Annotated in this window: 74 protein-coding genes, 1 tRNA gene and 6 pseudogenes (1 of these 81 running past the window's edge); 35 read left to right on the forward strand and 46 right to left on the reverse strand. The window is 70.1% G+C overall.

The genetic code is table 11. From position 1 onward, the window contains the following. Positions 1–1,706, forward strand: a pseudogene (locus ACIRL2_RS35310) (type I polyketide synthase); its annotated part reaches 9,480 nt to the left of the window's first position; the annotation flags it as partial. Positions 1,707–1,829: 123 nt separating this feature from the next. Here ACIRL2_RS35310 and ACIRL2_RS35315 read toward each other — a convergent pair. The 6 genes and pseudogenes from ACIRL2_RS35315 to ACIRL2_RS35340 all read right to left on the reverse strand — a co-directional run. Next, on the reverse strand, positions 1,830–3,245 hold the full coding sequence (locus ACIRL2_RS35315) for an NAD(P)/FAD-dependent oxidoreductase (protein WP_395872763.1): 1,416 nt from the start codon (positions 3,243–3,245) through the stop codon (positions 1,830–1,832). Positions 3,246–3,291: 46 nt separating this feature from the next. Then, complete coding sequence (locus ACIRL2_RS35320) at positions 3,292–3,741, reverse strand: nuclear transport factor 2 family protein (protein WP_395872764.1); 450 nt, start codon at positions 3,739–3,741, stop codon at positions 3,292–3,294. A 401-nt stretch (positions 3,742–4,142) separates the two neighbouring features. Continuing rightward, positions 4,143–12,296 carry a type I polyketide synthase gene (locus tag ACIRL2_RS35325; protein WP_402237726.1) on the reverse strand — a complete coding sequence of 2,718 codons (8,154 nt, stop codon included), beginning with the start codon at positions 12,294–12,296 and terminating at the stop codon, positions 4,143–4,145. 532 nt (positions 12,297–12,828) lie between these two features. Next, entirely contained in the window at positions 12,829–12,966 is a 138-nt protein-coding gene (locus tag ACIRL2_RS35330) for a hypothetical protein (protein WP_395872766.1), read from the reverse strand. Positions 12,967–13,499: 533 nt separating this feature from the next. Beyond that, positions 13,500–14,480, reverse strand: a complete 981-nt coding sequence (locus tag ACIRL2_RS35335) for a threonine/serine dehydratase (RefSeq protein WP_402237846.1) — start codon at positions 14,478–14,480, stop codon at positions 13,500–13,502. A 278-nt stretch (positions 14,481–14,758) separates the two neighbouring features. Next, positions 14,759–15,058, reverse strand: a pseudogene (locus ACIRL2_RS35340) (ISNCY family transposase); the annotation flags it as partial. Between ACIRL2_RS35340 and ACIRL2_RS35345 the strand changes: the two are divergent. Then, positions 14,992–15,378, forward strand: a complete 387-nt coding sequence (locus ACIRL2_RS35345) for a hypothetical protein (protein WP_395872768.1) — start codon at positions 14,992–14,994, stop codon at positions 15,376–15,378. The pseudogene ACIRL2_RS35340 and the gene ACIRL2_RS35345 sit on opposite strands and share 67 nt — an antisense overlap. Before the next feature lie 44 nt (positions 15,379–15,422). Here the strand turns inward: ACIRL2_RS35345 and ACIRL2_RS35350 are convergent, their stop codons facing one another. The 6 genes from ACIRL2_RS35350 to ACIRL2_RS35375 all read right to left on the reverse strand — a co-directional run bounded on the left by ACIRL2_RS35350 (position 15,423) and on the right by ACIRL2_RS35375 (position 21,121). Beyond that, a complete protein-coding gene (locus tag ACIRL2_RS35350) occupies positions 15,423–15,764 on the reverse strand; it encodes a hypothetical protein (protein WP_402237729.1) in 342 nt (113 codons plus the stop codon). Positions 15,765–15,984: 220 nt separating this feature from the next. Further along, entirely contained in the window at positions 15,985–16,914 is a 930-nt protein-coding gene (locus tag ACIRL2_RS35355) for a PDR/VanB family oxidoreductase (protein ID WP_395872769.1), read from the reverse strand. Between the two features lie 563 nt (positions 16,915–17,477). Next, positions 17,478–18,344, reverse strand: a complete 867-nt coding sequence (locus ACIRL2_RS35360) for an alpha/beta fold hydrolase (RefSeq protein WP_402237731.1) — start codon at positions 18,342–18,344, stop codon at positions 17,478–17,480. Positions 18,345–18,394: 50 nt separating this feature from the next. After that, on the reverse strand, positions 18,395–19,270 hold the full coding sequence (locus tag ACIRL2_RS35365) for a VOC family protein (protein ID WP_402237733.1): 876 nt from the start codon (positions 19,268–19,270) through the stop codon (positions 18,395–18,397). A 26-nt stretch (positions 19,271–19,296) separates the two neighbouring features. Beyond that, positions 19,297–19,833, reverse strand: coding sequence for an aromatic-ring-hydroxylating dioxygenase subunit beta (locus ACIRL2_RS35370; RefSeq protein ID WP_395872772.1), 537 nt, complete (start codon positions 19,831–19,833; stop codon positions 19,297–19,299). After that, complete coding sequence (locus tag ACIRL2_RS35375) at positions 19,826–21,121, reverse strand: aromatic ring-hydroxylating dioxygenase subunit alpha (protein WP_402237734.1); 1,296 nt, start codon at positions 21,119–21,121, stop codon at positions 19,826–19,828. The genes ACIRL2_RS35370 and ACIRL2_RS35375 overlap by 8 nt, the downstream gene beginning before the upstream one ends. A gap of 158 nt (positions 21,122–21,279) precedes the next feature. On the opposite strand from ACIRL2_RS35375, the gene ACIRL2_RS35380 reads away from it, so the two are divergent. Both ACIRL2_RS35380 and ACIRL2_RS35385 read left to right on the forward strand, forming a co-directional pair. After that, complete coding sequence (locus ACIRL2_RS35380) at positions 21,280–21,471, forward strand: hypothetical protein (RefSeq protein ID WP_402237736.1); 192 nt, start codon at positions 21,280–21,282, stop codon at positions 21,469–21,471. A gap of 314 nt (positions 21,472–21,785) precedes the next feature. Then, positions 21,786–22,655: a helix-turn-helix transcriptional regulator gene (locus tag ACIRL2_RS35385; RefSeq protein WP_402237737.1), complete on the forward strand. Its 870-nt coding sequence runs from the start codon at positions 21,786–21,788 to the stop codon at positions 22,653–22,655. Positions 22,656–23,478: 823 nt separating this feature from the next. Here the strand turns inward: ACIRL2_RS35385 and dmpG are convergent. From dmpG to ACIRL2_RS35400, 3 genes are read right to left on the reverse strand one after another with little or no spacing between them, the layout of a single operon-like run. Beyond that, on the reverse strand, positions 23,479–24,510 hold the full coding sequence (dmpG, locus tag ACIRL2_RS35390) for a 4-hydroxy-2-oxovalerate aldolase (RefSeq protein WP_402237740.1): 1,032 nt from the start codon (positions 24,508–24,510) through the stop codon (positions 23,479–23,481). Then, entirely contained in the window at positions 24,510–25,454 is a 945-nt protein-coding gene (locus ACIRL2_RS35395) for an acetaldehyde dehydrogenase (acetylating) (protein ID WP_395872777.1), read from the reverse strand. Before ACIRL2_RS35395 ends, dmpG begins: the two co-directional genes overlap by 1 nt. Beyond that, positions 25,451–26,269, reverse strand: coding sequence for a 2-keto-4-pentenoate hydratase (locus tag ACIRL2_RS35400; protein ID WP_402237848.1), 819 nt, complete (start codon positions 26,267–26,269; stop codon positions 25,451–25,453). Before ACIRL2_RS35400 ends, ACIRL2_RS35395 begins: the two co-directional genes overlap by 4 nt. Before the next feature lie 74 nt (positions 26,270–26,343). Between ACIRL2_RS35400 and ACIRL2_RS35405 the strand changes: the two genes are divergently transcribed. The 4 genes from ACIRL2_RS35405 (at position 26,344) to ACIRL2_RS35420 (ending at position 28,692) form a co-directional block, all read left to right on the forward strand. Further along, positions 26,344–27,105 carry an IclR family transcriptional regulator gene (locus ACIRL2_RS35405; protein WP_402237742.1) on the forward strand — a complete coding sequence of 254 codons (762 nt, stop codon included), beginning with the start codon at positions 26,344–26,346 and terminating at the stop codon, positions 27,103–27,105. Position 27,106: 1 nt separating this feature from the next. Next, positions 27,107–27,238, forward strand: a complete 132-nt coding sequence (locus ACIRL2_RS35410) for a hypothetical protein (RefSeq protein WP_402237745.1) — start codon at positions 27,107–27,109, stop codon at positions 27,236–27,238. Positions 27,239–27,457: 219 nt separating this feature from the next. Then, the gene (locus ACIRL2_RS35415; protein WP_395872779.1) at positions 27,458–27,811 is read left to right on the forward strand and encodes a tetratricopeptide repeat protein; all 354 of its coding nucleotides are present in this window, start codon (positions 27,458–27,460) and stop codon (positions 27,809–27,811) included. Next, complete coding sequence (locus tag ACIRL2_RS35420; protein ID WP_402237748.1) at positions 27,697–28,692, forward strand: tetratricopeptide repeat protein; 996 nt, start codon at positions 27,697–27,699, stop codon at positions 28,690–28,692. The genes ACIRL2_RS35415 and ACIRL2_RS35420 overlap by 115 nt, the downstream gene beginning before the upstream one ends. Positions 28,693–28,820: 128 nt before the next feature. Here ACIRL2_RS35420 and ACIRL2_RS35425 read toward each other — a convergent pair whose 3' ends face one another. Beyond that, positions 28,821–28,958: a hypothetical protein gene (locus ACIRL2_RS35425; RefSeq protein WP_395872781.1), complete on the reverse strand. Its 138-nt coding sequence runs from the start codon at positions 28,956–28,958 to the stop codon at positions 28,821–28,823. Between the two features lie 118 nt (positions 28,959–29,076). Here ACIRL2_RS35425 and ACIRL2_RS35430 point away from each other — a divergent pair, with 118 nt between their 5' ends. After that, the gene (locus ACIRL2_RS35430) at positions 29,077–29,322 is read left to right on the forward strand and encodes a hypothetical protein (RefSeq protein WP_402237752.1); all 246 of its coding nucleotides are present in this window, start codon (positions 29,077–29,079) and stop codon (positions 29,320–29,322) included. A 484-nt stretch (positions 29,323–29,806) separates the two neighbouring features. Further along, positions 29,807–30,142, forward strand: a complete 336-nt coding sequence (locus ACIRL2_RS35435) for a hypothetical protein (protein ID WP_402237754.1) — start codon at positions 29,807–29,809, stop codon at positions 30,140–30,142. A 190-nt stretch (positions 30,143–30,332) separates the two neighbouring features. On the opposite strand, the gene ACIRL2_RS35440 is transcribed toward ACIRL2_RS35435, so the two are convergent. Together ACIRL2_RS35440 and ACIRL2_RS35445 are read right to left on the reverse strand one after the other, a co-directional pair. Next, on the reverse strand, positions 30,333–30,560 hold the full coding sequence (locus ACIRL2_RS35440; protein ID WP_395872784.1) for a hypothetical protein: 228 nt from the start codon (positions 30,558–30,560) through the stop codon (positions 30,333–30,335). A gap of 886 nt (positions 30,561–31,446) precedes the next feature. Continuing rightward, on the reverse strand, positions 31,447–32,952 hold the full coding sequence (locus ACIRL2_RS35445; protein ID WP_402237756.1) for a TerD family protein: 1,506 nt from the start codon (positions 32,950–32,952) through the stop codon (positions 31,447–31,449). A 531-nt stretch (positions 32,953–33,483) separates the two neighbouring features. Here ACIRL2_RS35445 and ACIRL2_RS35450 point away from each other — a divergent pair. Continuing rightward, entirely contained in the window at positions 33,484–37,767 is a 4,284-nt protein-coding gene (locus ACIRL2_RS35450; RefSeq protein ID WP_402237759.1) for a caspase family protein, read from the forward strand. 291 nt (positions 37,768–38,058) lie between these two features. Here ACIRL2_RS35450 and ACIRL2_RS35455 read toward each other — a convergent pair. The 3 genes from ACIRL2_RS35455 to ACIRL2_RS35465 form a co-directional block, all read right to left on the reverse strand. Then, positions 38,059–39,181 (reverse strand): IS3 family transposase gene (locus tag ACIRL2_RS35455; RefSeq protein ID WP_402237851.1). Its coding sequence is split into 2 segments (ribosomal slippage): positions 38,059–38,950 and positions 38,949–39,181, totalling 1,125 coding nucleotides; the frame shifts between segments, so codons are not numbered across the junction. Between the two features lie 181 nt (positions 39,182–39,362). Next, positions 39,363–40,376 (reverse strand): terpene cyclase, encoded by a 1,014-nt coding sequence (locus tag ACIRL2_RS35460; RefSeq protein ID WP_402237761.1) that lies wholly within the window; start codon positions 40,374–40,376, stop codon positions 39,363–39,365. Between the two features lie 344 nt (positions 40,377–40,720). Beyond that, positions 40,721–42,907, reverse strand: coding sequence for an IPT/TIG domain-containing protein (locus ACIRL2_RS35465; protein ID WP_402237763.1), 2,187 nt, complete (start codon positions 42,905–42,907; stop codon positions 40,721–40,723). A gap of 316 nt (positions 42,908–43,223) precedes the next feature. On the opposite strand from ACIRL2_RS35465, the gene ACIRL2_RS35470 reads away from it, so the two are divergent. Then, positions 43,224–43,790: a hypothetical protein gene (locus ACIRL2_RS35470; protein WP_395872790.1), complete on the forward strand. Its 567-nt coding sequence runs from the start codon at positions 43,224–43,226 to the stop codon at positions 43,788–43,790. A gap of 186 nt (positions 43,791–43,976) precedes the next feature. Here ACIRL2_RS35470 and ACIRL2_RS35475 read toward each other — a convergent pair whose 3' ends face one another. Then, the gene (locus tag ACIRL2_RS35475) at positions 43,977–44,867 is read right to left on the reverse strand and encodes a hypothetical protein (protein ID WP_402237765.1); all 891 of its coding nucleotides are present in this window, start codon (positions 44,865–44,867) and stop codon (positions 43,977–43,979) included. Positions 44,868–45,269: 402 nt separating this feature from the next. Here ACIRL2_RS35475 and ACIRL2_RS35480 point away from each other — a divergent pair, with 402 nt between their 5' ends. Beyond that, positions 45,270–46,304: a glycoside hydrolase family 19 protein gene (locus tag ACIRL2_RS35480; protein ID WP_395872792.1), complete on the forward strand. Its 1,035-nt coding sequence runs from the start codon at positions 45,270–45,272 to the stop codon at positions 46,302–46,304. A 411-nt stretch (positions 46,305–46,715) separates the two neighbouring features. Here ACIRL2_RS35480 and ACIRL2_RS35485 read toward each other — a convergent pair whose 3' ends face one another. Together ACIRL2_RS35485 and ACIRL2_RS35490 are read right to left on the reverse strand one after the other, a co-directional pair. Then, positions 46,716–47,183, reverse strand: a complete 468-nt coding sequence (locus ACIRL2_RS35485; protein ID WP_402237854.1) for a sigma-70 family RNA polymerase sigma factor — start codon at positions 47,181–47,183, stop codon at positions 46,716–46,718. A gap of 43 nt (positions 47,184–47,226) precedes the next feature. Beyond that, positions 47,227–47,667, reverse strand: a pseudogene (locus tag ACIRL2_RS35490) (sigma factor); the annotation flags it as partial. Between the two features lie 723 nt (positions 47,668–48,390). Between ACIRL2_RS35490 and ACIRL2_RS35495 the strand changes: the two are divergent. Continuing rightward, a complete protein-coding gene (locus ACIRL2_RS35495) occupies positions 48,391–48,609 on the forward strand; it encodes a hypothetical protein (protein WP_395872793.1) in 219 nt (72 codons plus the stop codon). 287 nt (positions 48,610–48,896) lie between these two features. Here ACIRL2_RS35495 and ACIRL2_RS35500 read toward each other — a convergent pair. Further along, positions 48,897–49,619: pseudogene (locus ACIRL2_RS35500) on the reverse strand (PP2C family protein-serine/threonine phosphatase); the annotation flags it as partial. Between the two features lie 152 nt (positions 49,620–49,771). Between ACIRL2_RS35500 and ACIRL2_RS35505 the strand changes: the two are divergent. Together ACIRL2_RS35505 and ACIRL2_RS35510 are read left to right on the forward strand one after the other, a co-directional pair. Continuing rightward, positions 49,772–50,089: a hypothetical protein gene (locus ACIRL2_RS35505; protein WP_402237767.1), complete on the forward strand. Its 318-nt coding sequence runs from the start codon at positions 49,772–49,774 to the stop codon at positions 50,087–50,089. Between the two features lie 130 nt (positions 50,090–50,219). Beyond that, positions 50,220–51,017 carry a Scr1 family TA system antitoxin-like transcriptional regulator gene (locus ACIRL2_RS35510; RefSeq protein ID WP_402237769.1) on the forward strand — a complete coding sequence of 266 codons (798 nt, stop codon included), beginning with the start codon at positions 50,220–50,222 and terminating at the stop codon, positions 51,015–51,017. On the opposite strand, the gene ACIRL2_RS35515 is transcribed toward ACIRL2_RS35510, so the two are convergent. Further along, the gene (locus ACIRL2_RS35515; protein ID WP_402237772.1) at positions 50,967–51,821 is read right to left on the reverse strand and encodes a hypothetical protein; all 855 of its coding nucleotides are present in this window, start codon (positions 51,819–51,821) and stop codon (positions 50,967–50,969) included. The genes ACIRL2_RS35510 and ACIRL2_RS35515 overlap by 51 nt on opposite strands. A 938-nt stretch (positions 51,822–52,759) precedes the next feature. Between ACIRL2_RS35515 and ACIRL2_RS35520 the strand changes: the two are divergent. The 3 genes and pseudogenes from ACIRL2_RS35520 to ACIRL2_RS35530 form a co-directional block, all read left to right on the forward strand. Continuing rightward, positions 52,760–53,303 (forward strand): annotated as a pseudogene (locus tag ACIRL2_RS35520) (hypothetical protein); the annotation flags it as partial. Positions 53,304–53,353: 50 nt separating this feature from the next. Beyond that, positions 53,354–53,905: a transcriptional regulator gene (locus tag ACIRL2_RS35525; RefSeq protein WP_402237774.1), complete on the forward strand. Its 552-nt coding sequence runs from the start codon at positions 53,354–53,356 to the stop codon at positions 53,903–53,905. A gap of 354 nt (positions 53,906–54,259) precedes the next feature. Further along, a complete protein-coding gene (locus ACIRL2_RS35530; RefSeq protein WP_395872798.1) occupies positions 54,260–54,442 on the forward strand; it encodes a hypothetical protein in 183 nt (60 codons plus the stop codon). A gap of 3 nt (positions 54,443–54,445) precedes the next feature. Here ACIRL2_RS35530 and ACIRL2_RS35535 read toward each other — a convergent pair whose 3' ends face one another. Next, positions 54,446–55,606 (reverse strand): methyltransferase domain-containing protein, encoded by a 1,161-nt coding sequence (locus tag ACIRL2_RS35535; RefSeq protein WP_395872799.1) that lies wholly within the window; start codon positions 55,604–55,606, stop codon positions 54,446–54,448. Next, the gene (locus ACIRL2_RS35540; protein ID WP_402237777.1) at positions 55,607–56,161 is read right to left on the reverse strand and encodes a hypothetical protein; all 555 of its coding nucleotides are present in this window, start codon (positions 56,159–56,161) and stop codon (positions 55,607–55,609) included. A gap of 383 nt (positions 56,162–56,544) precedes the next feature. Here ACIRL2_RS35540 and ACIRL2_RS35545 point away from each other — a divergent pair, with 383 nt between their 5' ends. After that, on the forward strand, positions 56,545–57,015 hold the full coding sequence (locus ACIRL2_RS35545) for a hypothetical protein (RefSeq protein ID WP_402237779.1): 471 nt from the start codon (positions 56,545–56,547) through the stop codon (positions 57,013–57,015). A 120-nt stretch (positions 57,016–57,135) separates the two neighbouring features. On the opposite strand, the gene ACIRL2_RS35550 is transcribed toward ACIRL2_RS35545, so the two are convergent. Next, complete coding sequence (locus ACIRL2_RS35550) at positions 57,136–57,813, reverse strand: DUF6461 domain-containing protein (RefSeq protein WP_402237782.1); 678 nt, start codon at positions 57,811–57,813, stop codon at positions 57,136–57,138. An 821-nt stretch (positions 57,814–58,634) separates the two neighbouring features. Here ACIRL2_RS35550 and ACIRL2_RS35555 point away from each other — a divergent pair. Then, entirely contained in the window at positions 58,635–59,324 is a 690-nt protein-coding gene (locus ACIRL2_RS35555; protein ID WP_402237784.1) for an SMI1/KNR4 family protein, read from the forward strand. 364 nt (positions 59,325–59,688) lie between these two features. Next, positions 59,689–60,054 (forward strand): hypothetical protein, encoded by a 366-nt coding sequence (locus tag ACIRL2_RS35560; RefSeq protein ID WP_402237786.1) that lies wholly within the window; start codon positions 59,689–59,691, stop codon positions 60,052–60,054. Between the two features lie 95 nt (positions 60,055–60,149). Here the strand turns inward: ACIRL2_RS35560 and ACIRL2_RS35565 are convergent, their stop codons facing one another. After that, positions 60,150–61,022, reverse strand: coding sequence for a Ku protein (locus ACIRL2_RS35565; RefSeq protein ID WP_402237788.1), 873 nt, complete (start codon positions 61,020–61,022; stop codon positions 60,150–60,152). A 304-nt stretch (positions 61,023–61,326) separates the two neighbouring features. On the opposite strand from ACIRL2_RS35565, the gene ACIRL2_RS35570 reads away from it, so the two are divergent. Continuing rightward, positions 61,327–61,983, forward strand: a complete 657-nt coding sequence (locus tag ACIRL2_RS35570; protein ID WP_402237790.1) for a hypothetical protein — start codon at positions 61,327–61,329, stop codon at positions 61,981–61,983. Between the two features lie 10 nt (positions 61,984–61,993). Then, entirely contained in the window at positions 61,994–62,890 is an 897-nt protein-coding gene (locus ACIRL2_RS35575) for a hypothetical protein (protein ID WP_402237792.1), read from the forward strand. 41 nt (positions 62,891–62,931) lie between these two features. On the opposite strand, the gene ACIRL2_RS35580 is transcribed toward ACIRL2_RS35575, so the two are convergent. Both ACIRL2_RS35580 and ACIRL2_RS35585 read right to left on the reverse strand, forming a co-directional pair. Further along, on the reverse strand, positions 62,932–63,507 hold the full coding sequence (locus tag ACIRL2_RS35580; protein WP_402237794.1) for an Imm21 family immunity protein: 576 nt from the start codon (positions 63,505–63,507) through the stop codon (positions 62,932–62,934). Between the two features lie 11 nt (positions 63,508–63,518). Then, complete coding sequence (locus ACIRL2_RS35585) at positions 63,519–65,072, reverse strand: hypothetical protein (RefSeq protein ID WP_402237796.1); 1,554 nt, start codon at positions 65,070–65,072, stop codon at positions 63,519–63,521. A 2,578-nt stretch (positions 65,073–67,650) separates the two neighbouring features. Here ACIRL2_RS35585 and ACIRL2_RS35590 point away from each other — a divergent pair. The 4 genes from ACIRL2_RS35590 to ACIRL2_RS35605 all read left to right on the forward strand — a co-directional run bounded on the left by ACIRL2_RS35590 (position 67,651) and on the right by ACIRL2_RS35605 (position 69,959). Beyond that, positions 67,651–67,986, forward strand: a complete 336-nt coding sequence (locus tag ACIRL2_RS35590; RefSeq protein ID WP_395872810.1) for a MerR family transcriptional regulator — start codon at positions 67,651–67,653, stop codon at positions 67,984–67,986. A 375-nt stretch (positions 67,987–68,361) separates the two neighbouring features. Beyond that, positions 68,362–68,934: an SMI1/KNR4 family protein gene (locus ACIRL2_RS35595; RefSeq protein ID WP_395872811.1), complete on the forward strand. Its 573-nt coding sequence runs from the start codon at positions 68,362–68,364 to the stop codon at positions 68,932–68,934. A 114-nt stretch (positions 68,935–69,048) separates the two neighbouring features. Continuing rightward, complete coding sequence (locus ACIRL2_RS35600) at positions 69,049–69,339, forward strand: hypothetical protein (RefSeq protein ID WP_402237800.1); 291 nt, start codon at positions 69,049–69,051, stop codon at positions 69,337–69,339. Between the two features lie 278 nt (positions 69,340–69,617). Next, complete coding sequence (locus ACIRL2_RS35605) at positions 69,618–69,959, forward strand: hypothetical protein (protein WP_402237801.1); 342 nt, start codon at positions 69,618–69,620, stop codon at positions 69,957–69,959. A gap of 682 nt (positions 69,960–70,641) precedes the next feature. Here the strand turns inward: ACIRL2_RS35605 and ACIRL2_RS35610 are convergent. Continuing rightward, on the reverse strand, positions 70,642–71,670 hold the full coding sequence (locus tag ACIRL2_RS35610; RefSeq protein ID WP_395872813.1) for a LacI family DNA-binding transcriptional regulator: 1,029 nt from the start codon (positions 71,668–71,670) through the stop codon (positions 70,642–70,644). 212 nt (positions 71,671–71,882) lie between these two features. Between ACIRL2_RS35610 and ACIRL2_RS35615 the strand changes: the two genes are divergently transcribed. The 4 genes from ACIRL2_RS35615 to ACIRL2_RS35630 are packed head-to-tail and all read left to right on the forward strand — an operon-like array spanning position 71,883 to position 76,584. Next, a complete protein-coding gene (locus ACIRL2_RS35615; protein WP_402237804.1) occupies positions 71,883–72,812 on the forward strand; it encodes a nitrilase family protein in 930 nt (309 codons plus the stop codon). Between the two features lie 10 nt (positions 72,813–72,822). Beyond that, positions 72,823–74,049 carry a hypothetical protein gene (locus ACIRL2_RS35620; protein WP_402237806.1) on the forward strand — a complete coding sequence of 409 codons (1,227 nt, stop codon included), beginning with the start codon at positions 72,823–72,825 and terminating at the stop codon, positions 74,047–74,049. 53 nt (positions 74,050–74,102) lie between these two features. Further along, positions 74,103–75,512 (forward strand): amidase, encoded by a 1,410-nt coding sequence (locus ACIRL2_RS35625; protein ID WP_402237808.1) that lies wholly within the window; start codon positions 74,103–74,105, stop codon positions 75,510–75,512. A gap of 43 nt (positions 75,513–75,555) precedes the next feature. Further along, positions 75,556–76,584, forward strand: coding sequence for an alpha/beta fold hydrolase (locus tag ACIRL2_RS35630; protein WP_402237810.1), 1,029 nt, complete (start codon positions 75,556–75,558; stop codon positions 76,582–76,584). A gap of 209 nt (positions 76,585–76,793) precedes the next feature. Here ACIRL2_RS35630 and ACIRL2_RS35635 read toward each other — a convergent pair whose 3' ends face one another. Then, on the reverse strand, positions 76,794–77,864 hold the full coding sequence (locus tag ACIRL2_RS35635) for a phosphotransferase (RefSeq protein ID WP_402237811.1): 1,071 nt from the start codon (positions 77,862–77,864) through the stop codon (positions 76,794–76,796). Between the two features lie 1,107 nt (positions 77,865–78,971). Here ACIRL2_RS35635 and ACIRL2_RS35640 point away from each other — a divergent pair. Next, positions 78,972–79,829 carry an asparagine synthase-related protein gene (locus ACIRL2_RS35640; protein ID WP_402237814.1) on the forward strand — a complete coding sequence of 286 codons (858 nt, stop codon included), beginning with the start codon at positions 78,972–78,974 and terminating at the stop codon, positions 79,827–79,829. 36 nt (positions 79,830–79,865) lie between these two features. Here ACIRL2_RS35640 and ACIRL2_RS35645 read toward each other — a convergent pair whose 3' ends face one another. From ACIRL2_RS35645 to ACIRL2_RS35680, 8 genes and pseudogenes are all read right to left on the reverse strand, one after another. Further along, the gene (locus tag ACIRL2_RS35645) at positions 79,866–80,291 is read right to left on the reverse strand and encodes a DEAD/DEAH box helicase family protein (protein ID WP_395872822.1); all 426 of its coding nucleotides are present in this window, start codon (positions 80,289–80,291) and stop codon (positions 79,866–79,868) included. A gap of 233 nt (positions 80,292–80,524) precedes the next feature. Then, complete coding sequence (locus ACIRL2_RS35650; RefSeq protein ID WP_402237816.1) at positions 80,525–80,989, reverse strand: hypothetical protein; 465 nt, start codon at positions 80,987–80,989, stop codon at positions 80,525–80,527. A 471-nt stretch (positions 80,990–81,460) separates the two neighbouring features. Beyond that, entirely contained in the window at positions 81,461–82,753 is a 1,293-nt protein-coding gene (locus tag ACIRL2_RS35655; RefSeq protein ID WP_402237856.1) for an ISL3 family transposase, read from the reverse strand. A gap of 45 nt (positions 82,754–82,798) precedes the next feature. Continuing rightward, positions 82,799–83,044: pseudogene (locus tag ACIRL2_RS35660) on the reverse strand (transposase family protein); the annotation flags it as partial. Between the two features lie 151 nt (positions 83,045–83,195). Beyond that, entirely contained in the window at positions 83,196–84,791 is a 1,596-nt protein-coding gene (locus ACIRL2_RS35665) for an ISL3 family transposase (RefSeq protein WP_402237818.1), read from the reverse strand. Positions 84,792–84,894: 103 nt separating this feature from the next. Next, on the reverse strand, positions 84,895–86,520 hold the full coding sequence (locus tag ACIRL2_RS35670) for a hypothetical protein (RefSeq protein WP_402237821.1): 1,626 nt from the start codon (positions 86,518–86,520) through the stop codon (positions 84,895–84,897). Between the two features lie 253 nt (positions 86,521–86,773). After that, complete coding sequence (locus ACIRL2_RS35675; RefSeq protein ID WP_402237823.1) at positions 86,774–87,493, reverse strand: hypothetical protein; 720 nt, start codon at positions 87,491–87,493, stop codon at positions 86,774–86,776. A 401-nt stretch (positions 87,494–87,894) separates the two neighbouring features. Beyond that, a tRNA-Met gene (locus tag ACIRL2_RS35680) sits at positions 87,895–87,972 on the reverse strand. A gap of 549 nt (positions 87,973–88,521) precedes the next feature. Between ACIRL2_RS35680 and ACIRL2_RS35685 the strand changes: the two genes are divergently transcribed. Further along, positions 88,522–88,851 (forward strand): SH3 domain-containing protein, encoded by a 330-nt coding sequence (locus ACIRL2_RS35685; RefSeq protein WP_402237826.1) that lies wholly within the window; start codon positions 88,522–88,524, stop codon positions 88,849–88,851. A gap of 182 nt (positions 88,852–89,033) precedes the next feature. Here the strand turns inward: ACIRL2_RS35685 and ACIRL2_RS35690 are convergent, their stop codons facing one another. The 3 genes from ACIRL2_RS35690 to ACIRL2_RS35700 form a co-directional block, all read right to left on the reverse strand. Further along, entirely contained in the window at positions 89,034–89,378 is a 345-nt protein-coding gene (locus ACIRL2_RS35690; RefSeq protein WP_402237829.1) for a hypothetical protein, read from the reverse strand. 189 nt (positions 89,379–89,567) lie between these two features. After that, positions 89,568–89,693: a hypothetical protein gene (locus ACIRL2_RS35695; RefSeq protein ID WP_402237832.1), complete on the reverse strand. Its 126-nt coding sequence runs from the start codon at positions 89,691–89,693 to the stop codon at positions 89,568–89,570. Between the two features lie 114 nt (positions 89,694–89,807). Further along, positions 89,808–90,242 (reverse strand): hypothetical protein, encoded by a 435-nt coding sequence (locus tag ACIRL2_RS35700; RefSeq protein ID WP_402237834.1) that lies wholly within the window; start codon positions 90,240–90,242, stop codon positions 89,808–89,810. Positions 90,243–90,629: 387 nt separating this feature from the next. Here ACIRL2_RS35700 and ACIRL2_RS35705 point away from each other — a divergent pair, with 387 nt between their 5' ends. Then, positions 90,630–91,769 (forward strand): hypothetical protein, encoded by a 1,140-nt coding sequence (locus ACIRL2_RS35705; protein ID WP_402237837.1) that lies wholly within the window; start codon positions 90,630–90,632, stop codon positions 91,767–91,769. Between the two features lie 446 nt (positions 91,770–92,215). On the opposite strand, the gene ACIRL2_RS35710 is transcribed toward ACIRL2_RS35705, so the two are convergent. Then, positions 92,216–92,653: IS3 family transposase (locus tag ACIRL2_RS35710; protein WP_402237840.1), on the reverse strand; the 438-nt coding region annotated here is incomplete at its 5' end.

Consider the following 92,653-nt stretch of genomic DNA (forward strand, 5'->3'; position numbering starts at 1 on the left):
CTCTGCGGTCGTTGGGTCTGGATGACGCCCATATCGCTTCGTCCCGGACGTTGGGGTTCGAGGAGCGGATTCGTTCGGCGACCGGTGGGCGTGGTGTGGATGTGGTGTTGAACTCTCTCGCGGGTGAGTTCGTGGACGCCTCGTTGCGGTTGGTGGCCGTTGGTGGTCGGTTCGTGGAGATGGGCAAGGCCGATGTGCGGGATGCGGGGGTGGTGCGGTCCGCGTATCCGGGGGTGGTGTCGTATGACGCGTTCGACTTGGTGGAGGCGGCGGGCGCGGATGGGATCGCGGGGTTGTTCGCGGTGTTGATGCCGTTGTTCGGGTCGGGTGTGTTGGTGCCGATCACGGTGCGGTCGTTCGATGTGCGGCGGGCGCCGGAGGCGTTTCGGTTGATGTCGCAGGCGAGGCATGTGGGGAAGGTCGTGTTGCGGATGCCGGTGCCGCTCGATCCGGGCGGGAGCGTTCTGGTCACGGGTGGCACGGGCACGTTGGGTGCTCTGGTGGCCCGTCGTCTGGTTGCGGAACACGGTGTGCGGAGTCTGGTGTTGCTCAGTCGTAGCGGTCCGAACGCCGCGGGCGCGGGGGAGTTGGTGGCCGAGCTCGGCGGTCTGGGTGCCCGGGTCGTTGTCGAGGCGTGTGACGCGGCCGATCGGGAGGCCCTTGCCGGGGCCTTGGCGCGGATACCTGTCACAGCCCCGCTCACCGCGGTCGTCCATGCCACGGGTGTGCTCGACGACGGCCTGATCGAGTCGATGACCCCGGAGCGTCTGGAGCGGGTCCTGCGATCCAAGGTCGACGGCGCGGTCAACCTCCACGAACTCACCGCCGACCACGACCTCTCCGCCTTCGTCCTCTTCTCCTCTCTTGCCGGCCTGCTCGGCAGTGCGGGACAGGCCAACTACGCCGCCGCCAACACCTTCCTGGACGCCCTCGCCCAGGACCGGCACGCGCGCGGCCTGACTGCCACCTCGCTGGCCTGGGGCCTGTGGGCCGAAGCCAGCGGGCTGACCGGCGCACTCGCCGACGCGGACCTGGCCCGGATGGCGCGTGGCGGGATCGTGCCGATGGCGTCCGACCTGGGACTCGCGCTCTTCGACACGGCCCGGGGCACCGACGAACCGCTGTTGGTGCCCGTGCGCATCGACCCCGGCGCGCTACCGGCCGGCCTGGTGGCCCCGATTCTGCGCGGCCTGGCCCGGGGGCCGGCCCGGCGCGCCGCGTCCGCCGATACGGCGGCCTCGGGCCCTTCGCTCGACCAGCGGCTGTCCGGTCTGTCCGCGGCCGACGGGGAGGAGCTTCTGCTCGACCTGGTTCGCGCCAACGTCGCAGCGGTTCTGGGTCACGGCTCGGCCGGCGCGGTGGATCCGGACCGGGCCTTCCGGGACCTCGGCTTCGACTCGCTCACCGCCGTCGAACTGCGCAACCGCCTCACCGCGGACACCGGCCGGCGACTGCCCGCCACCCTGATCTTCGATCACCCCACCCCGGTCGAGCTGGCTCGTCGGCTGCTCGACGACCTCGCTCCGGCACCGGTCGGCGCACCGGACGCCGCCGCGGAGGACGGCCCTTCCCGGGACGCCGCCGCGCCGGGATCGGCCGGAAACGGCACCGACGACGGGTTCGACGAGGAGGCCGTCGCGTCGATCGCCCTGATGGACGCCGACGAACTCATCCGCCTGGCGCTCGACGACTCCGGCGAGTCCTGACCCGCGCACGAGGATCGGCCCCGCCCATGACAGGGCGGGGTCGATCCTCGTTCACCGGCGCGAGCCCGCCGACAGAGCGCGCAAGGGGGCGGTCGGCCTGCGCCGACCGCCCCCTTCTCGCCGTCAGTGGCCGAGCAGCGCCGACTCGTCCGGCTTCAACGGTGGTTCGGCCGAGACCGGGCGGGTGGCCGGGCCGGCGGCGAACCGACGGACCGCGGCGAGCACCTCGGGCGCCTGTAGCCGGGTCAGTGGCGCGGACAGCGTGGTGACCTCCATCGTCGCGACGGCGACGGTGGGTTCGGAGAGCGCCGCGGTCGAGACCAGGTCCGCGAACTGCCGTCCCGCCGGGGAGGGGTTGGCCAACCGGGTGTCGGTGACCTCCGAGCGGCAGCCCGGATAGTCGAGGTCCTGGCTGGTCGCCAGGATCCACGCGTCGTCGATCGCCGCCGCGACCGCCCGCTGGACGCGCCGAGCGAGTTGGGGAACGAGGCCGCCGAGCCGGCGCAGCTCGCCGTCCAGGGCGAGGGCGCTGTGCGCGGCGCAGCTCATCCCGTGTCCGTACACCGGGTTGAAGGCCGCCAACGCGTCTCCGAGCACGGCGAAGCCCGCGGGCCACGGGTTGACCTGCTCGTAGTGCAGCCGCCGGTTCATTGTGCTGCGCGAGCCCTGCACCTCGGTGACCGGTTCGGCGGCGGCGATCAGGTCGCCGACGATCGAGTGCCGAACCGCCCCGGCGAACGCGGCGAAACCCTCCTCGCCGCCGGGTGGTTCCGCGCCCCGGGTCCCGGAGATGGTGACGATCCACCGGCCGCCCTCGATCGGGACGAGCACCGCGCTCTGCCCCGGGCGCCCCGAGCGGTGGTCCGGGTAGACACTGACCACGGGAAAGTCCTTCTCCGCCCCCACCGGCGCGCGGAAGATCCGACTGGAGTAGCGCAGCCCGGAGTCGACGGTCTCCTCCCGCACGGGAGGTACACCCAGCTCCGCCAGCCACTTCTTGGCCGGCGACCCGCGGCCGGTGCTGTCGACCACGAAGTCGGCCGCCAGCGGGGTCGGTCCGGCCGAACCGTCGCGCGGCCGGAGGTCGATCCCGGTGACGCGCCCGAACTCCGTGCGCGGACCGAGCACGTCCATCGCTTCGCGTAGGGTGATCCGCGGATCGCGCAGCACGGTGTCCCGTACCGTCCAGTCGAGCAGCTCTCGACTACACGTGATCATGAACTGGCTGCCCGGGAACCGCTGTTGCCAGCCGTACGCGGTCAGCGACACGACGTTCGCGGGCAGCCCGATCCGGTGCGCCCCAGCGGCGAGCAGTCGGTCGGTGGTACCGGGCAACAGGCTGTCGATCGCCCGGGCGCCGCCGGACATCAGCAGATGCGCGTGGCGGGCCTGCGGCAGGCCCTTGCGCGGATACGGACCGTCGGGCATCACATCGCGGTCCACCACGGTGACGGAGTCCACATGGCCCGCCAGTACGCGCGCGGTCAGCATCCCCGCGAGTCCGGCACCCAGCACCACGGCGTGCTTCGAGTCGGTCATCGGTACGCCACCCTTCCAGTCGTCGTTCGGGGCAGGGGAGGCCGCGTCATGCGGGGTCCAGGAACACCACGTCGGACAGGCCCCAGTAGCCCTGCATCTCGGCGATCAGTCCGTCGGCCCCGACCTTGATGGCCATCACGTAGTCGAAGCGGATGCGCGTGCCGGGGTCGCTCTCCTCGGGCGGCGCGGGGATGAACCCGAGGCGCACCAGATTCGGACCCCAGGGCTGGTAGTTCATGGTCGTGACGACCGGTACCGCGGCGCTCGCACCGTCCTGCGCCGCCACCGGTACACCGGAATCCTCGAAGGCCCGGCAGGCGATGGCCGCGCCCGCGTGCGCGCGCAACGCCTCGATCCCGCTCTGCGGCCCGGTACCCACCGGGTCCTCGAACCGTACATGCGGCGAATAGAGGGCCAGTAAGCCCTCCAGATCGCCGGCGTTCACCCGGCGGCAGTGCTCCACCACCAGGTGCTTGCGCAGATTCTCATCGGGCACGGCAACCTCCCGGCGCCCGCGGTCCGACCGGGGACGAAGTGGTGACAGGCATAGCCGGACTCTGACACGCGGCACCCCGGCGGCAACCGCCTCGAGCCGCGGTTCAGGGGTACGCCCGCACAGGTTAGGGGTGCGCCGGGTGGCCATCGGTTCTCCGGTATCCCGTCCGGCGCAGTCCGAGTCCGGCGGGAACAGGCGACGCCGGCCGCGGCTCCCGCCGGCAGCGGGGTCGAGGTGATCCGGCGGCCGAACCGCTCCGCGCCGCCCGTCGACGGCACGTGTCGCCGCCGAGCCCACGAACGCGATCGGCCGGCCGCACCACGCCGGACACGCCGCCGGCGTCCCGGCCGCCGGCCGGGACGCCGGCTGAACCACGGCGCTGCGCCGCGATGGGCGCGAGGTCACATGGTCACGTCGGTGGCGCCCCAGAAGGTCCTGGCCTCTTCGATGAGTCCGTCGTTGTCGATGCGGAACGTCATCACGGCGTCGACGGTGACCCGCTTGCGCTCGGGGTCCTCCACGTTGATCAGATCGGCGGTGACCGCGGCCGCGACGTGGCGGTCGTCGTGTGCGCCGACGATCGAGTGGACGGTGTCCTTGATGTCGGCCTGGGTGATGGTGACGTCGTAGAAGTGGCGCAGCGCCTCGTGGCCGCGGGTGACGGGAGCGCCCAGGGGGTCCTCGATGTATCCGTCTCCGGCGAACATGGCGACCACGCCGGCGACGTCCCCGGCGTTGAGCCTGCGGTAGTACTCGGTGATGATCTTCTTGCGGGTCGGCTCGTCGGTCATGGTGCTCCCTCCGTCGGTGGTGCTCGGCCGGAACGCGCCCAGCCAGTACGGCTCGCGCTGGAACGGGTAGGTCGGCAGGTCGATCCGCCGGGCCTGGACGCCGCGGAACAGCGCGGCGTGATCCAGGTCGGCGCCGGCCACGTACAACCGGGCCAGCGCCGACGCGATCGCTCCGGATCCGGGGGCCTGCCGGAGGTGAACGGTGACGGCCGCTCCCGAGTCGGGCCGGTCCTCGGCGGCACCGAGGTTCACGACGAGGTCGGTGCCGCGTGCCACGGACGCGCCGCCGCGTTCTCGCATCGGTTCGCCGACGACCGGTGCGGCGCCGGTGAGCAGGGCCTCGGCGTCGATCGGCTCGCCGCTGCCCGCCCGCAGTGCGGGAATTCGCGGCCGCGCGATCGTACGGTCGTCGAGGTCGTCCGTACGACCGGCGACCACCGCGGCAGCCTGACGCAGGGTCAGGCTGCCGCCGAGGTGGGCCGCGGCGATCTGTCCGAGGCCGCGGCCCAGCAGGGCGTCCGGGCGCAGACCCTGGCTCTCCAACAGCCGGTAGCCGGCGACATGCGACGCGAACGCGGCCGCGGAGACGAGCGGTTCGCCGTCCGTGCCCGGGAGGGGCAGCGGCCGGTCCAGGTAGGGGGCGAGGGCGCCGGCGGCTCCGTCCCAGGCATGCGCGTAGGCCGGAAACGCGGCGTAGAACTCGGCCTCGGCGGCGGGCAGGCGCTCCTCGGCGTCGGGCAGCAGGGCCACCAGGCGTGCGCCCTCGCTCGCGGACCGGCCGGTGACCAGGGCGGGATGGGGGAGGCCGGCGGCCAAGGCGGCCAGGACGTCGAGGAGTTCGGACCGATCCCGCGCCAGGATCACGGCGCGTTCCTCGAATGCGCTGCGCGTGGTGGCCAGCGACCAGGCGACGTCGGTCGGGGTGACGGTGTCCGCCTCGACCAGCCGTTCGCGCAGCCTGCGGGCCTGTTCGGCCAGGGCGGGGCCGGTGCGGGCCGACAGCAGGCAGGGCAGCGGTGCCGACCCGGTGTCGGGGGCGTCCCGCGAAGGCGGTGCGGTGGGGTCGTCGGGCGCCTGTTCGAGGATGAGGTGCACCTTGGTGCCGTTGCCGCCGAACGAGGACACCCCGGCGCGGCGCGGCCGCCCGGTCTCCGGCCACGGAACGGCCCGATGGGCCAGGGTGATTCCGCTGTCCTGCCAGTCGACGTCGGGCAGTGGCTCGGCGGCGTGCAACGCCTCGGGCACGATGCCGTGCCGCATGGCCAGGATCGTCTTGATCACGCCCACGACACCGGAAGCGGCGTGGGGGTGGCCGATGTTGGCCTTGACGCTGCCCACCCACAGGGGGCGGTCGGCGGGACGGTGTCGCCCGTACGCGTCGATGACCGCCTCCGCCTCGACCGCGTCGCCCAGGGGGGTACCGGTGCCGTGTGCCTCGATCACGTCGATGTCGGTGGGGCCGAGGCCGGCCTCGGCGAGAGCCAGGCGCATGACCTGACTCTGCGAGGGGCCGTGCGGTGCGGTCAGCCCGTTGCTGGCGCCGTTGTGGTTCAGGGCCGAGCCGCGGATCACCGCGAGCACCCGGTGACCCCGGCGGCGGGCCTCGGAGAGGCGTTCGACGACCAGCACGCCTGCGCCCTCGCCCCACCCGGTGCCGTCGGCGTCGGCCGAGAAGGACTTGCAGCGGCCGTCGGAGGCGATACCGCCGAGGTTCTCGAACGCGGCCGGGAACGCCAGCACGGTGACGCCGCCGACCAGCGCGGAAGCGCACTCGCCGCGCCGCAGCGCCTGGCAGGCCAGGTGCAACGCGACGCCGGAGGACGAACAGCCGGTGTCGACGGCGAGCGTCGGCCCCTCCAGACCGAAGGTGTAGGCCACCCGGGCGCAGGCGAACGGCGAACCGGCGCCGGAGGACACGTAGGGCAGGCTCGCCTCGGGCACCTGCCGCAGGTCGGAGACGTAATTCTGGGAGAAGGTGCCGAGGTAGACACCGGTGCGCGACCCGCGCAGCTGTCGTGGGTCCTCGCCGGTACGCTCCAGCGCCTCCCAGGCCAACTCCAGCAACAGCCGTTGCTGGGGGTCGATCACCAATGCCTCTTCCGGGCTGATGTCGAAGAACGCCGGGTCGAAACCCGAGGCACCGGTGATGAAGCCGCCCTCGGACAGCAGGCCGACGCCGGGCATGGCCTGGTTCCAGGCCGCGAACCGGTCCAGGTTCCAGCCGCGGTCGTCCGGGACGGGCCCGACCGCGTCGCCGCCGGACGCCAGCAGGTTCCACAACTCGTCCGGCGATTCGATCCCGCCGGGGAGTCGGCAACTCATGCCGACGACGACCACCGGGTCGTCCTCGCCGACCGGCGCGTCGCTGCGGGTGGGGACCGGGCCGGCGGCCTCGTCCGGGTCTCCCGTGAGTCGCGAGCGCAGGTACTGGGCGAGCGCGCCGGGCGTGGGGTGGTCGTAGATCAGGCCGACCGGCAGGCGCAGGCCGACGGCGGCGGCGAGTCGGTTGCGCAGGTCCACCGAACTGAGCGAGTCGAAGCCCAACTCGCGGAACGGCCGCCCGGGACCGACCGCGTCGACGCCGGCGTGGCCGAGCACGGCTGCGGCCTGTTCGCGGACGAGGTCGAGCAGGATCCGGGTGCGTTCGGCGGGGGGCTCACCGGCCAACCGGGCGGCCAGGTCCGGGCTGTTGCCTGCTTTCGTGCCCACCGCACGACGCAGGGGAGTACGGAGCAGACCACGGTAGAGCGGGGGCGGCGGATTGCCGGCGAGTTGCCGGGTGAGTACGGCGAGGTCGGTCGGCAGCGGCACGAACAGGGCGGTGTCGGTACGCACCGCGGCGTCGAAGATGGCGAGGCCGTCCGCGGTGGACAGGGTGCGGAAGCCGGCATCGACCATTCTGTCCTGGCCGGCGGTCTGTACGCGGCGGGTCAGCTCGCTCAGTTCCGCCCACATGCCCCAGGCCAGCGCGGTGCCGGGCAGGCCGTGGGCGTGGCGTCGCGCGGCCAGGGCGTCCAGGAAGGTGTTGGCGGCCGCGTAGTTGGCCTGGCCGGCGGTGCCGAGGACCCCCGCGGCGGAGGAGAACAGTACGAACGCGGCCAGGGGCGCGTCGCGGGTGAGTTCGTCGAGGTGCCGTGCGGCGTCCGCCTTGGGGCGGAAGACGCCGGCCACGCGTTCCGGGGTCAGGGCGTCCAGGACGGCGTCGTCCAGGACGCCGGCGGCGTGCACGACGGCGGTGAGGGGGTGGTCCACGGGCACGGCGGCCAGGACGGCGGCGAGCGCGTTTCGGTCGGCGGCATCGCAGGCGGCGACGGTGACGTGGGCGCCCAATTCGTGGAGTTCGGCGGTGAGTTCCTCGGCGCCGGGGGCGGCCGGGCCGCGGCGGCTGAGCAACAGCAGGTGTCGGACGCCGTGGTTGCGGACGAGGTGGCGGGCCAGGAGTGCGCCGAGGGTGCCGGTGCCGCCGGTGATCAGCGCGGTGCCGTTCGGGTCGAGCGGGGTGTGGTCGGCTGCGGGGGTGGTGCCGGCGCGGCTGAGGCGGGGGGCCCGCAGGGTGCCGGCGCGGATGGCGAGTCGGGGTTCGCCGGCTGCCAGGGCTTCGCACAGGAGATCGGCGAAGACCCGGGTGTCGGTGGTCGTATCGGTAGCGATGTCCGTGCCGGTATCGGTGCCGGTGTCGAGCAGGAGGACCCGTCCCGGGTGTTCGGCGTCGGCCGAACCGACCAGGCCCCACAAGGGCGCGGCCTCCAGGTCCGGCGCCTCGCCGACGCTCGCGACGACCGCGGACCGGGTGAGCAGGACCAAGCGGCTGTCCGCGAGCCGATCGTCGGCCACGAACGCCTGCATTAGCTCCAGGGCCGCGCATGCGGCGGCCTCGGGGCCGGCGCCGGAAGCGGCGGCCGGGACGACGACGACGTCCGGGGCGCGGGCGCCCGCGGCGACGGCGGCGGTCAGGGTGGCCAGGTCGCGGTGGACCCACACTTCGGCACCGGTGCCGGTCTCGGTACGGGTATCGCGGAGCGCGGCGGACAGCCCGACGTGGCCGGGGTCGTCGGTGAGCAGCGCCCAGTTCGCGGGCGGCGCCTCCGGTGTTATGGTCACCGCTGCCCACTCGACGCTAAAGAGCGTGTCGTGCGGCAGGTCCGCGGGCACCGCCGAGTCCCCTGCGGCCACCGGCCCGAAGACCACCGGGCCCAGGTCGGCCAGTGGCTGCCCGGCGGCATCGGCGAACGTTGCGGTGACCGTGTCGTCGGCGCCCGGACGCAGTCGGACGCGGGCGGAGTCGGCGCCGATGGCGTGCACGGCGACGCGGCCCAGCGACGTGGGCAGCCGGCCGGTGCCCTCGTCCTGCGGCGATCGGGCGAGGTGCCAGGCCCGGAGCGCGGCGTCGAACAACGCGGGGTGGATGTGGTAACCCCGTACCTCGCGGGCGTTCTCGCCGAGGACCACGTCGGCGAACACGTCGCCGCCGCGCCGCCACAACCCGCGGACCACCGCCCCATCGGGGCTGCCGTCGTCGTCCGGAAGCGGGAGCGGATCCGCGTCCGGGGGCGGCCGGTTGCCGTCCTCCACGACCGGCGGAGGAGACACATCGGTGAGGGTGGCGCCGGCGTGCCGGACCCATCGGCCGCCCGCGGTGGCGGGATGGCGTGCGTGCACGGTGAGCGTACCGGCGGAGCCGCCGATCCCGGCGGCGGTCACCTGGATGCGGGTGGCACCTGCCGTGGGCAGCACCAGCGGCCGATCCAGGACCAGCCCCGCCACGGTGGCGCCGACCTCGTCGGCGGCGCGTACCGCCAGCTCCGCCAGGGCGGCGGCGCCGAGCGTGGGCAGGCCCTGTGCATCATGCCGCACCGAAGGGTCGGCGGCGTCGACGACACCGGTGAGGACGACCGCGTCGCGGTCGGCCAGTTCCACCGCCGCACCGAGTACCGGATGGTCGGCGGCGTCCAGGCCCAGCGCGCCGGGTTCGATCGCGGTGGCGCCGGGCGACAGCCAGTAGCGGGCGCCCTGGAACGGGTAGGTGGGCAGCGCCACGTCTGCGGCGTCGATTCCGGCGAACAGCGGGCCGAGTCCGATCCTGCCGGCACGGACCGCGGCCTCGGCCAGCGAGGTACGAAAGCGCGACAGGGAGTCGTCGGCGCGCCGCAGGGTGCCGATGACGGCGGCGTCCGCCTCGGCGTCCTCGGCACACTCCTCGACGGCCGCCGTGAGTACCGGGTGCGGACTGGTCTCGACGAAGACGCCGTGACCGCTCGCGAGCAGGGCGCGTACGCCCTCCTCCAGCAGGACGGTCTGTCGCAGATTGCGATACCAGTAGTCGGCGTCCAGTCGCGCGGTGTCGATCCAGTCGCCGGTGACGGTGGACCAGAACGGCAGATCGGAACCGCGGGGTCGGATATCCGCGAGGTCCGTCAGCAGCCGGTCGCGCAGGGACTCGACCTGTGCGGAGTGCGAGGCGTAGTCGACGGGGATGTGGCGCACGCGCACCCCCTCGGCCTCGCAGGCCCGCAAGAAGTCGGCGAGTCGGTCCTGATCACCGGAGACGACGGTGGAGCGAGGGCCGTTGTGGGCGGCGATCGACAGCCGGTGGTCGGCGCCCTGGAAACGGGCCAGGACCGCATCGACCGGCAGCGCCACCGAGGCCATCCCGCCGTCCCCGGCCAATTCCGCGGCGATCGCCCGGCTGCGCAACGCGACGACCTTGGCGCCGTCTTCGAGCGACAGCGCGCCCGCCGCACAGGCCGCGGCGATCTCCCCCTGGGAGTGGCCCAGGACGGCGGCCGGCCGCACACCGTGGTCCTGCCACAGCCGCGCGAGGGACACCAGGACCGCCCACAGCGCGGGTTGCACGACGTCGACCCGGGTGAGCGCGGCCTCGTCGTCCAGCACCTCGCTCAGCGGCCGGTCGGTCCAGGGCGCGAGGGCCTCCTCGCACGCGGCGAGGTGAGCAGCGAACTCCGGGCATTCGTCGCGTAGTCGGGTCGCCATCCCGGTCCACTGGGAGCCCTGGCCGGGGAAGACGAAGACGACCTTGCCGCGGACGGCGGCCGACCCCTCGACCAGCAGCGGTGACGGGACACCGGAGTCGAGGGCGCGCAGCGGTTCCCGGGCCCGGTCGAGGTCGTCGACCAGGACGACCGCGCGGTGTTCGAAGACGGTACGGGTGGTGGCCAGCGCGGCGCCGACCGCGACGGGGTCCGGTCGCGGCTCGCGCACGCTCCAGGTAGCCAGTTGTCGGGCGCGGGCCCGCAGCGCCTCCGGGGTGGCCGCGGACAGCAGCCACGGCACCGGACCATGGCCCAGCGGACCGTCCGCGCGCTGCTTCCCGGGTTCGGCCGGCGGCGGGTCGTCGTCGGGGTCGGCCTGCTCCAGGATGACGTGCGCGTTGGTCCCGCTGAGACCGAACGAGGAGACCGCGGCGCGGCGCGGCCGGCCCAACCGCGGCCAGTCGCGCGGTTCTTCGGCGAGGCGGACATCCCCGGCGGACCAGTCGATGTGCGGTGAGGGGGCGTCGACGTGCAGGGTACGTGGTACTTGCCCGTTGCGCAGCGCCATGACGGTCTTGATCACACCGGCGAGACCCGAGGCGGCCTGGGAGTGGCCGATGTTGGACTTGACCGACCCCAGCCACAAAGGAAGTTCGGGGTCGCGCTGCTGTCCGTAGGTGGCCAACAGGGCCTGCGCCTCGATCGGATCCCCGAGCGTGGTGCCGGTGCCGTGCGCCTCGACCATGTCGACCTGGTCGGGCGACAGGCCGGCGTCGGCGAGGGCGGCCCGGATGACCCGCTGCTGGGAGGGACCGTTGGGCGCGGTCAGCCCGTTCGACGCGCCGTCCTGGTTGACCGCCGAACCGCGCAGCACGGCCAGTACCCGCCGGCCGTTGCGCCGCGCGTCCGACAGCCGCTCGACCAGGAGCAGGCCCACACCCTCGGCCCAGGAGGTTCCGTCGGCCGCGGCGGCGAACGGTTTGCAGCGGCTGTTCGGGGCCATCATGCCCTGGCTGCTGAACCCGTGGAAGATGCTGGCGGTGGACATCACGGTCACCCCACCGGCCAGCGCCAGCGAGCACTCCCCGTTGCGCAGCGCCTGAGCGGCCAGGTGCAGCGCGACCAGTGAGGAGGAGCAGGCGGTGTCCACCGTGACCGCCGGGCCCTCCAGGCCGTAGACATAGGAGAGTCGGCCCGAGATGACGCTGCTGGAGGTACCGCTGACCAGGTAGGTGCCCACGCCCTCGGGCAGCGTCGTGACCCCGGCGCCGTAGCCGGTGCTCGTGGCGCCGATGAAGACGCCGGTTCGGCTGCGCTTCATCGAGGACGGCACGATGCCGACGCTTTCGAAGACCTCCCAGGAGGTCTCCAGGAGCAGCCGCTGCTGGGGATCCATCGCCAACGCCTCGCGAGGCGCGATGCCGAAGACGGACGCGTCGAAGCGGTCGGCATCGTCGATGAAGCCGCCCTGCGGGGCCGGGCCGATGCCGTCGCCGGCCGCGGCGAGGTCGAGCACCTGCTGCTTCCAGCCGCGATCGTCCGGGAGGTCGCCGATGGCGTCGGTGCCGTCGACGACCAGCTGCCACAGATCCTGGGCGCTGGACACCGAGCCGGGGTAACGGCAGCCGATCCCCACGATCGCGATCGGCTCGCCGGATGTCGCGGCCAGCTGCTCGTTACGCGCGGTGAGTTGCTCGTTCTTCGCGCGCAGCCGTTCGTTCTGCGTCAACGACGCCCGGAGCGCGTCGACGAGCCGGTCCGAAGGGGCGGTCACGCCGAACTCCGCTCGTCGCAGTGGCAGACCGGGGAAGAGGCCCCGGCCGAAGGGCGTTGGGCCGACCCGTGCATCGCCCGCCGCCCCGTCTTCACCACACCATGGATGTACGGCCTGTTCGCCTCACGCGAACGAGGGCGACCGAATGAGCCGTCACCGCTTGCCGCCACCAGGCAGGCGGTCTCGGACGTCGGCTCGACGCGCCGACGGCAGCGGCCCGCCGGCACCTTGACGGGCTTTGTTCTTGCGGGTGGGAGCACCCATCCCCGCAGTGGTCGGGGGCGAGCAGCCGGACAACTATCCACGGAGAACTCCCGTTTCCGTTTCGCCAACGGCACTGGCACCGCGCACCGACACTGGCGGACGATCACAACAGGGCTGCCCGTCACGCTATTGAGCCCAGTACCGGAGCCCAACCCCATCATCCGCTCGGGCCACCCCAGATCCTCCGCCCGAACCCCCTTACCGAGCGCCGGCGTTGGGAACCGGGCCTGCCACATCCAGGCGTCGATGCCCCGAACTCACGTCCGCCTCATCCGAGCGCGGAGAGCGCGTCGAGCCGCTCCGGCGCGAAGCCGGCCCGCCGCTGCCGTGCGTTCGCGAGGGCGACCCCGAGCTCGACCTGATGCGCCTCACCACCGTGTTCGACCGAGATCGTCTCCTCGTCCATCGACGCGACCGCGGGCCGACAGAGCCGAGTGCACGGGCCGACCGCCCCGTACGCGGACCGGCCGACCGCCTTGGGCTTCGTCCCTTGCCTCGGCCGGCCCACCCTCGTCGGTGGTGTCGTCCCGGTCGTCGAGGTCGGGGTCCTCCCACGCGTCGTCCTCGGCGAGGGCCGGGGAGTTCGGTGTCGCTGTCCGCCGTGGCGGCTTCGCTGTAGGCGCTGTTCCCAGGAGGCTCCCAGACCCGAGGCGTGGCCGTGAGGTAGAGCCGTCGGGCGGCGGGGAGCCGGGTGCCGAGCGGTCAGGACGGCGCCCAGCGACTGGTGGCGAGAAGCTCTGGGAGGCGACCGCGAAGCTGTCGTCGCACTCGCCGGCCTCCCCACGTCTGCCGACCCGACGCCGCAAGAACTCGGAACCGGCGGCAGCTTCATCCCACTGACACGACTCGTGGAGACGATCACGCCGCGCGGGCATCAATCAGGCGACCATCCGTAGCCGACCATGACACAACCACCGTCCGGGGCCGTCGGAGCAATTGTCAAGACCTATGGATGGGAGCCGCACCGACCCAGCGGTGATAGGCGTCCACGTCGACGTTGCTGCCGCACACGATGGTGACTACGTGTCGGCCGGCGAAGCGGTCACGGTCTTCGAGGACAGCTGCGATGCCGAGCGCGGCCGACGGTTCGACGACGAGGCCGGCGTGGTCGAGGAGCATCCGCATACCGGCGATGATCGACGCCTCCCGGACCAGGACGGCGTCGTCAGCGACGAGGAGGAGATCGTCCAAGACGGCCGGGATGGGACGCCGGCCGGCGACGCCGTCGGCGATGGTGTCGGTCGAGTCGGTGGTGACGACACGTCGTTGGTGCCACGAGTGGGTCATCGCCGGTGCGCCCAGCGGCTGGACGCAGATCACCTCGACTTCGGGTACCAAGGCTTTCACCACATGACCCACGCCGGTGGCCAGCGCCCCGCCTCCGAGAGCAATCAGGACGGTGTCGAACGTCTGTGCGGTGTCGACCAGTTCCAGGCCGACGGTCGCCGCGCCCTCGCAGGTCTCGATGTCCAGACTGTCTTCGACCAGCCGGATGCCGTCGTACCGCGCGATAGCCGCCGCCCGCTCGCGAGCCAACTCGTGGTCGCCGTCCACCAGCTCCAACCTGGCGTCCAACGCGCGGATGCGATCAAGCTTGGCCACAGTCGCAAAGCGGGATGCCACGACGGTCACGTCGAGCCCTCGGCCGCGACCGGACCAGGCAAGGGCTTGGCCAAGGTTGCCCGCGCTGGCGCACACCACGGCTCGCGGACCATTGTCGGGGAGCAGGCTCGCGACCACCTCGGTGCCGCGGGCCTTGAAGCTGCGGACCGGGTTCGCCGTTTCGAGCTTGATGCTCACCCTGCACCCGAGGCCGGGCTCCAGCGCCTCGCAGCGGTAGAGCGGAGTGTCGAGAAAAATCGGGTCGATCAATCGGCGAGCGGCCCGGATCCGAGCAGTGTCGAGGCGCGTCTCCTGCACGACACCAAAGACTAGCGCCGCCGGCGCTGTTCCACCGAATACTCCGCCGCCGAGCACTCCCCGCGGTAGCGCGAATGCTTGATCGCGTCGGTTACGCCAAGGCGGAACCAACCCTCCCGTCCCCTGGCGTCTCGGCCACGTTCCGCAGCCCTCAACGTGCCCTGGGCACGGGCACGGGCACAGGCACGGGCGCGGGCCCGACCCCGAGCGCGGAGTGCGAATTGGGCCCGTGAAAGGGAGGCCGGGAATGCGAGCACGAGATGCGGTGGCCGGCTGGTGGCCATCTCATCGGTGAGCCGATCGATCTCGCCCAGCGCTTGGCGGGTGCGCCGTCGCAGGGCGCGGGAGATCTGCCTCAATCGGCGTCCGGCCGAGCGGCCGCGGTCGCGGAACCGGGTGCGGCTCGTGGCGCCCTCGGCCTTGATCCGCCGGGCGAGTCGGCCCAGTTTGCGGACGCCGTGCGCCGGCAGGTCGGCGTCCGTGGGGTGGTCGATGTCGGCCTCGATCACGGTTGCGTCGACGCGGAGTCTGCGGCATCGCAGCAGCTTGTCCTCGACCGGGTTGCCCAGCAGCGCGGCGGGGCTCGATCGACGAGGGGTCCTCCCACCCCCTCGGCGCGACCGACCCCACGACCGGACGGACCCGGCGCGTCCTGACCGGGCATCGGGAGTGGGTCCGCGGGCTGTGTCTGCTGCCGCTGGGCGGGCGCACCCTGCTGGCCAGCGGCAGCAAGGACCGGACGGTACGCCTGTGGGACGTGGACGAGTTCCGGTGCGTGGCGGAGATCGCCGTACGCGCGCCGGTCGTCGCGCTCGCGGCCGCCGAGAATCGCATCTTCGTCGCCTCTGCGGCCGGGATGCACGCGTACGCGGTGGGTGCGGATGGCGTGGTCGGGTAGGGGTGTGCTTCCTGCGGAGGCAAATCCTGTGGGTGCGGTTCCGCTCACGGAAAGGGCTGACCCGACTCCGACCGCCGACCGACGGCGGCCGCGGGCCGGTCGACCTGCCACATCACGGTCGTTCGTCCCGTCGCCCGCATCGCCCGCATCGCCCGCATCGCCCAGGCCGCGGATCGTCGGCTCGGTGCGGCCGACGCGCCGTCGAGCACGAGGTCGACGATCCGTCGGCCGGTTTGCTCCGGATCGAGCCCGTTGGTCTCGCCGGATGCCATGCGACCGAGCAGGGGTGAGAGCGCACAGCCCTCACCGACGCCACCCGACAGGCCCCCTGGGCATTGTTCGGCCTGCGCAGCGTGCGGTGTGCCGACCAGGGTCGGGAGCGGCATGAGGCGCCCGCTCCGCCACCGCGAGGGTTCGGCGAAGGCGGGGGCGGATGTCCCTCCGGGATGGGCTGCGGGAGGGGCGGGGGCAGGACGCGCGACACGGGCCGCGACGCCCACCATCCATGCTCGAACGGCTGCCGGGACGAGGGTACGGATACGAACGCGAGAATTCGGACGCCGGAAACCTCGCGGCGGATCATCCGGTCGGTGCGGCGATTCGGACTCAGATGTCGAGGACGAGTCGTTTGGTGCAGGCGCGCGAGACGCAGATCATGACGTATTCGCCGCTTGCCTTGTCCTCCTCTCCGAGGACGTGGTCGCGGTGGTCGGGCGTGCCCTCAACCACGAGCGTCTCGCAGGCGCCGCAGATGCCTTCGGAGCAGGAGCTCATCGTGCTCACGCCCGCGTCGTCGAGTGCCTTGAGGATGGTCCCGTCGGCGGGCACGGTCACCGTGACCCCGCTGCGCTTGGCGACGACCTCGAACGGGACGTCGCCGGCCACGGGTTCGGCGGCGGGCGGAGCCGAGAAGCGCTCCAGGTGGAGCGCGCCCCGCGGCCAGGAGGAGGCCCGCTCCTCGACGGCGTCCAGGAGCGAACCCGGGCCACAGGTGTAGATCGCCGTGTCCTCGCGGGGGTCGCCGAGTGCCGTGTCGAGGTCGATCGGCCCGACCTCGTCGGTGGGATGCACGTGCACCCGCGAGGAGTCGAGCTCGTCGAGGAACGCCATCGAGGCCCGGCTGCGGCCGCCGTAGGTGAGTTCCCAGTCCAGTTGACGCCGCTCCGCTTCCCGGATCATCGGTATCAGCGGGGTGATGCCGATGCCGCCGGCCACGAAGCGGATGCGGGAAGGCGGGTCGAACGGGAAGTGGTTGCGGGGACCCGCCACCTCGATCGGTGCGCCGACGCGCAACCGGTCGTGGATGAACAGGGAACCGCCTCGGCCGTCGGCCTCCCGCAGGACGCCGATGCGGTAGGACTTCCGGTCGTCCGGGTCACCGCACAGCGAATACTGCCGGACCGAGCCGCCGCCGACCGCCAGGTCGATGTGGGCTCCCGGTTGCCATCCGGGCAGGTCCTGCCCGATCGGATCCACCAGGACGAGGGAGACGACCCCCACGGCCTCCCATCGGACCTGTCTCACCAACAACTGCATGATTCTTTCCTCCTCTTCTCTGCTCGGAAGGTCACACCGATGGGATCGAGCCGCCGTCGACGACGCGCGATGTGGTGCCTGTGACGGGGCCCGCGCGCGGACTCTCCGCCCGAAGGATGAAGCGGAGCGAGGTGTCACGCCTCGTCGTCCCGAAGTCCTGCTGCGCGGGGCCCGTATCGATCCGGCCGCCGCAACGCGGCGTCGTCGTGCAGGAAGGAGACCCGGTCGGAGTCGGTACCACCCTCCATCGCCCGGAAGTGGCCGGCACACCGGAACCGGATGCGCTTCGACACCTACGACGCCGGCACGACACGGTCGCCCACTCGAACTCGGGAACCGGCGGCTGCTTCGCGGAGGCATGTCGATGCGGACGTCGCCGCCGGGCCACGTCGAACTTCCGGCGTTGGCACCGCTCTTGTTGCGCCCGAAGAACGACGTGGCCCGGCGGCGCGGGCGTTGCCCCATCGGCGGGTCCGGACCGGTCCGGGTCGGCGGCGTGTGCTCCTCGGCCGACGACGTGTCCGGAGCCTCCGGCGAGTCCGGTCGGTGGTCGGACGCGGTGGTCAGGCGCGGAGGAACTCGGTGACGATCGAGTCGTGCTCCTCGGGCTTCTCCCACTGCGGCCAGTGGCCGGCGTCCGCGATGCAGGAGTACTGCGCATCGGGGATGAGCGAGGCGAGCTTGCGGCCGAACTCCGGTCCCGTGCCGGGGTTGTGGTCGCTCCAGAGCACCAGCGTCGGCTGTCGGATCCGGCCGAGCATCTGCGGGGTGATGCGGTGTGGAGAGTCGGACCGGAAGCTGTTCCGCATGACGTTGACGAGGCCCTCGCGGGTCTCGGGGCGCTGGTAGAAGAACTGCCGCAGCGTGACGAGTTCCTCGGTGACGCGGTCCGGCTCGGCCATCAGCCACTCGAGCCGCTTGCGGACCGTCTCGCGGGTCGGGTCGCCGATCGCGGCGAGCGAGCGCGCCCGAAGGGCGTCACCCGCCGCGAGTTGCTCCTGCGTGACCTGCCCTTCCTCGACCGCGGCACCGGCGGTCGTGTTGAGGATGATCCGTCCGACGCGGTCGGGGTGGTGCAGTGCCATCCACATGCTCACCCAGCCGCCCAAGGACTCGCCCTCCAAGTGGGCGGTGTCGGCGCCGATCGAGTCCATCAGGTCGACGACCTGTTCGGCGTAGGTCGGCACCATCTCGGTGGTGAACGGACGGCCCAAGGAGAAGCCGTGCCACAGCAGGTCGATGGCGATGACATGGAAATGCTTGCTCAACCGCATGACGTTGCGGCTGTAGGCCTCGGCGTGGCCGCCGTTCCCGTGCATGAGGATGAGCGGCTCCCCCTCGCCGGCCTCGATGACACGGGTCTTGAACTCCTTGCCTCGGTACCCCACCGAGGCACCGGCGAGGTCGTTCCACATGCTGTTCACGGACATCGGTCCGCCTCCCTTACTGCGAGAATTCGACGATCGACCCGCCGAGTCGGTCAGTAACTCTGGTGTCCCCACACCTTGTCGCCGGTGTTGTGGGTGGAGACATGCGTCGCGGGGTCGATCAGCAGACCGCCGGCGCCGTATTCGAGCCTGAAGCCGGACGGCGTCTGGAGGTAGCACGAGATCATCCGGTCGTTGACGTGCCGACCGAGTCCGACGATCGGCTTGGCGCCCGAGGCGAATACACGATCCATCGCCCGGCCGACCATGTCGACGCGGGTCGGCTCGAGCATCAGGTGGCTGACCGAGGGCGCCGCGGGGTCGCCCTGGATCAGGGCGAGACTGTGATGGCGCTCGTTGACGTGCAGAAAGTTGATCAGCCGAGGCGGCATGATCACGTAGTCGCTGAGCCCGAATCCGAGGACGTCGCGGTAGAACGCGTTGCAGGCATCGAACTCGACGGTGCGGAGCACGATGTGGCCCACCCCGAGCGCGCCGGCGACGAACTCCACTCCCTCGGGTGAGTGGAACGGATCCGGATCGGCGCTCGGACCCCAGTAGAACTCCATCCGGTTGCCGTCCGGATCGTGGCTGCTGTAAAGCTCCGCGACCCCACGATGCCGAGCCGACTCCGGCGTCTCCTCGACCACGTCGAAGCCGTGCGTCGTGAGATGGTCGACCAGCGCGGCGAGTGCCTCGGGTGACGCGGTCTCCCAGCCGAGGTATGCGAGCCCCTCCTCGGCGCCCGCCGCGACGGCGATCCGCCACGAGCGCTCGTCCATGCGCAGGCGCAGTTCCGTCTCCGCCGCGTCGGGCGCGGATACGTCCTGGAGTCCGAGAATGCCGGTGCCGAATGTTCGCCAGTCCTCGAGTCGGGCGCTGGTGAATCCGACGTAACCGAGTGCGCGGATAAATCGGTCTTGCTTCACGACGAGTCCCCTATCCAATCCAACGATCAGACGATGTCGGTCATGTCATAGGGCTGCACATCGGCGTCGAGCACCACCGCGTGGCGGAGAATCTCGAAACCCTCGCCCTTGCCGGCCAGGAGGTCGTCGTAGGTGCCGGCGGCGTGGACCTGGGAGTGTCCGTCGAGGCCGGTACGCACCAACACCACGTTCGCCTTCACGTTGAGAGTGCCGTCACCCTCGACGAAGACGCGCAGGTTGCCGATCAGGTGGACTCGAGGCTTCCGCTGCATGCGCCAGTACCCGGAGAGGTAGGCCGCCCGGACCTGGAGCGCGACGAGCCCTCGCTCCTTCGTCAGGTACAGGCCCGTGTCCGCGTTCTCCCGATCCGTCACGGAGTACTCGGCGTTCGAGTGGAAGAACCCCAGCCAGTCGCGGTACCGGTCCTCGTCCAGGCACGCCGCCCAGTCGGCGTAGAAGGCACGCACCCGCTCCATCAGGACCGGATCGTACGTACGCGTGCCGGTGGTCGGCGCGGTCTGTGGCTGCACGACCTCGTGCTCGGATACCTGCTGCTCACTCATGAACGAACCCTTTCTCCAACACGATGGGCTCCTCGTTGATGTAGGAGTTCCAGAGCTTGTGGAAGCACCGCAGCGAGTACTCGTCGAACTTGTCGCCGACCTTGCCCGGCTTGAGACCGCGGCCCATGTGGGAGGTCGCGAGGCTGCTGCCCTGCAGTCCGCTCTGGGCGCGTACCGCCGCCTCCAGGTCGTCGGCGGAGATCTTGCCCCAGGAGCCCTGGGAATCGGCGCCGGTCTCCAGGCGGCGCTTGCGCTCCGCCGCCGACTCGCCGACCTTGCCCAGGATGATCAGCTCCACGACCGTGCTGTCCAGACCGAGCGGAGTCGCCACCTCCAGGAAGATGCTGCTGCCGTCCGCGTCGTACTGCAGGTCGAAGTTCGGGAAGACCGCGAAGATCGTGTTGCCGTGTCGGACGTCCCGCTCCCACGCCGCGAGTCGGGCTTCCTGCTCCTCATCGGTATGGCCGCGACTGGCCGAGTCCTCGACCTTCAGCGTGAGCGTCTCGCCCAGCTCGGAGGAGAGGCCGGCGGCGTACTTCTCGATGTTGAAGCCGCCGTACGCCGGGAACGTGAGCATCGAGTGGCCGCTGGCCAGCTCGTAATTCTTGCCGGGCTGCATGCCGCCGCGGCCGTCGGCGATCATGCGGTGCAGGAACTGCGGGTGATAGTTGTCCCGGAAGTTGTCGGTCCAGAGCTTCCAATTGCCCGGGTAGTCCCATCGGGCGCGGCCGATGACCTCGGTATCGGCCATGAATTCCCGGAGGTACCGCGCCGCTTCGCCCAGGTAGTCCTCGAAGTTCTCGACGGCCGGGTCGATGGCGGCGAAAACGAGTCCGGCGAACTCCGCGACCTTGACCGGCGTCAGGCCGTACTCGGATTTGTCGAGGCCCTCACCATAGGCGCGCGGGAACGGCACGCCGACGAGGTCGCCTTTGTCGCTGAAAGCCCAGGCGTGATACATGCACTTCACCGAACCCGGGCACGTGCCCTTGGCGCCGAGGAGTACCTCGACTCCGCGGTGGGTGCACGCGTTGTGGAATCCGCGAATGACCCCGTCGGTGCCGCGCCATACCGCAACCGGTTCCCCGGCGATCCTGGCCGTCCGGTAGCTGCCCACCTCGGGGAGCTCGGAGGTGTGGCAAATGAGCTGCCAGGTACGCCGGAAGATCTTGACCCGCTCCTCCTCGTAGAGGCCGGGATCGGTGTAGTTCCGCCGGGGCACGAGCATCGGCGAGGTGCGCGTGTGCTCGTCGCGGGCCGGCGTCGGGCGTTCTGCCTGCGTGGTCATCGGTTTGTCTCCCTTCGAGACAGTCGCATCGGGATCGGGCTGTCACACAGGTCCGAACCTCGCCGTGGCAGCCGCGAGGGACGGTCCGGCCTCGGGCCCGAATGCGAGGCGGTGCGGCCGGGAACGGCCTGCGGGCTCGCGTCGAGCGATCCGAGAGCGTGCTGGGTGTCGCCGTTCGTGTGCAGGAACCCGCGTTCGCCGTTGCGATGGTTCACACCGACACCCGCGATCTCGCGATCGAAGGCGCCGACGTTCACGAGGTTCGCCCGGAGCAGGTCGACGTGTGCCGGCCGCCGCGCACGAAAGTGCGACGAACGGTCCACGCTTTGCCCGCGCGTTTCTGCGATTGATGTCATGTGTACTCACTTCGAGATCTCGCTCGGCGAAGACTGTGTTCTTTCCTTGCGCCGAGGATCCGGGACGCATTCGATCGTTGTGCGGATCGTGTGGACCGCGGTCGGCATCCGGATCTCGCATGCAGACGGATCTCGTCGGTTCAGGCGCCGAGGCGGTTGTGGTTGCCGCACCGGAAACACCGAGAACCGAATGGATTCAGTTTCGGGGAATAGCCCGCGACGTGGCAGAGCCGGTCGTTACGCGGTCCACGTAACGCGTACTGGCAGTACGTGTTCCGCCGGCCGGTCCGGGCGTACAGTTTCGGACCATGGCACCTGAAGACAGCGAGCTGGGAAGTTTCCTCCGCTCCCGCCGCGCACGCGTGAACCCGACGAGATTCGGCGGCGCGACCGGCATCGGGCGGCGAGTACCCGGCCTCCGACGGGAAGAGGTGGCCACGCTCGCCGGCATCAGCGTCGAGTACTACGCCCGCCTCGAACGCGGCCGGAAAGTGCGTGTCTCCGAGACGGTGCTGGCCGCCATCGCGCGCGCCCTCGACCTCAACGATCTCGAGGCCACGCACCTCCACGACCTCGCGCACTCCGCGGCGAAGGTTCCGACGGCCACCGGAGCCCAGGATCACCACGGCGATGCCGTACGCCCGGAACTGAACGTGATCACCGACGCGCTCAGTCCGCTGCCGGCGTGGATCACCAACTACCGCATGGACTTCCTCGCCGGGAACCGCGAAGCCCGCGCGCTCTACGCGCCCCTCCTCGGCAACCCCGAAGACAAGGGCAACCGGGCGCGCTTCATCTTCCTCGACCCGGTCAGCCGAGGCTTCCAGTGCCAATGGGAGCAGGTTGCCGACGAAACGGTGGGAGCGCTGCGGTGGTACGCCACACGTCATCCCGACGATCGCGAACTCTCCGGGCTCATCCTCGACCTCAACTCGCGCAGCACGGAGTTCAGGTCCCGCTGGGGCGATCACAACATCAGCCACCACCGCTCGGGCGACGTGCATGTGAACCATCCGGCCATCGGCGACCTCAAGCTCGTCTACGAGCGCCTCGACGTCACACACGACCCGGGCCTGAGCCTGTTCATCCACGTGGTGGAGCCCGGTTCGACCATCGCGCGGAGGCTCGCCGACTTGGTTGCCGATGGGGGCTCGGCACCGCCGGGGGTGGGGGTGTAGGTCGGAGACATCCGTGACGGACGCGTGGGTTCCGGGAACTGCCCGACGCCGTGCGCTCCCCTGCCCCCGCGCTCGACGAATACCTCAGCGGGTGTCGGGTGCCGGTGCGGCGGCGGATGGCGCAGCGGTAGCGATTGCCGCCGTTGGTGCGTCCGCACGCGTGGGCCGGTGGTGGCGGTGGTGGACGCCCGGCTACAGGCGGGACGCGCTGGTCCGGGCGGGGTTGGCGGAGTGTGGGCTCGACCACGTGGTCCAGCGTTGCGGCGACGCCGTCATCCATCCGGCCGCCGCGGTCGGGACGACGCTCGCGTGATCGGGGAGGGGCCTCGGTCGGCGGCGCGATATCGCGAACCCGCCGTGGATGGGGTCGCGCTCACGGTGGCGCGCGGTCGGGACGCCTTCGCCGACGTCACCTGGCGGTGCGGCGCGCGGGGGCGATGCGCTCACGCTCCCAGCGGTTGCGGGTGTGGTTACGACCGGCCGGGACGGCGGTGCGGCGCCCGGTCCGAGAGGCGGCCGAGGGCGGAGGGCCGGTCGTGGGTCCCTGTCCTGCCCGGGGCTGGCCTGTTCACGGCGTGGCCGGAGGAGGCCGAACAGCCCACCGACCAATGGCTGTTCGACCTGCCCGAGGAGACGTCGACGGCGGCGGTGGTGCGGTCGGCACAGAGACGAGACTCCTTGACAGCGGCTACCCCCGGCTCGGCACGTCGCGCTACCGCTACTGCTACTGCTACCGCTACCGCTACCGAGAGCGGCGGAATCGACGGAGCCGTCCCAGGGGCGTTCCCCCTGGAACGGCTCCGTCGCGTCGCGCCTCGCCGGTTCAGGATCCGGTCGGCCGCTCGGCTCGCGTGACCGCGAGGGTCAGCGCGATGTCGACGATCATGTCCTCCTGCCCGCCGACGAGTCGGCGGCGACCGCACTCCATGAGTAGGTCGCGCACGTCGATGTCGTACCGCGCGGAGGCGGCCTCCGCGTGCCGCAGGAACGAGGAGTAGACGCCCGCGTATCCGAGGGTGAGCGTCTCCCGGTCCACGCGCACCGGGCGGTCCTGAAGCGGACGCACGATGTCGTCGGCGGCGTCCTGGAGGCGGAACAGATCGCAGCCGTGCTCGAAGCCCGAGACGTTGGCGACCGCGACGAACGCCTCCAGTGGACAGTTGCCGGCTCCCGCGCCGTGGCCCGCGAGGGAGGCGTCGACCCGGCGGACACCGTTCTCGACCGCGACGACGGAGTTGGCGACCGACAGGGACAGGTTCTCGTGGGCGTGGATGCCGATCTCGGTCTCGGCGTCCAGCACGTCCCGGTAGGCACGCACCCGCGCCGCCACGTCGTTCATGGTGAGCCGGCCGCCGGAGTCGGTGACGTAGACGCAGTGCGCGCCGTAGGACTCCATCAGCTTGGCCTGTCCGGCCAGTTCCTCGGGCGGCGCCATGTGCGAGAGCATCAGGAACCCCGACACGTCCATGCCGAGTGATCGGGCAGCGTCGATGTGCTGCGCGGAGATGTCCGCCTCGGTGCAGTGGGTGGCGACTCGGACGGAGCGGACCCCGAGTTCGTACGCCCGCTTCAACTCGTGCACGGTGCCGATGCCCGGCAACAACAGCGTGGTGAGGCGGGCGCGCTCGATCACGGAGGCTGCGGCCTCGATCCACTCCCAGTCGGTGTGCGATCCGGGGCCGTAGGTGAGCGACCCTCCCGCGAGGCCGTCTCCGTGCGCGACCTCGATCGCGTCGACCCCGGCCGCGTCGAGTGCGGTGACGATGCGCTTGACGTCGTCCGAATCGATCCTGTGGCGCATGGCGTGCATGCCATCGCGCAGCGTGACGTCCTCGATGAAGATCGGCGTGCCCATCAACGGCCTTCCTTTCCTGCCGCGATGCGCTCTGCGACCCGCAGGGCGGCGGAGGTCATGATGTCGAGGTTGCCGGCGTAGGCCGGGAGGTAGTGCGCGGCGCCCTCGACCTCCAGGAACACCGAAACCTGGTGGGTGGGTCGGGCGGCGTCGGCGACGAGGAGGGTGCCGACGGGCTGGTCGTCGGGGATCTCGGTGATCTGTACCTGCTGCTTGAGCCGGTAGCCGGGAACGTACGCGGCGACGTCGGCGACCATCTTTACGACCGAGTCCCGGATCTCCTCCCGAACGGCCGAGTCCGGGGCCGTGACGAGGCACAACACCGTGTCCCGCATCATCAGTGGCGGCTCGGCCGGGTTGAGGACGATGATCGCCTTGCCGCGGCGCGCCCCGCCGACCCGCTCGATGGCGGCCGACGTGGTCTCGGTGAACTCGTCGATGTTGGCGCGGGTGCCGGGGCCCGCCGACTTCGAGGCGATCGACGCGACGATCTCGGCGTACTCGACGGGCACGACGCGGCCGACCGCGGCGACGATCGGGATGGTGGCCTGGCCGCCGCACGTGACCATGTTGACGACGGGCGCGTCGAGGTGCTCGCCGAGGTTCACCGCGGGGACCACGTACGGTCCGATCGCCGCCGGCGTGAGGTCGATCAGCCGCTTGCCGAGCGGAATCAGCCTGGCGGCGTTCGCCTCGTGCGCCTTGGCCGAGGTCGCGTCGAAGACGATGTCGATCCCGTCGAAGCCGGGCATCGAGATCAGCCCCTCCACGCCCTCGTGCGTGACCGGGACGCTGAGCCGCGCGGCACGGGCCAGACCGTCGGATCCGGCGTCGATGCCGACCATGGCACCCATCTTGAGGTGCTGCGCGCCACGCAGCACCTTGATCATCAGGTCGGTCCCGATATTGCCCGACCCGATGATCGCGACCTTGGTCCTGCTCATGAGACCTCTTCCTCGCCGAAGTGCACCGTTACGGTGCCGAAGCCGGACAACGTGGCGGTGACCGTGTCACCGGGCGACACGGGCCGCATCGGACCGAGCGCGCCGGACAGGACGACCTGCCCCGCGCGCAGCGGATCGCCGAGGTCGTGGGCCGTGCGGGCCAGCCACGCGACGGCCTCGACCGGGTCGCCGAGGCAGTCCGCCCCCTTCCCGGTGGCGACCTCCGCACCGTTGACGCTCATCGACATCACGACGTCCACGGGCTCGGTCTCGTCGAGCGTGCGCCGACGCTCCCCGAGCACATAGGCGCCCGCGGACGCGTTGTCGGCGACGGTGTCGCCGAGGCTGATGTCCCAGCCGGCGACCCGGCTGCCGCATACCTCCAGCGCGGCGACGCCGTACTCGATCGCGTCCCGGACCTGCGCGGTGTCGAGCGCGCCGTCGGTCAGGTCGGCGCCGAGCACGAACGCGACCTCCGCCTCCACCCGGGGTTGAAGCACCTGCCCGCCCCGGATCGTGCCGCCGTCCGCACACGCCATGTCGTCGAAGAGGACGCCGAAGTCGGGTCGGTCGACGCCGAGCTGACGCTGCACCGCCACCGAGGTCAGGCCGATCTTGCGGCCCACGACCCGGGCCCCGGCGGACAGTCGACGTTCGGTGAGCGCGGCCTGCACGGCGTACGCGGCGGCCAGGTCGTCCCGGCCGATCAGGTCTCGTACGGGCGCGCACGGCACGCCGGACGCGGACGCCCCGGCAAGCCGCGCGACCGCCCGGGCGGTGTCGGAAGTGCTCGCGGTGGCGAGCGCTCGGTTCATGGTCACCGCCTCACTGTGCGCCCGGGGCACCCGTCGAACCAGCATTTCGTCTCGCTCAGCGATACGCTGGGCCGATGACGGACGCGGCCGGTCTCGACACGGTTCTCGGCAAGGCGGTCACCATCCTGCGCGCCTTCCGGCCCGACGACCGGGCCGTCGCCCTCGCGGAACTCGTACGGCGCACGGGCCTGCACAAGGCGACCGTTCACCGGCTGACGGGAGCCCTCGTCGACAACCGTCTCCTCGACCGGGTGGAGGGTGGCTATCGCCCCAGCGGCGGCCTCTTCGAGCTCGGGATGCTCGCGGCGCCGGAACGCAGCCTGCTGGAGGTGGCGACGCCCTTCCTCCAGGACCTGTACGAACGCACCCACGAGACGGTCCACCTCGGAGTGCGCGAAGGGCACGATGTCGTCTACGTCGCCAAGATCGGCGGCCACGACCAGGCCAGGTCACCCTCGCGCGCCGGCGGGCGCATGCCGATGCACTGCACCGCCATCGGCAAGGCGCTCCTCGCACACGCCGACGACGAGTTGCGCAACGAGGTACTGGCCGGGCCGCTCGAACGGCGCACCCCGCGAACCGTGGTGGCGCCCGGCATCCTGCGACGCCACCTGCGCCAGACCGTCGAGACGGGCGTCGCGTTCGAACGGGAGGAGTCGACCGTCGGACTCATGTGCGTCGCCGCACCGGTATTGGGCCCCGACCACGAAGCACTCGCCGCGATCAGTGTGGCCGGACCCACCGGCAGGTTCCGACCCGAACGATTCGCAACACACGTCCGAGCCGCCGCCACCGGACTCGGCATCACCCTGACCCGCCACGACCCACCACACTGATGTGCGCACACTGCTCGTCGGCTACGGCGACCACGGCGGGGACACCCTGCTGCCCGCGGCGTGTTCCGCCGGAATCACGTCGCCGCACTCGTCGACACCGACGTCGCGCGCCCGCGACTTTGTGGCCCTGTGAATGATCCAGCAGGTCTATGCCCGCGTGGACGACGTCGACGCCGCCACGTTCAGAGTGGGTCCGCACAGGCCGATCCCCGGACCGGCCCGGACACGCGTTTTCGCATCCGGGTTCGAAGCCGGCGACATTTCGAAGCCGGCGACATAGTGAAGGACTACTCGTCGTTCACGCCCGGGCCCTGACGGGCGAGGCCCGAGTTTCCGGGGCCGGACGGGCCGGGTGCGGCTGTACACCGGGGATTTCCCGGTCGCCGCCGACCTCTTCGCGCGCTCCCTGGAGCTGTGCACCGACCTCGGCGACCGCCTTGGGCAGGCCGATGCCCTCCACGAGATGGGCAGGGTGCGGCTGTACACCGGGGACTTCCCGGCCGCCACCGATCAGCTGCAGCGCTCCTTGGACCTGTACACCGACCTTGGCGACCGCCTCGGCCAGGCCCACGCCCTCCACGAGATGAGCCGGTGCGGCAGGTCACCGGGGACTACCCAGCCGCCGCCGACCAGTTGCAGCGCTCCCTGGACCTGTACACCGAACTCGGCAACCGCCTCGGCCAAGCCAATGCACGTCACGAGATAGGCCGGGTGCGGCAGGTCACCGGGGACTACCCGGCCGCCGGCGACCAGTTGCAGCAGGCCTTGGACCTGTACACCGACCTCGGCATCCGCGTCGGGCAGGCCAATGCCCTCTCCGAGCTGGGCCGGGTTGAGTTGGCCACTGGGGACTACCCGGCCGCCGTCGACCAGTTGCAGCGCTCCTTGGACCTGTACACCGAACTCGGCAACCGCCTCGGGCAGGCCAACGCCCTCCACGAGATAGGCCGGGTGCGGCAGGTCACCGGGGACTACCCGGCCGCCGCCGACCTCTTCGCGCGCTCCCTGGACCTGCACACCGACCTCGGTAACCGCCTCGGCCAAGCCAACACCTTGTGGGGACTGGGACGGGTGCGAACGGTGATCGGGGACTTTCCGGGGGCGGCCGAGGCGCTGCACCGCGCCCACGCCCTGTACACCGACCTCGGCAACCGCCTCGGGCAGGCCGAAGCCCTTCAGGACCTGGGGCGGATGCGAACGGTGACCGGGGACTACGTGACCGCCGCTCACCTGCTGCAGCGCTCGTTGGTGCTGGTGCGAGAGGTCGGCAATCCGCAAGGAGAGGCCGAGGTGTTGAACAGCACCGGTGCGTTGCCGGCACTGTCGGCCGGTCCCGGGGAGGCGTTGGCGGTGTTTCGGGAGGCTCGCCGGCTGGCCCGGGCAGCGGGGAGTCCGGTGGACGAGGCGCGGGCGCTGGAGGGCGCGGGCCGCGCGCTGGCGGCCACCGGGGACCGCGGCGGTGGGCTGGCGGACCTGCGGGCGGCGGTGGCTGTCTACCGGCGGATCGGCGCCGCAGAGGCCGCAGGTGCGGCGGCGTTCCTCGCGGGGTTGGAGGACGGCCCGGATGTGGTGGACGCGACCGGTTGACCTGCGGGTGCGACGTGCGACGGGGCGCACTCGGTCGATTGCAGCCCTGGCCTGTGCCGCCCCTCCTACAGCAGGGGTCCGGATTCGGTGAGCGGGGGTGACGGTCCCGACAGGACGGCGAGGCGGGGCTACCGCGGGATGCCGGAGCCGTACAGTGCCGTCGCGCCGGGCTCGGTGGCGGGGCCGGGGATCCAGTCGAGGACGCGGTGGCCGCCTTTGGTCCGGACGGCCTTGGCGGCCCAGGCCAGGGCGGTCTCCTCGTTCATGTCGACGGGGTCGTCGATGCGGACGACCCGCCTGGCGATCCGCGCCGATCGCGGGCACCCGTTCGGCGCACCGGCACCCCCGCCATACTGGGGCCGACGACCGGAAGGATCGACCGACATGCCCGAAGACCCGATCGGGCGGAACGAGTTCGCCGCGCTCACCCGACTCGTCGAGGCTGCCCAGGCCCAGAACAGTCGCGAGTTCGGCATCGTCAAGAGCGAGCTGACCACCCTCCACCTCGAGGTCGGCAACGTCGACCAGAAGATCGACGCGCTCGCCGTCGAGGTCCGCAGCGGAAACGCCCGCATCATCGAACTCCTGGCCGGTTTCATCGCCCAGAGCAAGGGCCCCGACGCCGGCTGAGCCCCGTGGCGCACCACGCGACCGGGCGTCGGGAATGATCCGCCGGCGCCCCGGGTTGTGATCCGGTGTCGGTTAGGGTGTGCCCCCGGGCCCAACCATTGCCTCCGTGGAATACCGGTTCGGCCGGAGCCACAGTGTGCCTTCCGCCGTGAGGCGGCCACCCCCACCGACCCTTGACATTCACGGCGCCGCCCCTTGGGGGCGGTGCCGTTCCGCATTCCAGGGCCCCGGCACGCCGCCACGCGAGATGCCGCGCAACTGCGGCCGCGCCCGGTCGGACGACCACACCGATTTCCGGGCCGATCGGGGCGCGGGTTACTTCCCTTGGACCGGTCGCCGTTCGGCTCGCCGGCCCCCGTGTCACGCCACCGTGCGTCGTCGTTGAGGCCGGCATGACCACCACCACCGACTGCGGCCCGCTCGCCGAGCTCCTGGCCGCGAGCACCTCGACATCGGCATCGTCTGGTGCTGCGAGAGCTGCCCCATGCAGGGCCGCCGCATCCACCAGCACATCGACGCCGCCCGCCACGACGCCGCCGGACACGCCATCGGTTACCACCGCGGCAGCTTCGCCCTCACCCGGATCACCCTGCGCCTGATCGGCGACCGGGAGCGCCGGGTCCGGCTGACGTCCGAGCGGGACGCCGACGTGCTCCTGGTCCCGCCGCTCGAGCCGTGGGACACCGAGCCGCTCTTCCCGCTTCAACTCGAACGCGCCTGCGACGCCGTCGACTGCGTCCCGGACTCCCGCCACCGACGCCGCCGCAAGGAAGCCGCCGCCGTCGACGAGACCGCCCCGGCGACACCAATGCGCCGGTGACGGGCGAAGCCTGCGCGGCTGTGACCGTCAGCGATGGATGGCCAGAGGCGCTCGAAACACTGCTGGTCAATGGTGGGGCGGTCATCGACTGTTGGCCACCTTGGTCGGGGTCGGTTGGCCATCCGTCGTCGCGGGCGGGAAGCGGCCGCATGATGGGCCGTCTGCCGAGTCCTCGATCGTGACGCTCTCGTCATTGGGGTCGCTGCCCCGGTCTCGCCGGCGGTGCGGTGTCGATCGGTGCGGGTGCGCCCGCGCGCGGTACGGGAGGGAGGACGGCGGGAGCGAAGTTGGCGAAGGGTTCCGCGGCGGCGATCAGGTCGGCCAGGGCGGGCGCGGTCTCCGCGTCCGGGTGTGCGGCGAGTGCGCGGCGGGCGGCGGTGACGGCCGTGCGCAGTTCCTCGTGACGGGTGGTGGGCATGGGTGGGGCCTTCCGGGTCGGGCGTGGTCGTCCGAGCCTCGGGTCCGGCCCCCGGACCACCGCGGATGTTCGACTCCTACCCAGGGCCGGCCTGCGGAAGCGGAGGTTCGGGGTGGGCCGACCGCCGGAACGTGGGCCTGGGGCGCCGCCCGCCGGTTCCGACACGCTGCCGGCGAGCCCGCCCGAGGGCCGGCGCCTGCGTGGGAGACAACGCCGGGCTGCGAGTCGGAGGCCGTCCCGACGGCTGAAGGATCCAGATGGCCAACGACGGATGCACATGGCCCACCAACGCTGCCCGTGGTGTCCTGTCCCAGTGAGAGCGATCCTGCGATCGGTCTTTGACCTGCGAGGGGCAGATTGAGTGGTTCAAGGACCGTTTGGTGGTCCCGTTCGATCTGCTCCGGATTTGCAAGGGTCGGGCCTGTGTCTCGTTCTAGCCCCGACTGCGGCGGGCGAGTTGTCCGTGGTGCTGTCCTCAATCGGTGGGTGGGGTTTGGCGCGGTCGTTCATTCTCTGGGGATGGTCGGCCCCGTGCGCAGGTCAGCGCCTTGATCACCGCGTGAGGTATGTGAGGCACGTCGTTCGAACCCCAGTCCAGGTGTTTCGGTCGAAGCACCTGGACTGGGGTTCGACGTTCGGGTGCTACGACGTCCCGCTATTCCTCTTGTTCTCCCGCATGGCCTGCACGGCGCTGTCGTAGCGGGCGGTAAGGCTGGGTCGGCCTTCCGCATCCGCTCCCACCGCTGGTCACGCAGGACCGTCCGGTACGTATGTGATGCCCCTACGCAGTGCCGGCCGAAGCTACGGATCCAGGCACCGGGGAGCCGTGGGCGTCCGCTCCGTGCGGAGGCCGGCGTCACCGACGCGATGGGGCCGGGCGCACCGGTCAGCGGCGAACCTTCAGGCTCCACTTCTCGGAGGTGCGGACCCCGATCAGGCCCGGCGGGACGAGGTAGGTTCCCGGCTTCCGGCACAGCTGCCGCTCGGGGCGCAGGTACGCGTCCATGGTGGCCAGCACTATCGAGTCGGACTCGGCCCCGCGGTCGACCCGGACGTGCACCTTCGCGGCGGGGCCGGTCATCTCGAGCAGTTCCCAGCCGTGGCCGGACAGTTTCCCTCGCAGCTCGCGGACGTCGTCCAGGGGCAGCACCTCCAGCTTCCACGAGGCCGCGTGGTCCAGTTTCACGACCACGTGGCACCAGCCGTCGGGCCCGACGGCGAGCGGACCGGTCATCGGCAGCATGGTGCCGATCTGTCCGACCCTGTGGCTGGTGCCGTCGGGCTGGATGGTGTGCACGTAGCCGGCGGTGTTCTCGGGGCCGTCGCACGTGGCCCGGATCAGGGCGGGCGGGCCGGCGTAGCGCAGCACGGCCTGTCCCCGCCCCTCGGCGAGCTTGCCCAGGGTCTCCACCGTGTCGATCGGGCGGACCCGCAACTGCCAGCCGCCGGAGCCCTCGACCCTCATCCGCACCTCGGGCTCGCCCTTGGCGAACGCCAGCAGCCGTCCCCGCGCGTCCCTGGTGGAGGAGAAGATGCTCAGCTCCTCCACTTCGCCCTGCTCGTCGAGCCGCCAGATGTAGAACCAGCTGTGCGGTCCGGGTACGCGGGTCCGCTCGAACTCCACGACCGCCGACCGACCGGGCTCTGGGTTCACCAGGGTCAGCTCCAGCTTGCCGTGGCCCTCATGGACCTCGGTGGCCGGGCCCGGTGCCTTCGCCAGGGACATCACCCGGGCCCCGCTCACGGGCACGCCCGGGGTCGCGGCGGGGGTTTTGTTCATGGTCAGGCCCGGGATCATGCCCGGGGGCGGGACGGCCTCCTTGTGGACCTCGGCCATCGCGGGGCCCGGCAGCAGCGCGGTCGGCAGGACCTGCGCGGGTATGCCGTAGTCGGCGGCGAGCGCGGCCGGTCCGGCGCTGTAGCCTTGGCCCACGGCGCGGAAGCGCCAGGCCCCGTTGCGGCGGTAGCACTCTCCGAGCACCAGGGCGGTATCCCCGCCGGCGTCCGTGACCTCGTACCTCGCCGCCCACGGGCCCTCGCCGCCGGCCACCTCCACCGACAGCCCGGTGACCGCGTCGAACGTCCCGCCCGCGGCGAGGACGGCGATCAGCACCCGCTGTACGGCGGTCTCCACCGCCTCCTCGTCCACCTCCAGCCGCTGGACGAGGAGCCCGCCCTCCGCCGCCCCGCCCAGGTGCCGTACCGCGCCCGAGGGGCGCGAGGGCCGATCGCCCCGGACCACGTCGGCTTCACCGCGGGCCCGGCCCGCCGCGTCCAGCAGCACCGCCGTGGCGGCCACCAGGGGGGTGCCCGGCCGTGCCTCGTGGGCCACGGTGATGCGGAACGGGCCTCCGGGCAGCAGGGTGTTGGCCCCCTTGATGATGATCGTCATACCGGCATCCTGGCACCGGCCGGCATCCGCGGTCGATGGATTCCATCGGATTCCGAGGGCGGGTGACCCCCGCATGCCGAACGCGCCTGACGAACCCGCAGATAACCGTGAGGCGTGTACGGAGATGGGCCTCTTGCCTCACACACCTCACGCCCTGATCGCACCCCAGATAACGGCAGATTTCGCAGTGGGGTCGCAGGTCGTGGCCGCGGAGTGCGACCGCCCATCCGGGGACCCGCGTGGTTCGGGCTCATCCGTCCTTGGCGAAACCGGGACATCCGCGATCGTCATCGTTCCGCGCGCACCGCTCGAGGCATGGAGCCGGGAAGCACCTGGGCATGTCCACCCCGGAACTCGCCCCGCACGATCGGGCCGAACCCGGTAGACGTGCCCGAACGCCGTTTCCCGGACGCTGCCATCACTCGACGCCCGGCGCAGCGTCCGCCGCGGCTTTGCCTGCGTTCGTCGGGTGTGACCGGTGGATGCCTGGCACGCTGTGTGTCCTGTCCGGGCACGGGAGTGGGGGCGTGGGTGGAGGTCGGGCGTGCGTTGGTGGTGGGGATCGGGCACTTCGAGGCGGATGTGACAGGCGGTGAGGTCGCGGTAGGTGCGTCGGCGTGGTCGGATCTGCCGTTCGTGGACGAGGTGGTGCCGTCGGTCGCGGCTGCGCTGAACCGTCTGGGATACGCGACCGAGGTGCACCGGGACGTCGACTCGGCCGCGTTGCGGGCCGCGGTGGACGGGGCGCTGGGGAACGCGCGGGTGGTCTACGTCGCCTCGCACGGGGACGCGGATGCGGCCAATCCGTATCGGGTGGACGTGGTGCCGGCGGACGCGTGCGTGGGCCGGGGCACGAACATCACGCAATGGGTCGACGACGCGCAACGGTTGGGGGTCCCGACGCTGTTCCTGTTCGACCTGTGTCGGTCCGGACGTGCTGCGGCGTTGCCTCACCTGGTGCACGGTACGGACTCGCCGGCGATCGCGTGGGTGCTTGCCGCTTCCGGAGGCGGTGAGAACGCGTACGACGGCCGGTTCAGCCTCGCGTTGGCGGAGGTGTTCGAGGAGATTGCCCGGACCGGACTGGACACCGACCCGGCGCGGTCGCACGTGCCGTTCTCGGTGGTGGCTCGCAGGATCGGTCGGCACGTCGAACGCATGGCCGGTATGGCTCAGACGGTGCGGAGCACGGCGATGGTCCTGGCGACGGAAGAGCCGGATCTGCCCTTCTTTCCCAACCCCTTCCACGACGCGGGCGCGGTGCGTGTGGCTCGGATGGACCCGGCACTGCGGGGGTTCCTGAGTCCCTCGGACATGCGTCATTTCACCGAGAAGGCGGGTTCTCGCTTCACCGGGCGTCGTTCCCAACTCCACTTGCTCGCACCGTGGTTGGACGACGTCGAGATCGGTGGCCTGCGGGTGGTCACGGGCATTCCCGGGGCGGGGAAGTCGGCGCTGCTGGCGGCGTTGGCGTGCGCCGCCCATCCGGACCTGGTGTCGGCGGCACCGCAGGTGCGCGAACGCCTGGACGCCCGGGACTCGCACGCCTGCCCGTCGGTCAACGACCGCCTGGCCGCCGTGCACGCCCGCGGGCGCTCCACGACAGAGGTGTTCGTGTCGATGGCCGACCAACTCGGCCTGAAGACGGAGCCTGATGTGTCGGTCGACGCGAAGGCATTCACGAACATGTTGCCGCGGATGGGCGAGGTTCCGGCGGTGATCGTGGACGCCCTGGATGAGGCGTCCGATCCGGTGGCGTTGTGTGCAGACCTAGTTCACGTGGCACGCGTGTTGCGTTCCGACGGCACACCTTCGGTGCGATTGCTGGTGGGTACACGGCCGTGGCCGAGGTTCGCCGCCTTGCTCGAATTGGCCGGTGCTGCACGTGGGTTGGTGGATTTGGATGACGCCGACCCGGACGAGGTCCGCGACGACGTGGCCGACTACTTCAACGCCCGCCTGACCGACATGCCCGCCTACGCTCCACCGGGCCGGCGTGCGATCCGGCGACATCTCGCCCAAGCCGTCGCCGACCGCCTTGTCTCCTCCCCTAAACAGCGGGCGGAATGGGGCGCGTTCCTGGTCGCGGAGGTCTTCACCCGCCACCTTGGACGAATTCCCGTCCCGAGCGACGTTGACGGTGCCCGGGAGCTGGGCCGCTCGGCGCCCACAACGCTACCCGCGGTCCTCGACTTGGACCTCTCCTCCCGTATCGATGGCCCCGGCATTCGCGCCGTCCTGTCGGCGCTGGCGCTGGCCCGGGGCGAGGGCATGCCCCTCGAGGTGGCCCTCCCACTGGCGGGGCTGTTCGTCGACCTCGCCCCCGACCACGCCCGAACCCTGCTGCCCGACGCCCTGTTCTACCTGTGTGCCACCCCCGACCACGACGGCACGCTCCTCTACCGCCTTTTCCACCAGGGCCTCGTCGACCACCTCATCCGACACCCGACGGTTGACGAGGCCGATTCCGGCCCCACCGCCGGAAAGATCCTGGACCACCTTCTTGTCACCCACACCGTCCACGACGGCCCCACCCGCACCTGGGACAATGCACCCTCATACGTTCTGCGTCACGCCCCCGCATATGCCGAAGCCGCAGGTCGACTCGACGAACTTCTGGTCGACTCCGAGTACCTGGTTCATGGGGATCCGGCCGCGCTCGTCACCGCGTTCGCCCGGGTCCGGACGGACGGAGCGCGGCTGGCCCGCGCCGTCTACCGCACCTCGATCGGCGATCATCGGGACAGCGGACCCGCCATGCGCCGCCGACTCCTTGCCCTGGACGCAACACGGCACAACGCCCGGATCCTTGCGACAGCACTCAACGACAGGATCGAATCCGGTGCATGGACGGCCGACGCGGCAACCGACGGGCAAGCAGACCCCGCACACCACGACACTCTCATCGGGCACACCGGTTGGGTGCGTGCGGTGGCGTGTACCGTCGTGGACGGGCGACCCGTTGCCGTCACCGGCGCCGACGACAACACCGTGCGGATGTGGGACCTGACGACAGGCACCCGACGCGGCGAACCCTTCATCGGGCACACCGGTTGGGTGCGTGCGGTGGCGTGTACCGTCGTGGACGGGCGACCCGTTGCCGTCACCGGCGCTGACGACAACACCGTGCGGGTGTGGGACCTGACCACCGGGCGGCCCCACGGCCGACCCCTCGCCGGGCACACCGGCTGGGTGCGTGCGGTGGCCTGTACCGTCGTGGACGGGCGACCCGTCGCCGTCACCGGCGCTGACGACAACACCGTGCGGGTATGGGACCTGACCACCGGACAGCCCCACGGCGGAGAGCTCATCGGGCACACCGGCCCGGTGCTCGCGGTGGTGTGCACCGTCGTGGACGGGCGACCCGTTGTCGTCACCGGATCCATGGACCGCAGCGTGCGAATGTGGGACCCGACGACCGGCACCCAGTGCGGATATCCCCTCGCCGGACACACCGGCCGCGTGAATGCGATCGGGTGTGCCACTGTGGACGGGCAGTCCATGGCAGTCACCGGCGCGGGCGACAACACCGTGAGGGTGTGGGATCTGACCACCGGGTGCCGCCGCGGCCAGCCCCTCACCGGGCACACCGACGAAGTGCTCGCGGTGATGTGCACCGTCGTGGACGGACGACCCGTTGCCGTCACCGGATCCATCGACAACACCGTGCGCGTGTGGGACCTGACCACCGATATCCAACGCGGCTCCCCTCTCACCGGACACACCGGCTGGGTGCGTGCGGTTGGATGCGTCGCCGTGGACGGGCGACCCGTCGCCGTTACCGGTGCAGACGACAAGGCCGTGCGGGTATGGGACTTGGCCACCCGAAGGCCTCCCGGCCGACTCCTCAGCGGACACGGCGGTCCCGTGCGCGCGATCGCATGTACCACCGTGGACACAAGACCTATCGCCGTGACCGGTGCCGGCGACAACACCGTGAGGGTGTGGGATCTGACTACCGGGCGTCCCCGCGGCCGACCCCTCACCGGGCACACCGACGAAGTGAACGCCGTGGCATGCACCGTCGTGGACGGACGACCGGTCGCCGTCACCGGCGCGAACGACAAGACGGTGCGGATATGGGACTTGACGACCGAGCAACCACCTCAGGGCCGAATCCTCAGCCGACACGCCGGAGGTGTGCACGCCATAGCGTGCACCACCGTGAGCGGACGACCCGTTGCCGTCACCGCAGCGGACAACGAATTCGGCGTACAAGTGCGGGACCTGTCCCTTCGACACCCCAACGGCCGGACCTTGGACGAATTCGGAGTCCAAGCGTCGGGCCGGTCCCGTCGACACCCCTACGGCCGATCCTTGATCGGACACACCGCCCCGGTGCGCGCGGTCGCGTGCGGCGTCCTGGACGGACGACCCGTCGCCCTGACCAGCGCCCTCGACGACACCATGCGGGTGTGGGACCTGTCCACCGGTATCCAATGCGGCGAACCTCTCACGGGAAACAGCAGCGTGCGCGCGATCGCCTTCACCAGCGTGGAGGGGCAACCCGTCGTCGTTACCGGATCCCTTGACCACACCGTGCGGGTGTGGGACCTCGCCACCGGCACTCCAAGCGGCCAACCCCTCACCGGACACACCGACCGTGTGCGGGCGGTCGCGTGCGCCATCCTGGACGGACGATCCGTCGCCGTCACCGGAAGCGATGACCACACCGTGCGAACATGGGATCTGACCACGAGGCGGTGTCTCGACGTTTGTCCGCTGCCCGCACGATGCGGAGCGCTGGCTGTGGGAACCGGCGAGCGCTTGTTCGTCGGTTTCGACATCGACATCACGCTGCTGACGCGCAAGTGAAGACCTGACAACACCGTCAAGCCGGACATACTTTGACGCAGGAATTGTGGTAATTCGCGGAGGAACCTGTCGCCGTGGGTGCGCGGTCCGCCCCGCATGTCCTCCAGCGGGCGGTCGGCGAGCCGGCTCAGGGTGTCGGCGTCCGCGTTCGGCACCCTCGTGCTGATCGGCATTGGTGAGGAGACCGGTCATCACTTGGTGACTCACACTGTATCCACCGTCGCGAGCTTCACCGAGCAGTTCCTCGATATGAGGTGCCCCGTGTTTTCCGGACACGTTGACTTCTGTTGTTTACGCCGCCAGCCCGAGTTGCTTGTGCTCGTTCAGGACTTCCAGCGGCGTGCGATATCCCAGGCGTGAGTGGAGTCGTCGGCGATTATAGAACCCTTCGATGTATCTGACAACCTCGCGGCGTGCCTTCGCGTGGTCCGTGAAGACGTAGCGGTTCAGCCATTCGTTCTTCAGGGCACCGAAGAAGGATTCCGCCATCGAATTGTCCCAGCACACTCCGGTGCGTCCGACCGAATGGCGAATGTTGTGACGACTCAGCACGCGGGCGAATTCCCCAGAAGTGTAGTTGCTGCCGCGATCCGAGTGAAATATCGCGCCCTTCTCGATGTCGATCCGTCCGCGGGCCATGTCGAGTGCCGCGGTGACCAGCGAGGTCTTGAAATGGTCCGCCATCGCCCAGCCGACGACCGCCTTGCTGTGGCAGTCGATGACCGTGGCGAGATAGAGGAATCCCTCCCAGGTCGGAATGTAGGTGACGTCACCGACGAGTTTGACGCCCGGCCGGCCCGCAGCGAAGTCGCGGCGGACCAGGTCGGGGATGCGCGGATGCGCGCCGTCGGCTCGGGTCGTGACGACCCGCCACGGCCGGGGCTGACAGGGCACGAGCCCCAGGTCACGCATCAACGCGCGGACGAGTTCCGGGGACGCGGTCTCGCCGGAGCGCGCCAGGACGGCGTGGACGCGTCGATATCCGTAGGTCTCGTGATTCGCCGTGAAGATCTCCTTGATCGCCGCCTTGAGGCGCTCCCGTCGACGTGCGGTTGCGGATTCCGGACGGATTCGCCATTCATAGTATCCGGATCGGGAGATGTCGAGCCATCGGCACATTTCGGCTACACGGAAATTCGCCTTCTCCGCGTCGACGAGTTCGTAGCGGGAACTCACCATGGTCGCGGGCGAAGTAGGCGCTGGCTTTTAGGAGGAACGCATTCTCTTCACGGAGTTTCCGAACCTCGCGCTCCAGTTGCCGTTCACGCTCCGTCGAAGTGTCGGGGTTCCGGGGCGCAGATTCCGGCCCCGCCATCGATCTGCGATAACGCGTCACCCAGGTCCCGAGTGTCGTGTCGTGGATTCCCAACTCGCGTGCGACCTGGGTGATCGGTCGGGGACCGTCCAACACCATACGGACGGCCTCGTCCTTGAACTGCTGTGTATATCTTGGCGGCACGTGCTTTCTCTTTCCGGTTACCTGCAACCCTACGCGGGTCGCTGTCCGGAAGATCAAGGGCACCTCAAACAGCCCTCCGATGGTCCTCAGGGGGCTGTTCGAGCGGTGTTTCGGTGTGCCGTTTCCCCGTGGGGTCTCAGGCCCGCAGGACCTCGTCGTGGTGGCCGGGGCCGGTGTCGGGCAGTACGTGGAGTGCGTCGCGGTAGCGGGCGGTGCGGGTCTGCCAGGCGTGGTAGCCGCTCATCCACGCGGACATGACGTCCACGTACGTGTCCACGGCCGTTCGCTGCGCGCCGGTCAGCCCCAACTCGTCGGCCATGGCCGGGACCCGGCTCGCGAGGTCCCGGAAGCGTGCGCAGCGGTGGTCTATCTCCTCGGTCGCGGCGGTCAGGGCTTTGTCGCGGGTGAGGGTGTGGGTGTGTTGGAGGACGAGGACGAGGTTGTCCATGTCGCCGCGGGCTTCCTCTTTTTCGAGGGAGTAGACGTCGTTGGCCATGAGGGTGACGTCGATGGCGAGTTCGCGCATGATCCGCAGGTGGGGGCTGTGGTGGGCGGCCGGGGGGACGGTGATGCGGGCGGCGTGTTCGCCCAGGGACAGGGGCAGGGTGGTGCCGGCGATGCCGCGGCGGACGTGGAGGTAGTGCTCCATGTCGCCGGGGGTGCCGCGGCGTCGGTTGATCGCCTCGTGGGGGTGGGTGGCGAAGTAGTACTCCCATTCGTGGGCCACGCGTGCGGCCCAGCCGGGCGGCGCGTGGTGGAGCGCGCGGTGCCATATGTCGGCGAACGCGGCGGTGCACGGGTCGGGTTCGCGCTCGGGCGGGGTGGGTGTGCCGCGGACGACGTCGATCAGCCTGCGGCACGCGCGGTTCGCGGCGGCGGGGTCGTGGCCCAGGGGTCCGTCGAACTGGTCGTCGAAGACGAAGAAGAACGCCATGGTGTCGGCGCACAGGTCCAGGGCGGCGCCGCGGGCGTGTGGGTATCCGAGGGCGGCCAGTCCGGGCATGTCCCAGGAGGTGTACCAGTCCAGGGCGTCGCCGTCGCGGACCAGGCCGATGCGGCGCACCCAGGCGAGGTTGCGTCGTCGTGTCGCGGCGAGGTCGGGGCTGATCCCCGTGGGGGCGGGGATGTCGAAGTCGATTTCCTGGGGCACGCGTTCCTCCTGGCGGTGGCGGGATCGTCACCGCACCATGCCCCGACCGGGGGCGATCGGGAAGCCCCGTCCGCACGCCCCGACGCCTGGGGCGGCGACCGGGTCGAGGCGGCCGTCCTGGTCGACCTGGTCAACGCTGAGCCGGTCCGAGATGTCCGGCACGGGTTGGGGTGGTAGCGCCATGACGCGGTCGGCGGTGGTGGTCTCGGCCGGCTCTGTCGGGGATCTTGGTGGGTCGGGCCGCGGTTCGCTCGTCGGCCCCGTCCCCCCGTGGACGCGAAGGGCATCCTGCGGTGGCCGGGCGGTTGATGCCCGCCCGGCCTCCGGTTCACGGGTGTTGCGGGTCAGCAGCTGGTCTTGGTGTCTCCGGTGTCGGTGGTGCAGGTGTCGGTGCCGAGGCCGCCGTTGGCGGTGTCGCCGCCGGTGCCGTCCTGGACGTTGATGGTGTCGTTGCCGAGGTTGCCGCTCATGGTGTCGGTGCCGGAGGTGTCGACGAGGGTGTCGTTGCCGTTCTGGCCGTCGAGGTCGTCGTTGCCGGGGCCGCCGTAGATGTGGTCGTCGCCGTTGTCGAACAGGTACAGCAGCGAACCGAGGAGGGTTTCCCCGTAGTTGGTGTCGTTGCCGTTCTCGCCGTAGAGGTAGTCGGCGCCGTTGCCGCCGCCCATGATGTCGTCGCCGTCACCGCCGTGGAGGGTGTCGTCGCCGTTGCCGCCGTCGACGGTGTCGTTCCCCGTTCCGGCGTAGATCAGGTCGTTGTTGTTGCCGCCGTTGATGGTGTCGTTGCCGCCCAGGCCGCAGATGACGTCGTTGCCGTTGGTCCCGTTCAGGGTGTCGTTGCCGGCGGTGCCGGTGATGGTGCAGCCGTGACCGTTGCCCACGGTGGTGTTCTGCACGGCGGTGTTGTTGCCCGGGGTGGCGTCGGCGACGGCGGAGGCGGTGCTGCCGGTGGCGGTGACCGTGCCGGTGGCCTGCGGCTCGACCACGACGGTGATGGTCGCCGAGGCGGCGTTGTTCACGGTGCCGAGTGTGCAGTTCACGGTCGGCGCGCTGATCGTGCACGAGCCCTGGCTGCTGTTCGCGGACACGATGGCGGCCGCGGATCCGGACAGCGTCAGCGCGGAGGTCGTCGATGTGGCGGTGGCGGAGCCGTTGTTGGTGACGGTCTGGGTGTAGGTGACGGTGTCGCCGAGCGCGACGGGGTCGGCGGAGTCCGCCACGGTGGTCGCCAGGTCGGCGTTCGGCGGCGCGAGGTAGGTGTACTGGTCGGCCGCGGTGAGCGTGCTGGTCCCGCCGGGCGTGGTGACCTGCACGTCGATGGTGCCCGCAGCGTGCGCGGGGGAGGTGACGGTGCACGAGGTCGCGCTGCAGGACAGGCCGGTGCCCGGCGTGCCTCCGAAGGTGACCGCGGTGGCTCCGCCCAGGTCGGTGCCGGTGACGGTGACGACCGTTCCCCCCGCGATCGGCCCGCTGGTGGGGCTGACGGCGGTGACCTCGGGGGCGGGGACGGTGTGCAGGGACAGGTGCCGGGCGCCGGTCACGCCGGTGGCGGCGGTGGTGACGGTGTTGGTGGCGACGTCGACCGCGAGGATGTTCCCGGGGGCGGAGCCGCTGGGGTTGACCTGGTCGACGACGTAGGCGGTGGTGCCGGTGGAGTTGACCTGGACGTCGGAGGGGCTGCCGAGGCCACCGAGGAACGCGGTGACGGTGAAGGTCGCGGTGTCGACGACGTGGACGCCGCCGGCGACGGCGCTGGTCGCGTACAGCGTGGTGCCGTCCGGGGTGAGCGCCAGGTTGACGGGACTTGTCGCGGCGACGGTGGCCGCGACGGTGTTGGTGGCGGTGTCGACCTTGGCGATGACCGAGCCGCCGCCGACGCCTACGTAGGCGGCGGTGCCGGCCGGGTCGACGACTAGACCGTACGGGGTGGACGGCATCGCCACGGTCGCGGTGACCGTGTTCGTGGCGGTGTCGATGACGGTCAAGGTGTTGGGCGCGAACGTGGTGAGGTAGGCGGTGGTCCCGGCCGGGTTCAGCGCGATGTCCTGGTAGTTGCCCGGGACCGGGATGCTCGCGGTGACGGTGTTGGTGGCGGTGTCGACGACCTCGACGACGTGCGCGGTGGTGTCGGCGACGTACACGGCGGTGCCCGCGGGGTTGAGGGTCAGCGCCACGGGGATCCCGGCCAGCGGGACCGTCGCGGTGACGGTGGCGGTGGCGGTGTCGATGACCGTGACGGTGTTCGCGACCGCGGTGGCCGCGTAGACGGTGGTGCCCGACGGGTCGACCTCCACGTCCTGAGTGAACCCGGTGAGCGGGACGGATGCGGTGGTGGCGCCGGTGGCGGTGTCGACGAACGAGACGGCCTGGCCGGCGAAGTTGGTGACGTAGGCGGTGGTGTGGCCGGGCTGCACCGCCTGCGCGGTCGGCGCGGCCAAAGCCACCAGGCCGGACGCCAGCAGCACGGACGCGGCGACTGCCGCGAGGCGCCGCCGGCGGGCACGGGGCAGGCGTGACTGGACGGTCGAGTACATCGAGTTTCCCCCTTCGTACCGCGACCCGGCGGCGGAAGCAGGAAGCCCCCGACGACCGCAGGCCGCGGCCGCACACGACCCCACGGCACGCCCGAGACGGTGCACACCGAGCGCCGCCGAAGGCGTCAGGGCCAACCTTCCGGACCACCACCCGGCCCGTACCCGACACCGGCGGGCACGGCCTGAAAGCCCCCCACAACGGCCGAATCCCCATGATCCGCCCCACACGGTGCACTCGCTGCGGGATGCGAGACCGGCAACCCGCCGCTGCACAGGCCACACCGCCACGAGGGCCACCGGGTTCCGGAGCGTTCGAGTGTCAGATCCCGGGAACCCGCCTGCTTTCACGTTCGATTTGCTCGCTTACCCAGAATGGGGCGATGTCCGAAACCGCCCGCTCAGTGAGCGTGTCGCAATGCTCGCCGACGTCTTGGCCGACACCGGACCACCCCTCGAGCGTGTCATGGCGACCAGCGATCGCGACGAAGCCCTGCACTGGCAGGACACACTCGCGGCCTTCGGGGTGGAGGGCTTGATGATCAAGGACCCCGGCCTGCGCTATCTCCCGGGAGAGCGCCGATGGCGCAAGCACCGGACGCGCGACACCACCGACGCCCTACTGATCGGCATTATCGGGACCGCCGAACGCCCACGCACGCTGCTGATCGAACTATCCGGAGGCCACAGGACGACCACCTCTCCACAACTCGACACCCGGCAGGCTCGCCATGTTGCCGAAGCAGTACGAGGGCGCCTGGACGCCCCGGCTCGCGGGCGAACCGGCGGCCACGTCATCCCACTCACGGCTCCGTTGCCCATCGAGATCGCTCTCGGCACCGGCCGTCACCGAACGAGCATCTTTGTTCGTATTCGCGACATCTAGGCGCACGGGCAGCCGAGTGGCTGTGTCACTGTTCGTGGGAGTCGTTTCGCGGTGCGTTCGGGAGTCACTTGAGGCGCCGTCGCAAGATCACTGTCGATGTGAATTGATGTCACTGCCCGGCTGTTGGCATGGAGAACCCGCCGGGCCTGACGCCCGGCGGGTTCGGTGTCGGTCCGTTCCCGAGGGTTAGGCCGAGCCGAAGAGGATGTCCGTTGCGATGTCGTCGAACCACTCCCAGAAGGGTGCGGTGGCAAAGACGTTCAGGTCTTGGTGGTCGAACGTCGAGACCAGGCAGCGTCCGTCGGCGCCGGGCGGGACGAGGATGCTCCACTGCATGCCGGGCTCGTACGAGGCGAGCAGGCGGTAGTTGTCGTAGTCGCTGAAGTCGTCATCGCCGTAGGCGTACTCGGTGTCGTCGTCCTCGTCGTCTTCGTCGGTCTCCCGCCATTGGGCGAACTGCTCGCGCAGACTGTCGCCCACGAAGACGTCCAGCGAGCCGGTGCCCATCGCCCATTCGGCCGTGGGCGCGGTCAAGGACGCGTGTACGGAGGCGAGTGTGCGGACCGGTGGGGGCAGGACGTACGCGGTGCTGCCGCTGCCCACGGTGTCGAGTTCCTCCGGGGGTCCGCCCCAGAACCAGTGGAGTCGGCCCTCGGGCGCGACAGAGGGCAGGTCGGTGACGGTGGACGGGGCGCGGGTCGTGCTGCGGTACGACGGCTTGAAGGCTATATACCCGAGGCGGTATTCACCCTCGACTCGGACCAGGACCAGGCCCATGACCTCGCGGGACAACCTGCCGACGAACTCGGGGAGTTCGGCGGCGACGGGCGCCCAGATGCGGGCGAGCATTTCGGTCAGGTCCTGGTCGTGGGAGACGTTCCAGGGGTTGTCCTCGGCGAATGGGGTGTGCCCGCCGCCGCGCAGGAGTACGCCGCAGACCTCGGCGGCGTCGACACCGTCGGCCGCGAAACGGAGGTCACGACGAGCGATGTCGGCGACCACCGCCGGGTCGCCGGAGGCTGCCGCGGCGAGAAGTTCGTCGGCACGGCTGAAGGTGTACGTCTGACGGTCGATCATGGTCGGCGAGCGTAACGCCGCGCGGTGACACGGCCGAACGCCCTGACCCGTGAGGGCACTCGGCGTTCGTTCATCCCCACCCGGCGCACACCGACGGCCTCGTCTCGCCCGGCCCTGGCACCATCCGGAAATCATCCGAGTACCCGCTTCGTCAGTAGGTGCGAGAGAGTCCCTCGAAGAACCGTTTCTTCCGAAAAGCCGCATTCGCGCTGCGCATCTGCAAAACAACTCCGGCAGCGCCTTGACCGGTCTAGACCAAGGCCCCTTTAGTAAGCGCAGCCACAGCCCGACCATCGGCTTCGGCACCCGGTTGTTGCGGCTTGTGGCGCACAACACCCGTGTACGGCTCGATACCCCTGTGGATTGCTGCGGCCTCGCGCCGCGTAAGGGAGTGATCAGGTAATGCGCACACGCCTTTTGGCAATTCTGTCGGCCGTCTCGTTATTCGGAGCCCTGGCGGTGTCGATCCCGTCGAACGCCGCCGCCGGCGTCACCGAATGCGCGCCGGCGTGGAGCTCCTCGGCCTCGTACAACGGCGGCGGAACCGTGTCCGACGACGGTCACAACTGGTCCGCGAAGTGGTGGACGCAGAACCAGAAGCCGGGCACCTCGCCCGTCTGGACCGACCGCGGCGGCTGTGGGTCGACGAACCCCGAGCCCAGTTGCACGCACCCCGCGTGGGCGGCCAACACGCCGTACTACATCGGCGACGTGGTCAAGCTGGCCGACGGCAGCTTCTTCCGCGCCAAGCAGGCCAACCCGGGATACGACCCGGTCGCGGCCACGTGGTTCTGGGAGCCCTACATCTGCGTGTCGGACGACTTCGTGGTCTCCGAAGCCCAGTTCGAGCAGATGTTCCCCAACCGCAACCCCTTCTATACGTACGCCGGTCTGACCGAGGCACTGCACGCCTATCCCGGTTTCACCAACACCGGCAGCGACGTGATCAAGAAGCGCGAGGCGGCGGCCTTCCTCGGCAACATCAACCACGAGAGCGGCGGCCTCAAGTACATCGTCGAGCAGAACACCGCCAACTACCCGCTCTACTGTGACGCCACGCAGCCCTATGGTTGCCCGGCCGGCCAGGCGGCGTACTACGGTCGCGGTCCGATCCAGCTCAGCTGGAACTTCAACTACAAGACCGTCGGCGACCTGTTGGGCCTGGACCTCCTGAACAACCCCTACCTGGTCGAGCAGGACCCCGCGGTCGCCTGGATGACCGCCCTTTGGTACTGGAACACCCAGACCGGCCCCGGCACGGTCACCGGACACGACGCGATCGTGAGGGACCTGGGGTTCGGCGAATCAATTCGCAGCATCAACGGAGCCCTCGAATGCGATGGCGGCAACCCGCGCCAGGTCGAGAACCGTATTGCCTCCTTCAAGAACTTCTCCGACATCCTCGGCGTGACCTACGGCGACAATCTGAGCTGCTGATCCGATAGACATCGCTCGAAAGGCGATGGGTGCGGCGAATGTTCGCCGCGCCCATCGCCTCGTGCAGGTGCAACCGCCCAAACCTTGACGTCGATTCGGCCGGAGCGAAGCCGCTCGATGGGCCCCGCGATGCGAATTCCGTGGCCGTGGACGGCCACGGAGTTCACGGGCCCGGTGGCGGGCCCTGGCCCGCGACCGTTCAGGCGTGGTCGAGGAAGCGGGCGGGAATCCCGCGCAGGTCGAGAGCCTCCGCGAAAGCCCGCGAGCCCGGACCCCGGACGTCCGATGTCGACGACACCTTCGAACGGAGCGCTCCCGGGGTGTTCACCACCGCGCGGGTTCCCGGGTGGATGTCACCGGAGGCGGCGCGGTGGCGGCGGGACGACCCTGATGGCGGTCGAGGCTCGGGGTTCAGGTCGTGGCGAGTATTCCTGTGCGCAGGGTGGTGAAGGCGTGGTTGAGCAGGCGTGAGACGTGCATCTGGGACATGCCCAGGCGTTGGCCGATCTCGGCTTGGGTGAGGTCGTCCCAGAAGCGGAGCATGAGGATGCGGCGGTCGCGGTCGTCGAGTTCGGCGATGAGTGGGCGCAACGTCTGCCGGTCGACAGCGAGTTCGAGGGCGGGGTCGCGGGTGCCGCGTCGGTCGTGTCCGGTGTCGCGCCGGCCGCCCGGCTCGGTGGTGGTGGGTGCGTCGAGGGAGTCCGATCGCAGGGCCGCGCCCAGTTCCAGGCCCAGCCGTACCCGGTCGTTGTCCTCGCCGAGGTCGGTGGCGAGTTCGGCGGTGATGGTTCGCGGCCCAGGCGGGTGGAGAGGTCGTCGCGGGCGCGAACGAGACGTAGGTAGAGCTCTTGTTCGCCGCGGCGGGCGTGGACGGCCCAGGTGTGGTCGCGGAAGTAGCGTTCGAGTTCCCGGAGATGGTGGGGATGGCGTAGGCGAGGAAGCTCGCGCCGTGGCCGGGGCGGTAGCCGTCGACGGCCTTGATCAGGCCGATCGCGGCGACTTCGTGCGGGTCTGCGCGTTGGAAGTAGCGCCGGCAGGCGCGGGTGACGAGGTTGAGGTTGTCCTCGACGATCTCGTTGCGCAGCGCGGCGTGCGCGTGCGTGCCCGGTTCCAGGGTGGCAACGCGGGTGAGGTTGCGGTCGGTGACGGCACACAGGCCGTCCGGGTCGGCGTGCTTCGGGTGGGGGTCATGGCGGAGTGGGGCCTCCGAACGGGTGCGCGTCGGATGCCGGGGCCGCCGAGAAGGGGCGGCACGATCGGCCCGGGACGGAGCCGTTCGTCGATGCCTTCCACCCTGCCGTCCGTCCACACCTTCCCGGTGGGACGCACTCGCGCGCACGCGGCCGACGGGAGCGCGGCCCATTACACGACACCACCTCTCGGAGGCACGCTGCCGTGTCACACTCCCGCCGACTCTGAACACAGGGACGATCACAGAAGAACATGTACAGACCGGAACTTCCCGGCGACACGTTCACCGGCCGGGTGGAGCCGGGCTGGAGGTGCGGCCGTTCGGGCGACCGGGGGTCGGTACGGCGCGCGCCTCTCGCCCGACGGCGGCCGTGATGGCGGCACGAGGGCGAGCTGCGCTCGTGGCGTGTGCGGTCGGCTTCCCCGTGGGAGGAGTGCCGCGTCACGCGGCCGCCCCGGGGCGCCGGGCGACACGTTCGCCCTGTCCGGCCCGCGCGTTCGACCGCGGGATGGTTTCCTCGTTCACGTGCGCGGCAGATGGGGTGGGACCGTGCCGAGGGCGCGAAGGGCCCGGCAGTGGTCGGTTCGGCCGGGGCCCGGGTCGATGCGGTGGTGTCGACGGGCTTGGGCGGGTCGAAGTTCCGGCGCTGGCCGGCCCCGATCGCCAGGCGCAGCCTTTCGCGTCGGAGGACATGGGGGTGCCGACCAGCGACCGCTGCGCCGGCGGGCGGTGTGTGTCGGTCGACGCAATGGTCGGGGCCGGCGGCCGGATGGCCTCGCGCTTCGGTGTGCGTGGTCGTGGTCGGGGCGTCGATTGCGGTTGTGTGGTGGGTGGTGTGGCGGGTACGGGCGTGGGGCCGTGTGCCAACCGTTCTTTCGGGAAGAGGGCTTTTCGATGATCAAGTCTTTGCATGACAGGGGTCTGCGTTCCGAGCACGCGTATCTGGCGGGTTTCGCCTCGATCGGGTTGTCGGTGCTGTCCTGGTTGGGGTCGATGAAGGTCGAGCCCCACGGCGTGGACCGTGCGGACCGGTGGGGGCTGTTCGTGGGCGAATGGGCGCCCACCTTCTTCGCGATCGGTGTCGCCCTCAAGCTCGAGGAGAATCGGGACTGAGGACCGGGACGGACCGCTACCCGCGGGGTGGGTGTCCTTCCGGTCGGAAGGACACCCACCGACGGGTCTCGATGGTGGTGGGGCGGCCACGGGCCGGCTTTCCGTGTCCCCGCCCAAGGCGGTGACGCCACGTTCGAGGAACGTCCGGGGTCCAGTGGTCGGTGACGCCGGAAGACCGGCATGGGTGTCGTCGCGACGTCGAAGCCCTGGGGAGTACCGATCCACAAGCGTGTCCGGGTGGGGGCCCGTTGCCTGTCCGGGGCGATTCCTTGCGCGCTCGGTCGCCACCCGGGGGTGGGTGGTTCGGTTCTCGAGGGTCGTGATGTGTTGGTGAGGTCGGCGCCGGTGGCGGCGTCTCGTCGGGAGTGGACGACGCCGTGCCGGTCCGGGCACATGACAGTCGCGTCGTCCTGCAGATGGCCCGTGGGCGGTGTCGACGATGGCCCCGATGAGGGCGCGGGCGGCCTCGCGGGGATGCGGCGCGCGGGTGTCGAGGATCAGGTCCGACAGGTCCGGGCTCGTGGCGTTGCGCTCGAGCATGCCGTCGGTCGGCATCACCAGTCGATCGCCGGGCCGCAGGTCCGGCGACCGCACGCGGTAGGCGGGGACTTCCGCAGCCGGGAGACCGAAGCCGAACGGCGGGTCGATGTCCGGAACGATCTCCCGTACCTTTCCGTCCCGCATCCGCAGCGGCCAGGGTGGCCGGCGTTGACGAACTCCGTCGTGCCGTCGAGGAGGCCGAAGCGCAGCAACTGGCCGGTGACGTAGGCCTGGTGGCCGTGGTCGCGCATGGCCCGATCGGCCTGGCGGGCCTGTTCGCCCGGGTCTGCGCCCGCGCGCCGGGCCCTGCGCAGGGCGCCCACCACGAGGGTGGCCGGCAGCGCGGCGTCGACGTCGTGTCCCATGGCGCCGGTCACCGAGAGCTGGACGGTGTCCCGGTCGATCACGTAGTCGAAGGTGTCGCCCCCGACGTGGTCGGCGGGCTCCAGCGCCCCGGCGACCGCGAATCGACCACGCGGCCGGCGAGTGGACCACGCCGGAGCTGCGGGACCTGGCCCTGGAGCAGTGGCGGGACTCGCGGGCGGCGTCCGCGGCCCGGCATCGCGAGTGGGACCAGGCCGTCGACGCGCTGCCGTCGGGCCCGCCGGCGGCGGCCGCAGCGTTGATCTCCCAGGCCCTGGCCCCGGCCGACGTCGCGCACGTCGACGACCAGGAGCGCGAGGAGCGCGACGAGTTCCCGCTGCGCGAGGACGGCCTGCCCGACCCGGCCGCGATGACCACCGCGCAACGTGACCGGCTCCGGCACGACGTCACCCACGACCCGGACGACCCGAAACTGGAGGCGATCCTGACGATGGCCGCGTTCACCCGCGAGGACCCCGGCTACGTCCGGGCCCTGTACGGCCACGACCTGGTCGACCTCGCGCAGCGCCTGGCGACGTCGACCACGATGAAGCTCACCGGCGCGGGTGCCCGATGACCGCGCCTCCCGAGGACGTCCGCCCGCAGGACCTGGCCCGCCTCGCCCCGCGGTCCGCTTTGGCCGCGGCCCGCGACCGCACCGGCGACGCACCCGTGAAGCGTCCAAGTCCGGCAGGCTGACGACCGGCGTGACGCTGCCCTCGCCGTCCGACATCCGCACCTGGTGCTCAGTGTGCGGGGCCGAGGATCAGGTCGAGGACTTGCTGGCGCAGACCCGTGACGTCGACTCGCTGTACGTCGAATGGAAACGGCGCCACAAGGCCGGCATGCGGCAGCTCCAGGAGTCCTACACCGCCGAGTTCGACAACACGCAGCGCTTCCGCGAGTACCGGTGCGACGTGATCCCCGGGTTCGTGCAGACGCATGCCCACGCGCATGCGCTGCCGGCATCCGTCGCCCGGTTCGACCGCATCCCCGACGACTCATCAGACGCCGCGACCGCGCGCCTTGCGCGGTCCTCGATCGTCCGGTCGCCGGGCACGCGGACGTTCGTGCTCCTGGTCGGCGAAGCAGTCCTGCATCACCGCATCGCCGATGACGCGGTGATGTCCGAGCAACTGGGCTACCTGCTGGCGGTGATGGCCTTTCCCGCCGTGTCCCTGGGCATCGTGCCGCTGCGCGCACGCCGCGACGCGATCCTTCCGCCGGAGTCGGGAGCGACTACCTTTCGGCCGAGTACGCGAGCGTACTCGGTGAACTCGGACTGCGCTGCTCCGTCGGCTGTACCGAAATCTGCTTCGACAACCCATGGCCGAATCCTTCTTCATGGACTTGAAGAACGAACGGGTTTTGAATTGACAGTCAGAAGCCTGTCCGAAAAGCGCGAGACCCTTCAGTCGCCATCTGGGCCGCCCAGGTCGCCGACACGCCGCTCTCTAACGGTCCGGCAGTTCCGGTGCCACGCGGGGACGCTCCCTCTGCGGTAGCACGTTGACGCCGTGCACGACCGGGTTGAGTTCGGGGAGCGGCTGCCCGGGAGTCCACGGCTTCCCGAAGCCCAGGGAAGCTGCTATACATTTTTTGCGGACTTCCACCTGGCCCGGCGTCAACGGTCGACCATTCCCGGGGTTCGTATGGGTGTAGAGATAATCGAGACTTTGTCGCAAATTTGCCGCCCGGCGGTCGACCGCGCCCCAGTCGCCGGCATCCATGGCCACCCCTTGTACCCATGTTTGCTGGGCTATCCAAGGGGCCTTGGTGCCGTAGAAGGCAACCATGGTTGCACTCATCGCCCAACGTTCCGCGTAACTGTCCCCCGCATGGCCGCCGAGGCCTTCGATGATAGTGGGGTCTTTTGTGCAGCCCCTCGAGTCCGCGCTGAGAGAGATTTTCCCTTTCTCATTTTTGGGGTTGTGGAGAAATTCCGCTCTGCCAGTGTTCGTGTGCTCGACCTCGTGGAAGATCACCGTCGCGGCGCCATACTGTCCGCCGCCCAGCACCGACCCTTTGGCGTGATACTTCTGCATCGAATTAAGCAGGGTATTCCGCCGGCCGGGCCCGAAGTATTTGTAATTGACGCGCACGCGGCCCCTTGTCAGGGCAAAGGCGGGGCCGCTCATCAAGCCGTGTTTATCGATGCCGATGTTTCGATATCCAGAGTTCGGTGTGATCATGCGGGAGTGCAAAAGAGCGATCGCTGCCTCCTTTGCGGTCAAGAGATCCATCCCCTTGAATTGGGCGGATGGATCGCTATCCGAAATCCCTAGATTCTTCAGGGACTCGGTGGTCACGGATGACAGCTCCTTGACATCGCGGGCATGCACGATGTTCTGGAGATGGGAGCTCTCCGGAGTTATTCCAGGGGATTGATGGTTGTAAGGGACGGGAGCCGTCCCTTCATGGGTTGACAACGGGGGGCTGTCGGAAGAATCGAGCGCCCGGGCCGCTGTCGGGACGGGGGAGACCCCCGGATTGTGCGCGGTCGCCGGCGCGGTGGGAGGCTCTGGATCATGCCGAGACGCGTGCTTGCGCGAGGAACGGAATCTGCGTCGAAGCCGCTCGCGTAGGTTGGGCTCTTCCGACGCGCCACCTTCACGGGCGTCGCCCGTCTCCCGCTGTGGATCGGGCAAGGTCAGGACCGCCCACCTGGAGCGGCGGCTCGCGACGACGCGGGCGTAGCGCGTCCATCGGGTCGTGGCGGGTTGTCCGCGTGGAGCGGTGGTGGTGGCGTCGCCCGAGTTGTGACCATGGCCTTCCTTGCGGGTCGGATCGTGGCCGTCCGTGCGTGCCCGTAGGTAGGGCGTGTTGAGGATAACGCGTCGGTGTGGGCCGAGGGGCAGGCGCAAGTCCGTTGTCTCGTCGTTGATCCTCGAAACTGTGATTCCCTCGTTCGTGGAGCGATGAAGGCGGCCGCGCTTCCGGCCATTCGCCACCATGCTGCGATGGGTCGACGCATCGCATGATGCCGGTCGGGCGACTCTCATCGCTCACCAGGGCGCCGTTCGCCTGGTACGACCTCGTACCGGAATCACTGTGGCCGATCCGGATGCTCGCGGGTGAACTCGGGGAGGAGCGAGGCCGCCGTATTGAGCGCCACAGACGTGGTCCAGCTCTGGTGACGGGCCACGGCGTCCTTCGAGCGATGCCCCGACAATGCGGGTGTGTCGCCCGGCCGAAAGCAAACCGAAGTGGGGGAGTCCCCGCCCGCGTGCGCGCTCCGCGAGGCGCGCCGGCCTGGCACCACCACACCCTGCCGAACCCGCTCGGCGACCGGGACGAGCCCGGCCCGCTGTGGATCACCGACCCCACGCTCCGACTGTTGCTGCGGTGTGCGTCGCCCGCCTACGGACGCCTGTGCGAGGAACCACACATCCTCGAATCCTGGACCGCCGTGGCGACCGAGAACCTCCTCGAACGACTCCGTGGCGCGCTACGCGACGCCCGCGCCACCGCGATCGCCGGCGGCGACGACGTCACCTTGGACTACGTGAAGCAGATGTACGCGAAACTCGTGACCACGATGGGTGGTTCGAACTACAACCGGGAGATCAACCGCCCGGACTGGATGCACACCATCCGCTCCCAGGCGTTCTCCAACCTGTGGGTCAAGGCCTTCAAGGCCCACCAAGGTGGCCTCGCCGTGGTGCGGGTGATGGGCACCGACGAGCTCCTCCTCACCGGCGGCGACTGGGCGCACCGTGTTCACCGAGGGCCGCGGCGTCGGCGACGTCAAGATCAAGGACACCTACACCCTCCAGACCAAGGACAAGTGATGCACCACACCCACCCTCGACCGGCCTCGCCCGAGAGGACCTGACCCCATATGCCGTACCGCTCCCTGGAGCCCGGCAAATACGGGATGCGCGGCACCCGCGCCTCCGCCCTGGCCGCCGAGTGCCTGGACGAATTCGCCGACGGGGTCGCCTCGCCCGTCGACACCGAACGCGGCCTCGCCGCACGCCTGCGCTACCTCACCGCCTCCAACGCCGGCTACACCGCCATGGACGCGGCGGGCATCGCCGTCACCCCACGCACCCTCGCCTCGTGGCTCGCCGAGGACCAAACCCCGAACCGGGCGAACCTGCGCCGGCGCAACGTGGCCCGCTCGTTGATCCGCCGGTTGAACAACGGCGGCCGCGGCACCCGGGCGGAACTGCACCCGCACGACCAGTCCGGGGTGCGCGACCAGCACCGCAGGGCGGGGGTGGCCGGGCACCGCAGCGTCAACGTCCGCCGCTGGGACGCCATCGTCCGCGCCTGGGCGGCCGGCGACGACCGCGCCCTGGACGAGGAGTGGACCGACGAGGTCCTGGCCGACCTCGGCTCCGACTGGGGCGGCTACGAATACGCCACCGGAGTCGGCTTCGCCGCCTGAACTCCGGGTCTCAGTCCGCGTGTCCTGACCTCACGACCGATGTCCTACGAATGTCCCTTCGTGAGACTGCGCAGGTCAGTGGCGCGCACTCAGCGTCCGATCCGAGGATTTGGACACGGTCGTGAGATCCGGGACCGGACACGTCGTGAGACACCGCGAGCAGCCCCCGGTCACAGCGTCGGCGTAGGACGCGAACTGCGAGACCCTACAACTCCAGGAGGCTCAAGGCTTCGAACCCGTAGCCTTGCCGGGGCTCGGGTCCGCAGGTACCAACGATGGTTCCGGCCCCCGGTTGCGAGTCGGTGCCGTCGATGGGCGGTGGCAAGTGTCGGGAGGCGGTCCTACGCTCCGATCATGACGACGAACACATGGCCGCGAGATCGCCACAGCGGCCCGGGCGGCGGCCTGCACACCGGGCCTGGCGGCGGGATGCACACCGGTGCCTGCGCGAACCCGTACCGCAGCAACCTACCCCCGCGCGACGTCCTGGTCGCCTACCTGCGCGCCCATGGCTTGATCGCGTGGTCGATGGCGTGATGATCACCCGCGGGTGGGTACCGGAGCGGGAAGCCGGTAGCGGCGTGCGGTGTCGGGGTCGCCTTCCCACACGTACTGTTCGTGTTCGGTGATGGTGATGCCGTGGTCCCAGCGGCTGACCTGTCCGTGTGCGGTCCATGCGTCCCAGGCGGTCTCGAACGCGTCGAACAGGCGCCGGGGTCCGCCTTGTTCGGCACGCGCACTGCCATCGGGCAGGGTGGTGACGACGGCCCAGGACGAGGTCCCGTCGTGGATCCAGGCGTTGACGCCGTCCTCGTCGGTGTCGGTGGTGTACACGACGTCGGGCAGCGCCATGCGCAGCGCCCACAACAGGTTCGTGTCGGTGTGCAGAGGGGTGATATCGCGGTCGACGGTGCGCTTGTCGTCGGGGGCACGGCCGGCCCGGATTTGCGTGTAGGAGCGGACGGTGGCGGCGGGCGGCGGTGTGTCGCGTGCGTTCATGAATTGGGCGAGGCCGTGCATCCAGCCGCGGGCACTGCGGTGGTCGTCGGCGACGGTGACCGCGAAGTGCCCCAGGCGGCCGAGGGGGAAGACCAGGTCGCCGCCGGAGGCGGTCTGTTCGATCCACGCCCAGGGGACGTGGTCGACGGCGTAGGTGGTGATCACCCGGTCGTACGGTGCGGCTTCGGGCCGGCCGAGGTTGCCGTCACCGACGGCGACGTCGACGCGAACCCCGGCACGCCGCAGCCTCCCGGCCGCCGTGTCGGCGAGTTCCGCTGAGGCCTCCACGCTGGTCACCCGCCCGGAGGTGCCGACACGGTGGGCGATCAGTGCCGCGTTCCAGCCGGTCCCGGTGCCCAACTCCAGGACGCGGTGGCCGGGTTCGACGTCGAGGGAGTCGAGCATGGTCGCCACGACCGCCGGTGCCGACAGGGACGACGAGGGGATGCCGTCGGTGATCTCGGTGACGGCCGCGTCGTCGGGCCCGGCGTAGACGAGTTCGGCCCACCGGTCCGGGCTCGCGCCGCGGTCGACGGGCACGTACGCGTTCCCGTCCCAGTCCCACAGGCGCTCGGGCGCGAACGCGTGGCGGGGCAGCGCGTCGAACGCGGCGCGCACCCACGGGGCGTCCTCGGGCCACGCGCCGCGCGTCCGCATCGCCTCGTCCAGGGCGCGGCGACGTTCCTCCAGGACGCCGGTCATCTACTTCGGGTCCTTCTTGTGGCGCCCGTCCGGCGTCGGCTCCGGAGTGGGCTGCCCGTCCTTGTTGCCCGGCGGCGGGTTGCCTTTGGACGGGTCGGGAGCCGGCTTGCTGTGCTCGCCCATGATGGTGGTCACCCCTACTTGGGTCGTCACGGTCCGAAACCCCATGATGACGGGATCGAAGCACGAATGTGAATGGTCGCGGCACACGATCCCTCTGAACGGCCCGAGCCAGGCCGGTCGAGTCGAACGGCACGACACGACCAAGGCGATGTGCTCGTACCGCTCCAAGACGGCCAGGAGCGCCGGCAACTCGAACCTCCACGCCTCGGGGAAGTTCGCATCGTTCAACGCGTCGATGGCCAGCAGGAACCGGACGCCTGCGGCGGCACCCGCGCCGCCCGCTGCTGCGCCGCCCGGCCCCGCAGCAGCCGCTGCTGCGGGGCCCGCCCCCGGAGCGCCCGCCGCTGTGCCGCCGCCGGTCGCACCGCCCGCGTCGTTGTCGTCGGTCCCGTCGTCGGCGATCGCCCGTGCTGTGCCGTGTGCGGTGGTCATCTGGGGGACGGCGAGTGCTTCCACGAGCTCGGGGGCGTGGGCGCGCAACGGTCACGAGATACCGGTGTCCGTCCGACAGGAGCATGTCGTCGGGGTGTTCGTGGTCGTCGAGGAACACGGGCACGACGATGCCCGCGACCTTACCCTGCCCCGGCTGTTGCCGTAGGGCCCTGCCCACGGCCTGAGTAATACTGACAATACTTGACATTTCATCGAAAATCACCACGGTATCCACGGTCGGACAATCGATCCCTCGCCGAGAATCCGCACATTCGAGACCACGGACAGATCACCTGCGGCGCAGGGTTCGGCGAACCGTCCGAGGACGCGTCGCCGGTGCTCGCCGGGGTGCTCGCCGTGCAGCGGACTGCGATATCCGGGAGGTGGCCGCGTACGCCCTGGCCGCGGCCTCGGGTCGGGCCGGGGAGATCTCCGCCGCCCTGCACGACCGCTTCCGGATCGAGGACCACGCGCGTGTACGCGCGAGCCTGGTCCTGGCGATTGCGCAGTCGGCCCGGGAACACCGACACGAGGACGCCGCCGCCTTCACCCGCGCCCTGTGGTCGGACCCCGCGCGCCCGGCCGAGGTCCGGGTGGGCGCCGCCCTGGGGTGGTTGTGTCTGGTGGAGGGCCCCGTGCCCCGCGACCTGCGTGCCGTCCTCGACGCGTGCGTCACCCCCGAGCTCGATCGTGTGATGGCCTCGGTGCCCTGGCTGGGCCTCTTCGATCACGACGGGGCCGGATTGGCCCACACCTTGCGGGAGTTGCTCGATCCGGACCCGTTCCGACGCTCGGTGGCCGACGGCCGCCTCTGGGCGGGGGCCGAGGGCTGCGCCGACGACCCGCCCTTTTGACGGTGTGGTGGCGGCTGCGGCGATCGGGCGCTTCGGGGGCGGTCCGCGTCGGCGTCTGGGCATCGCGGGAGGCGGGGAAGGAGCGGAATGCCTTCTTGTCGTCGTTTACTCGCCGGGTGGTTAGGCGACAGCGGTGGCCGTCAGAGTGATGGGTCCTGTGTCGGGGATCGGTTGTGGTGGTGAGGTCTTGACGGGCAGTGGTGCGGAGAGTCCTTCGCGCAGTCCGGCCGCGAGGAGTGGGCCGTGGACGACGTCGTCGTGGGGGAGGTCGAGGCCGAACACGGTCTCGGCCATGCGCAGTTCGCAACCCCGCGTCGGGGCGTCGTCATCGGGGCGTGTGCCGTCCGGGGCGAGGAGCCCGGCGGTGATCATGTGGGGGAGGAGCCGGTCGGGGTTCGTGCCGATGCGGTCCTCGGGAGCGTCTTCCTCGAAGCCGCACACGATCTCGCCGTTCTCGGCGTGGATCAGGTACGCGACGGGGTTGCAGTCGCCGTACACCAGGACCGCCTCGGTGCCGGCGGAGACCGCGGCCAGGACACCCTTCTGGAATCCGCGGTTCCCGGTGGTTTCCACGGCGTAGGCCCACCCGTGCGAGGTGCCGGCCCGGATGGTCTCGACGCCGGTGTCGAAGTAGGTCTCGGTGGCGTCGATGAGCCCCATCGGCGAGGCTCTTGCGGGGTCGCAGCCCATGCGGGTCAGCAGTTCCAGGGGCTCCAGGCCCCGGGCGAACGTCACGCAGTAGTCGGATCCGAACTCGCGGGCCTCGCGCAGCCACGCGATACCGTCCCAGGCACTCATGCCCACACCGTAGGACCGGTGTCCGACACCCGCCGCGCGCCCCACAGGTGGGGAACATGCCCCGGCCCACCCGCGATCCGTGCGGCGGTGTCGGCGTGTTCGGGGTCGTACGGCATCGGTGGACTCGACGGCCGCCACGACGGCGTCCGCTTGGGCGACGGTCGCGTCCCGGACTCCCCGCGCACGTCGGATGAAGGGGCGAGTACAACCCGGCTGCGGCGTACTGCCGCTCGACTACCGGCTCGACTCCTGCGCCACGAACACCCGGGAGGTGGACGGTGAGGCGGCGGTGCTGTCCCGGCGCGGTGTGCGTTCTGCTCGAGGACGGTTTCCACCCCGGCGATCAACTCGTTGCAGAATTCGCGTTTCCCGAGCCGGGCGGGGAACGCTCGCAGTCGACCAGCAAGGCCCGTCCGGCGAGCCGGCCCCGCGTACCCCGCCGAACAACGATGTGGCGGCCACGTCGAACCCCACGTACACGAATGTCACCCCGACGCGTTCGGCGAGGCCTTTCAGCAGGTCGGCCGGGGCGTTCACTCCCACCACCCCGACGCACCGTCACGTGCGGGCCCACGGGCCGCCGGCCGTTACTGCGAGCTCAGTGGCTGTCGTTTCGGTTCTCGATGTCCGGTGCCGGAAGGAGGTGATCGAGCGAGCGGAAGTCGTCGTGGGTCCTGTCGCCGGGCGGTGAGTTGAGGATTCCGATGTAGACGGGTCCGCGTGTGGTTCGCGTCCGCAGCGCGGTCCACTGGTCGAGGTCGTGCTCGGCGTACGCGTGGACCAGGACGGCGAGTCGAATCTCGTGGGCCGGGGTGAACCGCGTGGACGAGGGCGACGACGACGTGCTGATGGCGAAGTTGACCGCTCGCGCCTGGGATCCGGGGCGGCGTTTCGACACCGCCCGCGTCCCGACCGCCTGGATCCTCGAACACCACGGCCACGACCGCCTCACCCGCTCCGGCGATCGCGTCGTGTCCCGCGCGATGAACGGCACCGACCTCGAACTCCCCTCGCACACCGAGGAGATGACCGCCTACTACGCCGACGCCCCTCGAGGCCCCCTGTTCCCACCCGCCACCGCGCACCAGGTCGACGAGGCGCAGTCCCTCCTCGGGCGACCCCTGCCCACACTCCTGCGCCGCCTCTACACCGAGATCGGCGACGGAGGCTTCGGACCCGACTCCGGACTATCCTCCCTGCGCCGCGGCAACCGCGCCCCGGGACACGTGCACGACCGGCCCCGCGCGATCCGCGACGACGCGGAACACCACCGCCACTGGGCACCACCCTCGTCATGGCTGCACCTGGCATACGGCGGCTGCTCCATGGAATGGCACCTGTCGTTGATCGCGGTGGACGACCCGGTACTCCTCTACGACGCCGACGGATGGGAGGGCGACTGGGGGCAGAACCCCCACGACGGGCTGCGCCACGCCATGCCGCTGCGCCGTTGGTTGTCGATCTGGGCGAACGGTGGTCAGGTGTGGGACGACGTCCTGGCCGACGACTGAACGTGGCGAGGGTGGTCGCGTGTGGGAGCGGCTTTCGGGTCGGGGAAGGGAGGTTCGGGGCGTGGAGAATGCGTGGGCCGTGCGGAGGGGGTGAAGTGGGATTTCGACCGTCCGCTCCGACTGCGCATCCCGGTACCGGGAGGGCTGACGAATCCGCCAAGCGGCTCCCGTGCCCGACGGGAAGTGGTGGCCTCGTTCGTGGCGGGGTGGTCGTGGTGGCGATGATGGTGCGGTCGTGAGCGTTGACGGGCAACGGTCGTGCTGTGGGGGAGGGTTCGGGGTGAGGTTCGAGTCGAGTGGGTTTCCGTTGGTGGTGCCGCAGTCGCCACTGCAGTTGTGGGCCTGGGACGCGAGTCATTCGAGGATGGTGTTCCGTCGTCAGACGCAGTCCGGGATCCGTTACGAGGACGACCGGGTCCTGGACGTGTGTTTTCGGGATGTGCGGAAGGCGATGATCGAGCCGTACGTTCCCGACGCTGTCGTGCGCCCGCTGGATGTTCCGCCGCCGGGTGAGGCGTCGGTGCCCGGACACCGTCGGGCGAGGTATTTCTCCGTCACGGGCACCAGTGCCCTGCACGGCGGCGCCGCCGATCACTGGGTCCTGTGCGGGAGCGTGATGTGGGCGTGGCTGGACATCGGCTGGGACGATCCCAGCCCGTTCACGAACGACGCGGTGATGGACTCCCTCGACACCGTCGCCTGGCACGGACGGGTCCACCCGCCCGCGTGAGGTCGCGAATCGGGTCGCCGCCCCCGTCCGCGATACGGAGGGCCCCTTGACCGGCGCCCGGGTTCGACCGGTCCCGGCGGGGCGGGTGATCGGGTTCAGCCCGTCTTCTTGCGTGTTCGGGCCGCAGAGCCGTTCTTCCTCGTGCTGCCCGCGTTCTTGGACGCCGTGCGCTTCGCGGCCTTGGGGCGGTCCTTGGTGGCCGCCTCGACGCTGGCGGTGAGCGCGGACATCAGGTCGACGACGTTGTCCGCGGTCGCGGTGCGTTCGGCAGCCTCGTCGGAGTGGGCGCCGGCGGCCTTGGCCTCGACCAGGGCGTCCAGTGCGCGTTGATAGTCGTCGTGGACGTCGGCCAGGTCGAAGTCCTCGCTGAGGGTGTCCATGAGCGAGGCGGCCATCTTCAATTCCTGGGGGCGGATGGTCACCTCGCCCCGCGGGGCGATGCCCTCGGGGGCACGGAGCTCGTCCGGCCACAACATCGTCCGGAGGGTGAGGATGTCTCCTTGCACGCGGACCAGGGCCAGGCTCTCGCGGGTGGACAGGGTGATCTTGGTGACCGCCGCCCGGCCCTGTCCGGCGAGGGCCTCGCGGATGAGGACGTAGGGCTTGGTCGCGGTGGGGCCGGCGGGCCCGAGGTAGTAGGGCTTGGACAGGGCGAGCGGGTCGATGTCGGCCTCGTCGACGAACGCGAGCACGTCGACGATCTTCTTGCTGGGCAACGGCAGCTCGGCCATGTCCTCGTCCGTGAGCACGACCTGGCGCCCGTCCGAGGACTCGTAGGCCTTCGCGATCCCGGCGTACGGGACCTCCTCGCCATCCAGCTCGCAAACTCTCCGGTATCGGATTCGGCCGCCGTCGCTCTCATGAACCTGATGCGCCGCGGAGCGACTCTCCGAAACGGTTGCGGGGTACAACTCGACCGGGATGCTCACCAACCCGAACGAGATGGAGCCCTTCCATGTCGCCCGCATGCACACTCCTCGCCAAATGACACAAAATGACCGCTTTTCGATCGTATGGGATCAGTGCGGTGGTGACCAGGAACGCTTCGTCACCGACCGACGCCGGCGAGGGCGAGTCGGACACGCCCTCCGTCGCGAGACCGCGCCGGAGGCGGCCGGGCCGGGGCGGGGTCGGCGTGGCGGGGTCGAGCGGCGGTTGTCGGTGCGGCACCGTAGCGTCCGGTTTCGGTTCCCCGCTCCCGGGTGCGGGGTGGAGGATGTTCCCGTTCGGGAGGTGGGTGCGATTCCTGTCGTTGCTTCCGCGCGTGGTGTCGTGTTCGTCGACAATCACTCGCTGCACCTGGTCGCGGGGGAGAGGTTTCCCTGGGACTGGTCGTATTCCGTGGACACCACCGGTCTCGTCGAGGCTCGCGACGACGAGGTCCGCGTGAGCACCGGACTGGCGACGTGTGCGCGGATGCCGTTGACGGTGGAGGTCCACGACACGGACCCGGGCACACCCGCAGGCGAGTGGGACGACGTCGCGGAGACCTCGCTGACCGTGCACACCGACGACCTCCACACCGTGGAGACCGGCGACGTCCCCTCCGTGCGCCTGCCCCTGGGCGCCGACGGGGCGGCCACCTACCGCGTCCGGGTCCACGCGCACGGACGCGACCTGGAATACGACGGCAGCGCCGGCGACCCGGCGGGCGAGCGCTACCTCGTCCAACTGTGGCCCGCTGCCCACGCCCCGGACCGCGTCGTGCGCCTGAGCGACGCCGCCCGGCACAGGCGGGACGCCGCGATCGCCCACGCCCGCAAACCCCTGCCACCCGTCCCGCTCCCGCCCGGGATTCCGCCCGGGCGGCCCATGACCGAACCGCGCCCGATGTCCACGCCCGCGTCGGCCGGCGGGCAACGCCCCACAACCATGCGGGCCGAGCGACGACCCGCGGACGACGACCGACGGATTCCTCCCGACCGCTAGCCTGCGGTCCATGAGTCTGGATGCCGAACTGAGCGCGTTGGCGGCCCAAAGGGACCTTCCCGCCGACCTGGTGTGGCGTTTGCTTCGACACCCGCAGGCCCGCCGCACGGTGGCGCTGCTGCGCCGGGACCTGACCGAGGCGATGATCGAGGAGATCATCGCGCTCGGCTCCATACGTTCCCTCTCGGTCAACGCCTCCGTCCCCGCCGACATCAGAGCCCGCCTGGCGGAGCACCCGGAGCCGATCGTCCGGTGCGGGATCGCCACCAGCGTCGCCGACGATCCGCCGGGACTGCCGGCCCGCCTGGCGGACGATCCGGATCCCTCCGTGCGGATGTTCCTCACGGGGAACGATCATCTGCCGCCGCAACTGCCGGCCCGCCTGGCCGCGGACCCGGAACCCCGTGTGCGCCGGCAGATCATCCACCACTGGCACGATGCCCCGGACCGGGTGCGTCGGGCCCTGATGACCGATCCCGACCCCCAAGTCCGCAGGGACAGTGTCCGGAACTACGCCCCGCCGGCGGACCTGCTGCCCGCCCTCCTCGCCGACCCCGAGACCCGCGCCGCCGCCGTCGAATTCGTGACCCCGTCGCCGGAGTTGGCCGCCGACCCCGATTCCGCCGTACGCGTGGCCGTCGCCGACCATCCCGACCTTCCCACGGACCTGCGCGACCAACTCGCGGAAGATCCGGACATGTTCGTCCGCAACGCGATCGCGGCCCGCCCGGACACCCCTCCGGCCCTGCGCGACCGGATCGTGGCCACGCTGCACACCGACAACCCCGTCGCCGAGTGGGCCCTGAGGTACCGCCGCAACCCCAACGTCGGGGGCAAACCGTCACCGGCCCCGCCGACACTCACCCGGGAACAGGCGGAAGCACTCCTGGCCCGGGCCGACCTGTAGGGCGAACGAAGCATCCGCAGCGGCCGAGGCAGGCCCCGCTTTCAGGCTGCGGGCAGGAGCCGGACCACGCCCACCGACGCGTCGTCCCCATCCACGTATGCGGCACTCACGCGCCATCGACCGGCCTCGACCGGGACGGGCGCCTGCTCCGGGAGAGCGCCCCCGCCCGGATACCCGACGTCCAACGCGTCCCCGGCCATCACGGCGTCCATCAGCACTGCGGCCCCGTCCGTCTCCCACACGCCGCAGCCCTCCCACACGGTCGCCGAATCGGCGATGACGGCTTCCGCCATGGCAAGGAGTTCCGCTTCGGAGTCCGCCCCGACCCACCGCACGAACGCCCGCAGGTCCGGCACGAAACAGCTGCTCGCCGGCTCATCGCCCAACACCAGCACCCGCGCACCGCCGGTTCCGACGGCGAGCACGCCGGCCAAACCCTCCACGTCACAGGCACGGTCGTAGTCCTCACGGACTCCCGTCCGACCCCACGACTGCGACGAGCCCGCCCAGTCCGCTCGCGCCGAGAGGGGGACCACGACCAGCGGACCGCCCGTCGACTCCACCCAACACAAGGAGCCGCGGACCGGGCCGAAAGGACCGGACGACACTTCATGCATGCGGTGATTCTTCACCAACGCGTCGAACCCCCATCCACCAGGTGCCCGACAGCCTCACGCACCGACTCGGCCCGGATTACCAGGGCCGCGGTGGCGGTAGCGAGTCGGATCGACCGGAGGGGGGTTGGAGGTCGGCGTAGGGGGTTGGCTCCCCGGCGCCGCAACGCAGGACGCCCGTGGTCGGGGCGGGGTGGGATGCGCGGTGGGGGCACCTCCACCACGACGCGGACTCCGTGCGGAAGCAGCAGGAGGAAGTCCATGCGTTCGCGGCCGAGGGCGCTGTCTTTGCCGCCGCGCTCCTTGCGTGTCTTGGGGTCCATGTGGAGGTAGACCTGCGGCAGCAGCGCCGGGTGGCCGGCCCCCGACTCGTTGATGGGGAACAGCTCGCAATAGGCGCGGAACACCGTTTGTTCCGGCGAGAGCCATTCCGGCCGCTTCGGATCCTTGTGCAGTGACGCTCGCAGCCGCTTGTACAGGGCACGACCGACGTCGTTGTCCGTCGTGCCCGCCGGGAGGGATTCCCGATCCCGCCACCAGGTGATCATCTCGCCCCAGGTCAGGCCGGACGCGCTCAGTGGCCGGCTGTACACGAGGCAGAACTGCTCGTTCCTCACCATCAGCATGTCGTTGTTGATGGCGTCGCCGAGTACGAACTCCGGCTTCGGCCCGTCCGCGGCGAAGATCAGGTTCTTCATGGCGCCCGGCACACCGGCGCCGATCGTGCGGGCGGCGAAGATCGGTGCGCCGCTGATGCTGTCCACTTCGACGAGTTCATAGCCGTCGTGCGACAGCGTCTCGTTGAAGAACGCATGAAGACGCACGACTTCGGCGGCATCGGGGCGCACGGCCGGGTGCAGCATCTCCGCCATGAAACGCAGGAGTGGTTCGTCGTCGGCCAGCCCGAACCGCGGGTCGCCCCAAATCCAGTCCTCGTCCCAGTCGTTGGGGTTGTTGACGCAGTGTTGCCAGACGTCCTGGGCGGCCGTGGTGAATCGCTCGTCGCGGCTGGGCAGGTTGTCCAGGTCGTACAGGCGGCTCAAGAACTGCGTCTCGTCGAGCGTCCCGCCCCACCACTGGCCCGCGAGGCCGTCGCGAAGCCGGCGGCGAGTGACATCGGTGATCCGGTTCTTGCGCCCTTGGCCCTGTCGAAGATGGGGATGGTATTCGTCCAAGCGGCGCAGGACGGGACCGAACACGCTGTCGAGGTAACTCCGGCGCGCGTGATAACTGCCCTCCATCCCTTGATCTTTCCAGTAGGTCCTGAAGCCCCTGAAGTCTCGGAAGGGCACGCCGAGGGCTATGCCAAGGCGTTTCAGCGCCGCGCCCAGGGTTCCGAGGAGAACTGCGATCTCCTCGTCGTCGAGAACCTCACCTCCGCCCGTGCCGAACGCCTCCAGTTCCCTCACTGCAAGCCTCGTCAGCTCGTGAGCCGCGTCCAGATCCGTCACCACGTGCAACGAGCCACCGCGAAGGCGCTCGACCCGCTCGACATCCAAACGGACCTTCGGGTGGCTGAACGACCCCGTGCCGACCTGCCGGGCAACGAGAAAGCGATGCTGGGTCACGCACCGATTATTCCCTGGGCACCACCTTCGGCGACGGGCCAAAAGACGAAGTCGTCGTCGGGGACGTCCATCCTTCGATCACCCGCGAAGTGTGCTTCGCTCCCAGCCCATTCCACCTCGCGATCGTGTGGTACGCCGTCGCCGCTCCCGCACGGGTCCGATTGGCCTGATGTGCCGTCAGGTGTGTCCGCCCGCAGGGGTAGATTGCGGTGCCTCGGAGACGAGCGGAAGGGCAGAACTGGCCCGGTGGCTGTGCCATGCTGCCCGGATGCGGATTGCGGTGGAAGTGAAGCCCGACCTCATCGAGAAGGTTGCGCGACGAACCGATCCGGTCGGGGCGATCGAAGAGCTGGTGTGGAACGGATTGGACGCCGGTGCCACGCAGGTGCACGCGGACCTCGAACTGCGCGTGGGGCGAAGCCGCTCTTCGCCGACGCGCTGCTCGGGTTCCTCGCCGCCGCGGACTGCACCCGCGAGGCGGCGACCGACGTCATCGCGGTCTGCCGGCCGCCGCGCCCGCGACTGCCCCACCGCACTTTCCGCCGCTCGACGTGCCCATGACGATCACCTCTACCGCCATCCTCCGACCACCCGACATGTTGTCTGCCTCGGGAGTGACAGTCGTTCTCGCCACGGTGAATTGTCAGTGCCAATCGGCGTCGAATCTGGCTGTTCACGCCAACGAGACAGTTAAAATCGGCCAATGCTCTCCGGGATGCCACGGTCCCGCCCCGTCGTGAAGGATCTTGGATCCGGGTCGACCCCGACTCGACGTGTCCGATCCGAAGGAGTATTCGTGACCACCGGCGAAACCGTACCCACCGCAGGCACTACCGAAGAGGGCGTCCGGGAGGTCCCGGCAGGGGTGATCCGGGTCGAGTAGCCGCCTTCCGTCACCGAGGCCCGCGACGCTCTGCTGCGGGCCATCGGCCGAGAAGCCCAGCACGTCGCGGACACCTCCCCGGGACAGGCGTCCAAGGCTTTGGGGGAACTCGCGCGCGCCTACGCCCTCGTGACCGCGCCCCCCATCGCCGTGAGGCAGCTGGGCTCCGGGGGCCCACGGCCCCGGTGGCGGGCTCATCATTCACGAGATGCCTGACCTGTCGCTTGCTTGGATGCAATGACCTGCTCGGGTACGGCGATCCAGCATGGGTCGCTGTCGTTCGACGATGTCGGTCTCGCCGGTTCCGAACTCCGTCGGGGTCGGCGCGCTTGACGGTGCGTGTGTCGGCGGGTGGCGCGTCGCGAGCCCCGAGCCCGTGACGATTTCGGGGCTCGCGCGGAAGGTGCTCTCGGTGGTGGGCCCGGCCCGGACGACCCACGGGTCGGGCCCACCACCGTGTGGGTGGACACCGAAATGTCGTGGGCTGGACATCCGGTTGAAGCTCCCTCAGACCGCTTGACGATCTATAGGAGCTTCACCTGGTCGCGGCGAAATGCGGACGTGGACCTTCGATGCGGGCCGTGGCCCGGCCGCTCCTGGGACCGCGGCGACGGCCCTGGAGGTCGACGCCGTCGCGCCCGCAGACCTCCCCTCAACTGCGGCCCCAACCCCCACCCGTCCGAGGGAAGTCGCGGAGCGGGCCGGTGCGACGGTGATGCTCAACTTGTCCGTCGGATTCCCGGATTCCGGGACCGTCGACGTTCGCTCCCGGCTGTCCGTTGCCGGCGCGGCCCGTGGTTCGTCCACCCCCGGCGGTGACGATCTCACCGCCGGTTTTCCATGGCCGCCAATGGGCGATTACCTCACTGTCGCTGATGCAAAAATCTGTTGTGGCTGGAGTAGACATTGGACGTTGGTGTGGTTATGGTTTCTGTCGTAGCCCAGAGAGACAGAAGGGCCTGGCAGAGACGAACTGCCGGCCGCAGTACCCGTAGTCGCAGTGGCAGGTGCAGGACGGTGCGCTTGTGGAGTCCCGAAGCCACGGTTGTCGCAGGACGGCGACGGGACTGACGGACGCACCGGGTGGTCGCAGTGACCAGGGCCGCCCTGAGCAATACCGCAGTTGACGCAGTGGCAGTACCGGCAAGTGCAATTCGCAGTACCCGCAGATGAGTAGGTGAGCGGTACCTCGGTGAAGGCGTCGGCTGCGGACGCGCGCACCGGGAGGTTCGGCAGTGGGGTTCCAAGCCAAGGCAGGGTGCAGGATGGGCGACGGGGCCGGCTGCCGAAGCGTGGCGCTGTCACAGGCCACCGAGGAGTACGAATCACCGGCAGTACGCAGAAGAGCAGTCGCAGTACGCAGTAACCGACAGAGCCGTACCGGCAGTACGCAGTACCCGTAGTGGCAGTACCCGCAGTACGCAGTAGATGTCACAGAGGAAACAACGAGGGAGTGGAAGCGCCATCGGGATCGCCCGGGCGGAAGTCTGGGCCCGGGTACCGCAGAGGACATCGTTAGTGAGGTGGTCTCCGGTCGAGCAACCGCGATCCCCGCACCCCCGACCGCGGTTCGGTCGGGCCCGCGGAAACAACAGGCCGGCGCAGTGTCAGGGCCGGCGGATGGTGTAGCAGTTCCTTCGGGGCCCTGGTGCCAACGGCACCAGGGCCCCTCCACGCGTTCCACAGAGAGGTGCGATGACAGCAGACAACCCCGGCCGTCTCGACGACGACCACTACCCCGCCTACACCACGGGCCGGGCCGCCGAACTCCTCGGCACCACCCCGAGTTTCCTGCGCGCCGTCGAACAAGCCCGGCTGATCACCCCGCAGCGCTCCGCGGGCGGACACCGCCGCTACTCCCGCCACCAACTGCGCATCGCCGCCCGCGCCCGGGAACTCGCCGACCACGGAACCTCCATCGAGGCCGCCTGCCGCATCGCCATCCTCGAGGGCAGGCTCGAGCAAGCCCACCGCGCCAACACCGAACACAGCCGCAACGCCGAACCGGCGAACCCCACGGCCGCGGCCTGAGAACGGCCGAGACCTGCAACTCGCGGGAGCCCGACGGCTTGCCGCCCGCACGTACCGCCCGGGGCGCACAGCGTTCCGGGCGACCGCACTCCCTCTGCGGCCACGGGGCCAAGAGCCCACGCGCGAGCACGCCCCTCGACCGCCCCGGCCCAAGAGATCCTCTTCCCTTGCCGGATCGGCGGAGTACCGTTCCCGGTCCGTTGATCTTGGGAAGTCCCCACACGTGGGTGATCCGGGAATTCTTGTGGACGGGGTTCGTGATTGACCCTTGACCGTCTGATCGATCCGAGTCCCCGAAAGACAGGCGCCACCGAGTCCTGTGGCCCCGGGGCGGGACCATGCGGGCGCGAGATGCCGCTCTGGCACTCTGCTCGCATGGACGACTTCGCCGGTACCCAGACACCGATCCGCCGCCTGACCGAACCCGCGGAGACGATCGCGGAGTTGGAACAGGCTGTGCCGGGCCTGGCCGCGCTGCGTCTGTCGGTGCCCGCAGACATCGACTGGCAGACCGCGGAGACCGAACTCGGTGCGGTCCTGCCGGCCGACTTCAAGCTCCTCCGCGAGCTCTACCCGCGCTTCGTGCTCGGCGATTTCCTCGGCATCGGCGGTCCGGGGCCCGGCCGGGAGAGCGCCTGGGTCCAAGGGGTGCGGGAAACCTTGCAAATCATCTCGGAATGGTGCGAGGAAGCGGACCTGGCCGTGCCGCTCCACCCGTACCCCGCACCCGGTGGTCTGCTTCCCTGGGCCGAGTCGAATCAGGGGGACTTCTTCCTGTGGACCACGAACCCGGCCGGGCCGCAGGCGTGGACGGTCACCGTCGCCTCGCGGAGCTCCGCGTGGTGGCACTACACCGGCGGGGCGGTTCAGTTCCTGGCTGACCTGGTCACCGGCGCGGTGGAACCGTGGGCTCTGCCGAAGGTCCGCCCTGATGTCGTGACTTGGTGAGCCCGCCTCGGGCCGCGAGGTCCGGTTCCGCCGACTCGGGCAAGTCCCGCGTCGTGAAGTGGGTCGACCAGGTTCCAAGTCGCAACACCTGCGGACCGTATGCCATCGCGGTCAATGACCAAGCGCACACAAGAATTCACCAACGACGAAGGCGTCACCTGCCGGGCCGTGATGACCGAAGAGGCCGCCGCCCGCCCCGACGAGGAACACCGCGCGATGTACCGCCGCCTCCTCGCCACCCACCGCCCACCCGACCCCGCGATGGAACCCATCAACCGCACCCTCAACACCACCCTGAACGCCTTCGTCCTCGAACGCCTCGAAGGACTCCACACCCCGGCCACCACGTCGGCCTCAACGACCTCGCACCCGGCCTGCTACGGCCGGACCTGGACCCCCAGTTGACGGCCACCATGGACCGACTGTTCGACCATCAGATCGAGATCATCGCCGACCGGATCCGGCGGGGCGAGACGTGACGACCTGTCCACGGGCCGCCGGCCTTCCCCCGCCGGCGCTCGTGAGACGCGGAGAAGGCGTCGATCGCACACGTATTCGACGCCTTTCCATCGTCTCCGTCGCGAAGGACAGTTCGCGCAGCCCCACCGACCGGACGCATTCCCATGTGTATCGGCGGTCGGTGAGACGATAGGCGGAATCTCGTGAGGAAAGGAGGCCCGCCGGTGTCGACTCCTTCGGATCCGTCGGGATCGGTCGCCCCGACCGGGGACACCCATCCGACGGCGTACGCGAATCCCTGGATCGCCCGCTCGCCGGTGCCCGAGGTCCACGTCCCGTACGCCGCGCCTTGGCCGGCACCGGCTCCCGCCGCGCTTGCGCAACCACAGCCGGGCGACGTGTCGCAGGCGTTCATCGACCGCACCACCGCCGCGGAGGCCGCCCGCGCCGCGCCGAAGCGCCCGGCACCGGCCGTCTCTTCTGCGGTGGACCCCAGGATCGCCATGCGCGACGGCGGTCTGGACGCGCGGCCGCCCGGGGCTCGGCCCCGCCCTCTCGGGCGGTGACGCGTGGTCGTCCCCCCGGCTGGTCGGCGAGCACCACGGCGGCCGAATCGAGGAGCGGCCCGGCACGACGATCGGAGCAATCCCGCGATGTGGGACGCGAACTGGGCGGCCCGGGCGCAGGCCTAAGCTAGCGACCCCGCCCCGATCCCCCAGACCTGTGTTCGTCATGTCCATCGCATGTCGAGTGCGTCCAGCGCGGCGATCCATTCGGCCGGGAGTTTCGGCCGCCGGGACCTGGTGGTCGCCCCGGCCGAGGGCGCGGCGGCCGGCGGCTCCGGGTCGCGCCGATGGCGCCGGGCGGCGGGGGATGGGTGGCGGCGGAGTCCGGTTCGGTGGCCGGCAGCCAGACGTCGTCGACCGGCTTGCCGTGTCCTGGCCGGCGCTTCGCCCGGTCCGACGGATACTCCGGGTGCACGCCGACTGTGTCGGCCAGGCTCCACGATTCCGCGATGCGCCGGTCGAGGTACCAGGCGGCCGGTCACCCCGAGGAGCCGCGGGGGATCGACATTCGTACGCCCCGATACGCGGGTTGGGCGTCGCGAGCGGCGGCCGGAGTGCCGTCCGGGCCCGGCCGCGAAACCGGCACCGGGCACCGGCTGCGGCGGTCGGCGACGCCGGATGGGGGATTGCCGCAAGCAAGCACCCGCCGGAGGTTGCGCCATCCGCGATCGTGCTCCGCGTATCAGCGGCGCGGACGGCAGGCAGTGGAGGCGCGGGCGGTCAGTACCGGGCGCAGGCGCTCCGACACGGGCTTCTCGCCCGCCAAGAGGCCGACGAGCAATTCCAGGGCGCGGCGCCCCATTTCGCTCGGTGACGAGTCGACGCTGGTGAGAGGGACGGGCAGTTCGGCGGCGAGCGCCGTGTCGTTGTAGCCCATGATCGCGATGTCTCGGCCCACCCGCAGGCCACGGTCGCGGGCCGCGCCCATGGCGCCGATGGCGGCGAAGTCGTTGACCGCGAAGAGCGCGGTCGGTGGACTCTCGCCCACGAGGAGCCTCTCGGCGGCCTCGCGGCCCGCGTGCGTGTCGAAGCCGCTGCGGGCGATCCGGCCGTCCGGCACGGGCACTCCGTCCTCGGCGCATCGCTCCAGGAATCCGGCGACGCGGTCGGTGGCGGTGCTGGCAAACGGCTCGCCGGCGATGATCCCGATCTCGCGATGTCCCAGGCCGAGCAGGTGATCCGCAGCCAGCCGGCCGCCCAGCCGGTCGTCGCAGGTGACCGCCGGATGGTCGGCGGAGTGTCGGTTCACCAGCACGAACGGCGTGCCTTCGGCGGCCAGCTCGGCGAGAAAGGCATCGTCGGACCGGGCGTCGCCGAAGATCAGGCCGTCGGTCCGGCGCGCCAGCAGCGTCTCGGTGCGCCGGCGGCGCGCCTCGGGCCGGTCGAGGGTGTTGACGGCGATGGTGGCCAGGCCATGGGCCGTGGCGGCTTCCTCGACGCCCTCGTGGATCGTGGCGAGAACCAGGTCGGACAGGCGTGGCACGAGGACGCCTATCAGATTGCTCCGCCGGGTCCGCAGCCCGGTGGCGTGCGGGTCCGGCCGGTAGCCCAGTTCGTCGGCGCGGCGGCGCACCCGTTCCGCGGTGGAGCTGGAGGCGGCTCGCGCCCCGGTGGGGACCGTGCCGTTCAGGATGCGCGAAACGGTCGAGACGTGCAGACCGAGTTCCTCCGCGATGGAGCGCAATGTGGCCGGTCGCTTACTCTCCGACATGGCAGTCCTTTCCCATCCCGGCCCCCCTTGACGGTGGTCCTGGTGCGCTTCATGATAGCCCAAACGATTGGCGCAAACGTTTGGGTAACGCGGGACGTTGCGACCCGTGATCGTTTCGGTCTTGTTCCTGCCGTTTCAGGTGCTATCCGTGAGCGAGTCAGCAACCGCCCGGACCATCGAACGCTCCCCACCGGAAAGAGGCGACGACTGTCATGACCCAGCCACCCACGGAGGCCGTGCGCCCACCCGCCCCGGCCGACCGGCGGGTCAGTCCCGCCCGGATCGCCGTCGTCCAGTGTGACGCCCAGGTCGGACTCGGCAACCGCGAGGACAACGTCGCGCGAGGCCTGGCCCTGGCCGCTCGGGCAGCCGACGACGGCGCCACGCTGATCGTTCTGCCGGAACTGTGCGCCACCGGATACACGTTCGCCACCAGGGAAGAGGCGTACGCGCACGCCGAGGAGGTCCCGTCGGGCGGCACCGTCCGCGCGTGGGAGGTGTTCGCCCGCGAGCGCGGTGTCCACCTTGTCGCCGGCCTCGTGGAACGCGAAGGCGTTCGGCTGTACGACACGGCGGTCCTGGTCGGCCCGGACGGGTACGTCGGCCACTATCGCAAGACCCACCTGTGGAACATCGAGAAGCTCTGGTTCGCCCCCGGCGACCGCGGCTTCCCCGTGTTCGAGACCCCTATCGGCCGGATCGGCCTCCTGATCTGTTGGGACATCTGGTTCCCCGAGGTGCCTCGGCTGCTGGCCCTCCAGGGCGCGGACATCATCTGCAGCGTCAACAACTGGGTCTGGACGCCGCCGCCGATCTTCGACGAGTCCGGCCGGTGCATGGCCGCCTACCTGACCATGACCGCCGCCCACGTCAACAACGTCGTCATCGCCGCCGCCAACAGGATCGGAACCGACCGTGACGCGCGTTTCCTGGGCTGTTCGCTCATCGCCGGCACCAACGGCTGGCCGATCGGCGAGGTCGCCGGACCGGACGAGGAACGCATCCTCACCGCCGACATCGACGTCGTCGCCTCCCGCGGCGCGCCCATCTGGAACCAGCTCAACGACCTGGTACGCGACCGCAGGACCGACCTGTACGACACGATGCTCGGCTACACGCTGAGCCCGGCCTTTCCGAGATGAGGAGGGTCGCGTGCCTCGCTCCACGATCGACGACCGGCACCTGCCGCGCCGCGCGTTCTCCGGGCCTACGCCGGCCGTAGTGGCCCTGGTGGCCGGTGTCATGGTCGGCATCTCGCTGGACGCCCTGGGGGAGTGGTTTCCGTCATCGCTTCCCGCGTACACAGACTGGGCCCTCGACTATCCCTCCCCGTCATGGCTGTTGTGGTGGGTCTTGGGCGACACCACCGAGGCCACCTTGTACAAGTCGGCACCCGGCGGACTGCTGATGATCGCCGGCGCCGCGTTCGCCCACTACGGCTCCCCCCGCCGCAGAGGCTTCCCGCTCGCGTGCGCCACCGACCTGTGGCCCTGGGTCGCGATCAGCGCCGGACTCGCCCTCCTGGCCAGCAACCTGGCGTGGGGCTGGACCCTCACCTCCTCGGGTCTGTGGCAACCCACCTTCGCCCCCTTCGTGTCCGTGCCGCCGGCCGTCGTCGTGATGTACGGACGCGGCTGGGCGGTGGCGGCGACGGGCGCCGCCCTGGGAGTGCTGCTGGTGACGCCTTTGTCCCTGCTCATGGTCAACGAGGTCAGCACGCCGTTGGACCTGTCCCCGATCGCCGGGAGCGTCACCGGCATGTGTCTCGGCGGCGCCCTCGCGTTCACCCTGTGCCGGCACCTGCCGTGGCTGGCAAGCCCTGCCGCCGGACCACGCGTCCCCCCACCGGAGACGTCCGCCGCCGGCACCGAGGAAACCGACACCGTGCGGCCTCGGGCGCAGCAGTCGACCTGGGTCGTCCGTCGGGTGCTCGCGGACTTCACCGAAGCCCACTTCTACGGCAACGAATGGGCCGGCGCGGGGCTGCTGCTCGGCACCATCGCCGCCTTCGCCGTCAACCCGGCCGCCGTGTCCTACGGCAGCGGCCTGTTTCCCGAACTCCTGGCCGCACAACTCCTCGCCGGGGCCTGTGGAGTCGTCCTGTGGCGCCGGCGCTGGGCCCGATACGGCATGTACCCCACGTTCGTTCCGATCGTCTCGGTCACACCGGCCACCGTCCTGACCTACGGCGGATCACCGGCGTCGATCCTCGCGGGCGCTGCACTCGGCGCCGCCATCGCTCCGCCACTGGCCGACGCCGCCGCGCGCAGACTGCCCGCGCACATCCAGCCGATGGTCGCGTACACCGCCACGATGGCGGTCTGCACCGTGTCGATCGTCCCGATCCTCGGACTTCTCCCCGGCTTCCGGACCGTCTGAGGCCGACCGCCTGCGAGACCCACCCCGACCGCCCCCATCTCCGGGATCCCGCCATGACGCAGCACGCCTCCACCCTCGCGCGTACCACGCCACCCCCCGGCCCTTTCGCCGGCCGCACGATCCCCGAACTCGCCGCTGACCTCAGGTCCGGGCGCACCACTGCGGGAGAACTCGCCCACGCCGCGCTGCGGTGCATCGCCCGTACCGATCCGGACGTCAACGCCTTCGCGTTCGTGGACACCGAAGGCACGCTGGCGGCCGCGCTGACGGCCGACCGTGAACTCGCCGACGGCGTGGACCGCGGCCCCCTGCACGGACTGCCCGTCGGCATCAAGGACATGATCGACGTGGCCGGGCTGCCGACCACCGCCGGGTCGGCCCATCTCGCGGGTCGCGTCGCCCGCCACGACGCGACGTGCGTCCGGCGCCTGCGTGCCGCCGGTGCGGTGATCGTCGGCAAGACCACCACGCACGAGTTCGCGTACGGCCCCATGGGGGACCGTTCGATGCACGGTCCCACCCGCAACCCGCGCGACCTGACCCGCATGTCCGGCGGGTCGAGCGGCGGAAGCGCGGCCGCGGTCGCCGCCGGCCAGGTGGCGTACGCCCTGGGCACCGACACCGGTGGTTCGGTAAGAGTCCCCGCCGCGCTGTGCGGCGTAGCCGGTTTCAAGCCCGCTTATGGAGCCATACCCACCGACGGTGTTCTGCCCCTGGCCCGATCGCTCGACCACGTCGGCGTCCTGGCCGCCACCGCCGCCGACTGCCTGACCGTCCATCGGATCCTCGCCGCCACCACGACAAACGCAGACTACCCGCCCCCGGGGCCCGTCACCACTCCCCGGGTCGCATGGCTGGAGTCCGCCGCCGAGCCCGCGGAGCGGGACCCGCGAGTCGTCGACGTCGTACGGCGAGCCCTGGAAGAGATCGGCATCCGTGCCCGACACGTCGACTGGACCTGGGCACCGACATGCCGTGACGCCTTCGCGGCGATCCAGGGCACCGAGGCATCGACCCTGCACGCCGCACGCATGAAACACGCGCCACGGCTGTTCGACGAGGAGGTCCTGGAGAGACTGCGCGCCGCGGCGACGGTGCCGAGGTGGGCGTACGAAGCCGCCTTCGCCACACGCGCGGTGGCCGCCCGCCACGCCGAGGACCTGCTCGACGGGCACGACCTCATCGCCATGCCGACCGTCCCGATCACCGCGCCACCACTGAACACACGCCGGCTGCACATCGGCGATCGGCCCTCGGGTGCCGTACGCGACGCCCTGCTCTCCCTCACCAGCACCTGGAACCTTCTGGGCCTGCCCGCCTTCAGCATCCCGGTGGGGACCGTCGACGGCCTGCCCGTGGCACTCCAACTGATCTGCCGCGCCGGACACGAGGCCACCGCCACCGCCGTGGCCGAACGTGTCGCGAGAAACCCGCTCCTCACACCCTCCGCCCACCTGCCCTGACTGCCTGACCGGCATCCCCTGCCCCGAAAGGACCCGCAACGCAATGCCCGGCACCAAGCACCCCACCCTCGAACTCGCGAACTTCGCACTCGAGAGGGGCGGCCTACTCACCCCCGCCCGACTCGCCTACCAGACCCACGGCTCCCTCCTGCCCGACAAGTCCAACGCGGTTCTTTCCCCCACCTGGTTCGCCGGCGACCACACCGCCAACGAATGGCTCATCGGCCCGGGACGACCCCTGGACACCGACCGCTACTTCGTCATCGTCCCCAACCTGTTCGGCAACGGCGTCTCCTCGTCACCGTCGAACACCCCCGAGCCGAACGCCGCGGCCGACTTCCCCGACGTCACCGTGCGCGACAACGTCCGCGCCCAGTACCACCTGGTCCACGACCACTTCGGCATCGAACGCCTGCAACTGGTCGTGGGCTGCTCCATGGGGGCCTTGCAGACCTACCAGTGGGCGGTCTCGCACCCGGACATGGTCGCCCGCGCCCTGCCGTTCTGCGGCTCCCCGAAGACCGCACCGCACAACCGGGTGTTCATCGAGGGACTGAGGGCGGTCCTGACCGCCGCACCCGGCGCACGCGAAGGCCGACACGCACCCGGCCACGCCGCGGCGCTGCGGGCGTTCGCCCGCGTGTACGCCGGCTGGGGATTCTCGCAGGCCTTCTACTGGAACGAACGGCACCGCGAACTCGGCTTCGCGTCCCTCGACGACTTCCTCACGGGTTTCTGGGAGGCCAACTTCGCCGGCCAGGACATCAACGACCTTTTGGCGATGCTGTGGACGTGGCAGCACGCGGACGTCGGCACGACCGAAGGCCACGACGGCGACGTCACCAAGGCGCTCGCCGCGATCACCGCTCGCGTGATCGCCCTCCCAGCGCAAAAGGACCTCTACTTCCCGCCCGAGGACGAGAAGTGGGCTTCCTCCCACATCACGAACGGAAGCGTCGAGGTGATCCCCGGCGAGTGGGGCCACCTCACCGGCGGCGGCGCCGACTCCGCGGGCGCCCGGTTCATCGGCGACGCGATCCGACGACTATTGGACGCCCCCGTCGCGAACTGAACCCCGCTAACGCGCGAACGCGCCCGCCCGGGCCCTTTCAGGCCCGGGCGGGCGGCCGAACGTGTCCGATCGGGTGGGCTATTCGGGACGGCGAGATGTACACGATCCTTCACCGGCTCAGCCTTCTCGGATACGTGAGCCGATGAGGATCCCCGACGCCCAGGCGAGCGTGGTCACAGCCAGAGACGGGTGCGCTGACAGTTGCCGGGTCAGCGCCTCGGCGCGGGGACCATGCCCCTCCGGCCAGGTTCCCTGAGGCAACAGGTCGTCGACGATGTACAGGCCCGACGGCGCGAGCAGGGCCAGTGCCTCGTCCAATCGCTCGAACTTCCCGATCCAGGCATCGGCGAAGATGACATCGAAACTGCTGCCGGCCACCTCGTCGAGCAGCCGAGCCGCATCACCGTGGACGATCCGCTCATCCGCTCATCCCCTCCCAGAGCTTGCTCGGCCACCGCACAGAGGCGGTCGTCGCTCTCGACAGTCAGCAGACTGCCGTCCCTGGACATTCCGCTCAACAGCCAAGCAGCGGAGGCCCCTGCCCCGGTGCCGAGTTCGAGGATGCGGGCGCTCGGCTTCGACGCCGCGAGAGTACGCAGCAATGATCCGGCGACCTTGGCGACCTGGGCCGGTTCGAGAGGCTCTCGCCCCCACACCTGCACGACGGCGGCGTTGACAAGCGCCGTGACCGACGCCGCCAAGGCCCACAGACCGCTTTCCTGTTCGCTCGCGGACATCTTGGCCAACTTCGCCAGACCCGCCTCGATACGCAGGGGTGCACTGGTTGCCTTCAATTCCCTTTCATAGCCGATGAAGCGATCGAAGTCGGCCTCGATCGACGACGCCGCGTCCGGGCGGAGATTCGCGGCCCTCTCCTTGATCTCCGCCAGTTGGGAAGGGGCGTAGTCGAACTCGGCACAATGCTGGGCCAACCCGCGCGTGATCGGGCCCCACTGGGCCAGATCGCAGTCGATGACGAACGTCTCGCCGCGGGAACGCAGGATGTTCTCGGGATGCAGGTCGTTGTGCACCATGCCGAAGGGTACGGATTGCCATGGCTGCCGGTGACTCGCAAACGACAGCGCGCCACGCGGAATGCCGAGCAGGGGGTACCAATCCGCATACTGCCCGGCGCGCACGCTGTCTGACCGCAAACTGTGCCTGGCGAGCTGTTGCGCCATGTACGCACCGGTGTTCCCGTCCGGCGCCCAGTTGTCGGGCAGCGCCAGACCGCTTCCGCGCGTCATGCGACCGAAGTCGTTCATGACGATCTCCGGCATGTCCTCGACGAGCCACTGTGGCCGAGCGCCTGAGGGGCTGAGGATGCGCGTCGGTCACACCTGCGACGATCATCCAGTTTCCGCCGTCGTGCAACAGCGGAGGCACCCGTTCGGACTGCGAGCCCATGGTCCTGAGGATGTCGGCCGGCCGCCACAAACGCTGCTTGATGCGAGGTTGTCTCGCGCTGGCCGAGGTCCATGGGTTGCGTTCCTCGCGCAGGTACACGGGTCCGCCTCGAGTGTCGATGCGCCAGACCGAACTCTGGGCACCGGCACTCATTCGTTTGCCGACGGTGGAGCGTTCCCTGTGCAGGGACAGGGCTTCCTCCGCTGACATGGTTCGGCGCATGACCGCTTCTTCGATGGCCCGCGGGCACGGTCGAGGGTGCCGCGAGTGATGAACCGTCGTCGAGGGATCGAGCGACGAGTGCGGCTTCGAGTTCGACGGTGCCGCGGTGGCAGCGGCCGACCCCGGCCGGTGTGGTGTGAACTCGCGGTGGGCGAGCCAATTCCGGCCCGGATTGGGCTACTTGCCAAGCTACGCGGTGGCAAGGAGGGTACTCAGGATCCGTGATCATCGAAAGTTCGAGAGGTCTCCCTCGAGCCGTGGTGGACGTGAGCGAGGGAATACCGGAGCCGCGCGGCGCCGTGGCTTCGGGATCGGCGGCCGGCTGGTGACAGGCCGACAGCCAGGCCCCAAACCCTGATGACACCCATATTCGGCGCCTTGCGCACCGCACTTCGACAGGGCCACCGTCATGGCGGTGCGGCTGGGCAGCGGTACCCGCGACTGCGGGCCGACCCAATCCCTCGATGGAGACGTGAGGGTCCCTCGCTCCGTGATGCACCTTCGAACCGGTGCGTGGCTGTGTGGTCGGGTGAGGCGGCCCGGTGATGTCCGCGTGTGCGCCACCGGCCGGTGAGATACAACCGGTCGTCCAGACCGGGTGTTTTCGGCTCGTCCGAATGGCGGCGGATTCGCGGAGCGTTGACACGCAGGAACGGCGGACTCGGGGCGCACATGCCTCGCTGAGGAGCCCGCGTCGGGCGAGCGCGTCGACCAGGGCGTGCACGTCGTGCTCGACGATGTCGGGGGGTGCCTCGCCGGTGTCGCCGATCCGCGCGGCGATCACGGTGGTGTCGACGCCGGCGGCGAGGCCGGCCAGGACGCGTCCGGCGGTCGAACGGGACGGGGTGCGCATGGTCGCCGTGGGCGAGTGCACCGCCGACCAACACGAACTGGGTTCCGCGGCAGGCGCGTTCGCGCAGGGGGACGTGCGGGCACCGACGGGGTTGCCGGGATCGATGTGGGTGTTGGCGCGTCGCGAGCGCGAGACGTGGGTGTACGAGGACCTCGCCGGTGTCCGGCCCGTGTACGTCGCCCACACTCCGCGCGGCGTGGTGTGGGCGTCGCGGATGACGCCGCCGGCGGCCCTGACGGGTGCGGCGGTGGACTGGACGGCGTTGGTCGCGGAGATGAGCGTCGGCGGCGTGGACAGCCCGGACCGGCCCGGCTTCGCGGGGATCCGCCAGGTCCGATCCGGGCGGGCCCTGGTCCTGGACGGCGACGGCGCGTGGATGGAGCGGGACGTGCGTGGCCCCCACGAAGATGTTTCGCTGGCCGAGGCCGCCGCGCTGCTGCGCCCGGCCCTGACGGATGCCGTCCGCCGACGCGTGGCCGCGGGCCGGGGCCCGGTGTGGAGTGCGGACGTGTCCGGCGGCCTGGACTCGGGAACGATCGGCGCCCTGGCCGCCGACGAGGAACACGGTGGCGACGTGGTCGGGTGTGTCTACCACGACACCCACACCCCCGCCGTCGACCTTGCCGGCGCCCGATCGATCGCCGCCCGTTTCCCGCGCCTGGACCTGCGGGTGACGTTCGGTGGCGCGGGCACCGTGCACTACACCGGCCTGGACGGCACGCTGCCGTTGCCGGTGACGGATCGGCCCGCGTTCTCGATCTGATGCAGGCCATGGACCGCGCCTACCTGGCGCCCGCCGTCACGGCAGGATGCACCGACCACCTGATCGGCGTCGGCGGTGACGAGGTCCTCGACGCCCTGGGTTGAGGAACACCAGGTCGCCTGTCTTCAGGTCGAGGAGGGCGGCGCCGTGTTGGTACACGACGTGCGGCGCGGTGGCCTCGCTGTAGGCGCTGTTGCCGGGCGGTTCCCGCACCCGGGGTGTGGCGGTGAGGTAGAGGCGTCGTGTGGCGGAGAGTCGGGTGTCGTCGTGGACGGCGGCCCATTCCTTCCCGGTGGATCCGGTGGTGCGGTGGGCCTCGTCGACGATCACGAGGTCGAAACCGGCCAGGGCCGGGCCGTGCGCGCCTTGGTGGGCGGTCAGGACGGCGCCGAGCGACTGGTAGGTGGCAGATGGCCACCAGCCTGCGACCACAACGGCGGGTGTCCCAATGACCGTTGACACGAGGCCCGGGGTGGGCCGGGCAAGGCCGCAGCCCCGCAATCGTGGTGACCGCGGGGCTGCGGTTGTCGGCGCGGTCGACCGCCACGAACCGGCGGCCCGGCCGAGTCATCGGGCTCGGAGGCTCTTCTCTTGAAGAGGTATCCATCGAGCGCGTCCGCGCCTCGATGCCCGCTGCGACCGGAGTTCGCCACGAACCCTCCGTGCTTGAGGATTCGGCGCGTGGGTGGTGTCCGTCAGTTCATCTTCGGGCTGCCGGTCAGGGACCAGGTCTTCTGCCCTTCACCGTCGTTGTTGATGTTGTAGTAGACGACGCCGTCGGCCGTCCAGCCCCCTCTGGGCTGGGGAACGACTGCCCCCGAGGCGATCGCCGTGGCGCCCCAGTCGGATCCGTTGATTTTGAAGTCGATGTCCCCGTGGCGGGTCGACTTGGAGACGTCATTGCGCTCGAGCCGTACGAAGACGTCGAACTTCTCGAAAGGCGATGCGCCGTTGGCGTCGCCCCGGTCCCATGTCACGGTCGCCACCGCTCGTCGCGAGGAGGCCGTCCCGTTCACACACAACTGGATGGTCACCGAAACGTCCGATGCCCACGGAATGTCGAACCTCCGCGTGTTCTTTTGGCATTGGGACGCCGCTTCGGCGGTGGGGGCGGCGACAACAGTGAAGAGGGCACTCGAAGCCATCAGAAAGGCGCTCATGCCCAGGACACGTCTACGCAAGGGAATTCCGATCTCGGACGACACGGCCGGCATTCCCGAAGGACGGTCCGTGTCAGGGAAGTTGAAGGCATCACATGATGACCTGCGGACCGGACACGCGACTATCCGATCCGCGCACGACCAGGCCCTGATCGGGAGTGGCGGGTCCGCGGCCTGCCCCGGCCCTTGATTCGACGGCGGGCCTCGGGACGGGCGAGGACGATCCCGGTGTGGAACCCCGGTTATCCGGCGCGGGGTCTCCCAGGAAGAAGTCAAAGAGCGTTTTAAGACGGAACACCTACACCACTGCGCCGGCCCCGACGCTCCCTACCCGGGCCAGCCGGAGAGCTGTGCCGGATGCGGTGGCTCACTCACACCAGGAAGCCGACGGACACACCTGACGTGCTCACCGACCTGCAAGGTGTCAACGGCCAGTCTTATCTGGGTCTTCGGCGAATTCCGTGAAGGTGGTCAGTCCGCGAGGAGTATTCGTCGTCGCAGGAGTGCGAAGCTCGCGCGGCCGTAGGTCTGACGTTTGAGCATCTTCGTCCGGTTCACGTGCCCTTCGACCGCGCCCGAGCTCCCGGGCAGTGTCAGGCCGGCGGTGACCGCATCGAGGTCTTTGCGCAGGCCCAGGGCGAACGTGCGGAGCTCCTTGATGTCGGAGGCGTCCGCCCGGGCGATCCATTCGGGAAGCCGGTGGCCGTGGCGCTGCCGGAGAAGCGTGGCGAAGCTGCGGGCGAGGCGGTTGATCTCGGCGAGGTGGTCGCAGCGCTCGCACAATTCCTTGAGCTGCCGGCGGGCGGCCTCGCTCTGCCGCTCGGCTCGGCCGACGATCCACCGGACCACCTCGCGAACGGACGGCGGCGGGGCCGGTTTCGTGGGCGAAGTCTTGTTGTCTGCAAGCTCGTTGAGGAAGCGTCGCACGGTCTTGCGGCCGCCGGTATAGCCGCGGGCGGCGATCTCGTCGCGGAGCGTCTGGGCGTTGTTGCAGCCCTCCGCCCATCGCGCGGCGAGGTAGGGCATGTGGGGCGCGAGGGCGCTGCCGCGGCGCGGTCGGACGGTGATCAGCTCATCGGCAGTGTCGGCGTGCGCGTAGCGGCGGACGGTCTTGCGGTCCAGCCCGGTCTGCTCACTGATCGCGGTGATCGTCGTGCCTCGTTCGTAGAGGGTGCGGATCTCGGTCCAGCGGGCGCGTATCTGCTGCCGGGCCGGGCTCTCCTCGCCGTCGGCGTCAGGAGCGCGCCCGGGGACGGTGCGTTCGGGCTCCGGCGGGTTCAGGCAGGCACGGTTTCGCCGGATGGCCTTCTCCACTGCGGTGGCGAGGTTGTCGAGCAAGTGCCAGCGGTCCGCGACCTGCGGAACACCGGGAAGCGCGCGTTCGGCGGCCTCGGCGAACGCGCCGCCGCGGTCGCGGCAGACCATCCGGACCTCGGGGTGCTCGCGCAGCCAGGCGGCGAAGGTGTCCGCGGTGTGGTCCGGCAACACGTCGACGGGCCGGTGCGTTTCCATGTCGACCAGGATCGTCCCGAAGACGCGGCCTCGCCGCAGCGAGAACTCGTCCACGCCCAGCACCTCCACCCTCGGCGGCGCGGGGACGTCGAGCCGGTGGATCGTCCGCAGCAGCGTCGACCCGCTGGTGGGGACGACGATATGCGCGGTGAGCCTCCCGCCGGCCTGGCCGCCGAGGGCCAGCGCCACACGCTCCAGCAGCCGCTGCGCGGCCGGGGTGCGCCGGCCGTACGGGACCGTCAGCCCGTCCACCTGTTCGGCGAACGTCCGCTTCCCACAGGCCGTGTCGTCGCAGAAGAAACGGCGAACACGCAGCTCGATACCGACTGCGCGTCCGGCGACCGCAGTGTCGGCGAGTGTTCGCGCGTAGTGGCTGTGGACCCGCCGGGACGACGTACCGCAGGCGGGACACACCCCGTCCGTCCCGGTGCAACGCGCCTTGACCCGTAACGACTTCCCGGCCACAGCGATCGTGTCGACCGCGACTGGCGACAGGTGCGGGAACAGGACTCTCAACAGTTCAGCAGCTTGACCCCCGAGCACCCAGCACGACTACCACACCATGATCGCCTTCACAAAATTCGCCGAAGACCCTCTTATCTCCCCATGGGCGGCCAGCAATTCTCCCCACTGGTGGCCACAGTTTCGGCTCTGCGTCACATTCCGGGGAGCGGCAACTCTGGGTGAGAGTCGCTCAGTTGGGGTTGAGAATCCGAAGTCGTAGGAGGTCGAAGTTGGCCCGCCCGAACATTTGCCTCTTGAGGTATTTGATGCGTGTCACGGCGCCTTCGACCGGACCGCTGTTCCAGGGCAGCGACAAGCCGGCGGTGACAGCGTCGAGGTCGCGACGGAGGTTCACGGCGAAGGCGCGTAGTGGCGGACAGCCCTCGGCCGCGACGCGGTCGATCCAGTCAGGGAGTTCGCGTCCGCGGCGGTCGCGCATCATCTCGGCGAACCCCCGCACCGCATTGGACACGTATTGGAGCTCGGGGCTGCGCGCCAGGATGCGCTTGAGCTGCAGCGTTTCCTCTGCGGCGAGAGAGTCGGGGTGGCGGGTGAGCCACTGGGTGACCAAACGGACAGGGGGTGTGTTGGACACCTTCAGCGCCGGCCGTCCGGATGCCCGCAGGGGTTGCAGCCGGCGCCGCACCGTCCGCCTGGCGCCCCGGTAGCCGAGCTGCCGGATCTCCGCGTGGAGGACGGCGCCGTCGGTGCAGCCCTCGTTCCACCGCTGGTGGAGATAGCCGAGGTAGGGCCGGAGCGTGCCGCGGCTGAGGGCGGCGTGCACGGTGAGGACCTCCTCGACGCTTACCGCGTGCGCGAACCGCCGTACCGTTTTGCGATCCAGGCCGAGCACCTCGGCGATCGCGGAGATCCCCACGCCCTTGGCGACCAGGTCTTGGACGGCGGCGTACCGCTCCCGGCCACGGACCCACAGTGCGCCCTCGACCGCACCCGGAACCGGGCTTCCAATGTCAGGCTCGGGCTCGGGTTCATCGGCGTCCGATGGTTCGGGAAGGCGGTCGCGGTGCGCGAGGACGCACTTCTCCACGACGTCGCACAGGTTCTTCCACACGTGCCACCGATCGGCCACTTGTTGGGCATCGGGTGCGGCAGTGCGCACCGCCTCGGCATACGCGCCGGCCCGGTCACGGCAGACGAGTTCCACACCCGGGTGGGCATCGAGCCAGGCCACGAGGGTCTCCGACGTCCGGTTCGGCAGCACGTCGATGACGCGGTGGCCCTCGATGTCGACGAGGACCGTGGCGTAGACGTGCGATCGACGGAGGGCGAAATCATCGACACCGAGCACCCTTGGCGCGTGGTCGAGGGCAGGCTCCGGCAGCGCGCGGATCAGCCGCAGCAGGGTGGCCGCGCTGACCAACATGCCCAGTCCGACCGCGAGTCGGGCGCCGGCCCGGCCCGCCAAGGCGAGCGCGATCCGCTCCAGCACCGTCCGCAGAGCGCGGCTACGGCGGCCGTAGCGCCAGGTCAGCCCGTCGACCTGCTCGACGAACGTCCCTCGTGGGCACCCTCGGTCGTCGCAGACGAAGCGGCGCACGAGCAGGTCGACCGCGACCGCGCGGCCGGCAACCGTGCTGTGGGCCAGCCGCCGAACGTAGCGGTCGTGCACCCGCACCGACAGAGCACCGCAGCCCGGACACGCCGCGCCTTGGGCGCCGGCCACCGCACGGACGCGGACTTCGTCGGCATCGACCTCGACGCTCTCGACACGCACCCCGGCCCTCGGAAACAGCAGCCCGGCCCACCACGACAACGACATCTCCATGGACCGACCGTGCGGACCACACGCTGGTCAGTCCAGCCTTCAGGAACATGCTGATGGAGCATCAGTTTCGTGCATGGGGCTCCGGCGCGCGCAACCGCACCCATCAGAACGACGTGCGCCCCCAGGCTCCGTCGTCACCGACCGTAGGTACTCCCCGGAATGTGACGCAGAGCCGCTTTCCACGACCACCGTCAGACAGGGTCACGTGGACCTTGCGTGTTCTGCCGCGTACCTCGGCGACCAGGGTGACCGACGCGGTGTCCTGATCGTCGGGTCCGGCCTCGTCGCGCTGCAGGCCGTGCACCACCCCCACCAGGGTCTCCTGCCGCGGTGGTTCCTCCTGGCGCACGAGCCGTTCGCGGACGCGGGGCAGTTCCACCATCACGTCGCGATCGAAGACGATGGTCGCCAGCCCCACGTCGGGGCGGGGAGCGGCGGCGGCCCATGCGAAGGACAGGTTCAGCGAGCGCAGGTGGGGCGCGACGATGTCCTCCAACGACTCGATCAGAGCGGCACTCACCCCCTGTCGACCCGGGTCCTCGATCACGCTCTCGTCCCATTGGCGACTCACCCGCTCCGTGGTCTCCAGGCCACGCGCCAGGGTTTCCATCACCCGTCGGGGAAACGGTTGCACGAGGTCCCGTGACGGGCCGTCGTCGTTGCGATCGGGTGCGGACGGCGGCCCCAGCCGGGTCACGAGGGTGAAGGCGAAGCTGCCCCGTTTGGTGTGTCCGAGCCGCACGTCGTCGTCCAGGAAGTCGGACACGCCGGCCGGCAGCCGGCCGCGATGCGGATGCGCGGGGGAGGCGGTGGTCGTCGCGGCCGCGCGGATCATCTTGTAGAGCGCCTCGATGGTCTTCTCGGCCTGGTGGAACGGGATGGTGCCGTCCGTCATGGCCTGGTCGAGCCGCACGAAGAACAGATCCGCGTGCGTGCCCACGACCCGCTCGTACAGCTCCTGCGCGTCCCAGTCGTGGATGTGGGCCAGCGACTCCAAGGTCTCCTGGAACCGCTGCCGGAAGTCCGCCCAGCCGGTGGCGAGGGGGACCAGGACCCGACCCTGGACCGCGCCGCCGGCCGACACCAGACGCCAGATCTCGCGGACGTCGGGCTGTCGCGCCTCGAGTTCCCAGTCCCCGGAGGCAAGGAACTGGGACACGGCGGTCGGCGTGAGGGTGGAGGCCACCTCGCGGTAGCCGTCGAGCTCGGCAACGCCCATCACGACCACCTCTCGCTCTCGCCGACAGTCTCCATGATGCCGAGCAGCTGCTCGACGGTGAACAGGTGTTACATCTCGGCAAATGGACGGTCTGCGTCCGCTGGGACGTCGTCCCACCGGGAAAGCGGAAGCCGCCTGCCAGAACATGCGGCTCTCCGTGATCAGACGATTCTCGTCGACCACGACCCACTCGGACGCGTCCTCGGGAAGAACGAGCACCCCGAGATAGGCGGGGATATGCCGTTTACCGTCGTTGCCGCGCACCGGCTTGCGGAACGGCTTGACCTTCATCGGCCACGCCATGTGCTCCTCGGTGAGCAATTTGTGCTGAATCGTCGCCTTGAGTTGGAGATCGAATTGCGGTCCGAGAATCCGCCTGTACTCGACCGACGACGCGATGGTGAGATCCACACCCTCGTAGTCGGTGTCGTGCGTCTTGACGGCGCACCCGGCCGCGTACGTGATCATCCGCGTGAACGCGAGACTGATCTGCTCCTCGCGAGCCGTCATCGGCAGCTGCCCCTCGACCAGGTCCCTCTTGTCACTCCTGCGAGCATCCAGGCGCTCCAGACCCTCGGGAGTCGAGGTGTCGTCGGTGTCGTCGCTCGTCTACCCCCCCTGCTGTAGACGAGCGAATCTACGCGGCATACCCGAACCCGGGGCGCGTGCTCGCGCAACGCCACCACATCGACGCATGGACGACCGCACCACAAGGTTCCGGTCCGCCCCCTCCCGACGCCCCTCCGCCGCGCCGCGGTTTCCGTCACAGGCAGCTCCACGGGCGGTTGCCGCCTGCGCAGGTCGCGGGTGGTTCGGGGAACATCGGGGTGTGCGGCGGGGTGGGTTTCGGCTTGGTGCGTTCGGTCCGGTAGTGGATCGTCACGGATGCGCGGACGACGAACGGGTGCTCGGTGTAGGCATGTTGCCAACGCACGGGCTTGGCGTCCGGGCTGCTTCCGCTCCCTTCGAGCGGGCCGTATTGCTCGCCCGCCCCCGGCGGGGGCGTCGGGTCCGGGGGGCGCAGGTCCGGAACCGGTTGTGGCCGCGCCCAGGTCGCCGTGTCGGGCGTCGACCCGAGCCTTCGCGCCTCGCGCCCGAACTCGGCCGTCGACATCGTGGGATCGTCCGCACCATAGAAGTACACGACCGTGGAGGTGCAGACCACGCCCACCATGCCCGCCTGCGGCTTGATCCGTGGTGTGGTGTCGCGCCAACACCGGTCGAAGACGAAGCGCTCGAACTCCGCACTCGTTGGCCGGCCGAAGACCCGGAAGGGCGCCTCTACCTCGATCCGGGCACGCCGTTCCTCCGCGCGATGCCTCTCGTGCGCCTCCCTCTCCCTTTCGTCCGCCGCGAACTGCCGCTGACAGGCGTAGAGCCCGCCGAGGAAGGTCACGACCGCCAGGGTGATCACGGCCAGGACGAACCGGCCGAGCCACAACAGGCAACCACCCATCGGCCGCGTATCGGGACGCGAAGACATGCACCCATCGTGGCCCGCAACCGCGCCCGCATCGGTGGTCGTTGCGCACTCGCAACCCATCCGCCGCGCACATCCGCTTGGTGCGCCACGACGCGGCAAGCCCCCGTCGCGGCGCGTGACGCACGGCCGGGCCCGGCGGCCACGGTCGAGGCCGTTACCGACGACAACTCCATTACAGGCCGACGGCGTTGGTACAGAGCCGATGATCCTCAGCCCCCGGCACTCTCGCTATCGAGCCGGCCGGCACTCCGGTGTCCGCCGTTCGGGTCGAAGTCACCGGATCGACAACGCTGCCCGGTTCCGGTCCGTATTCCACCGGCGTCCTCGACAAAGGCATCGCCCACTGACGACCCGAGCACACAAAAAGCAGGAGCCCGGCCACCGGCCGGACTCCTCAACACTGGTAGCGGGGGCAGGATTCGAACCATGCGACCTCTGGGTTATGAGCCCAGCGAGCTACCGAGCTGCTCCACCCCGCGTCGGTACGACCAGTCTACGGATTCCCGGCGATGAGCGTATCCCCATTTTCTCCGTGCCGGGCCGTCGCCCCGGGCGGCCCACTACTGGTGCCCAATCCCCGAATTTGCAGATCGCTGGCCCGGGATGGCCATCGGACGGCGGATGCGCCTCGTTGCACAACGGCGCCCAGGACGCGTGTTCGCGGCGCGTCCCACACACACGCTCCACCGGTTGGCGCAGGCGATCGACGACCCGAGGAGTTCGGCCACGCCGCGGTCGCGGGCAGGGAGGGGGTGATCCGGGGCGGCGAGGCCGACGGGTGGGCGTTCGCCGTCGAGGACGCCGCCTTCGCGCCGTGTTCCTCTCGTACGCCTCGCGATCCGGGCGGATCGCTCCCAGGCGGGTGGTGCGGGTCGCCGGAGCCGCGCTTTTCTTTTCCCCCGACGTGCGATGTCCACTTCACGCGCGACGGGATGACCATTCACGCGGATGGTCGAGAAACCCCGACGGCGCCGGGGGCGTTCGGTGTTGAATTCGGGCGACAGTGCTCACAAGACGAGGGATGGCGCATGATCAAGAAAACTCTGGTGGGTGCGGGCCTGGTCGCCGTCATGGCCTTCGGTCTCGTCGCGCCCGCGCAGGCGGCGAGTACGTCCACAGCCGCGTCCTGTTCGAGCGGCATGTACGTCAAGGCCAAGACGAGCCTCAAGATCCGAGCCACTCCCACCACGAAAAGCACCGCGCTCGGCGTGTTCCCCAAGGGAAGCAAGGCGTGCAACATCTCCCAGAGTTCAGGGCAGTCCTTGAACGTCTGCGGTAAGAGGAGCGACGTCTGGCAGGAGATCCGCTACGGGACAACCAGGGGCTGGATCCCGCGCGCCTGCGCGCTGTACCCGTAGCCGATCCCGGGCCGACCACCCGGTGGTTTGACGAGCGTTGACCACAACGCGTCACGAGGGCGGCCGGCTCGCGCACCGCGTGTTCGCGAAACACCCGATGTGACGAGGGTGACCGTCGACTGATGTCGGGTGTTTGGTACAGGCGGGTTGTCCTGTCATGGGGACCACGCTCCTCGACGCCCTCAAGCCCCCGGGCGTGCCGGCGGTGGGGAGTCCGGTGCGGGTGAACCGCCCGAGGGCGCCGCGGTGTTGGGCGATGCGGACACCGCGGTGTGTTGTTCGTACTGCTTCGAGGATTCGATCAGGGCGGCCTCCAGTCTCGAGTGAAGATCCTCGTTCGCCTCCCGGGTCGAACTCCATGCCGTGCTGAAGTGAACGGTCCTCTTCGCTTGGTGTGGCTCGCACAGGCCGAACTCGATGAGAGCTCGAATGCTTTCGACCCGGTGGAATCCATTGCGCCGGAACTCCTCCACCACCTCGTCCGGGCTCGAACCCTCGAGCATCCCGCGCCGCACGGCGTCGAGCACCCTCCGGTATTCCGAGCGCTTCACCATCGTGCGTCACCTCACCGGCCACGGGTGCCGAAGACCACTACCGGCATCCGAAAGAAGGAGAACCCCGTGCCCCGGGCGAGCGGATCGCCCGCCCGGTCGTGTGCCCTCGATCCGAGCGCGGCGGCGGGACGGACAGCCGCAGGGGCCGGGGGGCATCGGTGTTCAGTCGCGCGCGGTGGGGTTGTGGTGTGCGACGTCGATCCACGGCGTCCAGGCGTTCCACTGCGAGGGAAAGCCGTGGCAGGTCTGCACCACGCGCACCAGCGTCCGGTCCTCGTCCGTTTCCATCCGAGGATGTTCGCGCATCGGCAGGACCCGGGCAACACGCGGGCACTGCTCGACCCGGCCCACAACCGCGAGTGGGACGACGTCGACGGCGCCGAACGCCCGTCGCAACGGCCCTCAGGATCTTGCGCGTTGCCCGGTGAGGTCGAGGACGAGCTCTGCGGCGGGTCGCCGGATGTCGACTGGTCGGTCGAAGTCCAACCAGTCCAGGGTGACGCCGTCGCCCTTCGCGTCGGTTGCCTCGACCCGAATCGGCAACGGCGGTCCCTCGGTCGGGAAGTACAGCGTGGCCGTGCCGAGGGATTCGTCCGGCTGCGTGAGCACGATCATTCGGCGACCGTTCACGACGGCATCGGGTCTGCGAACACTTTCCTCCATGGCGTCGCCCAACTTGCGTACGTTCGCCAGGTCGACCAGTTCCACCGGCCGTTTGCGGAGCGGGCTGTCCGCGGGCACCACCACGTACTTGTCCGCGAACTGCGCGGCACGTCCGGAAACGACCAGCCGAGCCTCACTGTTCCAATAGTTCCTGGATGACCTTCCCGGTTCCACCTGGCACGCGGCATGAATATCGGGACCAACCCCTTCGACATCGCAGCGAAAGGCAACGGGACGGCCTGGGAGATAACCCGCGTGGCGACAGCGATGGAACTGGGAGATCGGCGATGATCCGACATCGATTTCTACGAGAACAAGGTGAAGATTCCCAAGTCGCAAGCTCGTGAGCCGAATTGGAGAGCGATCAACAGGGCGTACCATGAGAACCGGTTCACCGAGCGGAGCGTTCTCGCAAATCTCGGGCGTGCCATTGGGGATTTCTTCGGCGGGTGACCTCCGGCGGTCTTCCGCCTGTCATGCCCCTGACCAGGAGGACGAGTGACCCGGCGATCGGACAGACAGCTCGAAGCGATCGCCGGGAATCCCGCAGCACCCGATGACGTGGTGCTACGCCTTCTGGCGCCGCCGGCCCGCTTCGCGTCTGCGGTCGCGGCGCGGAGCAGGTTGTCGCCGGCGGTGATCGACGCCCTGGTCGTCCATCCCGACAACTGGGTACGCCGCGCGGTGCTGGATTGTGGGACCGCCACCATGGCGGACCGTGTCATGTTCGCGCGCGATCCGCACTTCGGCGTGCGGGCGACCTTGGTCGCCGGCCCGACCAGAGTCGGTGCCGACCATCGGCGCGAGTTGCTGCCGGAGCGGATCATCACCGAGCTGGCGGCTGACCCGGACGACCGGGTGCGGTGGGAAGTCGTGACCAGTCCGGACCTCTCGCCGACCGCCGCGCTGCTGCTGTCGCGTGATCCGGACGAGGCGATCCGCAGCGCGTTGTGCCGGCGGGGCTGGGGGCTGCTCGACGAGGACAGCCGCGGGCGGCTGCTGGAAGACGCGGTCCAGGACGTGCGCCTGGCCGCTCTTGTGGCTCGGGACCGAGGTATCCCGGGGGCGGCCCGCGGCCTCCTGGACGCGGGTGTCGAGGCCGACGACATAGCCCGCTGCTGCGTGCTCGACACAGACACCTCGATGCTCGTGGCCCGCCACGAGGACGTGATCGTCCGTCTCGCGGCGGCGGAGAACCCGACGCTCGATCCGGCCGCCGTCGCCCGGCTCGCCACCGACGAGGACGTGGACGTGCGGTTCGCGGTCTCCCTCCGCGAGGAACTGGCGGAAGCCGAGCGGGATGCCATCGACTACACCGCCGCGCTGGATGGCAACCCCCTGTTCCGGCCCCCGGCGTGGATCGCCCGCGCTCACGGCGATCCGGACACCATGCGGCGCTGCGCGCGGTCCGGCCACCCATGGCTCAGGCGCTGCGCCGCACGGTCCGCGATGCTGCCGCCGGACGTCGTCGCGCTACTCGCCGCCGACCCGGGCGAAGATGTCCGTTTCGACTTGTGCTGCAGCAACCCGGACGCACCGATCACCTGTTCATGGGCTTTGTGCTGGCCCGGGTCCCCGGCTGGCAAGTGCTCTTGGGCGCGCCGGCGTTCGAGCCCCGGGGGCTGCGCGACCTCGCAGACCATCCGTCGGCTGCCGCCCGGGCCATGGTGGCCTGGGATCCGGACGCGCCGGCATCGTTGATCGAGCGTCTGAGCCGCGACCCGGATACCCGGGTCCGCGACACCATGGCGTGCGATCCGAGGCTTCCTGTCCCGCGACTTCTGGAACTGTTCGAGGACCCCGACATGGATCCTCGCATGCCGGGGATCAATCCGAGCCTCCCGGTGAGCGTCATGCGGGCAAAGCTGGACCAAGAGCGAGTGGCTCCTCTGTCGCAGTAGTTCCCGCGGTGCGCCACCACTTCAGGATATGGACCTGGAACTCGCGCCGGGCTCCTTGGGAAATGCGGGGAACCGTTGGACCTCGCGCTTTCATGAAGCATGGCGTCCGACATGCGGTCAGAAAAGCCAAAAGCGCCCCTGACCTGGTCCTGTCGGGGTCGAGTCCGGTGGTTCCGGGATCGTCTCGCGGGCCAGTGGGGTGTTTGAGGAGCCCCGCGTTTTCCGGACGGGTTGATTGCTGTTGTTCTATGCCATCAGGTTCAATTCCCGCTCTGGGTGCAGGACTTCGTGGGGTGTGCGATAGCCGAGTCCGGAGTGGAGGCGTCGGCGGTTGTAGAAGCCCTCGATGTATCGAACGACTTCACCCCGTGCTTTCGCGTGCGTGGTGAAGACGTAGCGGTGGAGCCATTCGTTCTTCAAAGCCCCGAAGAATGACTCCGCCATGGCATTGTCCCAACAAACACCGGTGCGGCCGACGGACTGCCTCATCCCGTGACCGACGACCGACTTCGCGAACTCTTCGGACGTGTAATTGCTGCCGCGATCGGAATGAAAAACTGCATCCGGCTCGATGCGTATCCGCTCCGCGGCCATGTCCAGCGCCGACGATATCAGGGACGTCCTGAAGTGATCCGCCATGGCCCAACCCACGACCGCCTTGCTGTGACAGTCGATGACCGTGGC

Origin of the sequence: Embleya sp. NPDC127516, assembly GCF_044765325.1 — a bacterium.
Lineage (GTDB): Bacteria > Actinomycetota > Actinomycetes > Streptomycetales > Streptomycetaceae > Embleya.

Coding starts and splice junctions, on each gene's coding strand:
- ACIRL2_RS35375 (WP_402237734.1), bottom strand. CDS start 21,121: ATGACCACGCAGGCAGAACGCCCGACGCCGGCCCGCGACGAGCACACG.
- ACIRL2_RS35565 (WP_402237788.1), bottom strand. CDS start 61,022: ATGCGGGCGACATGGAAGGGCTCCATCTCGTTCGGGTTGGTGAGCATC.
- ACIRL2_RS35530 (WP_395872798.1), top strand. CDS start 54,260: ATGACGACGAACACATGGCCGCGAGATCGCCACAGCGGCCCGGGCGGC.
- dmpG (WP_402237740.1), bottom strand. CDS start 24,510: ATGGGCACGCCGATCTTCATCGAGGACGTCACGCTGCGCGATGGCATG.
- ACIRL2_RS35665 (WP_402237818.1), bottom strand. CDS start 84,791: ATGGAGATGTCGTTGTCGTGGTGGGCCGGGCTGCTGTTTCCGAGGGCC.
- ACIRL2_RS35670 (WP_402237821.1), bottom strand. CDS start 86,520: ATGACGGCTCGCGAGGAGCAGATCAGTCTCGCGTTCACGCGGATGATC.
- ACIRL2_RS35630 (WP_402237810.1), top strand. CDS start 75,556: ATGCCCGGCACCAAGCACCCCACCCTCGAACTCGCGAACTTCGCACTC.
- ACIRL2_RS35625 (WP_402237808.1), top strand. CDS start 74,103: ATGACGCAGCACGCCTCCACCCTCGCGCGTACCACGCCACCCCCCGGC.
- ACIRL2_RS35465 (WP_402237763.1), bottom strand. CDS start 42,907: ATGTACTCGACCGTCCAGTCACGCCTGCCCCGTGCCCGCCGGCGGCGC.
- ACIRL2_RS35355 (WP_395872769.1), bottom strand. CDS start 16,914: ATGCAGTTGTTGGTGAGACAGGTCCGATGGGAGGCCGTGGGGGTCGTC.
- ACIRL2_RS35395 (WP_395872777.1), bottom strand. CDS start 25,454: ATGAGCAGGACCAAGGTCGCGATCATCGGGTCGGGCAATATCGGGACC.
- ACIRL2_RS35650 (WP_402237816.1), bottom strand. CDS start 80,989: ATGAGCGCCTTTCTGATGGCTTCGAGTGCCCTCTTCACTGTTGTCGCC.
- ACIRL2_RS35405 (WP_402237742.1), top strand. CDS start 26,344: ATGACGGACGCGGCCGGTCTCGACACGGTTCTCGGCAAGGCGGTCACC.
- ACIRL2_RS35360 (WP_402237731.1), bottom strand. CDS start 18,344: ATGTCCGTGAACAGCATGTGGAACGACCTCGCCGGTGCCTCGGTGGGG.
- ACIRL2_RS35540 (WP_402237777.1), bottom strand. CDS start 56,161: ATGACCACCGCACACGGCACAGCACGGGCGATCGCCGACGACGGGACC.
- ACIRL2_RS35580 (WP_402237794.1), bottom strand. CDS start 63,507: ATGCATGAAGTGTCGTCCGGTCCTTTCGGCCCGGTCCGCGGCTCCTTG.
- ACIRL2_RS35595 (WP_395872811.1), top strand. CDS start 68,362: ATGGACGACTTCGCCGGTACCCAGACACCGATCCGCCGCCTGACCGAA.
- ACIRL2_RS35610 (WP_395872813.1), bottom strand. CDS start 71,670: ATGTCGGAGAGTAAGCGACCGGCCACATTGCGCTCCATCGCGGAGGAA.
- ACIRL2_RS35535 (WP_395872799.1), bottom strand. CDS start 55,606: ATGACCGGCGTCCTGGAGGAACGTCGCCGCGCCCTGGACGAGGCGATG.
- ACIRL2_RS35330 (WP_395872766.1), bottom strand. CDS start 12,966: ATGGACGAGGAGACGATCTCGGTCGAACACGGTGGTGAGGCGCATCAG.
- ACIRL2_RS35350 (WP_402237729.1), bottom strand. CDS start 15,764: ATGCCGCTCCCGACCCTGGTCGGCACACCGCACGCTGCGCAGGCCGAA.
- ACIRL2_RS35635 (WP_402237811.1), bottom strand. CDS start 77,864: ATGCCGGAGATCGTCATGAACGACTTCGGTCGCATGACGCGCGGAAGC.
- ACIRL2_RS35695 (WP_402237832.1), bottom strand. CDS start 89,693: ATGGAAACGGACGAGGACCGGACGCTGGTGCGCGTGGTGCAGACCTGC.
- ACIRL2_RS35370 (WP_395872772.1), bottom strand. CDS start 19,833: ATGAGTGAGCAGCAGGTATCCGAGCACGAGGTCGTGCAGCCACAGACC.
- ACIRL2_RS35615 (WP_402237804.1), top strand. CDS start 71,883: ATGACCCAGCCACCCACGGAGGCCGTGCGCCCACCCGCCCCGGCCGAC.
- ACIRL2_RS35600 (WP_402237800.1), top strand. CDS start 69,049: ATGACCAAGCGCACACAAGAATTCACCAACGACGAAGGCGTCACCTGC.
- ACIRL2_RS35525 (WP_402237774.1), top strand. CDS start 53,354: ATGCCGTACCGCTCCCTGGAGCCCGGCAAATACGGGATGCGCGGCACC.
- ACIRL2_RS35445 (WP_402237756.1), bottom strand. CDS start 32,952: ATGACGATCATCATCAAGGGGGCCAACACCCTGCTGCCCGGAGGCCCG.
- ACIRL2_RS35385 (WP_402237737.1), top strand. CDS start 21,786: ATGGCACCTGAAGACAGCGAGCTGGGAAGTTTCCTCCGCTCCCGCCGC.
- ACIRL2_RS35575 (WP_402237792.1), top strand. CDS start 61,994: ATGAGTCTGGATGCCGAACTGAGCGCGTTGGCGGCCCAAAGGGACCTT.
- ACIRL2_RS35495 (WP_395872793.1), top strand. CDS start 48,391: ATGATCAAGTCTTTGCATGACAGGGGTCTGCGTTCCGAGCACGCGTAT.
- ACIRL2_RS35400 (WP_402237848.1), bottom strand. CDS start 26,269: ATGAACCGAGCGCTCGCCACCGCGAGCACTTCCGACACCGCCCGGGCG.
- ACIRL2_RS35435 (WP_402237754.1), top strand. CDS start 29,807: ATGCAGGGCCGCCGCATCCACCAGCACATCGACGCCGCCCGCCACGAC.
- ACIRL2_RS35590 (WP_395872810.1), top strand. CDS start 67,651: ATGACAGCAGACAACCCCGGCCGTCTCGACGACGACCACTACCCCGCC.
- ACIRL2_RS35675 (WP_402237823.1), bottom strand. CDS start 87,493: ATGTCTTCGCGTCCCGATACGCGGCCGATGGGTGGTTGCCTGTTGTGG.
- ACIRL2_RS35430 (WP_402237752.1), top strand. CDS start 29,077: ATGCCCGAAGACCCGATCGGGCGGAACGAGTTCGCCGCGCTCACCCGA.
- ACIRL2_RS35475 (WP_402237765.1), bottom strand. CDS start 44,867: ATGATCGACCGTCAGACGTACACCTTCAGCCGTGCCGACGAACTTCTC.
- ACIRL2_RS35560 (WP_402237786.1), top strand. CDS start 59,689: ATGGTGTTCCGTCGTCAGACGCAGTCCGGGATCCGTTACGAGGACGAC.
- ACIRL2_RS35440 (WP_395872784.1), bottom strand. CDS start 30,560: ATGCCCACCACCCGTCACGAGGAACTGCGCACGGCCGTCACCGCCGCC.
- ACIRL2_RS35315 (WP_395872763.1), bottom strand. CDS start 3,245: ATGACCGACTCGAAGCACGCCGTGGTGCTGGGTGCCGGACTCGCGGGG.
- ACIRL2_RS35685 (WP_402237826.1), top strand. CDS start 88,522: ATGATCAAGAAAACTCTGGTGGGTGCGGGCCTGGTCGCCGTCATGGCC.
- ACIRL2_RS35550 (WP_402237782.1), bottom strand. CDS start 57,813: ATGAGTGCCTGGGACGGTATCGCGTGGCTGCGCGAGGCCCGCGAGTTC.
- ACIRL2_RS35480 (WP_395872792.1), top strand. CDS start 45,270: ATGCGCACACGCCTTTTGGCAATTCTGTCGGCCGTCTCGTTATTCGGA.
- ACIRL2_RS35425 (WP_395872781.1), bottom strand. CDS start 28,958: ATGAACGAGGAGACCGCCCTGGCCTGGGCCGCCAAGGCCGTCCGGACC.